This is a genomic window from Streptomyces seoulensis (assembly GCF_022846655.1).
Lineage (GTDB): Bacteria > Actinomycetota > Actinomycetes > Streptomycetales > Streptomycetaceae > Streptomyces.
In genome coordinates this window covers 4,074,749-4,186,408 of the sequence record NZ_AP025667.1, presented here as the reverse complement: position 1 = coordinate 4,186,408, position 111,660 = coordinate 4,074,749, and the positions used below count along the sequence as shown (strand labels likewise).

Below are 111,660 nucleotides of genomic sequence, written 5' to 3'. Positions count from 1 at the left end.
TCGGTTGCCGACCGCCATCGTCACCGGTCAGCCGGTCCCCGGATCGTCACTCGAGGGCGATCTGCGGTCACTCGGCTTCGACGTGCGCACGGCCGCCGACTCCGCCGAGGCCCGGAACCTGATCGCGTCCGCCCCTGCGGACGGGCGCGTCGCACTGGTCGACGCCCGCTTCGTCGGCCACGCGCACGCCCTGCGCCTCGGCCTGACCGACCCCCGCTTCCCGCTCGCCGCCGTCCCCGGCGCCGTCACCGCCCAGGGCACCGCCCGGCAGGCGCTGGACCAGGCACTGGACGCGCAGGACGAGAGCGGCGGCGGCACGGCGGTCGCCGTCGACAGCCTGCCCGACCGCCTGGTCACCGCCCTCGACGCCGACGGCACCCCGGTGCACCGCCCCGAGCTGGGCAGTCTGGTCGCCGCCGTCCCCGCCGACCCGCAGGCCCGTAACGAGGCCCGGCAGGCCGTCCTCGCCGTCGACGAGGAGGACGTGCGCCTGAAGTCGGCCGTGAAGTCCCGCGACGGCTTCTTCACGACCTACTGCATCAGCCCCTACTCGCGCTACCTCGCGCGCTGGTGCGCCCGCCGGGGGTTCACCCCGAACCAGGTCACCACCGCCTCGCTGCTCACCGCGCTCATAGCGGCGGCCTGCGCGGCCACCGGCACCCGGCCCGGCTTCGTCGCGGCCGGCGTCCTGCTGATCGCCTCCTTCGTGCTGGACTGCACCGACGGCCAGCTCGCCCGCTACTCGCTCCAGTACTCCACGCTCGGCGCCTGGCTGGACGCCACCTTCGACCGGGCCAAGGAGTACGCCTACTACGCCGGCCTCGCCCTCGGCGCGGCCCGCGGCGGCGACGACGTATGGGCCCTCGCGCTCGGCGCGATGATCCTCCAGACCTGCCGGCACGTCGTGGACTTCTCCTTCAACGAGGCCAACCACGACGCCACCGCCAACACCAGCCCCACCGCCGCCCTCTCCGACAAGCTGGACAGCGTCGGCTGGACGGTCTGGGTCCGCCGGATGATCGTCCTGCCCATCGGCGAACGCTGGGCCATGATCGCCGTCCTCACCGCGGTCACCACCCCCCGCATCACCTTCTACGTGCTGCTCGTCGGCTGCGCCCTCGCCGCCGCCTACACCACCGCCGGCCGCGTACTGCGCTCCCTGACCCGCAAGGCCAGCCGCACCGACCGCGCCGCCCTCGCGCTCGCCGACCTCGCGGACTCCGGCCCGCTCGCCGGTGCCCCGCGCCGCCTGTTCGAGCGGGGCCTGCCCGGCTTCGCCGTCCCGGCCGTCGCCCTCCTCGGCGGGGTCGCCGTCGTGGCCTGCTCGGCGCTGACCGGCTTCGGCGGCTGGCTGCCGGTCGCCGGCGCCGTCCTCTACGTCCTCACCTCGGCGCTCGCCGTGGCCCGCCCGCTCAAGGGCTCGCTGGACTGGCTCGTCCCGCCGTTCTTCCGCGCCGCCGAGTACGGCACGGTGCTCGCGCTGGCCGCCCGCGCCGATGTCCGAGGCGCCCTTCCGGCGGCGTTCGGGCTGGTCGCGGCGGTCGCCTACCATCACTACGACACGGTGTACCGCATCCGCGGCGACGCCGGAGCGCCGCCGGCCTGGCTGGTGCGCGCCATCGGGGGGCAGGAGGGGCGCACGCTGCTCGTCACCGTGCTTGCCGCGCTGCTCACCGCCTCCCAGTTCACCGTCGCGCTCACGGTCATCGCCGTGTGCGTAGCTCTGCTGGTGCTCGTCGAGAGCATCCGCTTCTGGGTGTCCGCAGGGGCGCCCGCCGTCCATGACGAAGGAGAAACCGCATGATCGGCCTCGTGCTGGCGGCCGGCGCCGGACGGCGTCTGCGCCCCTACACCGACACGCTGCCCAAGGCTCTGGTGCCGGTGGGCCCGGAGGGCGACGAGGAGTCGCTCACCGTTCTCGACCTCACCCTCGGCAACTTCGCCGAGGTCGGTCTGACGGAGGTCGGTGTGATCGTCGGCTACCGCAAGGAAGCCGTCTACGACCGCAAGGCGGCCCTTGAGGCCAAGTACGGTCTGAAGATCACGCTGATCGACAACGACAAGGCCGAGGAGTGGAACAACGCCTACTCCCTGTGGTGCGGCCGGGACGCGCTGAAGGACGGCGTGATCCTCGCCAACGGCGACACCGTCCACCCGGTCTCGGTCGAGAAGACGCTGCTCGCCGCGCGCGGTGAGGGCAAGAAGATCATCCTCGCGCTGGACACGGTGAAGTCCCTGGCGGACGAGGAGATGAAGGTCGTCGTGGACCCCGAGAAGGGTGTCCAGAAGATCACCAAGCTGATGGACCCGGCCGAGGCGACCGGCGAGTACATCGGCGTGACCCTCATCGAGGGCGACGCGGCGGAGGAGCTGGCCGACGCGCTGCGTGCGACCTTCGAGCGTGACCCGCAGCTCTACTACGAGGACGGTTACCAGGAGCTGGTGAACCGCGGCTTCAAGGTCGACGTCCAGCCCATCGGCGACGTCTCCTGGGTCGAGATCGACAACCACGACGACCTCGCCAAGGGACGGAAGATCGCGTGCCAGTACTGACGAGGCTCATCCCCTCGCCGGTCGTCGTCGACATCCGCCCGGGTGCCCTCGCCGACCTGGCCACCGTGCTCGCCGACGAACGCATCTCGCACTCCGGCCGCCTCGCCGTCGCCGTCAGCGGCGGTTCCGGCGCCCGGCTGCGGGAGCGGGTCGCGCCCCAGCTCCCCGGTGCCACCTGGTACGAGGTCGGCGGCGGCACGCTGGACGACGCCGTGCGCCTGGCGGACGACATCCGCGCCGGTCACTTCGACGCGCTCGTCGGCCTCGGCGGCGGCAAGATCATCGACTGCGCCAAGTACGCCGCGGCGCGGGTCGGCCTGCCCCTGGTCGCCGTGCCGACGAACCTCGCGCACGACGGCCTGTGCTCGCCGGTCGCCACCCTGGACAACGACGCGGGCCGGGGCTCCTACGGCGTGCCCAACCCGATCGCCGTCCTGATCGACCTCGACGTCATCCGGGCCGCCCCGGCGCGCTTCGTGCGCGCGGGCATCGGCGACGCGGTGTCCAACGTCTCCGCCATCGCGGACTGGGAGCTGGCCAACCGGGTCAACGGCGAGAAGATCGACGGTCTCGCCGCCGCCATGGCCCGCCAGGCCGGCGAGGCGGTGCTCAGGCACCCCGGCGGGATCGAGGACAACGACTTCCTCCAGGTCCTCGCCGAGGCGCTGGTGCTGTCCGGTATCGCCATGTCGGTGTCCGGTGACTCGCGGCCGTCCTCGGGCGCCTGCCACGAGATCAACCACGCCTTCGACCTGCTCTTCCCGCAGCGCGCGGCCAGCCACGGCGAGCAGTGCGGCCTCGGTGCCGCCTTCGCCATGTACCTGCGCGGGGCGCACGAGGAGTCGGCGCACATGGCCGACGTGCTGCGCCGCCACGGGCTGCCCGTGCTGCCGGAGGACATCGGCTTCACCGTGGACGAGTTCGTCCGCGTCGTGGAGTTCGCGCCGGAGACCCGGCCGGGCCGCTACACGATCCTCGAACACCTCGACCTCAAGACTGACCAGATCAAGGACATCTACGCCGACTATGTCAAGGCCATCGGTAGCTGAACTCCGCCCGGTCGTCCACCCCGCGGGGGTGAAGGACCGGCGCAGCGGTGAGCACTGGGCGGGACGCCTCTACATGCGCGAGGTGTCCCTGCGCATCGACCGCTACCTGGTGAACACCAGGATCACGCCCAACCAGCTCACGTACCTGATGACCGTCTGCGGTGTGCTCGCGGCCCCGGCCCTGCTGGTGCCGGGGATCACGGGCGCCGTGCTCGGCATCGTCGCGACCCAGTTGTACCTGCTGCTGGACTGCGTGGACGGCGAGATCGCCCGCTGGCGCAAGCAGTACTCGCTGGGCGGGGTCTACCTCGACCGGGTCGGCGCCTACCTCACCGACGCCGCCGTCCTGGTCGGCCTCGGGCTGCGCGCCGCCGACCTGTTCGGCACCGGCCGTATCGACTGGCTGTGGGCGTTCCTCGGTACCCTCGCGGCCCTCGGCGCCATCCTGATCAAGGCGGAGACCGACCTGGTCGGCGTCGCCCGGCACCAGACGGGGATGCCGCCGGTCAAGGAGGCGGCGTCCGAGCCGCGTTCCTCCGGCATGGCGCTGGCCCGGCGGGCCGCCGCCGCGCTCAAGTTCCACCGGCTGATCCTCGGCATCGAGGCGTCGCTGCTGATCCTGGTGCTCGCCATCGTGGACCAGGTGCGCGGCGACCTGTTCTTCACCCGGCTCGGCACCGCCGTGCTGGCCGGCATCGCCCTGCTGCAGACCCTGCTGCACCTGGTGTCCATTCTCGTGTCCAGCAGGCTGAGGTGAACGGCATGAAGGTCGGCGCGGTCATCATCACCATGGGCAACCGCCCCGAGGAGCTGCGGGCGCTCATCGACTCCGTCGCCAAGCAGGACGGCGACAAGGTCTCGGTGGTCGTCGTCGGCAACGGCTCGCCCGTGCCCGACGTGCCCGAGGGCGTACGCACCGTCGAGCTGCCCGAGAACCTCGGCATCCCCGGCGGCCGCAACGTCGGAATCGAGGCGTTCGGCCCCGGCGGCGGCGACGTCGACATCCTGCTCTTCCTCGACGACGACGGCCTGCTCGCCCGGCAGGACACCGCCGAGCTCTGCCGGGCCGCGTTCGCCGCGGACCCGGAGCTGGGCATCATCAGCTTCCGCATCGCGGACCCCGAGACCGGCGAGACCCAGCGCCGTCACGTGCCCCGGCTGCGCGCCTCGGACCCGATGCGCTCCTCCCGCGTCACGACCTTCCTCGGCGGCGCCAACGCCGTCCGCACGAAGGTGCTCGGCGAGGTCGGCGGCCTTCCGGACGAGTTCTTCTACGCCCACGAGGAGACCGACCTCGCCTGGCGTGCGCTGGACGCGGGCTGGATGATCGACTACCGGTCGGACATGGTCCTGTACCACCCGACCACCGCGCCCTCGCGGCACGCGGTCTACCACCGCATGGTGGCCCGCAACCGGGTCTGGCTGGCCCGCCGCAACCTCCCCGCCCTGCTGGTCCCGGTCTACCTGGGTGTCTGGCTGCTGCTCACCCTGGCCCGCCGCCCCTCCGGACCTGCGCTGAAGGCATGGCTGGGCGGCTTCAAGGAGGGCTGGACCACCCCCAGCGGTCCCCGTCGCCCGATGCGCTGGCGTACGGTGTGGCGGCTGACCCGGCTGGGCCGTCCCCCGGTGATCTGAGAAGCTCGACGGGGCGGGCCCGCGTCCCGGCGCACGCGAAGTACACGACGCACTCGAAGACGAAAGTTTCCACCTGTGAGTGAGAGAACCCATGACGGCGGTGTCGCGGTGACCGCGCCTCCGTCGCCCGACGAGGGACTGCCGGCGGCGGATCTCGCCGCCAAGTACGGGCTCGCCGTGAGCGGTGCCCGCCCCTCGCTCGTCGAGTACGTCCGGCAGCTGTGGAACCGGCGCCACTTCATCCTCGCCTTCTCCCAGGCGAAGCTGACGGCGCAGTACAGCCAGGCCAAGCTGGGCCAGCTCTGGCAGGTGGCCACCCCGCTGCTGAACGCGGCCGTGTACTACGCGATCTTCGGGCTGATCCTCAAGGCCAGCCGGGGCATGTCGCACGACGTGTACGTGCCGTTCCTGGTCACCGGCGTGTTCGTGTTCACCTTCACGCAGAGCTCGCTGATGTCGGGCGTCCGCGCGATCTCCGGCAACCTGGGCCTGGTGCGCGCCCTGCACTTCCCGCGCGCCGCGCTGCCGATCTCGTTCTCCCTGCAGCAGCTCCAGCAGTTGCTGTTCTCCATGATCGTCGTGTTCCTGGTGGCGATCGGGTTCGGCAACTATCCGCGGCTGTCCTGGCTGCTGATCCTGCCGGTGCTGGTGCTGCAGTTCATGTTCAACACCGGCCTCGCGATGATCGTGGCCCGCATGGGCGCCAAGACGCCCGACCTCGCCCAGCTCATGCCGTTCATCCTGCGGACCTGGATGTACGCCTCCGGCGTGATGTTCTCCATCAACAACATGCTGGCGGGCAGGCCCGAGTGGATCGTCCGGGTGCTGCAGGCCAACCCGGCGGCCGTCTACATGGACCTGATGCGCTTCGCGCTGATCGACGAGTACGGCGCCTCGAACCTGCCCCCGCACGTGTGGGCCCTCGCCCTGGGCTGGGCCGTGGTCGTCTGCGTCGGCGGCTTCGTGTACTTCTGGAAGGCTGAGGAGCGGTACGGCCGTGGCTGAGCAGAACACCGGCGAGCGCCGTCCGACCGTCATCGCGGACGAGCTGCACATCGTCTACCGGGTCAACGGTGCCAAGACGGGCAAGGGGAGCGCCACCGCCGCGCTGAGCCGCATCCTCAAGCGCGGCGGCGAGCAGCGGGGTGTGCGCAAGGTGCACGCCGTGCGCGGGGTCTCCTTCACCGCCTACCGGGGCGAGGCCATCGGCCTGATCGGCTCCAACGGCTCCGGCAAGTCCACCCTGCTGCGGGCCATCGCCGGCCTGCTCCCGGCGGAGACGGGCAAGGTCTACACCGACGGCCAGCCCTCGCTGCTGGGCGTCAACGCGGCCCTGATGAGCGACCTGACCGGTGAGCGGAACGTCATCCTGGGCGGTCTCGCCATGGGGATGTCCCGCGAGCAGATCAAGGAGCGCTACCAGCGGATCGTCGACTTCTCCGGGATCAACGACAAGGGCGACTTCATCACCCTGCCGATGCGTACGTACTCCTCCGGCATGGCGGCCCGGCTGCGGTTCTCCATCGCCGCGGCCAAGGACCACGACGTCCTCATGATCGACGAGGCGCTGGCCACCGGTGACCGCGCCTTCCAGAAGCGTTCCGAGGAGCGCATCCGGGAACTGCGCAAGGAGGCCGGCACGGTCTTCCTGGTGAGCCACAACAACAAGTCCATCCGCGACACCTGCAACCGCGTCCTGTGGCTGGAGCGCGGCGAACTCCGCATGGACGGACCCACCGAAGAGGTCCTCAAGGAGTACGAGAAGTTCACGGGCAAGTAGCCCGCGGGACGGTCGGGGCCCTGCCGGACGAGTCCGGCGGGGCCACGCGTCTGCAAAGGATGCGTCAACTCCGGTGGCGCACAGGAATCCTGGCGCCGATCGGTGTGTTGTCGTGGTGCGCCGGACACCCCGACGGACCATGTCGCGTCGTACAACGTAAGCTGTACCGGTGCCGGAAACCGGCAATCGGGGCGATAATGCGCGACACCCTCCGCCGGGACGCCCCCCGGAGGGTCGGCGGCGTGTCCGAAATAGTGTGTATCGGGTCGGCAGTGTAGAACGGGAGATGTGACGGCAATGGCTACGGAAACTCCCCAGCTCAACGTGAGCCGCGCCGTCCTCGGACCGGGCAGCGCGCAGTGACGGGAACCGACACGGCGACGGCACTGGAACGCGCCACGCTGGACAAGGCCGCGCGCGAGAACTTCCCCGTGGCCCCCTTCTTCCTGCCCCGGGCCTGGCGCACCGACCTCATGGCCGTCTACGGCTTCGCCCGCCTGGTCGACGACATCGGCGACGGCGACCTTGCCCCCGGCGGAGCCGACGCCCGCATCCTCGGCGTCCCCCCGGAGCGGGCCGACGACCGCGTCGCCGTCCTCGACGCCTTCGAGACCGACCTGCGCCGCGTCTTCGACGGCACCCCGCACCACCCCCTGCTGCGCCGCCTGCAGCCCACCGTGCGCCGCCGCGGCCTCACCCCCGAGCCCTTCCTCGGCCTGATCGCCGCCAACCGCCAGGACCAGCTCGTCACCCGGTACGAGACCTACGACGACCTGCGCGCCTACTGCGAACTCTCCGCCAACCCGGTCGGCCGCCTCGTGCTCGCCGTCACCGGCACCGAGACCCCCGAGCGCGTCCGCCGCTCCGACGCGATCTGCACCGCGCTGCAGATCGTCGAGCACCTCCAGGACGTGGCCGAGGACCTCGGCCGCGACCGCATCTACCTGCCCGCCCAGGACATGAAGCGTTTCCATGTCCAGGAGTCCGACCTCGCCGTGCCGAGCGCCGGCGCGTCCGTACGCGCCCTGGTGGCGTTCGAATGCGAGCGCGCGAGCGAGCTGCTGAATGAAGGCGCCCCCCTCGTGGGTAGCGTCCACGGCAGGCTGAAGCTGTTGCTCGCGGGGTTCGTGGCGGGAGGAAGGGCGGCGGTCCGGGCGATCGCCGCCGCCGATCACGACGTACTTCCCGGCCCTCCCAGACCCGGCAAGCTCCAGCTGCTGCGCGAGGCGGGCACGACTCTGCGAGGAGAGGGGTGATCCGGGCCGTGGAGGCTACGCAAGCCGTGTCCGCGCCGGTACTCGCCGCCTATCGCTACTGCGAGACGGTCACCGGCCAGCAGGCCCGCAACTTCGCCTACGGCATCCGGCTGCTGCCGACGCCCGAGCGCCGCGCCATGTCGGCGCTCTACGCCTTCTCACGGCGCGTCGACGACATCGGCGACGGCGAGCTGCCCGGCGACGTCAAGGTGGACCGGCTGGAGGACACCAGGGCGCTGCTCGCCCGCATCCAGGCGGGCGCGGTCGAGGAGGACGACACCGACCCGGTGGCCGTCGCCCTCACCCATGCCGCCGGCGCCTTCCCGATCCCGCTCGGCGGCCTGGACGAGCTGATCGACGGCGTCCAGATGGACCTGCGCGGCGCGACCTACGAGACCTGGGACGACCTCAAGGTCTACTGCCGCTGCGTGGCCGGCGCCATCGGCCGCCTCTCGCTCGGCGTCTTCGGCACCGAACCCGGCGCACGCGGCGCCGAGCGCGCCCCCGAGTACGCCGACACGCTCGGCCTCGCCCTGCAGCTCACCAACATCCTCCGGGACGTGCGCGAGGACGCCGAGGGCGGCCGCACCTACCTGCCCGCCGACGACCTGGCCAAGTTCGGCTGCTCGGCCGGGTTCGCCGGACCCACCCCGCCCGAGGGCTCCGACTTCGCGGGCCTCGTCCACTTCGAGGTCCGCCGCGCCCGCGCCCTGTTCGCCGAGGGCTACCGGCTGCTGCCCATGCTGGACCGCCGCAGCGGCGCCTGCGTCGCCGCCATGGCCGGCATCTACCGCCGCCTGCTCGACCGTATCGAGCGCGACCCGGAGGCCGTGCTGCGCGGCCGCGTCTCGCTGCCCGGCCGCGAGAAGGCGTACGTCGCCGTGCGCGGCCTGTCCGGCTTCGACACCCGGCACGTGTCGCGGCAGACCCTCAGGAGGCGTGCCTGATGGCGGCGGGGCCCCAGGAGGCGGCTCCGGCCCGCCGGGCAACCCGTGGCCCCGGCGTGGCGTCCCTGACTGCGACGGCCGGACGTGCACGGTTCGACCAGCACGCGCGGCACGCACGGAAGGACGCGAGATGAGCGAGGCCCCACGGCCCGCACGGGCACACGCCACCGAACCCCTCGCCCCGGCCGGCACCAGCGGCCGGGACGCCGTCGTGGTCGGCGGCGGGCTCGCCGGAGTCACCGCGGCCCTCGCCCTCGCCGACGCGGGCGTCCGCGTCACCCTGCTCGAAGGCCGGCCGAGGCTCGGCGGGCTCGCCTTCTCCTTCCAGCGCGGCGAGCTGACCGTGGACAACGGCCAGCACGTCTACCTGCGCTGCTGCACCGCCTACCGCTGGTTCCTGGACCGGATCGAGGGCACGGCACTGGCGCCGCTCCAGGAGCGCCTGGACGTACCCGTGGTCGACCTCGCCAAGCCCGAGGGCCGGCGGCTCGGCAGGCTGCGGCGCGACCCGCTGCCCGTCCCCCTCCACCTGGGGCGCAGCCTGGCCGCCTACCCGCACCTCTCGCTCGCCGAGCGCGCCTCCGTCGGGCGGGCCGCGCTCGCGCTCAAGGGACTCGACCCCACCGACCCGGCCCTGGACCACGAGGACTTCGGCTCCTGGCTGGCCCGGCACGGCCAGTCGGCGCGCGCCATCGAGGCCCTGTGGGACCTGGTCGGGATCGCCACCCTCAACGCGGTCGCGGGCGACGCCTCGCTGGGGCTCGCCGCCATGGTGTTCAAGACCGGTCTGCTCTCCGAGCCGGGCGCGGCCGACATCGGCTGGGCGCACGTCCCGCTGGGCGACCTGCACGACCGGCTGGCCCGCAAGGCGCTCGACTCCGCGGGCGTCCGTACCGAGCTCCGTACCCGCGTCACCTCCGTCCACCGGAACGGGGACGGGCGCTGGAGCGTCCAGGTGCCCGGCGAGACGATCGACGCCGACGCCGTCGTCCTCGCCGTACCCCAGCGCGAGACCCACGACCTGCTGCCGGACGGCGCCCTCGACGACCCCGGGCGGCTGCTGCGCATCGGCACCGCGCCGATCCTCAACGTGCACGTCGTCTACGACCGCCCGGTGCTCGCCCGGCCCTTCTTCGCCGCGCTCGGCACCCCCGTGCAGTGGGTGTTCGACCGCACCGCCGCCTCCGGGCTGCGCGAGGGCCAGTACCTCGCGCTGTCCCAGTCGGCGGCCCAGGACGACATCGACGCCCCCGTCGCCGAGCTGCGCGAGCGCTACCTGCCCGAGCTGGAGCGGCTCGTCCCCGGCGCCCGCACCGCCGAGGTACGGGACTTCTTCGTGACCCGCGAGCGCACCGCGACGTTCGCCCCCGCCCCCGGCGTCGGGCGGCTGCGCCCCGGCGCCCGCACCAAGGTTCCCGGCCTGTACCTGGCCGGAGCGTGGACCGCCACCGGGTGGCCCGCGACCATGGAGAGTGCGGTCCGCAGCGGCGTGAGCGCGGCCGACGCCGCGCTCGGCGCCCTGGGCCGGCCCCGCCCCCGCCACCTCTTCCAACTCGAGGAGGCGGCCTGATGCTCGATCAGCACAGCCCGGAGGGGCCCCGCACCCCCGGTACCGCAACAAGAGGAGAGACTGTGCCCACTGTGCCGCCCCCGGCCTCGACAGCCGCCGCCGCGGTGGACGTGACCGCACTGCTGGAGCGCGGCCGGACCCTGGCCACTCCGGTCCTGCGCGCTGCCGTCGACCGGCTGGCGCCCCCCATGGACACGGTCGCCGCCTACCACTTCGGCTGGATCGACGCCGCCGGGAACCCGGCCGCCGGTGACGGCGGCAAGGCCGTGCGCCCCGCCCTCGCCGTGCTCTCCGCCGAGGTCACCGGGGCCGCCCCCGAGGTCGGCGTACCGGGCGCGGTCGCCGTCGAGCTGGTCCACAACTTCTCGCTGCTGCACGACGACCTGATGGACGGCGACGAGCAGCGCCGCCACCGCGACACGGTGTGGAAGGTGCACGGCCCCGCCCAGGCCATCCTGGTCGGCGACGCCCTGTTCGCCCTCGGCAACGAGGTCCTGCTGGAGCTCGGCACCGTCGAGGCCGGCCGCGCCACCCGCCGCCTGACCACCGCCACCCGCGCCCTGATCGACGGCCAGGCCCAGGACATCTCCTACGAGCACCGCGACCGCGTCAGCGTCGAGGAGTGCCTGGAGATGGAGGGCAACAAGACCGGCGCCCTGCTGGCCTGCGCCTCCTCCATCGGCGCGGTCCTCGGCGGCGCCGACGACATCACCGCCGACGCCCTGGAGCGCTACGGCTACCACCTCGGCCTCGCCTTCCAGGCCGTGGACGACCTCCTCGGCATCTGGGGCGACCCGGAGGCCACCGGCAAGCAGACCTGGAGCGACCTGCGCCAGCGCAAGAAGTCCCTGCCCGTGGTGGCCGCCCTGGCCGCCGGTGGCAGCGCCTCCGAGCGGCTCGGCGAGATCCTCGCCGCTGACGCCAAGAGCAGCGACTTCGCCGCCTTCTCCGAGGCGGAGTTCGCGGCCCGCGCCGCGCTCATCGAGGAGGCGGGCGGCCGCGAGTGGACGGCGGACGAGGCGCGGCGCCAGCACGCCGTCGCCATCGAGGCCCTGCACGCCGTCGACATGCCCGACCGGGTGCGGGCCGCCTTCACGGCGCTCGCCGACTTCGTCGTCGTGAGGAAGAGATGATCGACATCGGCCGAATAATCCTCGCGTAGTCGCCGGCCGGTGCGGCGCGAAGCACCGACACCGGCCGACGGCGGACCCACAGCAGCACGACTCGTACGACTGCCTAAAGGGGAAGCCATGACAGCGACGACCGACGGAAGCACCGGGGCCACGATCCCGCCCCGCGCTGCCGCGGCCAGCGACACCGACAGCACCACCCCCCTGGCGGCCGGGGCGCATCAGGCCGCCGAACGCGCCGTACTGCGCGCCACCGAGTTCCTGCTCGCCGGGCAGGACCCCGAGGGCTGGTGGAAGGGCGACCTGGAGACCAACGTCACCATGGACGCCGAGGATCTCCTGCTGCGCCAGTTCCTCGGCATCCGCGACGAGGCGACCACCCGCGCCGCCGCCCTGTTCATCCGGGGCGAGCAGCGCGCGGACGGCGCCTGGGCGACCTTCTACGGCGGGCCCGGCGAGCTGTCCGCCACCGTCGAGGCGTACGTCGCGCTGCGCCTGGCCGGTGACGCCCCCGACGCCCCCCACATGGCACGCGCCTCGGCCTGGGTCCGCGAACGCGGGGGCATCGCCTCCGCCCGAGTCTTCACCCGGATCTGGCTCGCCCTGTTCGGCTGGTGGAAGTGGGAGGACCTGCCCGAACTCCCTCCGGAACTCATCTGGTTCCCCACCTGGCTGCCGCTCAACATCTACGACTTCGGCTGCTGGGCCCGGCAGACCATCGTGCCGCTGACCATCGTCTCGGCCAAGCGCCCGGTACGCCCGGCACCCTTCCCGCTCGGCGAGCTGCACACCGACCCGGCCAACCCCAACCCGCCCAAGCCGCTCTCGCCGCTGGCCAGTTGGGACGGCGCCTTCGAGCGGCTCGACCGGGTGGTGCACTGGCTACGCAAGGCCGTACCGCGCCGGGTGCGCCGGGCCGCGATGAACGCCGCCGCGCGCTGGATCGTCGAACGCCAGGAGAACGACGGCTGCTGGGGCGGCATCCAGCCTCCGGCCGTGTACTCGGTCATCGCGCTGCACCTGCTCGGCTACGACCTCCAACACCCCGTGATGCGCGCCGGGCTGGAGTCGCTGGACCGGTTCGCCGTGTGGCGCGAGGACGGGGCCCGGATGATCGAGGCGTGCCAGTCCCCGGTGTGGGACACCTGCCTCGCCGTCATCGCCCTGGCCGACGCCGGACTCCCCGCCGACCACCCCCAGTTGGTCAAGGCCGCCGACTGGATGCTGGGCGAGGAGATCCGCCGCCCCGGCGACTGGTCCGTCAAGCGCCCCCAACTCCCGCCCGGTGGATGGGCGTTCGAGTTCCACAACGACAACTACCCCGACATCGACGACACCGCCGAGGTCGCCCTCGCACTGCGCCGGGTCCGCCACCCCGACCCCGGCAAGGTGGACGGGGCGATCGGGCGCGCGGTGCGCTGGAACTTCGGGATGCAGTCGAAGAACGGCGCCTGGGGCGCCTTCGACGTCGACAACACCAGCCCGTTCCCCAACCGGCTGCCGTTCTGCGACTTCGGCGAGGTCATCGACCCGCCGTCCGCCGATGTCACCGCCCACGTCGTGGAGATGATGGCGGCCGAGGGGCTCGCCCACGACCCGCGCACCCGGCGCGGCATCGCCTGGCTGCTCGCCGAACAGGAGGCGGACGGCTCCTGGTTCGGCCGCTGGGGCGTCAACTACGTCTACGGCACCGGCTCGGTGGTACCCGCCCTCACCGCGGTCGGCATGCCCGCCTCCCACCCGGCGATCCGCCGCGCGGTGCACTGGCTCCAGCGGGCCCAGAACGACGACGGCGGCTGGGGCGAGGACCTGCGCTCGTACAAGCACGCCAAGGAATGGAGCGGCCGGGGTGCCTCCACCGCCTCCCAGACCGGCTGGGCCCTGATGGCGCTGCTCGCGGCGGGGGAGAAGGGCTCCGAGGCCGTCGAGCGCGGGGTGCGGTGGCTCGCCGCGACCCAGCGGGAGGACGGCTCCTGGGACGAGCCGTACTTCACCGGGACCGGCTTCCCCTGGGACTTCTCGATCAACTACCACCTCTACCGGCAGGTGTTCCCGCTCACCGCGCTGGGCCGGTACCTGCACGGCGACCCCTTCGACAAGGCGCCCCTGGCCGTGCGCAGAGGCCGTCGCGCCGTGCTCGGAGGGAGCTGAATGAGATCCCGGCCCGCTTCGGCACCCCTGCTGATCGTCTGCGCGCTCGGCATCGAGAAGATCGCCCTGCGCACCGGCGACCGCGGCGGGGCCGGGGGGCGGTTCAGCGTCCTGCGCACCGGCATGGGCCCCAGGGCGGCGGAGCGGTCCGTCGCCCGGAGGCTCGCCGGTCCGGGGATGGCCGACGCCGCCGTGCTGGCCACCGGCTTCTGCGCCGGGCTGGCACCGGGCATGCACCCCGGTGACCTGGTGGTCGCCGAGGAGACCCGGGACCCGCACGGGACCGTCCCGTGCGTACGCACCGATCTGCTGGTCAAGGAACTGATGCGCGCCGCCCCCGGCCGCATCGTCCACACCGGCCCCCTGACCGGCTCCGACCACGTGGTCCGGGGTCCGGAACGCTCCGCCCTGCTGGCGACCGGCGCGATCGCGGTCGACATGGAGTCGGCGGCCACCCTGCGGAGCGCCGTCGGCGCGGGCGACCGCCCGGTTGCGGCCGTACGGGTGGTCGTGGACGCTCCTGAACATGAACTTGTCCGGATCGGAACGGTGCGCGGTGGAATATCAGCCTTCCGCGTCCTTCGTTCCGTTCTTCCCGCGTTTTTCGAATGGCACCGTTCCTTGCCGCTCCCCCGGAGGTGAGCCAGATGGCCATGCCGTTGCGTCAGTCCATCAAGGTCGCTACATACCTGGCCGAACAGAAGCTCCGCAAGCGGGACAAGTTCCCGCTGATCGTCGAGCTGGAACCGCTGTTCGCCTGCAACCTGAAGTGCGAGGGCTGCGGGAAGATCCAGCACCCGGCCGGCGTGCTCAAGCAGCGGATGCCGGTGGCCCAGGCCGTCGGCGCGGTGCTGGAGTCCGGTGCGCCGATGGTGTCCATCGCGGGCGGTGAACCGTTGATGCACCCGCAGATCGACGAGATCGTGCGCCAGCTCGTCGCCAAGCGCAAGTACGTCTTCCTGTGCACCAACGCCATGCTGCTGCGCAAGAAGATGGACAAGTTCACCCCCTCCCCGTACTTCGCGTTCGCGGTGCACATCGACGGGCTGCGCGAGCGGCACGACGAGTCCGTGGCCAAGGAGGGCGTGTTCGACGAGGCGGTGGCGGCGATCAAGGAGGCCAAGCAGCGCGGCTTCCGGGTCACCACCAACTCCACCTTCTTCAACACCGACACCCCGCAGACCATCGTCGAGGTACTGAACTTCCTCAACGACGACCTGGAGGTGGACGAGATGATGATCTCGCCCGCCTACGCCTACGAGAAGGCGCCCGACCAGGAGCACTTCCTCGGCGTCGAGCAGACCCGCGAGCTGTTCAAGAAGGCGTTCTCCGGCGGCAACCGCAGGCGCTGGCGGCTCAACCACTCCCCGCTCTTCCTGGACTTCCTGGAGGGCAAGGTCGACTTCCCCTGCACGGCATGGGCCATCCCGAACTACTCCCTGTTCGGCTGGCAGCGCCCCTGCTACCTGATGAGCGACGGCTACGTGCCCACGTACCGCGAGCTCGTCGAGGACACCGACTGGGACAAGTACGGCCGCGGCAAGGACCCGCGCTGCGCCAACTGCATGGCGCACTGCGGCTACGAGCCCACCGCCGTCCTCGCCACCATGGGCTCCCTGAAGGAGTCGCTGCGGGCCATGCGGGAGACCATGTCCGGAAACCGGGAGTGACGCCGTGACCGCCGTCTCCTTGGGCGTCCCCGAGGTACCGGCCCGCCCCGTCGCGACCCGCAGGGTGTCGCGGCAGATCCAGGTGGGGCCGGTGGCGGTCGGGGGCGGGGCTCCCGTCTCGGTGCAGTCGATGACGACGACGCGTACGTCGGACATCGGTGCGACGTTGCAGCAGATCGCGGAGCTGACGGCGTCGGGTTGTCAGATCGTGCGGGTGGCGTGTCCGACGCAGGACGACGCGGACGCGTTGTCGACGATCGCGCGGAAGTCGCAGATTCCGGTGATCGCGGACATCCACTTCCAGCCGAAGTACGTGTTCGCGGCGATCGAGGCGGGCTGCGCGGCGGTCCGGGTGAACCCGGGCAACATCAAGCAGTTCGACGACAAGGTCCGTGAGATCGCGAAGGCGGCGAAGGAGCACGGCACGCCGATCCGGATCGGGGTGAACGCGGGTTCGCTGGACCGGCGTCTGCTGCAGAAGTACGGCAAGGCGACCCCGGAGGCCCTGGTCGAGTCGGCCCTCTGGGAGGCGTCGCTCTTCGAGGAGCACGACTTCCGGGACATCAAGATCTCGGTGAAGCACAACGACCCGGTCGTGATGATCGAGGCGTACCGGCAGCTCGCGGCCCAGTGCGACTACCCGCTGCACCTGGGTGTGACGGAGGCGGGTCCGGCGTTCCAGGGCACGATCAAGTCGGCCGTGGCGTTCGGCGCCCTGCTGTCGGAGGGCATCGGCGACACCATCCGGGTCTCGCTGTCGGCTCCGCCGGTGGAGGAGGTCAAGGTCGGTCTGCAGATCCTGGAGTCGCTGAACCTGAAGCAGCGGGGTCTGGAGATCGTTTCCTGCCCGTCGTGCGGTCGCGCCCAGGTGGACGTCTACAAGCTGGCCGAGGAGGTCACCGCCGGTCTGACCGGTATGGAGGTCCCGCTGCGGGTCGCGGTCATGGGCTGTGTGGTGAACGGCCCCGGTGAGGCCCGTGAGGCGGACCTCGGTGTGGCGTCCGGCAACGGCAAGGGTCAGATCTTCGTGAAGGGCGAGGTCATCAAGACCGTCCCGGAGTCGAAGATCGTGGAGACCCTCATCGAAGAAGCCATGCGGCTGGCCGAGGAGACCGGCCAGGCGGACCAGGTGGGTTGAGGCAGAGCACGGCACGGACCGAGAGGGGGCCGGCGTGACGATTCTGGAGAGCATCCGGGGACCACGCGACCTGAAGGCGCTGTCACAGGAAGAACTGGACGAACTGTCCGGCGAGGTACGCGAGTTCCTCGTGGAGGCGGTGTCGAGGACCGGGGGGCACCTCGGCCCGAACCTGGGCGTGGTGGAACTGACCATCGCCCTGCACCGGGTCTTCGAGTCACCGGTCGACCGCATCGTGTGGGACACCGGACACCAGAGCTATGTGCACAAACTGCTGACGGGCCGTCAGGACTTCTCCAAGCTGCGCGGCAAGGGCGGCCTGTCCGGCTATCCCTCGCGCGAGGAGTCCGAGCACGACATCGTGGAGAACAGCCACGCCTCCACCTCCCTCGGCTGGGCCGACGGCCTCGCCAAGGCGCACCAGGTGCTGGGGGAGCGCGGGCACGTGGTCGCGGTCATCGGTGACGGCGCGCTGACCGGCGGCATGGCCTGGGAGGCGCTGAACAACATCGCCGCCGCCAAGGACCGCCCGCTGATCATCGTCGTCAACGACAACGAGCGGTCGTACGCGCCCACCATCGGCGGTCTCGCCAACCATCTCGCCACGCTGCGCACCACCGACGGCTACGAGCAGGTCCTCGCCTGGGGCAAGGAGACGCTCCAGCGCACCCCGGTCGTCGGCGGCCTGCTCTACGAGGCCGCGCACGGCGCCAAGAAGGGGTTCAAGGACGCCTTCGCCCCGCAGGGCATGTTCGAGGACCTGGGGCTGAAGTACGTGGGCCCCATCGACGGCCATGACATCGGCGCCGTCGAGTCCGCGCTGCGCCGGGCCAAGCGGTTCCACGGCCCGGTGCTGGTGCACTGCCTCACGGAGAAGGGCCGCGGTTACGCGCCCGCCCTCGCCCACGAGGAGGACCACTTCCACACCGTGGGCGTGATGGACCCGCTGACCTGCGCCCCGCTCAACCCCTCCGGCGGGCCCTCGTGGACCTCGGTGTTCGGCGAGGAGATCGTCCGGATCGGGGAGGAGCGCGAGGACGTCGTCGCCATCACGGCGGCCATGCTGCACCCCGTCGGCCTCGGCCCGTTCGCCGCGCGGTTCCCCGACCGGGTCTGGGACGTGGGGATCGCCGAGCAGCACGCGGCCGTCTCCGCGGCGGGCCTGGCCACCGGGGGAGTGCACCCGGTCGTCGCCGTCTACGCCACCTTCCTCAACCGCGCCTTCGACCAACTGCTGATGGACGTCGCCCTGCACCGCTGCGGGGTCACCTTCGTGCTGGACCGTGCCGGGGTCACCGGCGTCGACGGCGCCTCGCACAACGGCATGTGGGACATGTCGATCCTCCAGGTCGTCCCCGGTCTGAGGATCGCCGCCCCGCGCGACGCCGCCCAGCTCCGCGCCCAACTGCGCGAGGCGGTCGCCGTGGACGACGCCCCCACCCTGGTCCGCTTCCCCAAGGAGTCCGCCGGCCCCGAGATCCCGGCGCTGGGACACGTCGGCGGCATGGACGTCCTCCACAGGGACGACCGGCCCGACGTACTCCTCGTCGCCGTCGGTGTGATGGCGCCCGTCTGCCTCCAGGCCGCCTCGCTGCTCGCCGCGCGCGGGATCGGCTGCACGGTCGTCGACCCGCGCTGGGTCAAGCCCGTCGATCCCGCCCTGCCGGAACTCGCCGCAGAACACCGGCTGGTGGCCGTCGTCGAGGACAACAGCCGTGCGGGCGGCGTCGGTTCCGCCGTGGCGCTGGCCCTCGGGGACGCCGACGTGGACGTGCCCGTACGGCGGTTCGGCATCCCGGACCAGTTCCTCGCGCACGCCAAACGCGGCGAGGTGCTGGCCGACATCGGTCTCACGCCCGTGGAGATCGCCGGGCGGATCAGCGCGAGCCTCGCCGTCAAGGACGTCGGCGGCCGGCAGAACCAGGAGAGCTGAATGAGCACGGAGTTCGACCTCGAAGCCCTCCTCGCCGCGCGCGGAGCCGAGCGCTACGACCTGCACACGCGCCACCTCAACCCACAGCTCCCGCGCATGCTGCACACCATCGGCTTCGACAAGGTCTACGAACGGGCCGAGGGCGCCCACTTCTTCGACGCCGAGGGCAACGACCACCTCGACATGCTCGCCGGGTTCGGCGTGATGGGCCTCGGCCGCCACCACCCGGTCGTCCGCAAGGCGCTGCACGACGTGCTCGACCTCTCCCTCGCCGACCTCACCCGCTTCGACTGCCAGCCGCTGCCCGGCCTGCTCGCCGAGCGACTGCTCACCCACAGCCCGCACCTGGACCGGGTGTTCTTCGGCAACAGCGGCACCGAGGCCGTCGAGACCGCGCTGAAGTTCGCCCGCTTCGCCACCGGCCGCCCCCGCGTCCTCTACTGCGACCACGCCTTCCACGGCCTCACCACCGGGTCCCTCTCGGTCAACGGCGAGGACGGCTTCCGCGACGGCTTCGCCCCCCTGCTCCCCGACACCGCCGTCCCCCTCGGCGATCTCGCGGCGCTGGAAAGCGAGTTGAGGAAGGGCGATGTCGCGGCCCTCATCGTGGAGCCGATCCAGGGCAAGGGCGTGCACGAGGCGCCGCCCGGCTATCTCCGGGCCGCGCAGGAGCTGTTGCACAAGCACAAGGCGCTGCTCATCGCCGACGAGGTGCAGACCGGCCTCGGCCGCACCGGTGACTTCTACGCCTACCAGCACGAGGACGGCGTCGAGCCCGACCTGGTGTGCGTCGCCAAGGCGCTCTCCGGCGGCTATGTCCCCGTCAGCGCCACGCTCGGCAAGGACTGGATCTTCAAGAAGGTCTACTCGTCCATGGACCGCGTCCTGGTGCACTCAGCCAGCTTCGGTTCCAACGCCCAGGCCATGGCCGCGGGGCTCGCGGTGCTCGCGGTCATGGAGGACGAGCAGATCGTCGCCCGTGCCCGGACCATGGGCGAGCTGCTGAAGTCCCGGCTGGCCGCGCTCATCGGGAAGTACGAGCTGCTGGCCGACGTGCGCGGGCGGGGGCTGATGATCGGCATCGAGTTCGGGCGCCCCGACTCGCTGAAGCTGCGCGGCCGCTGGACCATGCTCCAGGCAGCCCGCAAGGGGCTGTTCGCGCAGATGGTCGTCGTCCCGCTGCTCCAGCGGCACCGGATTCTCACCCAGGTCTCCGGCGACCACCTGGAGGTGATCAAACTGATCCCGCCGCTCGTGATCGACGAGGCGGACGTGGACCGGTTCGTGGACGCCTTCACCGCCGTCATGGACGACGCGCACAGCGGGGGCGGGCTGATGTGGGACTTCGGCCGGACCCTGATCAAGCAGGCGGTCGCCGGACGCTGACTTTTGCCTCTGAGGCAAGAAAATTGCCCGAGGGGCAAAAGTCGGGCTGAATGGAGGCATGAACGCCTCAGAAGCGGCCTCACCGGCGGGCCAGGGCGACGACCTGCCCGCCGTGGCGCCGCAGTTGCGTGCCCTGCGCCGCCGGGCCGGTCTCACCCTGGAGGCCGCGGCCGGGTCCGCCGGGCTCTCCCCGGCCCACCTCTCCCGGCTGGAGACCGGCCACCGCCAGCCCTCGCTGCCGATGCTCCTGGCCCTCGCCCGCATCTACGGTACGACGGTTTCCGACCTGCTCGGTGAGACGGCCGCCGACCGGGACGCCATCGTCCGCGCCGCCGACATGGAGCCCACCCGCGCCGCCGGCTGGACCTACTTCCAGGCCGGCGCCCCCGGCCGCGGCATGCAGGCCCTGCGCGTCCGCGTGCCGTACCGCGCCGAGGGCGACATCGTGCGCGTCCACCCCGGCGAGGAATGGCTCTACGTCCTGAGGGGCCGCCTGCGGCTGCGCCTCGGCGACAGCGCGCATCTGCTCGCGCCCGGCGACAGCGCGCACTTCGACTCGCTCACCCCGCACCGCCTCAACGCCGACGACCACGACGGCGTCGAGCTGCTGTTCGTCCACACCCTGCTGCAGAGCCCCACGGCCACCCTGTGCCTGGGCCACCCCACCGGAGAGCCGTCATGAGTGACATGGAAGAGAAGCTGCCGCGCGCCCTGTGGGTCCGGCTGGTCGTCTACGTCGCCCTCGGCCATGTCCTGGCCGCCTTCCTCTACCTGCTGTTCTCGCTCGGCGCCAAGGGCTGAGGGCGGACGGGAGCGCCGGTCAGCCGACCAGGCGCTCGCGCAGCCGCTCCCGCGTACCGTCCGAGAGCTTCAGCCCCCGCTCCAGGTAGGCGTCCACGTCGCCCCAGGTGTCCTCGATGCTGTCGAAGGCCGCCGCGAGGTACTCCGCGCGGGCGTCGAAGAGCGGGCTGAGCAGCTCCATCACCTCGGGCGTGTACGCGCTGGCCTGGTCGCCGCTGCGGCGGACCTTGTAGCGGCGGTGCTTGGCGTTGGACTCGAGGTAGTCGGCGGTGATCGCGTCCCGCTCCACGCCCACCGCGAGCAGCGTCACCGCCACGGAGATGCCCGCGCGGTCCTTGCCGGCCGCGCAGTGCATCAGGGCGGGCACGCTGTCCTCGGCCAGCGCGTGCAGCACACGGGAGTGCTCGGCGGTGCGGTCGGTGACGATCCTCCGGTACGAGGCGATCATGCGGTCCGCGCCCTTGCCGTCCGCCAGGATGCCCCGTAGCTGGTCGAGGTCGCCGTCGCGCACCATCCGCCAGAACTCGGCGCCGTCCGCAGGGTCGCTGAGCGGGACGTTGACGTTCCGTACGCCGGGCAGTTCGACGTCGGGGCCTTCGAGCTGCTGGTCGGCCGCGTTGCGGAAGTCGAAGACCGTGTGCAGGCCGAGGGAGGAGAGGTAGGCCGCGTCGTCCTCGGTCGCGTGCGCCAGATGTCCGCTGCGGAACAGCACCCCGTACCGCACCCGGCGTCCGTCCACCGTCGGCAGGCCGCCCACGTCACGGAAGTTGCGGACTGCGGCCAGTTCGGGCTCGGTCGACGGGACCTGCTGCGTCACGGGTGCTCCTGGAAGGCTCCGCCCCGCCGCGCGGCTCGTCGACGGGCGCACAGCCGACGATACGACATCGGTTTTCCCGTCCGCGGCCGCCATGATCGCCCGTTCAACATGACGGCCGGGGGACCTATTCCTCGATTGGCAAATTCTTTAACGGTGGCTTATATCACCGTTCGTCAACCCCTGCCTACGGTCGCGTAGGTCACATCCGAAGGTGAATCATGGTCCGACGTGGCAGACGATTCGGAGAATGACAACAGGACAGTGATCGGGTCGTACGTGGCGGTGGGGGACAGCTTCACCGAAGGCGTCGGCGACCCCGGCCCCGACGGGGCGTTCGTCGGCTGGGCCGACCGGCTCGCGGTACTCCTCGCCGACCGGCGACCCGAAGGCGACTTCAGGTACACCAACCTCGCCGTGCGGGGGAAACTGCTCGACCAGATAGCGGCGGACCAGGTGTCCAGGGCGGCGCGGCTCGCCCCGGACCTCGTCTCCATCTGCGCGGGCGGCAACGACATCATCCGCCCCGGCACCGACCCGGACGAGACGGCCGAGCGCTTCGAGCGCGCCGTGGCCCAGCTCGCGGCGCGCGCCGGCACCGTGCTGGTGGCGACCGGCTTCGACACCCGCGGCGTTCCGCTCCTCAAGCACATGCGCGGCAAGATCGCCACGTACAACGGTCATGTACGGGCCATCGCGGACCGGTACAACTGCCCCGTGCTCGACCTGTGGTCCCTGAAGTCCGTCCAGGACCGCAGGGCCTGGGACGGCGACCGGCTGCACCTCTCGCCCGAGGGCCACACCCGTGTGGCGCTGCGCGCCGGACAGGTGCTCGGCCTGGAGATCCCGGCCGACCCCGAGCAGGCGTGGCCGGCGCTGCCGCCGCGCGGCACGCTGGAGATCCGGCGCGACGACGTGCACTGGGCCCGGCAGCACCTCGTGCCGTGGATCGGGCGCCGGCTGCGCGGGGAGTCCTCCGGCGACCATGTGGTGGCCAAGGGCGCGCTGTCGCCGAGCGACATCAGGATGCGCATCGCGTCGGTGGCGTGAGGCGCTCCGCCGCCCCTGCTCGCGGGGGCGGCGGCCCTTGTCGCGCTTTCGTCGCGTGTCCGTCGTCCGCACGCAACGGAGTCGACCCCTCGCGGTGGGGCTTATCCGGAACACTGTTCGGGAACAGTGAGGGCGGCGTGGACGTTGGGACGAGTGGCCGGGTCGCCCGGCCCACGGCGGCTCCGGGCCGCCGCGGCAGCAGCCGACGACGACGGAGCGCCTCGGCGACTCCACCTGGAGGTACCGTGACCGGTCTGCGTTCCCAGAGCTCCGGGCTCCGCGCGCTACAGCCCGAGGCCTTCGGCGCGGAACCGCGCGGTGAGCGCCTCGCGCGCATCCACCGCTCCCCGCATTTCAAGGACGGCGTCTTCCAGAACCCCGGCGGCACGGCCCGTACCCGGCCCTCCGGCTCCACGCTGGACCTCGCCAAGGCGTTCTTCGACAAGGACACGCGTCCCGTCCGCGCGCCCCACGGCACGATCCCGGTGCACCCCACCACGCTGGCCGACCTGGCGAAGCCGCCGGTGACGGGGCTCAGGGTGACATGGCTCGGACATTCCAGCGTGCTCGTGGAGATCGACGGGCACCGGGTGCTGTTCGACCCGGTCTGGGGCGAGCGCTGTTCGCCGTTCCCCTTCGCGGGGCCCAAGCGGCTGCACCCCGTCCCGCTGCCGCTGGCCGCGCTCGGCCCGGTCGACGTGGTGGTCATCTCCCACGACCACTACGACCATCTCGACCTGCCCACCATCAAGGCGCTGGCCGGGACCGACACCCTGTTCGCCGTCCCGCTGGGCGTGGGCGCGCACCTCGAACACTGGGGGGTGTCCCCGGACCGGCTGCGCGAGCTGGACTGGCACGAGTCCACCGAGGTCGGCGGCGTCACGCTCACCGCGACCCCGGCCCGCCACTTCTGCGGGCGGGGCCTGCGCAACACCCAGCACACCCTGTGGGCGTCCTGGGTCGTCGCGGGCGCGGAGCACAAGGTGTTCCACAGCGGGGACACGGGCTACTTCGACGGCTTCAAGGACATCGGCGCGGCCCACGGCCCGTTCGACGCGACCATGATCCAGATCGGTGCCTACAGTCCGTACTGGCCCGACATCCACATGACCCCCGAGGAGGGCGTCCGCGCCCACCTCGACCTCCAGTCCGGCACCCCGCACGGCGTCCTCCTCCCCATCCACTGGGGCACCTTCAACCTGGCGATGCACGCGTGGGCGGAGCCGGGGGAGTGGACGAAGGACGCGGCGGAAGCGGTGGGCCAGACCGTGGCCTCGCCCCGTCCGGGCGAGCCCTTCGAGCCGGCGGGGCGAGTGCCCTCCGACCCGTGGTGGCGGTCGGTGTCCGGTCCGATCACTCGCACCTGGGACCGCCCCGAACCGGTGACGGCAGCGGCGGAGAGCCGGAGCGACGACCTCAACTACAGCGGGTCGTAGCGCGCTACCCGCAGCTCTCCTCGAACTTCACCGCGCCGAGGGTGACCGGCTGCCCGTTCACCTTCGCCCCGGCCGCCGGCTCCTGCGAGCACACCTTCCAGTTGGACTCGACCAGGATGAACCGGTCCTGCCCGGAAGCGTCCTGGACGGTGAACGAGGTGCCGGAGTCCAGCGCGTCCCGCGCCGCCGCCACGCTCTTCCCGGTGAACGACGGCATCGTCCCGCCCGCAGCGGACGGGGCGGCCTCGTCGTGGGCGGGGCAGGTCTCCTCCAGCTTGACCGCGCCGAAGTCCAGCACCTTGTCGGTGGAGGCGTCGCTGTTCGCCTTCACGTTCTGGGAGCAGACCTTCCAGTCCCGGTCGAGGATCTGATGACGGGCCCGGCCGAGGGAGTCGTGGGACTTCAGCCCGTAGAACCCGGCGGCCTGCGCGGCGTCCTGCGCGGACTGAAGGCCCATACCGACGAAGTCGGGGACGGACTTCGTCTCCGCCTTCGACGTGGCGGGCTTGTCGTCGGCGACGGCGGGTGTGGGCGTCGCCGCCTTGGCGGTGGCGTAGGACGGCGTCTGCGCCGCGGTGTCGGCGCTGCCGCCGCCGTCGACGGCGCTGCCGATGGCGCCCACGACGATGAGACCGCCCGCGATTGCGCCGATGAGCTTCCAGTTGGCCATGGTTCCCCCCTGAGTCGTGCGATTTGTGGTGCAGGGAGGAGCGTAAGCGCAAAGTAAGTGATGTGTGGAATCGGTGAGGACGGTGTGACCGGACCGGGTGGACGGTGGGCCTGGCTGACCGTCAGGTCCGCGGCACCGCCGACTCGATCGCCTCCGGCATCGTGTGGGTGATCTCGTCGCCCAGGCGCTCGAACTCACCGCGTAGGAACGGGTCCGCCAGGCGGGCGAGGCCGTGGAACCGGATGTCGGCGTCGTAGGTGATCTCGGTGCCCTCCGGGGTGGGGCGGAGGGTGATGTCGTCCCTCGTGGTGGCGGTGTCGTTGGTGCCGACGAAGGTCAGGCGGTCCTCGCCGCGGTGGTCCAGGCGGTACTCCAGCTCGGTGCGGCGGCCCCGGAACTCGGAGACGTTGTGCCAGGTGGTGCCCTCGGTGGGCGCGCCCACGCCGTCCTTCCGGGCGCATTCCTGGGTACCGGGGTCCCAGTCCACGGCGTGCGTGAAGTCGGCCAGGTAGTCGATCACGGCGGGCAGGGGGCGGGGGACGGTGAAGGAACGTCGGACGTGGACCATGGTCGTTCTCCAGTGCTCGGCAGCGGGTCGCGGCTATGGCCGGGTACCCCCGGACGGCCCGGATCCGACCTCCGGCAGCATTTCGCCCGAGGTCAGCCGCGCCCGGACCCGTGTCCTGGCTTCCTTGGGGGCGCCGACCGCCAGGGTGTGCCCGCCGAGAGCGGCCGTCACGTCCCCGCTGAGGCTGAGCGAGGTGACGGCGCGGCTGCCCGCCGCCAGGACGTACCAGTGTCCGCGCGGCGACTTCCAGTGCGTCCGCGCCACCACGTGCTGTCCGAACCTGCTGCACGCGGCGGTCGACCGCACCCGCGTCACCACCTGCGCTTTCCCGCCCGGCCGGCGCAGGAGGACGGTGATGTTCCCCGGCCCCCGCCAGGTGTCGGCCCGCTCGCACGTCCACACGGCGTGGCCGCCGCCGTCCGGCAGGTCCTGCTCGGCGAAGTCCCAGGTGCTGACCGCCCGCACCCCCGAGCCGCCGGCCGAGTCGAGGTCGCAGCCGGTCTGCCCCCACGCCACAAGCGCGGCGGGCCCGGTCGCCTCGCGCGGCTGCCGGGCCGGCGGCGAGCCGTGGCCAGGCAGCGGCGTGTACGTCAGATGCGCGGGCGTGAGACCGCCGAGGTCGGCCAGCAAGAACGCGTGGTGCTCGGCGATCGCTGGGGAGGACCGCAACTGGAGTGCCGGACGACGTCCGCAACCGCCGCCCGTCCACCGGGGCACCGGCGCGGTGACCCCGTCCCGTGCCACCGACAGGGGCCGCGCCGGAGAGTCCGGCCTGGTCAGATCGCGTACCGAGGACTCCGCCACCCAGGGCGCCAGCAGATACCGCACCGCGCCACCCCGCTCGGCCAGCGCGAGAGCCGCGGCCGTCGTCACGTCGGCGTCGTCCGCGCGGGCCAGCACGAGCAGCTCACCGGTGCCCGTCTCGCCGTACCGCACCAGGCGTCGGCCGTCGTGGAAGACCACCACCGCGCGCCCCGATACGTCCCCCGCGTACAGCAACTGCGGTGCGCGGGGCGGGGGATCGGCCGGGGTGCCGGGCGCGCGGACGACACGCGTGCCGGACGGCGGGTCGGCCCAGACGGCCAGCGCCCGGTCCAGCAGCGCGCGGTCGCGGACCCGGTCCCCGCGCGCGGGCCAGGCGGTGAAGTCCACGCGCGAGGTGTCCGCCCACTCACCAGGGTCGACCCGGACCAGACCGGCGGAGCGGGGCGGCCGCGCGAGCGGGCGGGGAGTGTCCGGAGCCGAGTGCGTGACGGCCGCCAGCCCGCCCGCCGCCAGAGCCCCCGCAATCACCGCGACGGCGGCCAGACGCACCCGACGCCTGCGGCGCACCAGGTCGGTGGGGCGGGCGCGCAGCGTGCACGCGTCGAACTCGTCCGAGGTGAGCACCGCCGCCGCGGCCGCGCCCAGCGACGTGTCGAGCCGAGCCGCCTCCCGTACGGCCACCCTCGCCCGCTCGACCCCGGCCGCCTCCAGCACGCCGTGCGTGTGGTCGGCCGTGAGGCCCTCCACCCGCAGCAGGACGAAGGCCGCGCGGGCCGGGGCGGACAGCTCCGACAGGGCCTGGCCGAGCGCCATCTCCTCGGCCCCGCCCGAGCGCGGCGCCAGCCGCAGCCCGAGCACCACGGGCAGCCTGGGCACCAACAGCCGGGGCGGCCGCGCCCCCTCGGGCCACAGCCTCGGCCGTCGGCACTGGGCGAGAGCGCCGCGCACCACCGCCACCCGCAGGAGCCGGTCCGGGTCGGCGCCGTCCGCCCCCGACGAGCGGGGTGCCGGTACGGCGGGGGTCGCCTCGGGCAGGCTGCGCTGCACCAGCGAGTGCGCGGCGAGCACCCGGCGGTGCCGGCCGAGGGAGGCCGGGAGCACCAGGTAGGCCAGGCGGACCAGCTCGGCGTACCGCTCGGCGATTCTGCGCTCGGCGTGCAGCAGGGGCCGGCGCGAACCGTGCGGGGAACGACTGAGCGAGGACAGGACCATCGGGCGACTGCCTTCCACGACCGGGGACGTTCGGGGCTGGTGCTACGGCAAACGAGTGAACGCGACTCGGGTCACCGCCCGGCGTGGCGGCCTGTGCGGGCGGAACCTCTTCTCAACCCCTGGTCCACTTCGTGGACACCCCTTGGTGGTGTGCTCCCGCTGCGGTAGAAAAGGGCCCCATGAATCCCATGCCGCTGGTGCGACGCCTGGTCATCGACCTGTGCCGACGCCCGGCCGCGTGTTGTCGCTGACCGCCGCTGTCCGCGTGCTCTGACGGTCCGATCCGCCCGGTGAACCGACCCGGCGCGGTCTGAGGCGAGTTGCTCCTCCCAGGACCGGTCTTCCCGCTGTGCAGGCGGCACACCGCTGTCCCTTCTTCCCTGGTCATTTCCCCGGTTACGAGGCCCCCTTGGAGGCCGTCCCGTGTCCCTGTCCCTGCGCCCGGAGAAGGCCGGTCCGCTCCCGGCCGCCGCCGCGACCCGCCCGGCCCGCGTCCCAAGTGCCGTACGAGGCATCGCACTTCCGCTGGGCTCGCTCGTGCTGTTCCTTCTCCTGTGGCAACTGCTCGCGGTGAGCGGCACCTGGAGCCAGACGCTGGTCCCGCCCCCGGCCAAGGTGTGGCGGGCCTTCATCGACGTGTCCACCACGCACGACGGGGTCCGGGGCTACAACGGCACGTATCTCATCGAGCACTTGGGCATCAGCCTGCGCCGCATCGCCTTCGGTGCCGGGATCGGCATCGCCGCCGGAGTGGTGTTCGGCCTGCTCATGGGCACCGTCGGCTGGGTGCGCTCGCTGTTCGAGCCCTGGATCACCTTCCTGCGGACACTGCCCCCGCTGGCGTATTTCTCCTTGCTCATCATCTGGCTCGGCATCAACGAGGAACCCAAGATCACCCTGCTGGCGGTGGCCGCGTTCCCGCCGGTCGCCGTCTCCACCACCACCGCCGTGGCCGCCGTGCCCAAGGCACTCACCGAGGCCGCCCGCGCACTCGGCGCCTCGCGCTGGGACGTCGTACGGGACGTGGTCATCCCCTCCGCGCTGCCGGAGACGCTGACCGGTGTCCGGCTGGCCGTCGGCGTCGCCTACTCGTCCCTGGTGGCAGCCGAGTTGGTCAACGGCCTCCCCGGCATCGGCGGCATGGTCAAGGACGCCGCCAACTACAACAACACCCCCGTCGTGCTCGTCGGCATCATCGCCATCGGCGTCTCCGGCCTGATCATCGACGGCCTGCTGCTGCGTCTGGAACGCGCCGTCGTGCCCTGGCGCGGCCGCACCTGAGCACCTCACACGTCCCCGAACACCCCGTACAGAAACGGCACTTCGATGACCCTCGCCTCGCACCGCCCCTCCCGTCGCCAGATGCTCGCCGGTGCGCTCGCCGTCGCCGCGACCGCGGCGGTCACCGGCTGCTCCGACAGCTCCGCATCCTCCTCCGGTTCCGGGAAACGGCTGCGCATCGGCTACTTCGCCTTTCCCAGCGGCGACTTGCTGGTCAAGAACAGAAAGCTGCTGGAGAAGGCGCTGCCGGACCACACCATCACCTGGATCAAGTTCGACTCCGGCGCGAGCGTCAACCAGGCCTTCCTCGGCAAGTCCCTCGACATCGCCGCCCTGGGTTCCAGCCCGTTCGCGCGCGGGATATCCGGCCCGTCCCCGATCCCGTACAAGGTCGCCTGGATCCTCGACGTGGCGGGGGAGAACGAGGCGCTGGTGGCGCGCAAGAGCACCGGTGTGTCCGACGTGGCCGGGCTGAAGGGGCGCACGATCGCCACTCCGTTCGCCTCCACCTCGCACTACAGCCTGCTCGCCGCGCTGGACAAGGCCGGGCTGAAGACGTCCGACGTCAAGCTGATCGACCTCCAGCCGCAGGCGATCCTCGCCGCCTGGCAGCGGGGTGACATCGACGCCGCGTACGTGTGGCTGCCGACCCTGGACGAGCTGCGCAAGACCGGGCGGCAGCTCACCAGCAGCAAGCAGGTGGCCGGTTCGGGCAAGCCGACCCTGGACCTCGCCGTCGTCTCGGACGAGCTGATCGCCCGCGACCCGAAGGCGATCGACGCCTGGCGCAAGGCGGAGGCCGAGGCGCTGCGACTGCTCAAGTCCGACCCCGAGGGCTCGGTGAAGGCGGTCGCGGCCGAGCTGAGCATCAGCGTCGCCGACGCCCGGGCCCAGCTCGCGCAGGGCGTGTTCCTCACCCCGGAGCAGGTGACCTCCGCCGAGTGGCTGGGCACCGACGGCAAGCCCGGCAAGCTGCTGACCTACGTCGGCGACACCGGCCGCTTCCTGGCCGGCCAGAAGCAGATCGACGCGGCGCCCTCCGCCGCCTCCGTGGAGAAGGCGTTCTACCTCAAGGGGCTGCCCGATGTCCTCAAGTGAGCTGGCGGAAGCGAAGGTTGAGTCAAGGGGAGTCGAGGACGGGGCCGTCCGGCTCGACCACGTCACCCATCGGTACGGTGCCGTGACCGCCGTCGGCCCGGTCGATCTGACCGTGCCCACCGGGGAGTTCCTCGTCCTGGTCGGCGCCTCCGGCTGCGGCAAGAGCACCCTGCTGCGGCTGATCGCCGGGTTCGAGCGGCCCACCGAGGGCACCGTGACGGTCTCCGGCACCGCTCCCCGCCCCGGCGACACGGCGGGCGTGGTGTTCCAGACGCCGAGGCTGTTCCCCTGGCGCACCGTGCGCGGCAACCTCGACCTGGCCCTCAGGTACGCGGGTGTCGACCGAGCCCGATGGCCGGAGCGGCGAGCCGAGTTGCTGGCACGGGTCGGACTGGAGGGCACCGAGGCACGCCGGGTCTGGGAGATCTCCGGCGGGCAGCAGCAGCGCGTCGCCATCGCCCGCGCGCTCGCCGCCGAGAACCCCCTGCTGCTGCTCGACGAGCCGTTCGCGGCCCTGGACGCGCTCACCCGTGAGCGGCTCCAGGAGGACGTGCGCCGGATGGCCGCCCAGGCCGGGCGCACCACGGTGTTCGTCACGCACTCGGCCGAGGAGGCCGTGTTCCTCGGCTCCCGCATCGTGGTGCTGACGAAGAGTCCGGGGACCGTTGCCCTGGACCTGCCGATCACCCTGCCGCGCGGCGAGGTGGACGCCGAAGAGCTGCGCGGGTCACCGGAGTTCGGTGAGCTGCGCGCCGAGGTCGCGCACGCCGTCAAGAGCGCCGCCGCGGCCTGAGCGCCGTACCCGAGAAAGAACCCAGGTCCCGGACGGGGCCGTACCGGAAAGGACATCCGTATGAGCATCCTCAGCGACCGGCCCGTGGCGAAGCGGCTGCCGCTCACCGAACTCGGCCCGAACATCGGCGCGGAGATCGACGGCATCGAGCTGGCCCTCCTGGACGACGACGGCGTGCTCGCGCTCCGCGAGGCCCTCGTGCGCCACAAGGTCCTCTTCGTGCGAGGGCAGCACCGGCTCGACGACGCCGGGCAGATCGAGCTGGGCCGGCGCCTCGGCGAGGTCACGGTCGGGCACCCGGTGCACGACTCCGGTGACGTGGCGCCCGAGGTGTACTCGCTGGACAGCCAGGACAACGGCTTCGCCGACGTGTGGCACACCGACGTCACCTTCGTGCCGCGTCCGCCCGCGATCTCGGTGCTGCGCGCGGTGGTGCTGCCGCCCAACGGCGGCGACACCAACTGGGCCGACAGCCAGGCCGCGTACGAGTCGCTGTCGCCGGGGCTGCGGGCGCACATCGACACCCTCACCGCCGTGCACGACGGCAGCCGCGAGTTCGGGTACTACCTCGCGCAGCGCCGGCAGGGGAAGGGCAACCTGTGGGAGGGCGAGGTGTTCACCCAGCTCACTCCGGTGGAGCATCCGGTGGTCCGGGTGCACCCGGAGAGCGGGCGCAAGGGGCTGTTCGTGAACCCCGGCTTCACGTCGCACATCGTCGGCGTCTCCGAGCACGAGAGCCGGGGCCTGCTGGACATTCTCTACGCACACCTCACCAAGCCGGAGCATGTGGTGCGGCACCGCTGGCAGCCGGGTGACGTGGCCCTGTGGGACAACCGCAGCACCTCCCACTACGCCAACCGCGACTACGGCGACCAGCACCGGGTGATGCACCGGATCACGCTGCGCGGCGACATCCCGGTGGGGCCGCAGGCGTAAGCGCATACGGAGGGGCTGCCCGGTCATGGTCCGGGCAGCCCCCTCGTACATCAGCCCCCGACCCGCGCGCGGTCGACCGGACCCGGTACATGTGGCTCCCCCACATGTGGCTCCCGCGCATGTGGATCTCGCACATGTGGATCCCCCACATGTGGCTCCGGTTCGGCGTCCAGTGCCCGCAGCACCGCCCTGGCCACCGCGTCGTTCTGCCGGAAGGCGGGCGCGTCGGTGCGGGGGCGGGCGAAGGCGGCGATGGCCCGGCTGTCGGTGGGGGCGCCCAGGGCGATCCGGCGGGGGTGGGGCCGGCCCAGGCCGGGGTCGAGGAGGTGGCCGTCGGCGGGGGAGACGGTGATCCGCCCGGACCGGTGCCGGTGCGTACCGTCGGCCACCACCTCCTCCGCGAGCGCTCCCGTGCGGTGCAGGTGCCGCAGCAGCGGGTCCTCGGTGCGGTCTAGGTTCGGGCCCGGCAGATACGCCTCGATCAGCGCGGTCGCGTGCACGGTGTGACCCGGCACCGTGGGACTCGTCGCGGTGAAGGTGCCCGTGGCCTCGTCCGTGCCGACCCGGACGTCCGCGCCGAGGAAGCGCACCACACCGGCGCGGGACAGCGCGTCCAGCTCGCGCAGCCGGAAGCCGGGCGGGCCGGAGGCCAGGAAGCTGAAGAAACCGTGCCACCAGCCGTCCAGGCCGTCCGCCAGGGAGCGGGCCGTCAGCCGCCCGGAGGCGACCAGGCCGGGCAGTTGGCCGTATATGGAGAGCAGGGCGAGGAACGCGCCGAGGTCGGCGCTGTGCTCCGGGTCCTCGCGGCGGGCCACGTCCTTTCGGGCGTAGGCGCGCAGGTGCTCCTGGAAGGCTTCCGGGGTGTCGAAGACAAGGCCGTCCAGCGGCCTGTCCAGCGCCTCGAAGTCGAGCCGGTCGGCGGGGTCGGGCACGGCGGTGGCGACCAGACCGGCCAACCGGGCGGAGTACCAGCCGAACCGGTCGTAGGCGGCCAGGAACTCCGGCCAGGGCATGGCGGTGCGCTCGGGGTGGGCGTGGAACAGCTCGTGGTAGTGCCCGAACCCGATCTCCTTGGCCATCAGCGGCCACACGTCGCGCCGCAGGTCGAGCGGCCCGCCCCCGGCGGCCAGCGCGTCGATCGCCTCCGGGCCGAAGTGGCGGGGGAGCGGGGGCCGGGGTCCCTGGAGCCGGTACCCGGTCTTGGCGTGGTACGGCACCCCGCGCCGCGAGCCGACGTGCAGGACCGGTTCGCGGCCGGAGGGGAGGTAGGTCAGCGTGCCGTCCGGCTCGGTACGGTAGGCGCCGCCGCGGCCCTCGGTGAGCAGCACCATCAGGTCGATGAAGGCCAGCCCGAAGCCCCGTAGGACCACCTGCTCGCCGGGGCGCACCCCCGACAGGTCGGCGTCGGCGGAGAAGGCGGGCGGCAGATGGAAGCGGCCGTGCCGCCGGGCGAAGTCGGAGTGGACCCGGTGCGCCGGGACGGGGGTCGAACCCAGGTGGCCCTGGGTCAGCACCACCAGGTCGGCCCGCAGCGGCTCGCTCCGGCCGGCCAGGCGGACCTCCTGGGCGCCGTCGGCCGGGCCGGTGACCGCGGTCGCGGTGGTGCGGTGCCACTCGACGGTGACCGAGGGCGGCAGATCGGCCAGCGCCCTGCGGAACACCCAGTCCAGATAGGCGCTCTGCGCCCGCCGGGTGGGGAAGCCGGCCGCGTCCAGGCTCCGCAGCTCGGCGAGCACCTCCGGGTCGGCCGGTTCGGCGTACGGGGTGAAACGCGGGGCGTCCGGCCCGGTGAACTGGGCGGCCCACTCGGCGAGTGAGGGGCCGGGACGCACCGGACCGTCCAGGGTGGAGGTCTCGTCGGTGAACATGGTGACGTCCTCGGCCATGGAGTTCATCCGCAGCAGCGGCGACTGCTCGTGCCGCCAGACCCGGCCCGGACCGGGCGGATGCGGGTCCACCAGATGGACGCGCAACTCATGAGCACCGGACCAGAGTTCGGGCGCGCTTGCGCCGATGCGCTCCAGCAGTCCGGTGGCGCGCGGCCCCGCGCCGACGATCACCAGGATGCGCGTGCTCACCGGTCACCGCCGAGGGAGGCGCGACGGGTCCGGGCGCGCAGCACGGTGAGCCAGGGGCCGAGCCGGGCGAGCGGGGTGGGCGGCAGGGAGCGTGCGGCGCCCCGGCCGTAGTACCGCTCCACGTGGTACTGCCCCACGCTGAGCACCGAGGTCACGGCGATGTACCAGACCGTGGCGACCAGCAGCAGCGGGATGACCTGGTAGGTCCGGTTGTAGATCAACTGGACGGAGAACAGCAGGTCGTGCACGGCGAGCACGCTGACGATGCTGGTGCCCTTCAGGGTGCCGATCAGCATGTTGCCTGCCGTGGGCACGATGGACCGCATCGCCTGCGGGACGACGATCCTGCGCAGGGTGCGCCATCTGCCGAGGCCCAGCGCCTGTGCCGCCTCGGTCTGCCCGGCGTCCACCGACAGGATGCCGCCCCGGACCACCTCGGCCGCGTACGCCGTCTCGTGCAGGGTCAGGCCGATCAGCGCGGTCAGGGTCGGCCCGAGCAGGTTCACGGTCCTGACGCTGACGAACTCGGGGCCGAACGGGATGCCTATGCCGAGCGTCGGGTACAGCGCGCCGATGTTGAACCAGAACAGCAACTGCACCAGCAGCGGTGTCGACCGGAAGATCCACACATAGCCCCAGCTCAGGGTGCGCAGCACCGGGTTGGCGGAGAGGCGGAGCACCGCGATCCCGGTGCCGAGCAGGAACGCCAGCACCATCACGGCGGCCGTCAGCCACAGGGTCAGCAGCAGTCCGTCGAGCACGGCGGCGGTGGTGAAGTACTGCCCCACCACCTGCCACTGGAAGGCGTCGTTGCGGACCACGGAGTTGAGCACCATGGCCAGGACCAGCAGGGCGAAGGCGGCCGCGATCCAGCGGCCGAGGTGCCGGCGCGGCACGATCCGGGGCAGCTCGGTGTCGTCGGACGGCGGCGCGGCCGTCGGAGGCTTCAGAAGAGGGGTGGAGGTTGTGTCGGAAGGCGTGGCCATCGGTAGACGCTCCGGGAGGGAGGTGCGGACGTGGGCGACCGTCCGGTGGCACGCGTACTCGCGTACGGTGCGGCCGGTGGCCTGCGTCGTCACGTGCCGCGTCCCTCAACGCGACCGGAGGGGCACGCCGTGAGGCGGGTCCGTCCGCTGCCGATCGTACGTGCGCACCGCACGCGTCTGTCAACCACGCCCGGAGCGAGGTCGGTTGTGGTCCGGCATGCGGTCATGGGTTGACGAAAAGCGAGATGCGCTGCTCAATTGACCGCATGGATGCCCAGCAGCGCTTGGTCACGCGCGATCACATCGACTTCGGTCGAGTGTGGTCGTCCTCGTGTTGCGCCTGACTCGGCAGCGGGCCGTCTGACCGGCCCTTTCCCTCCGCCGGCGAACCCCGGCGCGGGCCGATGCCCACCCCCTCGCGCGCTGCCGCCGCACCTTTCTTCCCGACGCCCGACGTCGTCACGCCCGCTTTTCTGATGCTGCGTCATATCTAGCCGCATGTACGGCAGTTCAGTGCCACACGCCTGCGCTCTTTCGCCGGAAAGGCTCACTCATGCCTGTGGAGTTCCTCGGCATAGCCGCGACCAACGACGGCTCCGAAACCACCCCGCGCTCCGGCGCGGCCTTCGACAAGGACTACACCCTCCGCCTCGCCCGGGCCCACGAGGACCACGGCTGGGACCGGGTGCTGTTCGCCTACGGTTCCGGCTCCCCGGACCCGGCGCCCGCCGCCGCGTACATCGCTGCCCGCACCGACCGGCTCCAACTGCTGCTCGCCCACCGGCCGAACGTCTCGTACCCCACCTTCGCCGCCAAGACCTTCGCCACCCTCGACCAGATCAGCGAGGGCCGGCTCACCGTCCACTTCATCACCGGCGGCAACGACCACGAACAGGGCCGCGAGGGCGACACCCTCACCAAGGACGAGCGCTACGCACGTACCCGTGAGTACATCGGACTCGTCAAGAAGATCTGGACCACCCACGAGGCGTTCGACCACGAGGGCGAGCACTACCGGTTCCACGACTTCGTCAGCGACGTCTTCCCCGTCCAACAGCCGCGCCCCGGAGTCTCGTTCGGCGGCTCCTCGCCCGCCGCGTACGCCGCCGGCGGCGCCGAGGCCGACATCTACTGCCTGTGGGGCGAGCCGTTGGCCGAGACCGCCGCGCAGATCGAGAAGGTCAAGGCCGCCGCCCGCGAGGCAGGCCGTACCGACGTACCCCGCATCCAGGTCGCCTTCCGTCCGATCATCGCCCCCACCGAGGAACTGGCCTGGGAGAAGGCGCACCGCACGGTCGGCGCGATCAAGCAGCGCCGTGAGGCGGGCCTCGTCCGGCATCGCCGCGGCGGCGCCCCCGAGAACACCGGTTCGCAGCGCCTGATCGCCATCGCGGAGGCGGGCGAGCGCTACGACCGCGCCCTGTGGACCCCGACCGCCGCCGCGACCGGCGGCGCGGGCAACTCCAACGCCCTCGTCGGCACCCCGGAGACGGTCGCGGCGGCCCTGCTCGACTACTACGACCTCGGCGTCGACATCCTCTCCGCCCGCGGTTACGACCTGCTGGGCGACGCCATCGACTTCGGCCGCCATGTGATCCCGATCGTCCGCGAGGAGGTCGCCAAGCGCGACGCCGCCCGCGCGGCCGGCGGCACCGGACCGCTCACGGCGGTGGGCGAGTGAGCCTGCCCGCCCTCTCCGCGCGGTCGGTCGTCCAGGTGACCGTCTCCGACCCACGCGTACGCCCCCTGCTGCGTGAACTCGGCGACGAGTACTCCGCCCGCTACGGCAAGGACGCGCACGCCGAACTCGCCCGCTACCCCGACGAGGAGTTCACCGCGCCGCACGGCGGCCTCCTCCTGCTGATCCTGGAGGGCGGCGAACCCGTCGCGGGCGGGGCCTTCCGCCGGTACGACGCGGACACCGCCGAGCTGAAGCGGATCTGGACCCACTCCGGCCACCGTCGCCGGGGCCTCGCCCGCGAGGTCGTCGCCGAGCTGGAACGCGAGGCCCGCGCCCGCGGTTACGAGCGGATCTACCTCACCACCGGACCCCGCCAGCCCGAGGCCCGCGCCCTGTATCTGAACTCCGGCTACCGCCCGCTCTTCGACACCGAGGCCGACCCGGAGTCCATCGGTCCACTGCCCTTCGAGAAGCACCTCGAAAGGCATCCCGAGAACAGACACCCCGAGAACAGACGCCCCGAGAACAGACACCCCGAGAGCGACCTCGGGACAGACATCCGCACCGGAAAGGCCACCGCCCAGTGAAGCTCCCCGGCATCCCCGGCCGCACGCGCCCGCTCGCGGCCGCCGCCGCGCTCCTGCCCCTGCTGGCCCTGACCGGGTGCGGCTCCGGCGACCCCGCCGAGGCGACCGCAGCGGGCGGCTCGCCCGCGCCGACCGCCGACCCCGTCGCGGCCGTCCGCAAGGTCGACTCCGCCGCGGCCCTGCTGCCCTCGGACGTCCGCGCCAAGGGGGCTCTGCGCATCGGCAGTTCGGTCGGCGCGCCGCCTTCCGCGTACTATCCGGACGGCTCCCGCGCGCCCCAGGGCCAGGACATCGACATCGCCGCGGCGGTGGCCAAGGTGCTCGGCATCAAGCTGCAGCGGCAGGACGCCTCCTTCGAGACCATCCTCCCCGCCCTCGGCAGCGGCAAGTACGACGTGGGTACCGGCAACTTCGGCGTCACCACCGAGCGCCTGAAGACCATCGACTTCGTCACCTACATCGACGACGGCCAGGGCTTCGCGGTGAAGCAGGGCGACACCTCGTTCGGCAAGAAGATCACCGAGCTGACCCAGCTCTGCGGCCGCACCGTCGGCATCAATGCCGGCACCACCTTCGAGGCCACCCTCGCCGCGCAGAAGGGGGTGTGCGCCAAGGCCGGCAAGAAGCCGTACGAGGTGAAGGTGTACTCGGAGAACGGGGCGACCGTCACCGCGCTCCAGCAGGGCCGTATCGACGTGATCATGTCGACCATCAACGGCCTGCGCTACCAGGCCGCCCAGCCCGCCGCCCACACCGCCTTCCTCGGCGAGTACCACCGCCTCGACGTCGGCTTCGCCTTCAAGAAGGGCTCGAAGCTGACCAAGGCGTTCCAGGCGGCCGTCAACGAGCTGATCAGCAACGGTACTTACGACCGCATCCTCAAGAAGTGGGGCACCACCGGCTCCGCCATCGAGAACTCGCGGATCAGCCCGCCCGAGCACGCCTGAGAAGCGACGGAACCCACCATGACCACCGCCGCCCCCGAAACCGCCCCGGCCGCGCCCCACGCCCCGCCCGCCGCCGACGACCCCGCCGCCTACAAGGTCGTCCCCGCCCGGCACCCCGCCCGCTGGGCCGGCGCCGCCGCCGTGCTCGTCCTGGTCGCCCAGTTCACGCACGGCCTCGCCACCAACCCGGTCTGGGAATGGCGGGTCTTCAGCGACTACGTCCTGTCCGAGACGATCGTCCAGGCCGTCTGGGTCACCCTCCAACTCACCGCCTACGCAACGGTTCTGGGCTTCCTCCTCGGCACCGTGCTCGCCTTCATGCGGCTCTCGCACAGCCCGGTGCTCCAGACCGTCGCCTGGACCTACATCTGGGTGTTCCGTTCCATCCCGATGATCGTGCAGTTGGTGTTCTGGTTCAATCTGAGCGCCCTGTACGAACGCCTCGGCGTCGGCGTCCCGTTCGGGCCCGTGTTCTGGTCCGTCGACAGCGACAGCCTGATCGGCACCATCGGCGCCGCCGTCATCGGCCTCACCCTCCACCAGGCCGCCTACGCCGCCGAGATCGTCCGGGGCGGCGTCCTCTCCGTCGACGCCGGTCAGCGCGAGGCCGCCGCCGCGCTGGGCATCCCCCGGCTGCGGCAGATCCGCCGGATCGTGCTGCCCCAGGCCATGCGCGCCATCCTGCCCACCGCCGGCAACGAGATCATCGGCCTGCTCAAGGGCACCTCGGTGGTCTACGTGATGGCCATCGGCGAGCTGTTCTACCAGGTCCAGGTCGTCTACGGCCGCAACGGCCGGGTGATCCCGCTGCTGCTCGTCGCCACCGCCTGGTACGTCCTGCTGACCTCGCTGCTGTCGGTCGCCCAGTACTACGTGGAGCGCCGCTACGCCCGCGGCGCCGACCGCACCCCGCCGCCCACACCGCTCCAGCGGGCCCGCCGCTTCCTGCGCGACCTGCGCGCGGCCGCCGCCCGGCGCGAGGCACCCGTCACCGCACTTCACCTCGGGGGAGAGAGCCGATGAACGACGTCATGGTGGACGTACGGAGCGTCCACAAGAGCTTCGGCCCCCTGGAAGTGCTGCGCGGCGTCGATCTGACCGTGCGGGCGGGCGAGGTCACCGTGATCCTCGGCCCCTCCGGCTCCGGCAAGTCCACCCTGCTGCGGACCATCAACCATCTGGAGAAGGTCGACAGCGGCTGGATCAGCATCGACGCCGAACTCATCGGCTACCGCCGCGCCGGGAACAAGCTGCACGAGCTGAAGGAACGGGACGTCCTCAGGCAGCGCACCCACATCGGGTTCGTGTTCCAGAACTTCAACCTCTTCCCGCACCTCACCGTGCTGGACAACCTCCTCGAAGCCCCCGTCTCCGCGCTGCGCCGCCCCCGTAAGGAGGCCGAGGCGACCGCGCGCCGCCTGCTGGACCGGGTCGGCCTCGCCGACAAGGCCGACGCCTACCCCCGCCAGCTCTCCGGCGGGCAGCAGCAGCGCGTCGCCATCGCCCGCGCGCTCGCCCTGGAGCCGAAAGTGCTCCTCTTCGACGAACCCACCTCCGCGCTCGACCCCGAGCTGGTCGGTGAGGTCCTCGACGTCATCAAGGACCTGGCCCGCACCGGCACCACCATGATCGTCGTCACCCACGAGATCGGCTTCGCCCGCGAGGTGGCCGACACCGTGGTCTTCATGGACGACGGCACCGTGGTCGAACAGGGGCCGCCGTCCGCCGTGTTGGACGACCCGCAGCGCGAACGCACCCGCGCCTTCCTCGCCAAGGTCCTCTGACCTCCCCAACTCGTCTTTCGCATAGGAGATCTCCGCGTGTCCACCACCGCCCGCCGTATCGCCGTCCCCGCACTCGGCCTCGCCTCCGCCCTCGTCCTGGCCGCCTGCGTCAACCCCACCGACGGCGGCACGGCCGAGGTCGCGGTCGGCAAGGGCACCACCACGAAGATCAACCTCAGCCCCGATCAGCACCGGATCACCACGGCCCGGGTCGCCTCGATCGCCGCCGAGGTCCCGGAGAAGATCCGGAAGAGAGGCACCCTGGAGATCGTCGACTCCTCCAACTCGGCCGCGCCACTTGGCTTTCACGCCACGGACAACAAGACCGTCATCGGCGTCGAACCCGACCTCGCGTACCTCGTCGCCAGAGTCCTCGGGCTCAAGCCCCACCTCAACACCGTCTCCTGGGAGAACATCTTCGTCGGCCTCGACAGCGCCAAGTACGACGTGGGCTTCAGCAACATCACGGTCACCGAGGAACGCAAGGAGAAGTACGACTTCGCCACCTACCGCGAGGACAACCTCGGCTTCGCGACCAAGAAGGGCAGCGGACTGAAGGTCACCGGACCCGCCGACCTCGCCGGGCGGAACGTCGCCGTCTCCAGCGGCACCAACCAGGAGAAGCTCCTCGTCGAGTGGAGCAAGGAGAACGAGAAGGCGGGCCGCGAGCCCATCCACATCAAGTACTACCAGGACGAGAGCGACACCTACCTCGCCATCCGCTCCGGCCGCATCGACGTCTACGTCGGCCCCAACCCGACCGCCGCCTACCACGCGGCGACCACCGGCCAGACCGAGGTCGTCGGCACCTACTCCGGCGCCGGCGCCACCCTCCAGGGTCTCATCGCGGCCACCACCAAGAAGGGCAGCGGCCTCGCCAAGCCCCTCGCGGACGCCCTCGACCACGTGATCGAGAACGGCACTTACGCGAAGGTGCTGAAGCGCTGGGGGCTGTCCGACGAGGCCGTGACCAAGTCCGAGATCAACCCGCCCGGTCTGCCCAAGGCCGGGAAGTAGGCGAGGAGGGCAGCATGACCCGCGAACTCCATCTCTCCGTCGCCCTCGGCAGCGCCGGGCCCCGGCCCGCCGCCCACTGGACCGGCCTGGTCCAGCTCGCCGAACTCGGCGCCCTCGACTTCGTCACCCTGGACGACTCCCTGGACCCGGCCGACGGCGACGGCCGCCTCGACGCCGTCGCAGTCCTGGCCCACGCCGCCGCCCGCACCAGCCGGATCGGCCTGATCCCCACGGTCACCACCACCCACACCGAGCCCTTCCACACCTCCACCGCCCTCGCCACCCTGGACTTCGTGAGCGAGGGGCGGGCGGGCTGGCTGGTCGACGTGTCCATCACCGAGGAAGCGGCCCGCGCCACCGGCCGCCGGGACCCCGCGCCCGCGCCCGAGCTGTGGGCGGAGGCGTCCGACGCCGCCGAGGTCGCCGCCCGGCTCTGGGACAGCTGGGAGGACGACGCGGAGATACGGGACGCCGCGACGGGCCGCTTCATCGACCGCGACCGGCTGCACTACGCCGACTTCGAGGGACCGCGCTTCTCGGTACGGGGCCCGTCCATCGTGCCCCGGCCGCCGCAGGGGCGCCCGCCTGTCGCTGTCGTACTCGATGCTCAAGAGATCGACATCCGCTGGGAGTTGGCCGCCCGGCACGCGGAGATCGTCCTGCTGGACGCGGACAGTCCCGCCGCCGCCCGTGAGGCCCGCACCGAGCTACGCCGCCGTGCCGGACGCGACGACCTGCGGGTGCTGGTGCGCGTCGGCCTCGCCCCGCACGCCGGTCCGCCGCTCACCGGAGGTCTCGACGCCCTGCCGGACCTGCTCGCCGAATGGCACGCCGAGGCCGGCACCGACGGCTTCCACCTCGTCACCACCACCCCCACGGAGGAACTGCCCGCCGTGATCCACGACGTCGTACCCGCGCTGCGCGCCGGCGGCCTGTTCCGCGCCACCCACACCGGCCGCACCCTGCGTGATCACCTCGGCCTCGCCCGTCCCGACAGCCGCTACGCCGTACGGACGGAGGCCGCGCTGTGAGTGCCTCAACTCCCGCCGGGCGCAAGCAGATCCACCTCGCCGCGCACTTCCCCGGCGTCAACAGCACCACCGTGTGGCGGGACCCCGACTCCCGCAGTCAGATCGACTTCTCCTCCTTCCAGCACCTGGCCCGCACCGCCGAACGCGGCCGGTTCGACTTCTTCTTCCTCGCCGAGGGACTGAGGCTGCGCGAACGCAAGGGCCGTATCCACGACTTGGACGTGGTCGGCCGCCCCGAGTCGCTGACGGTGCTGAACGCGCTCGCCGCCGTCACCGAACACCTCGGACTGGCCGCCACCGTCAACGCCACCTTCAACGAGCCCTTCGAACTCGCCCGCAGATTCGCCTCGTTGGACCATCTCTCGGGAGGCCGCGCGGCCTGGAACATCGTCACCTCCTCAGACGCGTTCACCGGCGAGAACTTCCGGCGCGGCGGCTACCTCGACCGCGCCGACCGCTACACGCGTGCCGCCGAGTTCGTGGAGGTGGCCCGCGCCCTGTGGGACTCCTGGCCCAGCGGCGGCACCCCGCGCACCGTGCGGCACAGCGGGCCGCACTTCGACATCACCGCCCGCGCCACGCTGCCCCACTCGCCCCAGGTGCACCCCGTCCTCATCCAGGCCGGGGACTCCGACGAGGGCCGGGAGTTCGCCGCCCGCACCGCCGACATCGTCTTCAGCCGCCACGGCACCCTGGAGGCGGGCCGCGCCTTCCACGCCGACGTCAAGGGCCGCCTGGCCCGGTACGGGCGCACCCCGGACCAGTTGAAGATCATGCCCGCCGCCACCGTCGTCCTCGGCGACAGCGAGGCCGACGCGCAGGAACGCGCGGCGCACATCAGGAGGCAGCAGGTCAGTCCGCAGACCGCCATCGCCACGCTGGAGAACGTCTGGGGCCGCGACCTCACCGGCTACGACCCCGACGGACCGCTCCCGGACGTCGAACCGGTGCCGGACGGCGAACTGGCCCAGGGCTGGGCGCACATGTCCGACCGGTTCGGCATCGCCGCCCGCTGGCGGGCCCTCGCCGAGGAGAAACACCTCTCCATCCGCGAACTGGCCATCGAACTCACCGCCCGCCAGTCCTTTATCGGCACCCCCGGCTCGGTCGCCGCCGCCATGGACGAACACGTCCGGACCGACGCGGCCGACGGCTTCATCCTCGTACCCCACCTCACACCCGGCGGTCTGGACGAGTTCGTCGACCAGGTCGTCCCGCTGCTCCAGGAACGCGGCGTTCTGCGCACCGAATACCAGGGGGCCACCCTGCGCGACCACCTCGGCCTCGGCCGTCCCGAGCCGCGTCCGGAGGAGTCCGCATGAGATTCCAGGTGCTCACCATCGGCGGCCACGCCCCGCACCCCCTGACCGGCGAACAGGTGCCGGCCGACGACCGGTTGACCGAGATCGTGGAGACCGGGGTCGCCGCCGAGGAGCTGGGCTTCGACGCGTACGCGATCGGGGAGCGGCACGCCGGACCCTTCCTGTCCTCCAGTCCCACCGTGCTGCTCGGCGCGCTGGCCGCCCGCACCTCCCGCATTCGCCTGCTCACCGGCGTCACGGTCCTCGCGGTCCTCGACCCGGTGCGGGTCGCCGAGGACTACGCCACCCTGCACCAGCTCTCCCACGGCCGCCTCGAACTCGTCATCGGCAAGGGCGCCGAGGCCGGCCACTTCGACCTCTTCGGCCTGGACGAGGGCCTCCAGTGGGACTACCAGGCCGAGAAGTACGAGCTGCTGCGCAGGCTCTGGCGCGAGGAGGACGTCACCTGGCAGGGAAAGTTCCGCCCGCCCCTGACCGGCGCCACCACCCTGCCCCGCCCCTACGGAGGCCGCCCGCCCCGCGTCTGGCACGGCTCCGCCACCAGCCTCAACTCCCCGGAACTGGCCGCCCGGCACGGCGACCCGCTGTTCAGCGCCAACGCCATCCAGCCGCGCGAGGCGTACACCCGGCTCATCGACCACTACCGGGAACGCTTCGCCGCCCACGGCCACGACCCGGCCGGCGCCTACGTCGGCGCGGGCTCCGGCGGCCTGTTCATCGCCCGCACCACCCAGCAGGCCGTGGCCGAGTTCAAGGAGTTCTACGAGGCCCGCGTCCGCCAGTCGTACAAGCCGCACCTGGCCGGCAAGCCGGGCTACAACACGCCGTTCCGCACCATCGAGGAGGCCATCGCGGACGGCCCTCACCTCATCGGCAGCCCGCAGCAGGTCATCGACAAGATCCTCGGCTTCCACGCGGCCTACCGCCACGACCTGCAGTCCGTCACCGTCGACGGCTCCGGCCTCTCCCTGCCCCGGCAGATCGACCAACTCCGCCGGTTCGCCGGGGAGATCGCACCCGTGGTGCGAGCGGAAGCGCCCACCACCCTGTGGCAGCAGGCGTAGCCGCCCACCGAACCCGTTCGAAAGGTCCCACCATGGCAACCGTCCTGTCCATCTCCGGCAGCCCCTCCGCCACCTCCCGCACCGGCCGTCTGCTGCGTCATCTGGACGAGCGGCTCAGCCGCCAGGGCCATCAGGTGGTCCCGCTGGACGTGCGCGGCCTGCCCGCCGAGGCGCTGCTCGGCGCCGATGTGCGGCATCCGGCGATCGCGGCCGCCGCCGAGCTGGTCGACCGTGCCGACGGCGTCGTGATCGGCACCCCCGTCTACAAGGCCGCGTACTCCGGGCTGCTCAAGTCCTTCCTCGACCTGCTCCCGCAGTACGCGCTCACCGGCAAGACGGTCCTGCCGCTCGCCACCGGCGGCACCACGGCCCACGTCCTCGCCATCGACTACGCCCTGCGGCCGGTGCTCAGCTCCATGGGTGCCGCACACATAGTCCAGGGCTGGTTCACCCTCGACAAGGACATAGTGGTGCGCGAGGACGGCACCCTGGCCGTCGCCCCCGGCACCGCCGAGGCACTGGCCCAGATCACCGACCGGTTCTCCGTCGCGCTCGGCGGCCGCACCCTGCTGGCCGCGACCGGGTGACGGCCGTACGTCCCGGTCAGCCGCTGCCCGTCAGCTCGCCGGTCAGCGTGCTGTGCAGGCGGGCGCTCCGCTCGTCCAGGCCGCTGATCTCGACCGTCTTGCCGTGCTCGGCGTACCGCGCCTCGACGGCGTCCAGCGCGGCGACGGACGAGGCGTCCCACACCTGGGCGGCGGACAGGTCGATCACCACCCGGCCGGGATCGGTGGCGTAGGCGAAACGATGCGCCAGGTCGTTCGCCGAGGCGAAGAACAGGTTGCCGGTGACCCGGTAGACCACCGTCGAGCCGTCCGGGTCCAGGACCGAGGTGACCTCGGCGGACCGGGCGACCCGGCGGGCGAACACCGCCATGGCGACCAGCGTGCCGACCACCACACCGATCGCCAGGTTCTGTGTCGCCACCACGACCACCACCGTGAGCACCATGACCGCGATCTCCCCGGCCGGCATCCGCCGCAGGGTGCGCGGCGCTATCGAGTGCCAGTCGAAGGTGGCCACCGACACCATCACCATCACGGCGACCAGCGCGGCCATCGGGATCTTCGACACCGCGGGCCCGAAGGCGATGCACAGCACCATCAGGAACACCCCGGCCAGGAACGTCGACAGCCGGGTACGGGCCCCCGAGACCCGCACGTTGATCATGGTCTGGCCGATCATCGCGCAGCCCCCCATGCCGCCGAGGAAGCCCGTCACGATGTTGGCGACGCCCTGGCCGACCGACTCGCGCGTCTTGGAGGAGCGGGTGTCGGTGATCTCGTCCACCAGCCGCGCCGTCATCAGCGACTCCATCAGGCCCACCAGCGCCATGGCCAGCGCGTAGGGCGCGATGGTGGTCAGCGTGTCCATGGTGAACGGCACGTCCGGCAGCCCGGGAACCGGCAGCGCCGAGGGCAGCGCACCCCGGTCGCCCACGGTCGGCACCGCGATACCGGCGGCCACGGTGACCGCGGTCAGCGCCACGATCGACACCAGCGGCGCCGGAACCGCCCGCGTCAGCTTCGGGAAGAGGACCAGCAGCGCCACCCCGGCCGCGAACAGCGGATAGACCGGCCAGGGGACATCGGTCAGCTCCCGGAGCTGCGTCAGGAAGATCAGGACGGCCAGCGCGTTCACGAAGCCGACCATCACACTGCGCGGCACGAACCGCAGCAGCCGAGCCACTCCCAGGGCGCCCAGCACGATCTGGAACGCGCCCGCCAGGATCACCGTGGCGATCAGGTACCCGAAGCCGTGCTCCCGGTTCATCGGGGTGATGACCAGGGCCACCGCGCCGGTCGCGGCGGAGATCATGGCCGGCCGGCCGCCCACGAACGCGATGGTCACCGCCATGGTGAACGACGCGAACAGGCCGATGGCCGGGTCCACCCCCGCGATCACCGAGAACGAGATCGCTTCCGGGATCAGCGCGAGGGCGACCACCAGACCGCCCAGCACCTCGGTGCGCAGCACCCTCGGGTCGGACAGCCAGGACGGGCGGCGGAAGCGGCGCGGACGAGCGGGCGCCGAGGGTACGGACGTGGTCAAGGAGAGGTACCTGTCGGGCTCGGGCGCACCCGGTACGGCTCCGGGGCACAAAGGCTCCAGCCTACCTCGGAGGGCCTGCCGGACCCCGTCCGGCGAACCTGCGGACCCGCTCTGACCGGGGCATGATGGGTGGACCGACGCAATCCCCGGACCCGTAAGGCGGTGCCGACATGCCCGCAGCCACCCTCGCCGAGGTCGTCCACCAGGCCGGCTGGAAGGTCATCCCGCTCGACCTCGCAGGCGTCACGGACCAGGCCGGATTCATGGACCGCGCCACCAAGGCCCTCGACCTGCCCGAGTTCGCCGGACGCAACTGGCAGGCGTTCCAGGACGCCTGCGGCGACATCGGCTGGGGCCCCGAGGTGGCGGGCCGCCTCCTCGTCGTCCTCGGCTGGCGCGACTACGCCAAGGCCCAGCCCGAGCAGTGGGAGAGCGCCCAGCAGGTCCTCGAGTCGGTCGCGGGACGGCAGCAGAAGTACGACTCCACGCTCGCGGTCGTCCTGACCCTGGTCTGACCTCCTAGGCCCGAGCCGCCTCCGGAGCGGCGGACTCCTTAGGCGCCGTCGCCCGCAGCGCGAGGGCGGCCACCGCCCCCGCCACCAGCCCCCAGGTCAGTGCCGCCGGGACGCCGGAGCCCAGGTTGCCGACGATGTACCGCAGCCCCCATTTCATGCCGCCGCCGACCGTCACCACCTGGAGGAGCTGCCCGGCCACCAGCCCGACGACGGTCGCGCAGACCGTGCCGACCGCCATCGCCGGGACCGTGGCCTTGGTCAGCAGGCCCGGCAGCAGCCGGAGCGCCCACCACACCACCGCGAGCACCAGCACGTCGGACGACCGGGCGAGCAGCCAGTCGCCGACCGGGGTGCCCGCGGGGCCCGACCAGCCGCCGAGCAGCAGCCACTCGCGCAGCAGATCACCCGGCTCGGAGAGGAAACCGCCGCCGTAGGGCGCCGTCTGGATCTCGGCGGCTACCGGCTGGTACGACAGCACCAGCAGCGACAGCGCGATCACCGCCGTCCCGGCCGTGGCCGCGAGGCGCGCGGCGCGGGCCGGGACCTCCCGGCGGGGCAGGCGGGCCCGCGCCCTTGGTGGTGGCCCGCCCCAGCAGCACCGTCGCGGCCGCCACGACCAGCCCGACCACCGCCGCGACCTCGCGTCCCCCGGCCGTCGAGCCCGCGAGATTCGGCAGGAAGCGGTAGCTCCCGTGCCCGTACGAGGCGATCTGCCACGGCGCCGACACCGTCACCGCGAGCATCGCGGACACCAGACCCCACGCCCACAGCGCGAGCAGCGCGGCGGGCACCCGCCCGGCGACCGGCGGCAGCCACCGGACCAGGAACAGCGCGCCGACGGTGAAGACGACGAAGACCGCCCCGAACCGGATCTGCATCGCGGTGTGGAACAGATCGAGGTAGCGCGCGCCGTCGCCGCCGGACGCGTACGCCGAGGGCTGCGGCGGGTCGTACGCCCATGGCGTGAGCCAGCGCTGCAGATCGGCGGCCGCCTCGCCGCCGAGCAGATCGGCGCTCCCCGGCAGGTGCAGGGCGTCGGAGCTCGCCCCCGCCCACCACAGCAGCGCCGTGAACAGCAGCCCACCGACCACCGCCGGTATCGCCGCGCGTCCGAACGTCATGATCCGTCCCCCGTCCTCACCGCCCGCCCGTGCAGGCCGATCAGGCGGAGAGTACGGGGCGTGGATCACTTCTGGATCACGGGCCGGGACGGCGTCCACGTACCGGGCGGCGAATTCCCGCACCCCTTCGTTGATTTCTTCTGATCGGTCCGGACCATTTTCTTTTCTCTTTGTCGCGCAAATTCACCGGCTTTATCGATCTGTCGTGCGACGCCTCATACCAGAGCGGGAAGCGGACCGGGAGACTTTGTCAACTGACCACCGCACCTGCCGCACGGGCAACTACCGTGAATGCCCGTCGGATGGCTCAGGGCCCTTTTTCCCACTCCTTTTTCCGACACCAGGCCCGACGGACCAGTACGAGGACGCAGATGTCTCACCTCCGCGCACCGGTCTCCCGTGCCGACCGCCGAGAGGGCGGCCGACACGGGAGACCGGTCGCCCGACCCGCTCCCGCACTGCCCGAAACGCTCCTGCGGCCCCAGCTCGTGCGACTCGCCGTGCTCCCGCCCGTCGCGGTCGCCCTCGCCGCCACGGCGGCCGTCGTGTTCACCGTCCGCTCCAGCGGCGCCCACACCGGCCTCGCCCTCTGGGCGGTGCTCGCCCTGACCGTCGTGGTCGCCGGGGCCGCCATCGCCATCGCCGCCGTGGCCGCCGACCGGGCCGCCCGCTCCGTCGGCGACCGCGTCGGCGCCCTGCGCCGCAACGCCGCCCGGAGCGAGGCCGACCTGCGGGCCCTGGTCGACGCGCTGCGCCGCGGTGAGCCGCCGCCGCGCGGCAAACCGCGCCGCAGGCCGCCCGAGGACGCCGACGACTTCGAACTCCTCGCCGCCGACCTGGCCCGCGCGCACGACGGCGCCGTCACCGCCGTCGTCCGCGCGGCCCAGCTCTCCAGCCAGGCCGCCAACGAACAGAAACTCGAGGTCTTCGTCAACCTCGCCCGACGTCTCCAGTCACTGGTGCACCGGGAGATCTCCATCCTCGACGAGCTGGAGAACGAGATCGAGGACCCCGATCTGCTGAAGGGGCTCTTCCACGTCGACCACCTCGCCACCCGTATCCGCCGCCACGCCGAGAACCTCGCCGTGCTCGGCGGCGCCGTCTCCCGGCGCCAGTGGAGCAACCCGGTCGACATGACCGAGGTGCTGCGCTCCGCCATCGCCGAGGTCGAGCAGTACTCACGGGTCAGGCTCGTCCCGCCCGTCGACGGCGAACTGCGCGGCCACGCCGTAGCCGACGTCATCCACCTCCTCGCCGAACTCGTCGAGAACGCCACGGTGTTCTCCGCCCCGCAGACCCAAGTGCTGCTGCGCGCCAACCTCGTGACCTCCGGGCTCGCCATCGAGGTGGAGGACCGGGGACTCGGCATGCCGGTCGATGAACAGCACCGGATGAACGCCCTCCTCGCCGACCCCGACCAGGTCAACGTCGCCAGCCTGCTGGCCGACGGCCGCATCGGTCTCTACGTCGTCTCCCAACTCGCCCGCCGCCACGGCATCTCGGTACGCCTCCAGACCAACATCTACGGGGGCGTGCAGGCGGTACTGGTCGTGCCGCAGGCGCTGTTGGGGGCTTCGGCGGGGGCGGTGCCGGGGGTGGTGCCGGAGGGTGAGGGAGCTGCTGCTGGTCAGGAGGTTGCTGCTGGTCAGGGGGTGGTGGCGGCCGGGTCCGTGGGGGCTGGGGCGGCGGGGGCCGGGCCGGCGGGGTCTGGTGGGGCGGGTGTCTCGGATGCTGCGGGTGCGCCGAGTGCGCCGAGTGCTGCGGCCACGGGGCGGCATCGGCAGGTGGCGCGGCGGGGGAGTGGGGACGCGGGTGCGGGTACGGGCGCGGCTCCCGGGGCCAGGGCGGACGGGGGTGGGGGCGCGGCGAGTGGTGCCGTCCCGCCTCCGTTGCCCAAGCGCGGTGCACAGGAGCGGCGGCCCAACCCGGCCGAGGCGGTGCCCGGCATCAGTGTCGGGGACCGGGTCGTCGTGGAGGCCCACGCGGGTGTGCTGCCGACACCACGCGGGGGAGTGGCACCGGCCGGCGTGGACAAGCCCCGGCTGCCGCGCCGCCGCGCCCAGGAACACATCGTGCCGCAGTTGCGCGGGGGGCCCGCGCCGCGTCAGGAGAGCGACCTCGTCGTGGGCCACGACCCCGGCCTGATGGCCGCCTTCCAGCGCGGGGTCGGCCTCGCCGAGTCCCAGCAGAGCCTGGAGGCCGTGGAGCAGGGGTACGTGGAGCCGCCGCCTACTGGTGACGGTGCGCCCTCGGGGGCCGCGTACATGGAGGCTCCCCATACGGACACCGCACACATGGCCGCCGCGGACATGACGTCCGGGCACATGGAGCCAGGGCACGTGGAGGTCGGCCCCATGGAGGTCGGCCACGTGGAGCCAGGGCACATGGAGGCGAGCCACATGGACCCGAGGCACATGGGTTCCGCCCACATGGGTTCCGCCCACATGGGTTCCGCCCACATGGAGTCCGGACATATGGAGCCCGCGCCCCTGGACAGGAGCTCGCCCCCCGCATGACGCACACCCCCACTACCCCCACCCTCACCCCCACCCCCACCACCCCAACTCCCAGCGCTCCCGCAGACCTTCGTACCCCAAGGAGTCGATCCACCATGGCGAGCGATGCGCCGACCGCCCAGGCATCCGACCTCGACTGGCTGCTGAGCGGCCTCGTGCAGCGGGTCCCGCACACCGGCAGCGCGGTGCTCCTGTCCTGCGACGGGCTGGTGAAGTCCGTACACGGGCTGGACCCCGACAGTGCCGACCACATGGCCGCGCTCGCCTCCGGTCTGTACTCCCTCGGCCGCAGCGCGGGGGTCCGGTTCGGGGACGGCGGGGAGGTGCGGCAGGTCGTGGTCGAGCTGGACTCCACCCTGCTGTTCGTCACCACCGCCGGCTCCGGCACCTGTCTCGCCGTGCTCGCCGGACGCGAGGCCGACGCCGCCGTGCTCGGCTACGAGATGGCGATGCTGGTCAAGAGCGTCCGCCCGTACCTCGTCACCGCGCCCCGGCAGCCCGTCACCGACCCCACGGCGATGAGGCCGTGAGCGTGGCCGCCGTGGGCGACGGGCCCTGGCTCGACGACGCGGCCGGGCGGCTGGTGCGTCCGTTCACGGTCAGCAACGGCCGTACCGAACCCAGCGTGGCGCTGGATCTGATCTCCCAGGTGATGGCCACCGGGGTCACCCCGCTCGGCTATCTCGGCCCCGAGCACGCGCAGGCGCTCGACCTGTCCCGCGCGCCCGTATCGGTGGCCGAGATGGCCGCGCACCTGAGGCTGCCCGCCGTGGTCACCAAGGTGCTGCTCTCGGACCTCCTCGACTGCGGGGCGCTGACCACCAGGCCCCCCGCCTACCGCCACAACCCCACTGACCGGTCTCTGCTGGAGGCAGTGCTCGATGGACTACGACGACAGCTCTGACCCGTTCCCCACCGCGCTCAAGATCCTGGTGGCCGGCGGGTTCGGGGTGGGCAAGACGACCTTCGTGGGTGCGGTCAGCGAGATCGCGCCGCTCAGCACGGAGGAACTGCTCACCACGGTCGGCGCGGCCACCGACAATCTCGACGGTGTGGAGAACAAGGTCGAGACGACCGTCGCCATGGACTTCGGCCGTATCACCCTCGACCCCCGGCACGTCCTCTATCTGTTCGGCACGCCCGGCCAGGAGCGGTTCTGGTTCATGTGGGACGAGCTGTCCGAGGGCGCGCTCGGCGCGGTCATCCTCGCCGACACCCGCCGCCTTCAGGAGTGCTTCCCCGCCGTCGACTTCTTCGAGGAACGCGGCGTCGCCTTCATCGTGGCCGTCAACGAGTTCGACGGCGGCTTCCGCTACGACCCCGACGAGGTGCGTGCCGCCCTCGACCTGAGCCCCGCCGTACCGGTCGTCCCCTGCGACGCCCGTATCTCCAGCTCCGGCGTGCAGACCCTGCTCACCCTCGTCCAGCACCTCCTCGCCCACACCCCGGCGCCCGCGCCGAGCCACAGCGCACACATGTGACCCCGTCCTATATGACCCAGCCCTACAGCCCCTGGAGCCCCCGTATGAGGAACGCCCACAGCGACGGAGCCCGGTCATGATGTACGAGCCGGCCCGCCGCGTCCGTGGCCTGCTGCTCACCCCGGAGGACAAGGAGGCACCGGCCCGCACCTCCCGGCTGCGCAGGCTGGGCCTCGGGGAACGCCCCGAACCCGCCCTCGACGCCTTCGCCGACCACCTCGCCCAGGTCACCGGCGCGCCGTACGCCATGGTCAACTTCATCGGCGAGCAGCGCCAGTACTTCGCGGGCCTGAGCGCGCCGCCCACCGGCCCCCTGGCCCCGGCCCGCGAGGGCGGTGCGCGGGCCGAGGCCGGCCGGGGACTGCCGCGCGAACATGGGTTCTGCCCCTATGTGGTGGTCCGCCACAAGGCCCTGGTGCTGGAGGACGTCCGCGACTACCCGCGCTTCGCGGGCAACCCGATCGTCGACGACCTCGGCATCCGCTCCTACCTGGGCGCGCCGCTCATCGACAGCTCCGGCATGGTGCTCGGCACCGTGTGCGCCGCCGACACCGAGCCCCGCACCTGGGGAAAGTCCGGGCTTGAGGCCATCAAGGCGATGGCCGCCGAACTCGCCGTACGCATCGAACGCGCGGCCGAGGACGGGCTGCCCATCTGAACGGGCCCTGACAGAAACGGAGTTGGTCCGCGCCGGCGGAGGTGTGAAGCAAAGCTCAGGTGCCGGTTAAGAAAAGCTCGATGGATTACGGTCGGCGCATACGGCAGATTGCGGGGTGATTCCACCCCTCGGACCCGGTGCGGACGCCTCGGCGTGCCCGCGCGCCCGGGCCTCACCCACAGGAGCCGTAGCGTTGAAGGCGCTGGTCAAGGAGAAGGCGGAGCCCGGTCTTAGGCTCATGGACGTGCCCGAGCCCGAAGTGGGACCCGGCGACGTACTCATCAAGGTCATGCGGACCGGCATCTGCGGCACCGACCTGCACATCCGGGCCTGGGACGGCTGGGCGCAGCAGGCGATCCGCACCCCGCTGATCGTCGGCCACGAGTTCGTCGGGCAGGTCGTGGAGACCGGCCGCGACGTCAGCGAGATCCGGGTCGGCGACCGGGTCAGCGGCGAAGGACACCTGGTGTGCGGCAAGTGCCGCAACTGCCTGGCCGGCCGCCGCCACCTGTGCCGCTCCACCATCGGTCTGGGCGTGGGCCGTGACGGCGCGTTCGCCGAGTACGTGACGCTGCCCGCGTCCAACGTGTGGGTGCACCGGGTCCCCGTGGACCTCGACATCGCCGCCGTGTTCGACCCGTTCGGCAACGCCGTGCACACCGCGCTGTCCTTCCCGCTGGTCGGCGAGGACGTCCTGATCACCGGCGCGGGCCCGATCGGCCTCATGGCCGCGGCCGTCGCCCGGCACGCGGGCGCCCGCAACGTCGTCGTCACCGACGTCAGCGAGGAGCGCCTGGAGCTGGCCCGCAAGATAGGGGCGAGCCTGGCACTGAACGTCTCGCGGACCACGATCGCGGACGGTCAGCGGGAGCTGGGCCTGCGTGAGGGCTTCGACATCGGCCTGGAGATGTCCGGCCGCCCCGAGGCCATGCGCGACATGATCGCCAACATGACGCACGGCGGCCGGATCGCCATGCTGGGCCTGCCGTCGCAGGAGTTCCCAGTGGACTGGTCCCGGATCGTCACCTCGATGATCACCATCAAGGGCATCTACGGCCGGGAGATGTTCGAGACCTGGTACGCCATGTCCGTCCTCCTGGAGGGCGGCCTCGACCTCGCCCCCGTGATCACCGGCCGGTACGACTACCGCGACTACGAAGCGGCGTTCGCGGACGCAGCGAGCGGCAAGGGTGGCAAGGTCATCCTGGACTGGACCGCGTAACCCCCGTCAGCACCTTCGAAGGAGCCCCCATGTTCGACAACGTCCGCGACGACCTGCGCGCCACCCTCGACGAGATCCGTGCCGCCGGACTGCACAAGCCCGAGCGCGTCATCGGCACCCCGCAGTCCGCGACCGTCGAGGTCACCGGGGGCGGCCGCCCCGGCGAGGTCCTCAACTTCTGCGCCAACAACTACCTCGGCCTCGCCGACCACCCCGGCGTGGTCGCCGCCGCCCACGAGGCGCTCGACCGCTGGGGCTACGGCATGGCCTCCGTGCGCTTCATCTGCGGCACCCAGGAGGTCCACAAGGACCTGGAGGCCCGCCTCTCGGCGTTCCTCGGCCAGGAGGACACGATCCTCTACTCCTCCTGCTTCGACGCCAACGGCGGCGTCTTCGAGACCCTGCTCGGCGCCGAGGACGCGGTGATCTCCGACGCCCTCAACCACGCCTCCATCATCGATGGCATCCGCCTGTCCAAGGCCCGCCGCTTCCGCTACGCCAACCGCGACCTCGCCGACCTGGAGACCCAGCTCAAGGAGGCGAACGCGGGCGGCGCCCGGCGCAAGCTGATCGTCACCGACGGCGTCTTCTCCATGGACGGCTACGTCGCCCCCCTCGCGGAGATCTGCGACCTCGCCGACCGCTACGACGCGATGGTCATGGTCGACGACTCGCACGCCGTCGGCTTCGTCGGCCCCACCGGCCGCGGCACGCCCGAGCTGCACGGCGTGACGGACCGCGTCGACATCATCACCGGCACCCTCGGCAAGGCCCTCGGCGGCGCCTCCGGCGGCTACGTCGCCGCCCGCGCCGAGATCGTCGCCCTGCTGCGCCAGCGCTCGCGCCCGTACCTGTTCTCCAACACCCTCGCCCCGGTCATCGCCGCCGCCTCCCTGAAGGTCCTCGACCTCCTGGAGTCCGCCGACGACCTGCGCGTCCGGCTCGCCGAGAACACCGCGCTGTTCCGCTCCCGCATGACCGAGGCCGGCTTCGACATCCTCCCCGGCGATCACGCCATCGCCCCGGTGATGATCGGCGACGCGGCCGAGGCGGCCCGCATGGCGGAGCTGCTGCTGGAGCACGGTGTGTACGTGATCGCCTTCTCCTACCCGGTGGTCCCGCAGGGCAAGGCGCGCATCCGCGTGCAGCTCTCCGCCGCGCACTCCACGGAGGACGTGAACCGCGCCGTGGACGCCTTCATCGCGGCCCGCGCCGAGCTGGCGGGCTGACCTGCGCCGGAACAGGGCGGCCGCCTTGCGATAATGGCGGAATGATCGAGGCGCGGCGGCTCCACATCCTCCGTGCGGTGGCCGACCACCGCACGGTCACGGCGGCGGCCGCCGCGCTGTACCTCACCCCGTCCGCCGTCTCCCAGCAGCTCACCGCGCTGGAGCAGGAGACCGGCCACCGCCTGGTCGAGCGCGGCGCGAAGGGGGTACGGCTCACCCCGGCGGGCGAGATCCTGCTCAGCCACACCAACGCCGTGCTGGCCCAGCTCGAGCGGGCCGAGGCGGAGCTCGCGGCCTACGGCAAGGGCGAGGCGGGGACGGTCACCGTCGCCGCCTTCGCCACCGGCATCGCCCAGGTCGTGGCGCCCGCCCTGGCCCGCCTCGGCAGGTCGGCGCCCGGCATAGGCATCCGGGTCCAGGACGCCGAGGGCGACGCGAGCCTGAGGATGCTGCTGGACCGGCAGGTGGATGTGGCGGTGGCCGTCGAGTACCGGGGCGCGCCGCCCGCCGACGACCCCCGGCTCACCCATCTCCCGCTGTACGCCGAGCCGTTCGACGCCGTGGTCCCGGTCGGGCACCGGCTCGCCGACGACGCCGAGATGCCGCTGGCGGAGCTGTCGGAGCTGTCCAAGGACCCGTGGATCGGCCCGTACCCCGGCAACCCCTGTCACGACGTGGTCGTACTGGCCTGCGAGAGCGCCGGGTTCCAGCCGCGCCTGGAGCACTCCTCGGACGACTTCCGCGCCGTGGTCGCGCTGGCCTCGGCCGACGCGGGCGTGGCCCTCGTGCCCCGCTCGGCGCTGCGCGGCATGGACCTCACCGGTGTGGTCGTACGTCCGGTGGACGGCGTGGCCCCGACCCGCCGGGTCTTCGCGGCCGTGCGCCGGGGCGCCGAGGGGCATCCGCTGATCCGCCCGGTGCTGGAGGCACTGGAGCAGGCCGCCGCCGAGGGCTGAGCCGGGGCCGTTGTCAGTGCCGGGGCTTACGGTGCGTGTCATGCCGGACGCAGAAGACGTACGCCGTATCGCCCTGTCCCTGCCGGACACCACCGAGAAGGTGGCCTGGAGCATGCCCACCTTCCGGGTGGCCGGGAAGATGTTCGCCACGCTCCCGGAGGAGGAGACCTCCCTCGCGGTGCGCTGCCCGAAGGAGGAGCGGGACGAACTGGTGCTGGCCGAGCCGGAGAAGTTCTGGATCGCGGATCACGAGGCGAACTTCGCCTGGGTCCGGGCGAGACTCGCGGCGCTGGACGGCGAGGACGAACTCCGCGACATCCTCGCCGACTCCTGGCGCCAGGCGGCCCCCATACGGCTGCTGGAGGAGCATCCGGATCTGGGAGTGCCGCAGAACGGCTAGGCGCTGACCGCGCCGGCTCCCACGAACGCGCCAATGCGTTCCCGCAGGCCACGGGCGTCCAGGCCGTGCGCGGCGAGGTGCTCGTCGAGCGTGCCGTACCGGCGCAGCTCCTGGCGGCCCACGCCCAGCCCGAGCACGCGGTGCGGCACGTCGGACAGCGCCTCCGTGGCGGCGCGGGCCGAGGTCCCGGCGAGGTAGGGCTCGACCAGGACCACGTCGGTGCCCGCCGTCTCGGTGGCCCGGCGCAGGGCGGCCGTGTCGAAGGGGCGCACGGTCGTCGCGTAGAGCACGGTCACGTCCAGGCCCTCGGTGGCGGCGAGGACGGGGTCCAGCATCGGGCCGACCGCGACGACCACCCCGGCCCGGCCCTCGCGCACGGTGTGGAAGCGGGCGCCGTCGACGGGGAAGGGGAGCCGGTTGCGCTGGAGGGAGAGGCGTACGTACACCTTGTCGTCGCCCGCCGCGACGGCGTGCCGCAGCAGGGTCTCGGCCTCGTCCGGGTGGCCGGGCACGTGCACGGTCCAGCCGTCCAGGGTGTCGAGCAGGGCGACGTCGCCGGGCGACATGTGGGTCTGGCCGCCGGCCGGCCAGTCGAAGGAGGCGCCCGCGCTGACCAGCACCGCGCCGGTGTCCTGGTGGCCGAGGTCCAGCTTGACCTGCTCGAAGGCGCGCTCCACGAGGAACGCGGCGAAGGTGTGCACGATGGGCCGCATCCCGGTGAGGGAGAGTCCGGCGGCGGCCCCGACGAGGAGCTGCTCGCGGATGCCGACGTTGATCAGCCGGTCGGGATGGCGGCGGGCGGCGTCCGTGAACGCGTCCCGGCCGATCTCGGCGAGGACGACCGCGACCCGCGGATTCTCGTCCAGCAGCCGGGAGGCGACGGCGCCGAACCGGTCACGCATGGTTTCCAGGGTTTCCACGAGGGTGGGCCTTTCTGATCCGGTCAGTGGGCGTTCTTCGGTTCCACCCGGGCCACGACCGCGTGCGGGCGGCCCGGATGCGGGGCGGTGAGGGCTTCGTACAGCGCGGCGTGATCGCGCCCGTCGACGGTGGCGGTGGACCAGTTCGCGGCCTCGAACCGGGCCGCGATGCCGCCGGGCAGGGCGTGGCTGGCGGAGGCGTTGTCCACGACCACGGTGTGCAGCCGGTCCAGGCCCGCCGCCCCGGCGTAGGCGATGGCCTCGTGGTTGCTGCCCTCGTCCAGCTCGGCGTCCCCGATGAGCACCCACACCGCCGGCCCGCCGAGCCCCTGCGCCCGCAGCCCGAGCGCGCTGCCGACGGCCAGGGGCAGCCCGTGCCCGAGCGACCCGCTGCCGATCTCGGCACCCGGCACGAGCACCCGGTCCGGGTGGTGCCCGAGCGGCGAGTCGTACGACCCGAAGCCGGGGAGCCACTCCTCGGGCACGAACCCCTTCGCCGCGAGCACGGCGTAGTACGCCATCGGCCCGTGCCCCTTGCTCAGCAGGAACCGGTCCCGGTCGGGAGCGCCGGCCCGCTCGGGGGTGACGTCGAGCACCCGGTCGTAGAGCACCCACAGCACATCGAGCGTGGAGGTTGCGGCGAAGTCGTGCTTCTCGTCGCCGGTCATCAGGCTCATCAGCCGGGGCAGATCGTCGTAGCCGTGGTCCGCTGTGATCGTCATGCCGACGATCCTGCAACCTCAAGCCCGGTTGAGGTCAACCGTCACGGGTGCGCGAGCACCGACCCGAGTGCGGTAGAGTTTCCCTGCGCGTTTCGGCCAGGGAAACCCCAGGTCAAACAGCATCGGGACGTGGCGCAGCTTGGTAGCGCACTTGACTGGGGGTCAAGGGGTCGCAGGTTCAAATCCTGTCGTCCCGACTCGAGAGAGTCGCAGATCAGGGCCGGTTTCGGAGAAATCCGAAACCGGCCCTTGGTCGTTCCCGGGGGCCATCCGAGGTCCAGTGCACGTTCGATCCCGCGCTCGCTGACCTGATGGGACGGGATTCCCCGCCCGTCTCAGGCTTCCCGACGGCGACGCCGAGGCGTGGGTCGTCACCGGCTCCGACACCGTGAAACGGGTGACCACCGATCCCCGGTTGAGCCGGGCCGCGATCATCGGTCACGACTGTCCCCGGCTGACGCCGGAGCCCCTCGTCTCGCCCGAGTCGATCAACGTCATGGACCCGCCGCACAGCAGCCGTGTCCGCCGGCTGGCGCGGGCACCGGTGCATCGCGGCGCCCCTGGCCACGACAGGCCCGCCCGGGGAGCGGCTCACGCCTGCTTCGGGTCGAAGAGCAGGACGTAGTCGTAGTACAGGGGGTCGCCCTCGTCGTCGGTGGGGTACTCGAAGCTGCTGTTGTTGGCGAACCGCAGGCCGAGGGCGGGGACCTCGTCGTATCCGTGGTCGCTCTCGACGACGTCGTGCCCCCGCGACTCCAGGAGCCGTACGAGGTCCTCCGACGGGGTGCGGAAGACGTCGACGCCGTCGAGGAGGAACCGGATGTCCGCGCTCTCCTTGCGGAAGCGCCACACCTCGATGCCGGTCAGTTCCTCGTGCTGTTCGGACTCGAAGTCGTAGGGCTCGTTGAGCACGACCCACTTGCCCGGTGGCCGCCCTCCGGCGGGCGCGTGTTCGACGCGCCCCCAGGCGGGTGCCTCGGTCATCGCCTCGTCGAACGGCATCCCGAGGCGGAACGAGGCGGTGCCGACGTGGGGGATCAGTGCGAACTCCCGCATGGCGTCGGCCGGCGGTAGCAGCCGACCGTGCGGGTGATGCCGGTCAGGAGGGCCGGGGTGCGCGTCGGTGTTCGCGTTCCGCCAACTCCTGTTCGCCGACGAGTTCGAGGAGGGGCTTGTCCGGCTCGCAGACCAGGGTGGCCAGGAAACGGAGGGGGATGTCGGTTCGGTGGTTGGCATCCTGGTAGTGGATCACGTCGCCTCCCGGCTCCCAGAAGGCTTCGCCGGCCCGGATCACTCGCGGCGGCTCTCCTTCCAGTTCGTAGAGCATCTCGCCCTCCACCACGTAGCCGAAGACGGGGCCGGAGTGGCGGTGGGGAGGGGTGCCGGGGTCTCCGGGAGGGAATTCGACCCGGGCGGTGATGACGCGGGCGCCGTCGGGGAAGGCGGGGGGCTGCGCTTCGCCGACCACGGTCACGGCGGTCTTCCATGCCTCGGACCGGTGTCCGGGAGCGGGCTCGTCGTTCTGGGGCATCGCAATCCCTCTGTCCGGGTTCCGGGTCAGGCGTGGTGCTGGAGCCACTGCTCATAGGAGGTGGTGCCGATGTGGGCGCCTGGCGGTGCGGTGACGGCGTCCTGCGGGACCTGGCCGAACAGCCCGGCGTCCTCGTCCACGATCACGTCACGCCCGTCGGGGTGGGCCCGGAGGGTGAGGCGCCCGAGTTCGTCGAGCTGGAACACGTCGGGGCCCGCGACGTTGACGATGCCGTTCAGGGGAGGAGCGGTGGCGGCCTCGGCGAGCGCGTCGACCACGTCATCGATGGCGACGGGCTGAATCCTTGTGGTGGGCAGCCGCACGGTGTCGCCCGAACTGGTCCAGGACATGATCGGTTCGACGAAGTCCATGAACTGGGTGGCCCGCACGATCGTGTACGGGACGGGGCCGCCCTCCAGCAGACGTTCCTGCTCCAGTTTCGCCTGGTAGTACTCCACGTCCGGAACCTGGTCGATCCCGACGATGGACAGGAGCACCACGTTCCGGACCCCGGCCCCGTCCGCCGCGCGCAGCAGCGTCTGTGTCGTGGTGCGGAAGAACGGGACGGCGGCCTCGTCGAAGCTGGGCGCGTCGATGGTGTTGACCACGACGGCGGCTCCGGCCAGCGCCTCCGGCACACCCTCTCCGGTCAGCAGGTCGACTCCGGTGGAACGATCGTGGCCGGTGACCTCGTGGCCCTTCGCCCGCAGCCTCTTCACCAGGCGTGATCCGACGAATCCGCCCGCTCCGACGACGGCGATCCTCATGCGAGGGGTCCTCTCCGGTCAGCGGCTCAGAGCCAGCGCGGCGGCCGCCGCCGAGGTGAGGCCGGCCGCCGCGCCCAGGGTGTATCCCACACAGCGCAGCCGCAGCACGCGGTAGCGCTCCTCGTACTCGCCGCGCAGCGACCGGCAGCGGGCCGCGATGCGCTCCAGGTCCTGCCGGGCACGGCGCAGGTTGTCGGAGACGTAGAGCTGCTCGATCTCCTCGCGCTGCGCCGTGGTCAGCCACTCCATGCGCTCCACGAACTCCCGCGCCCGCTGTTCGGCCACCGCGATCGTGGCCTGCCACAGCAGGTACCCCTCGACCTCGTTGCCGAGTTCGGCACCCTCGGCTTCCTGCCCCGGCAGCTTGGTCATGGTGATCTCCGGACTCAGTGCCCGATGGCGAACGCCTCGCGCTCCGCCCGCGCGATGTCCGGATGGTGCAGGTCGAACGCCGGGGATTCACTGCGGATACGCGGCAGGGTGACGAAGTTGTGGCGCGGCGGCGGGCAGGAGGTCGCCCACTCCAGCGAGCGGCCGTAGCCCCACGGGTCGTCCACGTTCACCGGCTTGCCGTACTTGGCCGTCTTCCAGACGTTGTAGAAGAACGGCAGGATCGACAGGCCGAGCAGGAACGAGAAGATCGAGGAGACCGTGTTCAGCGCGGTGAAGCCGTCGGCCGCCAGATAGTCGGCGTACCGGCGCGGCATGCCCTCGGCGCCCAGCCAGTGCTGGACCAAGAACGTGCCGTGGAAGCCGATGAACAGCGTCCAGAAGGTGATCTTGCCCAGACGCTCGTCCAGCATCTTGCCGGTGAACTTCGGCCACCAGAAGTGGAAGCCGGCGAACATCGCGAAGACGACCGTGCCGAACACCACGTAGTGGAAGTGCGCCACCACGAAGTACGAGTCCGAGACGTGGAAGTCCATCGGCGGCGAGGCCAGGATGACACCCGTCAGACCACCGAAGAGGAACGTCACGAGGAACCCCGTGACCCACAGCATCGGTGTCTCGAAGGAGACCGAGCCCTTCCACATCGTGCCGATCCAGTTGAAGAACTTCACACCGGTCGGGACCGCGATGAGGAACGTCATGAAGGAGAAGAACGGCAGCAACACACCACCGGTGACATACATGTGGTGCGCCCACACCGTCACCGAGAGGCCGGCGATCGCGATAGTGGCCGCGATCAGACCCATGTAGCCGAAGATCGGCTTGCGGGAGAACACCGGGATGATCTCGGTGACGATACCGAAGAACGGGATCGCGATGATGTACACCTCTGGATGGCCGAAGAACCAGAAGAGGTGTTGCCACAGCAGTGCCCCGCCGTTCGCGGCGTCGAAGACGTGGGCGCCGAACTTGCGGTCCGCCTCCAGCGCCAGCAGCGCCGCCGCGAGCACGGGGAAGGCGAACAGGACCAGCACGCTGGTCAGCAGCACGTTCCACACGAAGATCGGCATGCGGAACATCGTCATGCCGGGCGCGCGCATGCAGATGATCGTGGTGATGAAGTTGACCGAGCCGAGGATCGTGCCGAAGCCGGAGAAGGCCAGACCCATGATCCACAGGTCGCCGCCGACGCCGGGGGAGCGGATCGCGTCCGTCAGCGGCGAGTAGGCGAACCAGCCGAAGTCCGCGGCACCCTGCGGGGTGATGAAGCCGCTGACCGCGATGAGCGAGCCGAACAGATAGAGCCAGTAGGCCAGCATGTTCAGCCGGGGGAACGCCACGTCGGGCGCGCCGATCTGGAGCGGCATGATCCAGTTCGTGAAGCCCGCGAACAGCGGGGTGGCGAACATCAGCAGCATCACGGTGCCGTGCATCGTGAACGCCTGGTTGAACTGCTCGTTGGAGACGATCTGCATGCCCGGACGCGCCAGCTCGGCACGCATGACCAGCGCCATCACGCCACCGAACAGGAAGAACCCGAACGACGTCGCGAGATACAGCGTGCCGATCGTCTTGTGGTCGGTGGTCGTCAGCCACTTCACCACGACATTGCCGGGCTGCCTGCGCTGGACGAGCAGCTCGTTCTCGCTCGAGTCCTCGGCCGCCGGCTCGGGGTGATTGATGATTGTCACAGGTCGCGCTTCTCCTGATGCTCGAGTTCCACCCGCGCCGTGGCGTCTGTGACGGCCATCCTCACTGCTCGGGCCTGACCCCCGAATCCGTGGGCGGCCGACACGCCGCCGATCGGGGGATTTTGACACTCGCGTGGAGTAGCGGACTCCATTCGGTCCCGCAGGCGGTGCACCGGGTCCCCGGCGATTCCGTCCGGCCTTCGAGGGGGGACTGTCCGCCCCGGCACGCCGTTGACTACCGTACGGTTCGCCCCGCCCGCACCGGCCGGGGCGGACGGAGGACATGTTGACGAGTCTGATCCTGGGCCCCCTGCTGCGGTACGTCGACGGCTCGTCCGCGACCGTCTGGGTCGAGACGAGCCGTCCGTGCACCGCCGAGGTGCGCTGCTCCGACGGCGCCAAGGGCACCGCCCGCACCTTCCAGGTCGAGGGCCACCACTACGCCCTGGTACCGGTGAGCGGCCTCACGCCCGGTGCGGAACCGGAGTACGAGGTACTGCTCGACAGCGAGTCCGTGTGGCCGCTGCCCGACTCGCCCTTCCCACCCTCCGTCATCCGCGTGCCCGCCCCCGACGACGCGCTGCGCGTGGCCTTCGGCTCCTGCCGCTGGGCAGCGCCGCCCGCCGACGGCGGCCACGACCCGGCGGGCCCGGACGCACTCGACACCCTCGCCGCCGAGCTCGCGGCCGGCGGCGAACGCCCCGACATCCTGTTGCTGCTCGGCGACCAGGTCTACGCCGACGAGACCTCCGAGGAGACCCGGAGCCGGCTCGCCGCCCGCCGCGACCTGGCCGAACCGCCCGGCGCCCAGGTCGCGGACTACGAGGAGTACACCGGCCTGTACCGCGAGTCCTGGCTCGACCCGGAGGTGCGCTGGCTGCTGTCCACCGTGCCGAGCTGCATGATCTTCGACGACCACGACGTCATAGACGACTGGAACACCTCCGCCTCCTGGCTGACCGACATGCGCGCCACCCCCTGGTGGCGCGAGCGGCTGCTGAGCGGCCTGATGTCCTACTGGGTCTACCAGCACCTCGGGAACCTCTCCCCGGACGACCTGGCAGCCGACCCGCTGTACGCCGCCGTCACCTCCGCCGCCGACGGCACCGACGCGCTGCGCGCCTACGCCGCCGAGGCCGAAGCGGACTCCGCCTCGACCCGCTGGAGCTACCGCCGCGACCTGGGCCGGGTGCGGGTGGTGATCGTGGACTCACGGGCGGCGCGGGTGCTGGCCGAGGGCGAGCGGGCGATGCTCGACCCGGAGGAGGAGCGGTGGGTGCGGGAGCAGGTACTTCAGGACCGCGGTGCCTGCGACCACCTGCTGATCGGGACCTCACTGCCCTGGCTGATGCCCCACCTCGTGCACGACGCCGAGGCGTGGGACGCCGCGCTGTGCCGGGGTGAACGGGGCGCGCGCTGGGCGCGGTTCGGGGAGCGGCTGCGTCGCGGGGCCGACCTGGAGCACTGGGCGGCGTTCCCGGCGTCCTTCACCGCGCTGGCGGATCTGATCGCCGAGGCGGGTTCGGGCCCCGAGGCGCCGGCGACCATCAGCGTCCTGTCCGGCGACGTCCATCACGCCTATGTCGCCGAGCCCGCGTGGCGGTCCGCGACGGTCGACTCCCGCGTGGTCCAGCTCACCTGCTCCCCGGTGCACAACTCGGTACCGCGCTCCATGCGGTTCGGGTTCCGCTTCGGCTGGAGCGGAACGGCGCGTGCGCTGGGGCGCGTACTCGCGCGGCACGGACGCTGCGCCCGACTCCCGCTGACCTGGCGGCGTACGGGCGGTCCCTGGTTCGGCAACCAGCTCATGACCCTGACCCTGCGCGGCCGTTCGGCCCGGCTGCGCCTGGACCAGGCGAGGGCGGCGGCCGACGGCGGGCAGGCGCGACTGGAGACGGTGACGGAGCGCGAACTCTCCTAGGCCAGTGGGTGCGTGGGCGGTCCCGGCCGCGCGGTGAAGGCTCGTGCGCGCGGCCGGGACCGGGTCAGGCGGCGGCGCCCCCGTCCACGACCAGGTCGCTGCCGACCACGGAGGCGGCAGCGGGCGAGGCCAGGTACAGCACCGCCGCCGCGATCTCGGCGGTGGAGGAGACGCGCCCCAGCGGGGACACGTTCTTCATCCGGAGCGCGCGGTCGGCGTCGCTCTCGCCGGGGCGCAGCGACATGGCGGTGGCCGACGGGCCGGGGCTCACGGCGTTGATACGGACCCCGTCGGAGATGTGGTCCAGAGCGGCGGCGCGGGTCAGCGCAGACACGGCCGCCTTGCTGGCGATGTAGGCGGCCAGGCCCGGAGCACGGCGGTGCGCGCCGAGGTTGGAGGCGATGTTGACGATGGCGCCACCGGTGGGCTGGGTGCGCATCTGGGCAACCTCGGCCTGAAGACCGAACAGGACTCCGGTGACGTTGGTGTCGAGCAGAGCGCGCCAGTCCTCCTCCGGGAGGTCGGCCAGGGGCACGCCGCCCCGGAAGACGCCCGCGTTGTTGACCGCGACATCGAGGCTGCCGAAGTGTTCGACGGTCCGGGCGACGAGCGCTCGGACCTCCTCGGAACGGGTCACGTCCGCGGTGACCGCGATCCCCTTGCCGCCCTCCTTCTCGATCAGGGCGATCGTTTCGTCGAGTGACGCGGCGGTACGCCCGGCCGCGACCACGGAGGCGCCTTCGGCGGCGAAGGCGAGTGCGACGGACCGGCCGATGCCGGAGCCCGCTCCGGTGACGAGTACGGCCTTACCGGTGAAGCGTGCGGTCACGGTGACAACTCCCTTGGTGAGTGCGTGCGTTGCTTGACGCGCATATGGAGGAGGGCGACGGCGGCGAAGGCGGCCGCCGTCGCGGCGAGCGAGGTGGTGTCGGAGCCGAGGGTGAGCAGGGCGGCTAGGACGACGGTCGGACCCAGCTCCATCGCGGTGTTCATGACGCCGCCCGCCAGACCGGTCTCCCGCGCCTCCACCCCGTCCGTCGCGAGCACGGCGGCCCCCGCGAACGCGGCCGCCGCGCCGGTCGCCAGCATGAGCAGGCCGGGGAGGAGCCCGTACGCGTACGGGCTGTGCGGTGCGAGGCCGGTGAGTGCGAGCAGCGCGAGGCCCGTCGCGGAGAGGGCGAGCCCGCAGGCGGTGACGGCCGGTGCCCCGTACCTGGCGATGAGCGGGCCCGTCGTCCGGCCCGAACCGATCAGCGCCACCGCGAACGGGACGAAGGCGGCGGAAGTCCGCAGCGCCGACCAGCCGCGGTCCTGCTGGAGATGGAGGGAGAGGAGGATGAACGTCGTGGCGACACCGGCGGCGGTCAGCCCGATGGCGGCCAGGGCGAGGGCCCGGCGCTTGTCGCGGAGGAAGCCGAGGGGGAGCAGCGGGTCGTGGGCGCGGTGCTCGGTGATCAGGAACGCCGCGAGGAGCGCGGCCCCGGTGAGCAGGGGTGCCAGGACGGATCGCGTTCCCCAGGGGTGGCTGTCGGTGAGGACGAGGCCGTAGCTGACCAGGGTGATCCCCGCGGTGGCGAGAGACGCGCCCAGCAGGTCGAGTGAGCGGCCGGCGAAAGCCGGGGTCGTCGGCAGCAGCCGCGGTGCGAGGGTGAGTGTCAGGGAGCCCACTGCGACGGGGACGGCGAAGGTCAGCCGCCAGGACGTGAGCGCCGAGACGACCCCTGAGAGCAGATTCCCCGCGGTCGCGCCGAGGACCGAGAGGCCGCCCCAGGTGGCCATCGCCCTTCCGTATGCGGCGGTGTCGGGGAGGGTGGTGCGCAGCACAGCCATGGCGGCGGGCGCGGTGAGCGCCGCCCCGGCCCCCTGGGCGAAGCGCGCCGCGAGCAGCGTGCCCGGACCTGGTACGAGCAGCGCGGCGAGGGACGCGGTGGTGAACACCAGCAGTCCGACGGTGAGGCCGCGTCGCCCGCCGAACCGGTCGGCCACGCGGCCACCGAGGAGCAGCAGCCCGGAGAAGGCCAGCCCGTAGGCGGCACTGAGGAGGACCAGGTCGTCCCGGCCGAGGGAGAGTTCCCGGCCGATCCGGGGCAGCGGCACCGTGAGCGAGGTGAGGGTGAAGATCAGCGCGGTCTGTACGGTGCCGAGCAGCGCGAAGGCGGGGCCGGCTGCGGGTGTGATGGAGGCGTCCGCGGTGGTGGCCATTCCGTTTCCCTCCCTTATTTTTGACTGACCATTCCACATTCGGCCCATCTGTGGCCGCCCGCGTGGGCCGCCGCTCAGTCCAGCAGCCGCAGTGCCTGCTCGGCGGCGTCCCGGACCCGGCCCGGATCGCCGGACGCCTTGCCGACCACGCGAAGGCCCTGCATCAGCACCAGCAGCATCCGTGCCAGCGCCCGCGGGTCCCGGTCCGCGGACAGCTCGCCCTGTGCGTGGGCCCGCGCCAGCGCGGAGTGCAGCAGGGTCTCGACGTGACTCCAGCTCACCTCGACCCGGCGGGACGCCGCAGGGTCGAACGCGCCCAGTTCGACCGCCGTGTTGGTGACGAAGCACCCCTTGTCACGTCGGCCTTCGCGGCTCGCCTCGGCCGCGAAGCGCCGCACCACCGCCCGTACCACCGGCAACGCGGGGCCCGGCTGGGACAGTTCGCGCAGGAGAGTCAGGTCGTGGGTCTCGTTGTACCGGTCCAGCGCCTTCAGGTACAGCTCGTGCTTGTTGCCGAAGGTCGCGTAGATGCTGGCCCGTCCGATGCCGAGGTGCTCGACGAGGTCCGCCATCGACGTCGCCTCGTATCCGCGCCGCCAGAACAGCTCCAGGGCTGCCTGCAGTACCGCGTCCGGGTCGAATCCCTTGGTCCTGGCCACGAGGGAACCGTATCCATTATTGACCGATCGGTCCAGTACGGAATGAGGTGCGGATTGGGCGGGCGAAACCCCTTGCTCAATGGTCAAGAAGTGTTGACCATTAGCCGCATGCCTACCGACGACCTGCCCGAGACGTTCCACGTCACCACGGACGAACAACTGCGCGCGGTTTCCAGTCTCACGCGGCACCGAATCATGGCCGTGCTCCGCTTCGAGCCCGCGACGATCACGCAGATCGCCGCGAGGGTGGGGCTGGCGAAGGGGAGTTCCAGCTATCACGTGCGGCTGCTCGAACGCGCGGGCCTGGTGAAGGTGGTGCGAACGCGGAAGGTCCGGGGGGTCACCGAGCGGTACTACGCCATGGCCGCGCGGTCGATCGTGCTGCCGGACCCGGGCGAGGGGGGACCGGATGTGCTGATGCGGCACGCGGTGGCGGACCTGGAGGCGGCGCCGGTGGACGGCGAGCGCCACGTGGGGATGACGCATCTGCGCCTCACCGACGAGCAGTTCGCGGAGCTGGCGGCGCGGCTGCGGGAACTGGCGCAGGAGTACCGCAAGTTGTCCGACCCTTCGCTCCCGGACGCGTCGCTCGTCTTCGCGCTGTTCCACCCGAGATCGCACGAGCAGGCCGAAGGGGATGCCAAGTGACCTATGGGATCAAGAAGTTGCCGACCGGGTTCGGACGGCTGTGGACCGCGCAGACGGTGTCCTCGCTCGGTGACGGGGTGTCACATGCCGCGCTGCCGCTGCTCGCGCTGACGTTGACGCGGGACCCGATGGCGCTCGCCGTCGTCACGGCCGCCGGAACGCTGCCGTGGCTGCTCTTCGGGGTGCTCGGCGGTGCGCTGGTGGACCGCTGGGACCGGCGGAGCACGATGTGGGTCATGGACGCGGCGCGTGCGGTGCTGCTCGCCGTACCGGCTGCGGCGGCCGCGCTCGACGTGCTGAGCATTGCGCTGCTCGCGGCCGTCGCCTTCCTGCTCGGCCTCGGCGGCCTCTTCTTCGACACGGCCGCCACGGCCTATCTGCCGGATCTGCTCGGCCGCGACCCCGTGCTCCTGGAGCGCGCCAACTCCCGCCTGCGCGGCGCCCAGACCGCCGCGTCCGGCTTCGCGGGGCCGCCTGCGGGCAGCGCCCTGCTCGCGCTCGGGCGGGCGGTCCCGCTGCTCGCCGACGCGGTGTCGTTCGCACTCTCCGCAGCGCTCGTACGGTCGCTGCCTGCCGTACCCCGGCCGGTACCGCAGGCCCGCGAGTCGCTGCTGCGGCAGGCGCGGGCCGGCGCCTCGTACGTGTTCCGGGACCAGTTGCTGCTCGGGCTCGCGCTGCGTCCGGCGGTCGGGAACATCGCCTTCCTCGCGGTGGAGACCGTGCTCGCCCTCTTCGCGCACGATCGTCTCGGCATCGACACCTTCGGCTTCGGCCTGCTCCTCACGGCGGAGGCCACCGGCGGTCTGCTCGGCGCTGGCATCGCCTCCTTCCTCGGCCGGCGGCTCGGCACCGGCGCCGCGCTCACCTGCACGGCCGCCGTCGAGGGGCTCGCCATCCTGGGGCTCGCCGCCGCCCCGAACCCGTACGTCGCCGGACTCGCGCTCGCCGTCTGCGGAGCGGGCATGGGCGCCACGATGGTGCTCGGCCCCTCCCTGCGGCAGGCGATCGTCCCCGCCCACCTGATGGGGCGGGTCGCCTCCACCTCCCGCATGCTCGCCATGTGCGCCGCCCCGTTCGGCGCCTTCCTCGGCGGCTGGCTGGCCGCCACCTACGACGTGCGCACCCCGCTCTACGCCGCAGCGGGCCTCCTGCTCACCATGACCGCCGTCACGTCGACCATGACCAGCAACCGCCACGTCGAGGCGGCGCTGCGTGCCGCCGCCCCGGCCGGTGATCCCGATCGCCCGGACTCCCGTGAGCCCGTCCAGGACGGTGCCGTCTAGGGCTCCGCGAGGTCGTCGGGCAGGGGCCGGGCCCGGCTCGGCGCCAAGCCCCTCCGACCGCCTTCGGATTCGGCCATTCCGCATTCCTCCCCGCCTCGTACGACGCGTGGCCGCCCGGAGCCGGTGGCGCGCTGTCGATCCCGGTGGCGGGGTCGGGTGTAGGGGTGGCGAGCAGGTGCGACGGATGTCCCGGGTGGTGGCGCGCGAGGCGGTGCCGCTCCCGCCCGAACGGATGGCCGATTAGCTGCGTCGCCCTGAGGGCGGGAGTGGTTGCGCAGGGTCTCCGGGTACTCGCGCCGCATCCCAAGTCCCCTACCGAATGAGGGACTTCACGTCCTACCGAGGGAGATGAGCGATGAACCGCAAGTTCTTCAGGACCGCGCTGCCGCTGATGGGCGCCGTCGCGCTCGCCGCCGTCCCGGCGGTGACCGCGCAGGCCGCGCCCGCGCAGGCCGAGCCCTGTGTCCAGAAGGTCGCGGTGGTGAACAATTCGGGGTTCGTACTCTCCTGGGCCGCGAGCACCCGCAGCGGCGAGCAGTCGCCGTCGACGGACGCGTACCCCGTGAACCAGACCCGGACCATCGACCTGACGACCACGTCGTTCCCGGAGGGGACCGACCTGCGTCCGGTGGTCGACGCCGTCGCCGGCACCACGGCCTACGGCAACCGGTACGTCTCGTACTGCGACAACGGCCAGACGGCGACGTACACCGTCACCGGCACCACGCTGGACTACTCGGTCACGCTGCTCGACTAGCGCGCCGTGTGTGCTGGAGGGGGCCGCGTCCGACCGGCGCGGCCCCCAGGTGCGGGCGCTGCATCCGGGGGCCCCCGAACCGCCGAAACACTGGTGACGGCTTCCGCGCATCTGGTGGGGAGGTGCTCACCGTGAAGGAAGTCCGCCTGTCCCCGTACGAGAAGCGGGTACTGGCCGAGATGGAGCGGTCGCTCAGCCGTGACCCGGCGTTGGCCCGGCGGCTCAGGGCGGCACGGGTCGCGCGCCCCGGCCCACTGGCCCGCCTGCGAGGGCGGCCGCACGCGCTCCCCGTCGCCGTGACCGCCTTCGCCGTCGTGTCCCTCACCTTGCTCGCGGTCGCCGTGGCCTTCGCGCACCCGGTCCTGCTCTGGATCTTCGCCGCCACCTGGCTGCTGACCCTCGCGGGCCTGATCCGGCTGACGCTCCGCTGGAGCCGGGGGTGGAGGTCGGCTCCGCCGGTGATCGAGTGAGGGCCCGCGCCGTGGCCCGGCGGGGCGGCTCGGCCGTGGCCGCGTCGGTCGGCGCGGGCGTGCGCCTTCACACCCCCCACGCCGAGCGGACCGGCTTCCGGCGCTACGCCGAGCCGATGCCTGGCTGACCGGAGAGACCGTGCACGTACGACAGAGCCGGGCACGTCGCGCTGTGGGAGGGGGGGAGGGCCACGCGGCTTGCGCCCCGAGGATGCGGGCGACGCCGAGGGCCCGGCGTCGCGCCATCTGTTGCGAGCATGTCAACACGCGCTACGGTCTACCCGCGTCAACCCACACCTCCCCCACGAGGAGTCGATGCGCCGTGCCCGTTCTCAGACGAGTCCTCGCCGTCGCGGCCCCCGCGCTGGCCACCGCCGCGCTGCTCCAGGTCCCGGCCCCGGCCCATGCCGTGGTCGTCCCGGAGCACGCGGTCATCACCTGTCAGAGCGCCAGCTTCTACGCCAACTACGACAGTTCCTCCGGGCCCAGCGGCCTGGTGCGGACGCTGTATCAAGGCGACAAGGTCGGTCACACCCGAGGAGCGCACCCCGTCTACAACGGCTGGGCCGCCACCTTCGACTTCGGTCCCAACGACTGGGGCTATGTGCGCGACGAATGCATCGGCGGCTACGGCTCGTGGTGAGCCGGGATCTGGGAGGCAAGGGCATGTCCGCACCCCGTACCGTCCGCTTCGCGGCGCTCGCGGCGGCCGTCGGTGCCGTCCTGCTGCTGGGGTCCGCTCCCGCACAGGCCGCCAACGGCACCGTCGGTACCCGCGAGACCGTCTGCGCCCAGGACCTGTTCGTCCGCACCGAGCCGTTGGGCGCCTGGACGGGCACCCTCAGCAAGGGGCAGACGTTCCTGGTGGAGAGCAAGCAGTCCGGCTGGGCGTACGGCTTCGCCTACGGCGACATCAACCGCCGGGGCTGGGTCCAGGACGGCTGGTTCTGCTGACGCCCCTGCGGGCGCCGGCCGGGCTCAGGGTGACATCCGCGCCGCCACCTCCTCCGCGCACTCCCGCAACGCGGGCGCGTGTGCGCGGAGTTGGCCGGCGTCCGTCAGGATGACCGTGGCGGCGAGGGACAGGGCGAGCGGCGGGGTGCCCTCCGGGGTGTCGGGCAGCGCCACCGCGATCGAGCGGACGCCGATCTCGTTCTCCTCGTCCACCTCCGCCCAGCCCCGCTCCCGTACGAGGGCCAACTCGGCGCGCAGCAGGCCGGGATCGGTGATCGTACGGGGGGTCACCGCCGGGAGCGGGCCGGCCAGCAGGCGTTCGCGTTCCTCCTCCGGCAGCCACGCGGCCAGCGCCTTGCCGAGGGAGGTGGCGTGCCAGGGGTTGCGGGTGCCCTCGGCGTTGCGCAGTTGCAGATGCTGGGTGCCCTGCGCGGAGAGGACGAGCAGGACCTCGCTGTCGTCGAGGATGCCCGCGATGGCGGGCAGGCCGGTGCGCGCGGCGAGCCGGTGCATCGGGGCCGCGGCGGCGGAGTAGCCCGCGGGGGAGCGCTGGAAGCCGCGGGACAGCTCCAGGACGCGGGAGCCGAGCGCGTAGCGCCGGGCCTCCTCGTCGTAGGTGGCGAACCGTTCCTCGATCAGCCGGCCGAGGATGCGGTGGGCGCTGCTCACGGGCAGCCGGGCGGCGCGGGCGGCGGCGCTGACGCCGAGACCGGCGGGGTGCTCGGCCAGCACGGTGAGCAGTCGCAGCCCCCGGCCCAGCATGTCGTCGCCGGATGGTGTGGTCACCGTGCGCGCCTTTCGTCGTTCACTGCCGCTGTCGTGGCCGGGGTGGGGTGGGGCGCGGCGGCCGTCCGTACGTACGCGGGTCCGGCCGCCGCTTCGACGATCACCGTACCGGGACCGGGTCGGCGTTCTTCGCGGGCTCGGGCGCCGCGAGGGTCAGTGCCGCGGCGAGCAGGGTGCAGCCCGCCATCAGGCCGAATGCGCCGGCGTCGCCCAACTCGGTGCCGCGTACCCAGCCGACCAGGTAGGTCCCGGCGAACGAGCCGAGCGCGCCGAAGGAGTTGACCAGCGCGACGGCCGCGCCAGCGATCCCGGGCGGGGCCAGGGTGGTGACGAGGGCGAAGTACGGGCCGTACGGCGCGTACAGGCACACGCCCGCCACCACCAGCAGGGCGAGGGCCAGCGGGAAGTCGCCGCCGGCCGCGTAGGAGCCGAGCAGGGCGAGGCCGCCGCACGCCAGCCACGGCCACACGGCCACCCGGCGGCGCCCGCTGCGGTCGGACAAGCGGGAGTTGAACAGCATCGCCACCGCCGCGCAGGCGTACGGGATCGCGGTGAGCAGGCCGGTGGCGCCGATGCCCTCGCCGGAGCCCTTCTTGATGATGGCCGGGAGCCAGAAGACGAAGCCGTACATGCCGAAGGACCAGAAGAAGTACTGCGCGGCCATGGTGAGCACGGCGGGGGAGCGCATGACACGGCCGTACCGCTCGCGCAGGGTGCCGGTCACCGGCGGTGCGGCCGCCTGCTCCGCAGCCAAGTCGGCACGCAGCAGCGCGAGTTCAGGCTCCGGGAGATTGTGTGCCTGCTCCGGGCGGTCCTTGATCAGCCACAGGCAGCACACGCCCCACACCACCGACGGCACGCCCTCGGCGATGAACATCACCCGCCAGTCGGACACCGACACCAGCCAGCCGGAGACCGCCGACAGCCACATGACGGTGACCGGATTGCCCAGGATCAGCAGGGTGTTGGCGCGGCCGCGCTCGCCTCGGGTGAACCAGCGGCCGAGCAGCATGACCATCGACGGCAGCACCGCGCCCTCGACGACGCCCAGCGCGAAACGGACCGCGATGAGCTGTCCGGGGCTGCTGAGCAGGCCCTGGAGCACGGCGAGCAGACCCCAGGCCACCGTGGACCAGGCCACCAGGCGCCGCGCGCTGCGCTGTTCGGCGTAGATCGTGCCGGGGATCTGGAAGAAGAAGTAGCCGAGGAAGAACGACGCGGCGATCAGGGAGTCGGCCCCCGCGGACAGCCGCAGGTCCTCGGCCATGCCGCCGGCGGACGCGATCGCGTAGTTGGACTTGTCTAGATAGGCGAGCGAGTACGTGACGAACGCGACCGGCATCAGATACCGGGCGCGCGAGGACCGCCAGAAGCCTTGCTGTACGGGTGCCGCCGCTGCCGTGTCGGTGGCGGGTGACGTCGCTGTCATCCCGGACCCCCTGTTTTCCGTGTGATGGAAAGTGTTTCACTGGACGGAAAGCACGGTACGAGACGGAGGGTCCGATGACCAGAGATCTGCACCACACCGCCACCGGCGTCCTGCTGCCCTGGCCCGGTCTGGACCGGCAGCACGGCCCCTGGCCCGAGGGCGTGGAGGTCCAGGTGTGGGACGGCGTCACCCCCGGCAGCGAACCCGCCGACGACGTGCTCGCGCGCATCGGCCTGTGGGTCATGCCCTACGCCGTGCCCGACGCCGTACGCCTGCTGCCGAAGCTGCCCGGCCTGCGGGCGGTGCAGTCACTGAGCGCCGGGGTCGAGAAGCTCGTCCCCCTCATGCCCGCCGGGGCCACCCTGCACAACGGCCGCGGCCTGCACGACGCCTCCACCGCCGAACACGCCCTCGGGCTGATCCTCGCCGCCCAGCGGGACCTCCCGCAGTGGGTCGCCGACCAGGGCGCCGGCCGCTGGGAGCCCCACTTCACCCGCTCCCTCGCCGACGCCCGCGTCACGATCGTCGGTTACGGCTCCATCGGCGCGGCGCTGGAACGCCGGCTGCGCGCCTGTGAGGCGGAGGTCGTCCGGGTCGCGCGGCGGGCCCGCCCCGAGGAGGGCGTCCACGCCGTGGCCGACCTGGCCGGGCTGCTGCCGGAGACGGACATCGTCGTGCTCGTACTGCCCGAGAACCCGGACACCGTCGGCATGTTCGGCGCCGAGGAGCTGGCCGCGCTGCCCGACGGCGCGCTCGTCGTCAACGTCGGCCGCGGCCGCACGCTGGACACCGAGGCCCTGCTCGCCGAGACCCGGACCGGCAGGCTGCGCGCGGCCCTGGACGTCACCGACCCCGAACCGCTGCCGGCCGACCACCCGCTGCGGCACGCCCCCGGCGTGCTCCTCACCCCGCACGTCGCCGGCGGTTCGGCCGCGTTCCGCCCCCGCGCGGAGCGCCTGATCGTCGAGCAGGTACGGCGGTTCGCCGCCGGGGAGCCCCTCCACCACCTTTTCCCGCGCGACTGAGCCGGATCGGTCAAGGGCCGTTGCCACAACGGCCCTTGACGTACCGTCAGGCCCCGCCGCGCTCGCGCGGGATCTTCAGTCCCGTCTCGATCGCCAGCGGGAGCCGGTTCTCCGCCGGGGGCAGTGGGCAGGTGGCCAGGTCGGTGTAGGCGCAGGGGAGGTTCGCCGCCCGGTTGAAGTCGAGCACCACCGTGCCGTCGGCGGCGGGCGGCGCCACGGAGAGGACCCGGTTCGCGGCGTACGTGGTGCGGCCGGAGGTCTCGTCGGTGAACAGCACCGACAGCCCGCCGGAGCCACCGCCGGGGAACGCGGTCAGGGACAGTGTGCGACCCTCCAGCTCGAACACGATCCGGCCGGGCGCGTCGTACACGTGCTCGAGGCCCTCGACGGCGGCGCCCACGGTGGTCGGGCGGGGCTCGGCGAAGGGCTCGTAGCGGCCCGTCACGACCCAGCGAGGGTCGGGCGCGTAGGCGGGCGTGCCGGCGAACGCGGTGCGCAGCGGGGCGTCCGGGTGCCGGGGGCGGACGATGTCGTGTCCGCCGCGCTTGGCCACCTCGATCACCGCGTCTCCCCACACCGCCTCGACGCCGCCGCGCTCCGGGACGACGCCGAAGCGGTGCTCGCCCCGCACCGGCACCCCGGCCACGGTCAGCTCCTCGCCCTCGTCCAGGGTCACGGTGACGCCGCCGGGTCCGGTGTGCCAGGCGCCGGGGGCGTCGGGGAAGCGCTGCGGGTGCTCGTCCAGCCAGTTCAGGCTGGTGACGGCGAGGAAGCCGTGCGGGTCGGCGAGCCGTTCCTCGTGCGCCCGGTACCAGTCCTGCCAGGACTCGGTGAAGGCGTGCGGGTCGGTCGCGGGGGCGTGGGCGGTCATCGGTGCTCCTTCGTCGTGCCTACGGGGGTGTACGGGGGGACGGCTCATCCCGCCAGCTCGCCGAGCAGGGCCCAGGTGCGCAGCCGGTCCGCGTCCCCGGCCATCTCGGTGCCGGCGAAGACCACCTCCGTCGCGCCCGCGTCCCGGTAGCGGCGCACCTCGGCGGCGACCGTCTTCTCGTCGCCGATCACGGCCACGTCCGACGCGCGGCGGGCGCCGGAGAGTTCGATGACCCTGGCGTAGGACGGGATCTGCTCGTAGAACGCGAGCCGTTCGGTGGCCGTCTCCCGTACGGCGTCCACGTCGTCCGTGACCACGCCGGGCACCAGGGCCACGATCCGGGGCGCGGGCCGCCCCGCCGCCTCGGCCTCCGCGGTGACCGCGGGGACGATGTCCCGCTCCAGCGCCCGGGGCCCGGCCAGGTAGGGCAGGATCCCGTCGGCCAGTTCGCCGCTGACCTTGAGTGCCTGCGGGCCCATCGCGGCGACCAGTACGGGCACCCCGCCCTCGGCGCCCGGCACGCGCGCGGGGATCGGGGTGACGGCGGTGAGCAGCTCGCCGTGGAAGTCGGCGTTGCCGGTCGCGGTCAGTTGGCGCAGCGCGGTGAGGAACTCGCGCAGCCGGGCGACGGGACGCTCGAAGGGCAGGCCGAAGCCGCCCTCGGTGAGCAGCTTGGTGCCCAGCGCCAGGCCGAGGTGGTAGCGGCCGTGCGTGGCGGCCTGGGCGGTCTGGGCCTGGCCGGAGACGATCAGGGGGTGGCGGCCGAAGACGGGGATCGCGGAGGTACCCACGTGGAGCTCCGGCACCTCACGGCCGACGATCGCGGCGAGCTGGGGCGAGTCCGCGCCGAAGGTCTGCCCGAACCAGGCCGAGCGCAGCCCCGCCGCCGCGGCCTCCCGGGCGAGGAGGACGGTGGCGTCGACCTGGTTCCCGGCGCCGGACGCGTCGAGCGCTACTCCAACAGTCATGCCACTCAGAACGGCCACCGCCCGGGGCCGCATTCCGGTCCTTGTGTGACAGGTTCTTTGCGGGTGTGTGGAGGCCCGTCACCCGTACGGCGGTCCCGCACGGTTCGCCCACGGCGTTCCGGGAACTCGGGGGCGCATGATTCGTAGCATCCTGCGCGGTGCGGCGGCCGGCGCCGCCGGTACCACCGCCCTCGACGCCGCCACCTACGCCGACATGGCCCTTCGGGGCAGGTCCGTCAGCGACGTGCCCGCCCAGGCCGCCGACAAGCTCGCCGAGGACGTGGGCCTGCATGTCGGCGGCACGGGGGAGACACGGGACAACCGGCTCTCCGGGCTCGGCGCGCTCAGCGGCATCGGCGTCGGCGTCGCCACCGGCGTGGTCGTCTCCCTGGTGCACCGCGCCGGTGTGCGCATGCCGTGGTGGGCGGGGAGCCTGGTGACCGGCGTCCTCGCCATGGCCGCCACGGACGCGTCCATGGCCCAGCTCGGGGTCACCGACCCGAAGACCTGGTCGGCCAAGGACTGGGTTTCGGACGTGGTGCCCCATCTGGTCTACGGAGCCGTCACCTACGGCGTGGTGGCCGGCGCGGACCGCCGTCGCTGACCCTCGCTCCGTCCCGGCGCCCGCCGAAGGCATGGCCGGTCGTTCGCGCATGTGCAGAACGGTCGTACGGCAGGCATGACCCGCAACCTCTCCCCAGGGCCTCGCTGTTAGGTGAGGCAAAGGCCCTAGGTTTCGCAACCATGACGCGGCGACCACCGCGCTCACGGAGTGACATGAGAGATGACCGGGACGACACCGACGACGCAGACGACGCCGATGACAGGGACCACACGCGCAGACCGCCGCCCGGGGAGGTCCACTGGCTGCCGCCGCGCGGACCGGACGACGAATGCCCCTGGTGCCGACTGCTCATGCAGCCGCCCGACCCGCCCCCCGAGCCTCCGCCCGGCCGTCCCGCCCGCCTCAGAACCGTGATGGTGGCCTTCTCCGCCCTGGTCACCCTCGTCGCCGCCGTGGTCACCCTCTGGCGCGCCTGACCGGACGCTGGCGCGCACCTGACCGGACGTCACGGCCCCTCGGGAAGCGGCACGGTCCACACCAGCACCGCCCCGCCCTTCTCACTCGTGCCCAACTCCCTTCGCCCGCCGAGCTGTTCGGCCCGCTCGGTCATGCTGCGCCGCACGCCCGGCGGCATCCCCACACCGTCCTCCGCGACCCGCAGCCATGCGCACACCCGGCGCGGGACGGCGCGGGACGAGGGTCACGGCATCGGGATGGCCACCTCGTGCCGGTCCGCGCCCAGCACCACCTTCAGGGCACCGGTCTCGGCCGCGTGCGCGAACACGTCGTACGCCTCCGCCATGTGGTTCAGCGGGAAGGTGTGGGTCACCAGTTCCGCGGTCGGCAGCCGTCCCGCCGCCGCCATCCGCAGCAGGGTCGGGGTGGAGTACGTGTCCACCAGGCCCGTCGTGATGGTGACGTCCCTGATCCACAGGTTCTCCAGGTGCAGCACCGCCGGGGCGCCGTGCACACCGACGTTGGCCACGTGACCGCAGGGCCGCACCACACGGGTGCACAGTTCGAAGCTCTCCGCCACGCCGACCGCCTCCACGGCCACGTCCGCGCCGAGCCCGCCGGTGAGGTCGTCCACCAGGAGACCGGGGTCCTCCCCGGCCAGCGCCACGACGTCCGCGCCGAGCCGCCGGGCCGCCTGCAACCGGGACCGGGCCAGGTCCACCACGATGATCCGCTCGGGGGCGAACAGCCGGGCGGCGACGACGGCCGCCAGCCCGATCGGCCCGGCGCCCACGATCACCACCGTGTCGCCCGCGCGGACCCGGCCGTTGAGCACGCCCACCTCGTAGGCGGTCGGGAAGATGTCCGCCAGCAGGACCGCGACCTCGCTCGGCACGGAGGCCGGCAGCGGGTGCAGGGACAGGTCGGCGTGCGGGACCCGGACGTACTCGGCCTGGGTGCCGTCCAGGAGATGGCCGAGGACCCAGCCGCCGCCGCCCAGGCACTGCCCGTACCGGCCCTCCCGGCAGAAGCGGCACCGGCCGCACGACGTGATGCACGAGATCAGCACCCGGTCGCCGGGCCGTACGGTGCGCACATCGCTGCCCACGTCGACGATCTCGCCGACCGCCTCGTGGCCGAGCACCGTGCCGGGCGGTACCTCGGGCACATCCCCCTTCAGGATGTGCAGGTCGGTCCCGCAGACGGACACCATGCCGACCTTCACGATCGCGTCGGTCGGCTCCTTGATCCCGGGGTCCGGGACGTCCTCCCAGGACGCCTGGCCCGGTCCGTGAAAGACGAAGCCCTTCATGACGCTCCTCACCTCGTCGGCCGGCCCGCTGCTGACCCCGCGCCTGCCTTGACGGCCCGGAACCGGCCCCTGTCTCCAGCTTCGCCGCCGCGGCGCTCCCGCGCACGGGCCGCCCGGCCCACGCCGGCACCCGATTCCAGGTCCGGGCCGCACGGGTACCCCGAACCGGGCCGGTCGGCCCTTTTACCCGCCGGGCCACATGCGATCTGCTCGGCTCATGGCCAAGCGAAGCCCTTCTGCGCCTGCTGCGTGCGACCGGACTGCGGGCTCCGTCGAGGTGGAGCCCGGCCGGGCGGAGACGGTGTCGGGGTAGCGCCGTGTCACGCCTGTTCCGGGACCACCGCGACCGGGCAGGGCGCGCGGTGGAGCACGCCGTGGGCCACCCGGCCGAGCTGGAGGCCGAGGCCGCCGTGCCGGTGCTGGGCGCCCACCACGAGGAGGGTGGCGCCCCGCGCCGCTTCGAGGAGGGCGTCCCGGCTGTGGCCCTCCGGCGTCCGGCCGATCGTCGCCACCCCTTCCGGTACGTCCCGCAGGGCTTCGGCCACCGCTTCCAGCGCCGTCTCCTCCGGGTCGCCGCCGTGCGGGTCGTGGCCGGTGAAGACGCCCGAGGGACGCCGCCAGGCGCGTACCGCCTCCAGGGGCAGCCCGCGCAGCTCGGCCTCCTCGGCCGCGAACCGGGCGGCGGCCGCGTCGCCGGGCTTGTCGCCGACCGCCAGTACGATCCGCGGGGTGCTCCCCGCCTCCTCCGTGCCGGGACCGTCGCGCAGCACGAACACCGGACAGTGCGCGTGCCCGGCGACCGTCAGGCTCACCGAACCGAGCAGCGCCTCGGTGACCCCGCTACGGCCCCGGCTGCCGACCACCACCGCGCGGGCGGTACGGCTCTCCCGGACGAGCGCGTACTCCGGTTCGCCGGGCAGCACATCCGTGGTCACCTCCAGACCGGGACGCCGCTGGCGGGCCCGTGCCTCCGCGGTGCCGACCACGTCCCTGGCCATGACCTCCTCGACGGGACGGTTCAGCTCCTGGGCGACCAGCTCGCCCTCGTAGCGTTCCCAGAGCGAGGCGTACACCAGGCGCAGCGGCGCCCCGCGCAGGGCCGCCTCCTCCGCGCCCCAGTCCACGGCGCCCAGGCTGGACGCGGAACCGTCCACGCCGACCACGATCGGCTCGTCCATGGTGTTCTCCCTATCTGTCAGTCGTGCGGGACGACGGCGACGGGACCGGCGGCGTGGTGCAGCACGGCGTGCGCGACATGCCCGAGGTGGGCGCCGAACCGGCCCTTGCGCACCCGGCGGCCCACCACGACCAGGCAGGCGTCGCGCGAGGCGTCCACCAGGACCGACCCGGCACTGCCCTCGACGGCCGTCTCGGCCATGTCGACGTCCGGGAACCGCTTCCGCCAGGGCTCCAGCGCCCTGGCGAGCATGAACGCGTTCCGTGGTTCGAGCGCGGCCTCGGCGACCGGGGGCGCCTCCGCCTCGTAGGAGTAGCCGGGAGTGTCGTACGGGGGCGGCGGCTGGGGTACCCAGGCGTACACCACCCGCAGCGGAGCGCCGCGCAGCGCGGCGGTGCGACACGCGAACTCCAGCAGGGCCGCGTGCGGCGCGGTGATGTCCAGGCCGAGGACGACCGGCCGGAACGGCGTCGCGGCCGACGGGATGCCCGCCGGGTCCGCCAGGTGCTCGTCGGCGGCCTGCTCACCCGCCCGCACCAGCACCACCGGGCACCCCGCGTGCCCGGCGACCGCCATGCCGACCGAGCCCACGATGAACCCGTGGAGCCCGCTCAGGCCGCGCGAGCCGAGCGCCAGCAGTTCGGACGTCCCGGCGGCCTCGCACAGCACGTCCACCGGGTCGCCGGTGTGCTGCTCGGTGATCACCTCCAGGCCGGGATGGCGCAGCCGCAGCCCCTCCGCGCTCTCGCGCGGCGCCCGCTCGATCCAGTCCTGCTCGGCCTCGGCCCCGAGCAGCGGAGCCTGCGCCAGCGGGTCGGGCAGCGGCTCCCACGCCTGGACGAGCCGCAGCGGCAGCCCGCGCAGCCGTGCCTCGCGCGCCGCCCATTCGGCGGCGGCCCGGCTCTCGGCGGAGCCGTCCAGGCCCGCGGTCACGGTTCGGGGCATCGCCTTCACCTCCCTGGCTCTTTCCGGGGGCCGTGCCGGCCCACCTACCAGCCTGACCGCAACGGGCCGCTCGGGCCACGGCCACAGGTCCCTCCGGGGGACCGGCAGGCCCTGTCAGCGGTGCGGACGTGGAGTTCCTTCACGCGCCGGCCTGGTCCGGTCGGCCCTGGTGCGGACACCGCCGAGACGCGACGATCGTGTTGGGGGCCGTCCGTGAGCCCGGCGGCCCAGGAGAACGAAAGGGCGTCAGGCCCGAGACACGCGCCTTCGCGGAGCGGGACCCGATCCGCGTCTTCCCGCTGGACGACCACGAGGTCGTCTCCATTCGAGGCGTCCGCCTCCAGGGTCGTACGCCCGCGTCTGGTGCGCCACGGGCGGTACGGCCCCGGCCGGGGACCCTCAGGCCCCCGGCCGGGCGGGCGCTAGGAGACGATGCCCACGTGCGCGAGCGCCTGCTTCAGCAGGGCGCCGTGGCCGCCCGGCATCTCGCCGTGCAGGGCCGCCGAGGCCGCTTCCTGCGGGGTGAACCAGACGAGGTCCAGCGCGTCCTGCCGTGGGCGGCAGTCGCCGGTCACCGGCACGATGTATGCCAGCGACACCGCGTGCTGGCGCGGGTCGTGGTACGGGGTGACACCGGCGGTGGGGAAGTACTCCGCGACCGTGAACGGCTGGGTGGAGGCCGGGACCCGGGGCAGCGCGACCGGCCCGAGGTCCTTCTCCAGGTGCCGCAGCAGCGCGTCGCGGACCCGCTCGTGGTGCAGGACGCGGCCGGAGACCAGCGTGCGGCTGACCGTGCCGTCCGGCCCGATGCGCAACAGCAGCCCGATGCTGATGACTTCGCCGCTGTCGTCCACCCGCACGGGCACGGCCTCGACGTACAGGATCGGCATCCGGGCCCTGGCCATCTCCAGCTCGTCCGTGGTCAGCCAGCCGGGCGTGGTCTCGGTCATGTCAGACATTGCTTGATCATACTTTCCGGGTGGGGACCCGCCGCGGGTGCGGACGGGCTCGGACAGGCGCGGTCGCGGCCGACGGGCTCACGGTTTCACGGCGACGGCACCGAACTGCGGTAGGGGGGCGGCCTCCGCGACGTCCGGACGCCACCGCGAGCACGGCAGGAGGCCCGGTTCGACCAGCTCCAGACCGTCGAGGAAGGCGGCGATCCCGGCGCGGTCGCGGGCGGTGATCGGCGGGGTGGCGTTGGCGTTCCAGAACTCCATCGCGGCCACATTCCCCTCGCCGCCCACGTCGCCGTCGTAGGTCGGGTGGGTGAGCACCAGCACGCTGCCGGACGGGACGGCGGCCATGATCCGCCGGACGACGTCCCGCGCCTCTTCGTCGTCCAGGACGAAGTTGAGGATGCCCAGCATCATCACCGCGACCGGCTCGGCCAGGTCCAGGGTCTTACCGGCGCGCGCCACGATGGCGTCCGGGTCGCGGACGTCGGCGTCGACGTAGTCCGTGACGCCCTCGGGGGAACTGGTCAGCAGCGAGCGGGCGTGGGCCAGGACGATCGGGTCGTTGTCGACGTACACGACCTTCGACGCGGGGGCCAGGCGCTGGGCGATCTCGTGGGTGTTGTCCACGGTCGGCAGGCCAGTGCCCACGTCGAGGAACTGCCGGATGCCGCGCTCGGCCACGAGGTGGCGCACCGCCCGCACCAGGAAGTCCCGGTCCGCACGGGCCACGGCCCGGATCACCGGGAACATCCCGGCGACGTGCTCACCGACGCGCCGGTCGACCTCGTAGTTGTCCTTGCCGCCGAGCCAGTGGTTCCATACCCGCGCGTTGTGCGCCACGGAGGTGTCCGGCCGTGCCGCCCCGGCCGTAGCGGAGCCGTCGTCGCTCAACTCGCCGCCTTCCTGGGTACGGCCGTCCGCCGCCCCTTGATCACGCCGTCCCGCGTCATTGTGCCGCCCGGCGATCGCGCTGTCCCGAAAATCGCGCACGGTACGCGAACGGGCACCGAACGGGCATCCCCGGACCGGCCGCCCCCGCCCAGGGAAAAGCCCGTCCGGGGCATGAGGAACACTGGTGGCGTCCCGCGAACCGACCGGAAGCAGCACATGTCAGCGACGCCCGCGCCCCTCCTCGACGTCCCCGGCGAGCCCTCCGGCCCCGCCGACATCCGCCTGGTGGTGACCGACATGGACGGCACCCTGCTGGACGACGACAAGCGGCCGCCGGTCACCCTGCGGCCCCTGCTCGCCGAACTCCGGCGCCGGGGCGTGCTGTTCAGCCCCGCCAGCGGCCGCCAGTACGCGACGCTGGCCGAGGAGTTCGCCGACGTGGCCGAGGGCATGGTGTTCATCGCGGAGAACGGCACCTACGTGGTCCGCGACGGGGTGGAGCTCAGCTCCGACCCGCTGGAGCACGCGGCCGCCGCGGAGCTGGCCCGCACCGTACGGGGACTGGCCGCGCGGGGCGTGGACGCGGGCGCCGTGGTCTGCGGCAAGCGGGCCGCGTACGTGGAGCGGACCGACGAGGCGTTCCTCGCCGAGGTGCGCAAGTACTACGTCGAGCACCGCGTCGTCGAGGACGTGACCGCGGTGGACGACGAGATCATCAAGGTCGCGGTGTACGACTTCGGCTCAGCCGAGCACGGCGCCGCCCCCGCCCTGGCGCCCTTCGCCGCGACCCACCAGGTGGTGGTGTCCGGCGAGCACTGGGTGGACGTGATGAACCGCACCGCCAACAAGGGCGCCGCCCTGCGCGGCCTCCAGCGCGAACTGGGCATCACGCCGGCCCAGACCATGGTCTTCGGCGACTACCTCAACGACCTGGAGATGCTGGACGCCGCCGACTGGTCCTTCGCCATGGCCAACGCCCACCCGGACGTCATCAGCCGGGCCCGCCACCTCGCGCCGTCCAACAACGACCAGGGCGTGCCCCGGACGGTCGCGCGGATCCTCGGCATAGAGCTCTAGCCGAGCACCGCGTCCAGGAACCCCGTCAGCTCCTCGAAGACCTTCGCGCGGTCGGTCTCGTGGAAGACCTCGTGCCGGGCCCCGGCGAAGATCCGTTCGGTGGCCCGGCCCGCGCCGAGCCGTTCCACCCCGGTCCGGCTGCCCGGCAGCGGGACCAGCCGGTCGTCGTCGCCGTGCAGCCACAGCAGCGGCAGGGTCCCGGTGTCGCCGCCCTCGGCCACGGCCGCGAGCCCGCGTTCGAAGGCCAGCAGCGTCGGCCGCTTCATCGGGCCGTGCCAGACCAGCGGGTCGGCGAGGTAGGCCGCGCCCACGGCCGGGTCGCGGGAGAGCGCGGCCGGGCTGACCGGCGTGTCCGGGATCTCGTCCGATGCGAGCAACTGGCCGGGCAGCGCCCACTCGCCGATCACCGGCCCCGACAGCACCAGCGCGCTCAGTTCCGACCCGTACCGCTGGGCGTACCGGGCCGCGATCAGGCCGCCCATGGAGTGGCCCACCAGCACCAGGGGCAGACCGGGATGCCCGGCGCGGGCCAGGTCCGCCGCCGTGTGGACGTCGGTGACCACGTCCTCGAAGTCGTCGATCCGCGCCCGTTCGCCGGACGACCTGCCGTGCCCGAGGTGGTCGGGCGCGTACACCGCCGCGCCGTGCCCGGTGAGCACCCCGGCGACCTCGTCGTACCGGCCCGCGTGCTCGCCGTACCCGTGCACCAGCAGGGCGAGATACCGGGGCGCGGGGTGCGGCCAGGCGCGGATGTGCAGGGCTCCGTGGACGCCTTGGCGGGTGTGTTCGCGTACGGCGGTCATGCGCGGTCTCCTCCGGCGGGGTGGCGTGGGTCGCTCCAGGGGGATCTTCCCAGCGGGCCGGTACGCGGTCTATAGTCCGGTAGAGCTCAAAACTAGCAGTGCTAATTAAGTCGCTCGCCACATCGTCCCGCCTCGGCGGGGCATAGGTTCATGCTGATCCACAGCGTCGTCGGTCAGGAGTCCCGAGTTGCGTCCCGTCCACTTCGCGGCCGCCCGCCGCACCCCGATCGGCAAGCTGCGCGGGGCCCTTTCCTCCGTGCGGCCCGACGACCTCGCCGCAGCCGTCGTCCGCGACCTGGTGAGCGGCGTGCCCGCCCTCGACCCGGCCCGCGTCGACGACGTGTACTGGGGCGCCGCCAACCAGGCGGGCGAGGACAACCGCAACATCGCCCGCATGGCCGCACTGCTCGCCGGCCTCCCCGACACCGTGCCCGGTGCCACCGTCAACCGGCTCTGTGCCTCCGGCCTCGAAGCGGTCACCACCGCCGCCCGGACCATCGCCGCCGGTGAGGCGGACATCGTGATCGCGGGCGGCTCCGAGTCCATGAGCCGCGCCCCCTTCGTGCTGCCCCGCCCCGACGAGGCCCTCCCGCACCGCATGGAGACCTACGACACCCGCCTCGGCTGGCGCCTCACCAACCCGGCGATGAAGGACCTGCACGGCGTACTGGCCATGGGCGAGACCGCCGAGGAGGTCGCCCGGCGCTACGGCATCTCCCGTGAGCGCCAGGACGAGTTCGCCCTGCGCAGCCACCAACTCGCGGCCACCGCACGGAAGAACGGCCACTTCGACGCCGAACTCCTGCCCGTGGAGCGCCCGGACGGCATCACCGTCGACCGCGACGAGTGCGTACGCGAGGACACCTCCCTGGAGAAACTCGCCCGCCTCAAGCCGGTGTTCCGGGGCGACGGCACGGTCACCGCGGGCAACGCCTCACCCATGAACGACGGCGCCGCCGGACTCCTCCTGGTCAGCGAGGACGCGCTGGAGGAGCTGGGCCTCGAATCCCTCGGCCGGTACGTCGCCGGAGCCTCGGCGGGCGTCCACCCCGACGTGATGGGCATCGGCCCGGTCCCCGCCACCCGCAAGGCGCTCGCCCGCGTCGGCTGGAGCATCGACGATCTCCAGGAGGCCGAGTTCAACGAGGCGTTCGCCGCCCAGGCCCTCGCCTCCGTCGACGAACTGGGCATCGACCCCGCCCTGGTGAACCCCACCGGCGGCGCCATCGCCCTCGGCCACCCCCTCGGCTGCTCCGGCGCCCGCATCCTCACCACCCTGCTCCACCGCATGCGCCGCACCGGCGCCGGACGCGGCCTCGCCACCATGTGCGTCGGGGTCGGGCAGGGCAGCGCGGTCCTGGTGGAGCGCCCCTGAACCAACCCGACGGAGCTTGCCCACAGGCGAGTTCCGCAGCACGAGTCGTACAGCAGGAAACGGAGCCGCACCTCATGGCAACCCTGTCCGTCGCCGCCATCCTGGCCGAGAACGCCCGCCGCCGCCCCGACCGGACGGCCCTGGTCGAGGGCGACCTGCGCCTCACCTTCGCCGAAGCCTGGCGGCGCTCCCTCGCCCAGGCCGGCGCGCTGGCCGCCCTCGGCGTACGGCCGGGGGACCGGGTCGCCCTGATGGCCCCCAACACCGTGGAGTTCCCCCTCGCCTACTTCGCGACCGTGGCCGTGGGCGGTGTCGTGGTCCCCGTCCACCTGCTGCTCTCCGCACCGGAGGTCGAGCACGTACTGAAGGACAGCGGCGCCACCCTCCTGCTCGCCCACCCCGCCCAGGAGGCCACCGCCCGCGCCGCCGCCGACCCCCTCGGCATCCGGGTGGTCGTCCTCGGGGAGGAGCTGGAGAAGCTCGCGGTGGACGCCGAGCCGCCGCACTCGTACGTCACCCGGGCCGCCGACGACCCGGCCGTCGTCTTCTACACGAGCGGCACCACCGGCGTCCCGAAGGGCGCCGTGCTCAGCCACTTCAACATCGTGATGAACGCGACCGTCAACGCCTTCGACGCCAACGACATCCGCCCCGACGACACCGTCCTCGGCGCCCTCCCGCTCTTCCACGCCTTCGGGCAGACGGTCTCCCTCAACTCCACCTGGCGCGCGGGCGCGACGCTCGTCCTGATGCCCCGCTTCGACGCCGCCCGCGCCATCGAGATCATGGTCCGGGAGCAGGTCAACACCTTCCACGGCGTCCCCACCATGTTCGTCTCCCTCGCCGCCGTCGCGGCCGACGCCGACGCCCTGCCCGAGCTGCGGCTGTGCGTCTCCGGCGGCGCCTCGCTGCCGGTGGCCGTGCTGGAACGCTTCGAGTCGGCGTTCGGCGCGCGGATCTACGAGGGCTACGGCCTCTCGGAGACCTCCCCGGCCGCCACCGTCAACCAGCCCGTCTTCGGCACCCGCGCCGGCACCATCGGCCACCCGCTGTGGGGCGTGGACGCCGAGATCGCCCACGCGGACGTCGAGGACCGCGTCGAACTCCTCCCGCCCGGCGAGCTGGGCGAGGTCGTCATCCGGGGCCACAACGTCTTCTCCGGCTACCTCGGCCGCCCGGAGGCCACCGCCGAGGCGCTGGTCGACGGCTGGTTCCGCACCGGCGACCTCGGCACCAAGGACGAGGACGGGTTCCTGCGGATCGTCGACCGCAAGAAGGACGTCATCATCCGCGGCGGCTACAACGTCTACCCCCGCGAGGTCGAGGAGGTCCTCGCCCGGCACCCGGACGTCGCCCAGGTCGCCGTCATCGGTCTGCCCGACGAGCTGCACGGCGAGGAGGTCTGCGCGGTCGTCGTCCCCGCGCCGGGCACCGCCCCCGCCACCGCCGCGATCGCCGAGTGGTCCAAGGAACACCTCGGCAAGCACAAGTACCCGCGCCGCGTGGAGTTCACGGACACGCTGCCGCTCGGCCCCAGCATGAAGGTGCTCAAGCGCGAACTGCGCGCCCGGTATACCGCCCACTGAGACCCCCGGCGCCCGGCCGGACGTGTGCACATAGCATCGGTCTCCGCATGAACATGATGACGCTCTGGCACATATCCGGCTGGGAGTTCGCCGCCCTGGCCCTCGCCGCCCTCCTGGTCGGCTTCTCCAAGACCGCGGTCAGCGGGGCCAACACGGTCAGCCTCGCCGTCTTCGCGGCCGTCCTGCCCGCCCGCGCCTCCACCGGTGTCCTGCTGCCGCTCCTGATCGCGGGCGACACCTTCGCCGTCCTCACCTACCGGCGCCACGCCCACTGGCCCACCCTGTGGCGGCTGTTCCCCGCCGTCGCGGCCGGAGTGGTGGCGGGCACGCTGTTCCTCGCCCGCGTGGGCGACGGGGGAGTACGGACCTCCATCGGCGTGATCCTGCTGATGATGACCGGCATCACCCTCTGGCGGCGACGCCAGGAGAGCGCGGCGGAGGGCTCCGACGTCAGCACGAAGGCGGGCCGCGCGACGGCGGGCGCGTACGGCGTGACCGGCGGCTTCACCACCATGGTCGCCAACGCGGGCGGCCCGGTGATGTCGATGTACCTGCTCTCCGCGGGCTTCCGCAAGATGGGCTTCCTCGGCACCTCCGCCTTCTTCTTCCTCATCGTCAACGTGGCCAAGATCCCCTTCAGCGCGGCCCTCGGCCTGATCGACGGCGACTCGCTGCTGCTCGACGCGGCACTGCTCGTGTTCGTCGTCCCCGGCGGGTTCCTCGGCAAGTGGGCCGTCCACAAGATCAACCAGCGGCTCTTCGACCGCATCGTCATCGTGGCGACCCTCGTCGGGGCGGTCGAACTCCTGCTGACCTGACCGGATGCGTACGCTCACCCCATGCCCGCGCACGTCCTGATCCTCGGCGGCACCACCGAGGCCCGCCGTCTCGCCACCGCCCTCGCCGCCCGCCCCGGCCTCCGGGTCACCACCTCGCTCGCGGGGCGCGTGCGCCGGCCGGGGGCGATCGACGGCGAGGTCCGCGTCGGTGGGTTCGGGGGCGCGGCCGGGCTGGCCGACTGGCTGCGCGCCCACCGGGTCACCGCGCTGGTGGACGCGACTCATCCCTTCGCGGAGCGGATCACGGCGAACGCGGCGGAGGCGGCACGGCTGGCCGGCGTCCCGCACGTGGTCCTGCGCCGCCCCGGCTGGGATCTGGACGACGACTGGCACCCGGTGGCCTCTCTGGAGGAGGCGGCGCAAGCCGTACCCCGCCTGGGACAACGGGTGTTCCTCAGCACGGGGCGGCTCGGGCTGGCCGCCTTCGCGGGCCTGACGGACACTCGGTTCGTGGTCCGCTCGGTGGAGCCGCCGGAGCCGCCGCTGCCCCCGCACTGCGAAGTGGTCCTGGCGAGAGGGCCGTTCAGCCTCGCCGACGAGTTGGACCTGCTGCGGACGCACCGCATCGACGTACTGGTGACGAAGGACAGCGGGGGAGCGGCGACGGCACCGAAACTGGCCGCCGCCCGCTCGCTCTCGTTGCCTGTGGTCGTCGTGCGCCGCCCTGAACTCCCCTCCGGCACAGGGGCGTTGCCGGATGAGGAAGCCGTACTGGGCTGGCTGGCCGGGGTCATTCCCCTCGAGGATGCCTGCGCAGCAGATACGTGTCCATGATCCAGCCTTTGCGCTCCCGCGCCTCCGCCCGCACCCGCTCGATGCGCGGCCCGGCCTCCGCCAGCGGACCGGAGACCAGGATCTCGTCCGGGGTGCCTATGTACGCGCCCCAGTAGATGTCGATGTCGTCGCCGGCGTACTCCCGGAACACCTGGTGGGCGTCGAGCATCACCACCACGTCGTCCACCCCCTCCGGGAACCCCTCCGCCAGCCGCCGCCCGGTGGTGATCTGCACCGGCCGCGCCACCCGGTTCAGGCCCGTACGATGCCGGGCGACCAGCGCGGAGACGCTGCTGATGCCGGGCACCACGTCGTACGAGAACTCCACCGCGCCCCGCTCCAGCACCTCTTCGAGGATGCCCAGCGTGCTGTCGTACAGCGAGGGGTCGCCCCACACCAGGAACGCGCCCGTGCCGTCCTCGGCGACCTCGTCGGCGATGAGCCGCTCGTAGATCCCCGCGCGGGCGGCACGCCAGTCCTCGACGGCGGGGGAGTAGGCAGCCCCGCCCGCCCGCCGGTCCCGCTCCGGATCACGCGCCGCCACCACCCGGTAGGAACCCTCGGGCAGATGCGCGTCCAGGATGTCCCGGCGCAGCCGCGTCAGATCGCTCTTCACCTCTCCCTTGTCCAGCAGGAAGAACACGTCCGTGCCGCGCATCGCCTTGACCGCCTGCAGCGTGAGCTGATCGGGGTCGCCCGCGCCGATACCGATGACCTGAATCTTTCGCACGCGTCGAGTCTGCCGCACGGCCTCGGGCGGACGGGGTACGGGGGCGGCAACGGGAACCGGTGAAGACTGCCGGTTCGTGGCAGTGATCGCGGCGGGGTCCGCGGGTGATGATCTTCCGTCCGCTCGACCACGGAGGCTCACCATCATGAGATCGACCCGCGCAGCACTGCTCCTCACGACCGCCGCCCTCGCCCCGGCCCTTCTGCTCACCGCCACCCCCGCGTCCGCCGCCACCCCGGCCACCACCGTCCCGGTCACCACCGCCTCGGTCACGGCGGGCACGCCGGTGGACCAGATGTCCGACGACGACGTCCGGGTGGCCATCTTCCGCATCCTCGCCGACCCGAAGAGTGGCAAGGCGGTGATCCGGGAGGCGAACAGGGCGCTCGACGGCACGATCGAGGACCAGCGGGCGTTCCTGGAGACCGGTTACCGCCTGGCCCAGGCCGAGGACGACCGGGTGGCGGTCGCCCGCATCCTGGCCGACCCGAAGTCCAGCCCCGCCCTCCGCGCGGCCGCCTCCGCGGTGATCGACGGCACGCCGGAGGAGCTGCGGTACTTCATCGAGGTCGGGCAGTACCAGGTCCAGTAGGGCCCGGGCGGCAGCCGCCTCCGTACATGTGGGTACTCGGCCCTTCCGGTGAGCCCGGACGGGCCGGGCCCCGCGAACGGAGGCAGCCCGCCATGTACGACAGCCCCCTCGCAGGCCGTACCGTCGTCGTGACCGGAGCCGCACGCGGGCTCGGCGCGGCCCTGGCCCACGCCTTCGCCGAGCGCGGCGCGCGGCTGGCCCTGCTCGGCCTGGAGAGACAGGAACTGGAGGCGGTGGCCGCCTCGCTCCCTCCGCCGGTGATCGCCCTGGAAGTCGACGTCACCGACTTCCACGCCCTGGAACGCGCCGCCGTGGAAGTACGGGAGAAGCTGGGGCGGCCGTCCGTCGTCGTCGCCAACGCGGGCATCGCGGAAGGCGGACCGTTCGCGGGCTCCGATCCCGAGTCCTGGCGGCGGGTGATCGAGGTCAACCTCGTCGGCAGCGCCATGACGGCACGGGCGTTCCTGGCCGACCTGCTGGTCACGTCCGGCTACTTCCTCCAGGTCGCCTCCCTGGCCGCCCTCGGCACCTCACCCATGATGAGCGCCTACTGCGCCTCCAAGGCGGGCGTCGAGTCCTTCGCCCACGCCCTGCAGGCCGAGGTCGCCCACGAGTCCGTCGGCGTGGGCATCGCCTACATCAACTGGACCGACACCGACATGGTCCGCGACGCGGACAACTACCCGGTCCTGCGCGAACTCCGCGCCCACATGCCGGCGCCGGCCCGCAAGGTGTACCCGGCCGAGATGGTCGCGGAGCGGCTGGTCCGCGCGGTGGAGCAGCGCCGCACCGCCGTCTACGTGCCCCGGTGGCTGCAACTGGTGCAACTGGGGCGCGCGGCCCTGCCACCCGTCGTCCGGCGCGTGTCCCGCCGGGCGCTGCCGCAGTTGCAGGCCGAGCGGGCCCTCCCGCCGACCGGTCTGCTGGGCGCCGGCGGCGTGGCGGACGAGGCGCTGCGGGGGCACGGGGCGTGAGGCGTCACGGGCGCCGGAGGCGGGGAGCCTCGGTACCCGCGTCGATGGGCGCGGAGGTCAGCTCCACCCGTCCGGCGAGGTCCCCGGCCCAGGCGGCCACGCCGGTGAGGTCGAGGCCGTAGGGGCGATGCTGCTCCTGCGCGGCCGACCACTCCGTCACGGCCGCCGCCCCGCGCCGCAGCAGGCGGGCGCCGCCGGTGGTGTTGCCGCGCGCGGCGTGGGTGAGCCCCACCGCTAGCTGGGCGAGACCACGCCACAGCTCACGCTCTGCCTCTGGGCCGGACTTCCAGGCGTCCTCGAACACCTCGTGCGCGTGGAACGGCTTGCCGCCGTCCAACAGCTCCTGCGCCTCCGCGAGCGTCTCGTCCGGGCTCCGTACGACCCCCTCCGGCTGGCGTTCGACGCCGTCCGTCCCGTACGGCAGCGGCCGCCCCAGCCCGTCCCGGGGCCGCGCGTTCCGCGCCCTGCCCTCCGGGTCCCGGTCGCGCCCGCCCGCCGTCCTGTCCGACCTCGCGTCGATGTCTCCACCTGCGTCTGCGTCTGCCATGCGGCCGATTCTCCCCCTCCGCACCGACAACCCGCTTCGGAGGAGTCCCCTACGTGGGGTAAAGTGCTGTTCGCGCGATCACGCGGGTCACCGCGAGTGAGCGCATCGGGACGTGGCGCAGCTTGGTAGCGCACTTGACTGGGGGTCAAGGGGTCGCAGGTTCAAATCCTGTCGTCCCGACTTTACGAAGTCGCAGGCGAGGGCCGGTTACGGAGAAATCCGCAACCGGCCCTCGGCCGTTCCGGCGCCCCGTACGGAGGAGCAGCCGCTCGGTCTACGCCACCGCGGTCAGCGTCGCGTAGACCACGACGTTGCTCTGATAGCCGGTGCCCTTGACGTAGCGGCCGCCGCAGGTGATCAACCGGAGTTCGGGCCGGCCGGTACTGCCGTAGACCTTCCGGCTGGGGAAGTTCTTCCGGTCGTGCAGCTCGACGGCGCGGACGGTGAACACCACTGTCCGCCGGTCCGCCCGGCTGATCTCGATGGTCGCGCCCTCGGTGAGGTCGCCGAGGTTGTAGAAGACGCCGGGACCGCCCGTGGGGGTGTCCACATGCCCGGTGGCGATGGCGGTGCCCGCCGTGCCGGGAGCCGTGCCGTCGCCGTACCAGCCGGCGACGCCGGGGCTCGACGCGGCCGGGGCCCGCAGCGCCCCGGCCGCGTCAAGGCCCACTCGTGCCATCGGCGCGTCCACGCCGATGGCACCGATCCGCAGCCGGACCGGCTCCGCGGGAGGCAGCGCGGCGACCGCGAGGCGGGCCAGGTCCGCGGAGGCCCCTGGGAGGCGGCCGGAGACCACAGCGGCGGTCGAGCCCGCCTGCGACGGCCGAGGCTGGGACGGGCCCTCGTCGCTCACGCCGGAGATCAGCAGCACCGCGCCCGCCGCCATGGCGCAGGCCAGGCCGAGCCGTGCGCAGAGGTACGGATCACGGGAAGCGCTGATACGGCGTCCGAGTCTCAGCCCGGGTCCGGGTGCCATCGCCAGGCTCGACGATCAGGCCCGGATGCCGTCCGGGCGGCGCCGCATCAGCACCAGCCCTCCGGCGGCGGCCGTGGCCAGCAGTCCGCCGCCCACGGCAAGCCCCATGCCGCTGTCCTCGGCCGGCCCGAATCCGGCGTCGACCGAGCCCTTCGGAGAGTGACCGGTGACCTGGTACGTCTCCGTGACCTTGGTCAGCGGCGGACATTTCAGGGTGACGATGTCGCTGCCCGCTTTGGCTCCTTCCGGGATCTGGAACTCGCCGGTGAGCTCCCCCTCCTCGTCACCTGCGAAAAGGTGGAAATCCCCGCCCACCTCCGACCGCCCCTTGCCGTAGTCCGCGTCGGCGTCGCAGGCGCTCGTACTGACCGTGACCGTGGAGCCCGGGGCGGCGTTCCACGGATTGATACGGACATCCGAGTCCTCGGCGGCAGCGACCGGGATCTGCAGTCCGAGGGCACCGAGAGTCAGGCCGATACCAGCACCTATGTGTCTGTAACGCATGCGAATCCTCCAACGGAACGGTGTCCGGCCTACCCGGCGCGGCGCATCTTTCGCGCCCTGTCACCGAGGCAACCGACACCCCGCGGGTTCCGCAACCTGGCGCATCGCCACATATGTCGCCCAGTCAGGTGCCGAGACGGTCCTCCTCGGTACCCCTGCGCAGGTCACCGACGCGGAGATCATCGACAGCAACCACCCGCCGCCACGTCGCCATCATGGTGAACGGCCGTCAGGACGATGGACGCCGCAGGGTCCCGTGGGTTCCCGCATCACGGCCGTCAGGCGAAGGTGAACCAGAGGACCAGGAGCGTGGCTACCACTCCCACCGCTCCGAGGCCGCAGAAGACGCGGGCCAGCACGGTGCTGTCGAAGCCGTCGATGAGCATCCGACGGGGGTCGGACGGGTCGTAGAAGACCGTCACCGGCCCGCCCGTGCGGAGATCGCCGACCGTGTTGCGGGAGACCGAGGACTCGACCTTCATGGTCCGGCCGTCACCGGTCAGCCACTCCACGACCGGGGTGTACATCTTGCTGTTGGAGTCGACGTCGCGCCGGGTGAGGAACCCGACGACCGTGCCCTGGGCCCTGACTCCCTGCTCCCGCAGCCGTCGCCCTCCGCGCAGGAGCCTGACGCCGATGGTCATGAACACCGCTCCGAACAGCAGCGGAAGACCCGCCCCCAACCACACGGCCATGCGGCCCGCCCTCCCTTGTCGGCTGTGCCCATTGCATCACGCGCTGGTTCAGGAGTTCGAGCCAGGACGAACGCCGCCACGGCAGTACGCCGTCAGAGGTCCTCCTCGCCCCGGTCGGCCGAAGAGCGCTCGTCGAGAAGCGTGACGAAGGCCGAGGCGATCAGGGCGACGGCGCGGTCGTCGTCGTGGGTCAGGCGGCGCAGGACCTCGCGCACGGCGGTACCCGGCAACTCGACCAGCGCCTGGATCAGGCGTACCCGCGTCGCGAAGTCCGCCGCTGGAGAGGCGAGTTCGTCGACCAGTAGGGTCAGGACGCGGTCCGCGCGATCGGGGCGACGGGACAGCGTCCCGAGGATCTCCGCCGCGTCGACGTCGTGGAAGCCCTCGACCACCATGCCGACGAGCGCCGGTACGGCCGCGGTCACGCCACTCCGTCCCAGCACCACTGCGGCGTGCCCGCGCACGGTCGTGTCCGGGTCGTCGAGCGCCTTGGCGAGCGCCTCGGTCGCCCGCGGGGACTCGTCCATCTCGGCGATCGCCCGCACCGCGCGCCGCCGGACGTCGACGTCCGGCGCGTCCAGGCCGGCGGTCAGCGCCGTCACGGCGTCGGCGCCGGACCGGGCGAGCGCCCAGCACAGAGCGCCCGCGACGCTGGGGTCGGACTCGGCAAGGACCGCCTCGGCCAGCAGCCCGACGTGGACCGGCGCGTCTTCCGGCCGGGTGAGGACGGCCTGCTGCCTGCGCGCGGCACTGGCCGAGCCGAGCCCCTGCATCAGCTCGACGATGCGCAGCACGTCCTGCCAGCCGGTGGGCGCCGACGCGTCGATCGCACGGAGCCGTTCCAGCAGTTCCCGCTCCCGCTCCAGGCGGTCCTCCGTCCACCGGATGAGGTCGCCGACCAACGCGGACGGGGTGAACTCCGGGTCCGCCAGAGCGTGTCCGACCTGCTTGAGCGAGAGCCCGAGGGACCGCAGGCTCTCCACGTGGAAGACCCTGCGGACATCCTCGGCGGTGTACTCGCGGTAGCCGCCGACGGTCCGGCCGGTCGGGCGTACGAGCCCGAGGGCGTCGTAGTGCCGGAGCATCCGGGGGCTCACCCCCGAGCGGCGGGCCACCTCGCCGATCAGCACTCCGCGCCCTCCACGGCTTCCGCCGCGGCGGCGGCTCGCTCCGGACCGAGCGCGACGAGCCGCTTCGCCTCCTCGACGGCAGCGTCGAACCCGGTCTCCGGGTCCTGCCGGAGGAGCAGGGTGGCGTGCGCGTGGGCGGCCACGGCCGGGTCGGCGTGCGCCCCGGCGGTGGCGAGGGCGGGCTCGGCGGCATCTCCCAGGGCGACCAGGGCCTGGCTCAGGCTCAGTCGCACCTCGCGGTCGCCCCGGCCGAGCTGGGTGACCAGTTCGCGGGCCAGGTCCTTCGCCTCGCCCTCGGGCACGAGGACGACCGCGACGCGCCACGCGGTGCGCGCGACCTCGTCGTCGGCGTCGCGCAGCATGTCGCGCGTGATCCAGGCCCACGCGCTCCGGTCACCGATCTTGGACAGCGTGTGCAACGCCTGGGCGCGGGCTGCGGGGCGCCCGGAGCCTAGTTCCCGGCGGATACGGGGCAGGGTGATCTCCGGTGGGAGGCGGGTCAGCACCCAGGACAGCATGTCCCGTACGAAGAAGTCCGGCTCGACCGCACACCGCTCGATGAGCGTCTCCAGGTGGCCGGGGTCGGGATGCGAGCCGGCCGCCAGGGCGGCCTGGAGCCGCACCGACGGGTCCTCTGCACTCAGGGCGTCGGCCACACGTGCGTTGCGCGGGCTTCCGTAGGTCGGATCGATGGAAACCACCTCCAGCCCCCAGGGGACACCTTCTCACCGTGTCAAGGTCAAGCGGTGACCGTCGGGACGGTACGCCGCCGGGCACGGGCGCGGCCGACCCGGTAGGAGGGGCCGGCCGCGTACGCCCCGCCCGCGAGCGGGGCCGGTGTCAGGCGCGGTGGTACTGGACGGGCGTGGCGACCTCGCCGCCCAGTTCGGCGGCGGCGTGGCGGGCCCAGTACGGGTCGCGCAGCAGCTCGCGGCCGAGCAGCACCGCGTCCGCCTTGCCGGAGGTGACGATCTCCTGGGCCTGGGCCGGGTCCGTGATCATGCCGACCGCTGCCGTGGGCATGCCCGTCTCGCGGACCCGCTCGGCGAAGGGGACCTGGTAGCCGGGACCGGCGACGATCTTCGCGTCGGGGACGTTGCCCCCGGTGGACACGTCGATCAGGTCCACGCCGCGCGCCCCGAGGTCCTTGGCCAGGCGGACGGTGTCCTCGGCGGTCCAGCCGGTGCGGTCGTCGTCCGGGTTCTCGTCGACCCAGTCGGTGGCGGAGACACGGAAGAACAGGGGCAGCTCCTCGGGCCAGACGGCGCGGATCGCGTCGACGACCTCCAGGGCGAAGCGGGTGCGGTTCTCGAACGAGCCGCCGTACTCGTCGGTGCGGTGGTTGCTGAGCGGGGAGAGGAACTGGTGGATCAGGTAACCGTGGGCGCCGTGGATCTCGGCGACCTCGAAGCCGGCCTCCAGCGCTCGCCCGGCGGCGGCGGCGAACTGCCGGACGATCTCCGCGATTTCCTCCCGGCTCAGCTCGTGGGGGGTGGTGGAGGTCTCGGCGAAGGGGACGGCGCTGGGGCCGACCGGCTGCCAGCCGTACTGCTCGTCCGGCGCGAGAGCGCGCCCGCGGTCGACCCAGGTGCGCTCGGTCGACGCCTTGCGGCCCGCGTGCGCCAACTGGATACCCGCGACCGTGCCCTGGGACTTCAGGAAGGCGGTGACGCGCTTGAACGCCTCGGTCTGGGTGTCGTTCCAGATCCCGAGGTCGTACGGGCTGATCCGGCCCTCGGGGCTGACGGCGGTGGCCTCGGTGATGATCAGGCCGACACCGCCGGCCGCGCGGGCGGCGAGGTGCGTGAAGTGCCAGTCCGTGGGAGCACCGACCGTCTCGCCCTCCGGCGCGGCACTGTACTGGCACATGGCCGGCATCCAGATACGGTTCGGGATGGTCAGCGACCGGAGGGTCACGGGGGTGAAGATGGTGCTGCTGCTCAAGTCCGGCTCCTTCTGCATGACGGCCGTGGTCGTACGCGTACCCGCCGGTCACGGGCCCGCGCGAGGACGAGCCGGACCGGCACGAACGGTTCAAGAGCGGGCGCCTTTATTTTATTCCCGCCGTATACCCGCGTGCGCAAGTACATCGGGCGAGCCTCAGAGACGGCACGCCGAGGTGGATCGAGATACTCGCCGGGTGGGCGATGCGGGAGACGAGGGTACCGAGCAGGGTTGGGATGCACCCTGGTACCGGGTCCGCATCGCTCGGTTCGAGGCGTCCTTCTTGCCCGCTGCCGGCGAAGATCTCGATGCCGTCTGCAACGTCGACGTGGAAGTACGGCTGACGGCGGACGGTTCCCGCTGGAGTGCGACCGTGCTCACCCTCGCTGAGGTCGAGCGCCTCATGAAGAGGTGGCAGCGGACAGGTGAGGAGTCGGGCGGCCGCTACTTCTGGTGTTCTGACGGACTGATAGTCCGGGATCCCGGCATCGACAACATGACCCAGGTGCTCGCCGGCCTGCTCGACGAGGGTGGCTTCACCCAGGTTCTCCAGCGACTCGACGACGAGTGACCGTCGCCCACCCCTGTTCCGGAACGATCAGTGAGGGCTGTCCCGTTGCTCCTGACTGCGGAGACATGGTTGCTTGCGAGAGTCAGCAGTACGGTGGCTGGTTGGTCAGGGAGGACGCCACTCGCATCCATACGCCGAACAGTCGGTACAGGTCGGGCAGGGCGCCCTGCGTCTGAACGGTGCGGCTGTCCATGGAGGCAACCCCCGGGATTCCCAGGAGCGTCGAGGCGACTGAGGCCGACTGCCAGCGGACCGTGAGGGTGGACGCCTTGTCTGCGGTGGCCGCAGAAGTCCTCGGCGGTGCGGACAGACTGGCGGCGACCGTTTCCTCGATGACTGCGCGAACCTCGTCCGCCGGGCGTAGATCTGCCGCGAACCGGTCCCGCGCGTACTTCACGGCCACGGTGGCGACCGAGGCATCCCAGTCGGTCATCTCCGCGCACGCGCAGTCGTCTCCGGTGAGGGCTGCCACCGGGACGCCTATCGCACCCGCGACGGCGCTAGCCAGGCCGATCTCGCCCACCGGTCGCCCGTCCAGCCACATGTCTTCGATCTCGTGGCCCATGAAGCTGTGGCTCAGCACGCCGGGCGCGCCGGCCCTTGAGTGGTAGCCGACGCAGATCACGGCGTCGTACTCGGTCGTGAGTCCTTCGAGCATGAGCATCTGCTTGGGTTTGCCGCGGATGAGACGGGCTGCGGGATGCAGGGTCTCGGGCAGGAGGTTACGCATCGGACCGTGCGCGTCGTTGACGGTCACGTCGGTGGCGCCAGCGGCGACGGCCCCACGGACGGCTGCGTTCACGTCCTCCGCCATCATCAGGCGTCCCCGCTCGTAGTCCCGGCCTCCTGGCTGAACGTCGTCGGCGTCGACGAGCCCCGTGACGCCTTCCATATCCGCGCTGATGTAGATCCGCACTGTGTGGTCCTCTCAAGCTTGATCGCTTAGGGGACGCTTGCCGTTCTTTCTCCGGTTCCCTCTCACAGGCGGTGTCAGAACGGTGGATCGTCTGCGAATCCCTCGGTGTGCAGCGGGACTTGGGCGGGGGAGTGCCCGTGCTGCTGGAAGGGGGTGATGTCCTCGCCCCAACTGGCGAGTGCGTCCATCGCTCGCCGCCGGTGAGGATCGCTGTCGGCGGCGAGCCCCCGCACGTGGGCACGTAGACCTTCAGCATGGTGGGCGAGCTCTGGTGAGGCGAGGAGGGGGAGTGCAGAGGCCAGGGCGGCGTCCCGGATGTCTGGATCGGCGTCGGTGAAGAAGGGCTGAACGGCTGCGTAGAGGCTCTGTCGAAGGCCATGGAACGCTTCGACATCTTTCTCGTATCCGGCAGCTGACTCTTCGTTCGCGTCCCAGGCGGTGCTGCCGAGCCAGTTCAGGAGTCCGACGCGAAGGGGAAAGCGGGGTTGCTCACCCGCGTCAGAGACCTCCCATGGTCGCTGGTCCGTGACTTCGGCGAGAGTCTGTGGGTGCCCGAGGATGGCCGCCACGAACGATGCAGCCGGGGCTGTCGCGCTGTAGAAGGTGTTCGAATGCGTGACGGCTTCCCGCAGGTCACGGAGGGCGATGCCTTGCTTGCTCGCATCCTCGTCAAGGAGTTGCCGCAAGATCGCAGGCGTCGTCGGCGCGACGTTCGGACAGCAGTGCTCGACCGAACTCCAGTCTGTCCGCAGCAGCAGCTCTTCCGGATCAACGGAACGCCCGTGCTGACTCTTCATGCTCATCGGCCGAGTGTGACAGTCGGCCAGTACCTGCCCGACAGAAGAAGCGGCGGGTCCGGTCCCCCCCCCCCCCCCCCCCCACGCGAAGTGTCCCGAACACCGATTGCCGACCCCCCGGCGCGCTACTCCGCCGTCACCGGGGTACCGGGTCGGCAGCCCAGGGCGCCGATTCTGGTGACTGGCCAGAGCCCGGAACACAGGGGGACCATGATGACCACCGCGTCGGCCGAGCGCCTGCGGAAGAGTGCGTTGGACGTCTTCGGATGGGAGGAGTTGCGGCCGGAGCAGGTGGTGGCGATGGAGGCGGTGATGGGGCGGCGGGACACGCTGGTCGTGATGCCCACCGGGGCCGGGAAGTCGGCCGTGTACCAGGTGCCGGGGCTGCTGCTGCCGGGGCCGACCGTCGTGGTGTCGCCGCTCGTCGCGCTGCAGCGGGATCAGGTCCAGGGGCTGCTGCGCCGGGAGGGCGCGGAGGCCGCCGCCGTGAACTCGTCCCAGAGCGGAAGCGAGAACGCGGCGGTCTGGGACCGGATCAGCGAGGGTGACGTCGACTTCCTGTTCCTGGCCCCCGAGCAGCTCGCGAAGGACGAGGTGGTCGAGCAGCTCGCGGCCGCGGAGCCCGCCCTGTTCGTGGTCGACGAGGCCCAGTGCGTGTCGTCGTGGGGGCACGACTTCCGCCCCGACTACCTGCGGCTCGGACAGGTCGTCGAGCGGATCGGCCGGCCCCCCGTACTGGCCCTGACCGCCAGCGCCGCCGCCCCCGTACGGGCCGACATCATCACGCAGCTCGGCATGCGCGACGTGCGCGAGGTCGTCACCGGCTTCGACCGCCCCAACATCCACCTGGAGGTCATCCCCTTCCAGGACGCCGAGGTCAAGAAGCGGGCTGTCGTCGAGCGCGCCGCCGCGGAGTCCAAGCCCGGCCTCGTGTACGCGGGCACCCGCCGCGAGGCCGAGGAGTACGCCGAAGAACTGAGCCTGCTCGGGCTGGACGCGGCGGCGTACCACGCGGGGCTGCCCGCGCAGGAGCGGGGCGGTGTGCACGACCGCTTCATGGCCGGCGAGCTGGACGTGGTCGTGGCGACCTCCGCCTTCGGGATGGGCATCGACAAGCCGGACGTACGCTTCGTGCTGCACGCCTCCGTGCCCGGCTCCCTGGACGCCTACTACCAGGAGATCGGCCGCGCCGGCCGCGACGGCGAGGAGGCCCGCGCGATACTCGCCTACCGGCCCCAGGACCTCGGCATGCAGCGCTTCTTCGCGGCGGGCCGCCCGGACCCGGACACCGTCACCCAGGTCGTGAGCACCCTGGAGGAACACGACGGCCCCGTCCCGCCGACCGAGCTGCGCGACGAGACCCATCTGACGGCCAGCCGCCTGACGGCCGTCGTCAACCTCCTGGAGCAGGTCGACGCCGTCCACACCACCGAGGACGGCGACCTGGAGGCGACCGGCACGGTCGGCCCGGCCGCCGCCGCCCAGCAGGCGATCGAACTGGGCGACGCTCACCAGCAATTGGAGCGCTCCCGCGTCGACATGATGCGGGGCTACGCGGAGGCCACCGGCTGCCGGCGTCGGTTCCTGCTCGGCTACTTCGGCCAGGGCGGCGACCAGGACGAGTCCTGCGGCGCGTGCGACCGGTGCGAGGCGGCGGAACTGGCGGAGGAGGGTGGCGCGGAGGGCGGGCCCGCTGTGCTGGCCGGTACGGGTGGGCCGATACCCGAGCCGGCGTCTTCGGCGCCCGTGGGGGAGGAGCATCCCTTCCCGCCCGGCACCCTCGTACGGCACGAGCAGTGGGGGCAGGGGTCGGTCATGAGCGAGGAGGACGAGCGTGTGACGGTGCTGTTCGAGACGGTCGGCTATCGCACGCTGTCCCTTGAGGTGATCAACAAGAATCATCTGCTGACTGTGTGTTGAGGGTGTGCTGCGCCCACATGTGACCGCACCACATGTGACCGCACCACACGTGGCCTCACCACACATGGCCTCACCGCATGTGGGCCAACCCGCCCCTCAGCCCAGCCCCCGCACCACGGCCAGCGACACCGCGGCCGCCGCGAACCCCAGCACCGCGCCCGCCGCGACATCGCCCGGATAGTGCACCCCGGTGTGGACGCGGGAGTAGCCGACGGCGACCGCCAAGGAGCCCAGCGGGACCGCGGCCGGAGGCAGCACGACACCCACGGCGGTGGCGAAGGCGGTTGCCGAGGCCGTGTGGCCGGACGGGAAGGACGCCGACTCGGGCATGCGCACGTGCCGGGCCACCGCCACCTGGGCCTCCTCCCGATCGGGGCGGTGGCGGCGCACCATCCGCTTGCCGAACAGGTTCGCCGCCGCCGACGCCAGCGCGACCGAGGCGACCCCGGCCAGTGCCGCGCGGCGGGGCCGGCCCGGCAGCAGGGCGAGGCCCGCCGCGACGCCGAGCGAGATCTTCGAGTGGTCGGCCGCGTGCGACAGCCTCCGCAGCGCGAGGTCCAGCGCGGGTGTGGGCGTGGCGGCCACGGCGGCGTACAGCGCTCCGTCGACCGCACGCAGGTCGGCGGGGACGGTGCTGCGGTCAGGCACGTTTGTCTCCCGGTGCTGTCCGCTCGGCGGGGCCGAACGCGAGGTCGAGCAGTTCGCGCCAGTCGACGGGCGGCGCGGGAGGCGGTACGCCGGGGCGGTCGCGCGGCAGCAGCACCCGCAGCGCACCGGGCCGTACCGAGCACTCGACCGGAGTGCGCAGCCAAAGAGCCTCCCCGTCCACCGCCACCGGGATCTGCGGCTCCCCGGCCGTCACCCGGACCTGCCGCGCGGTCGTCACGGTGAGCCCCGGCGCCTGCGAGCCCCGTACGGCCAGCTCCGCCGCCTGTGCCGCGTTCTCCACCCGGATCCCGATCACGCCCAGCTCACCGGTGTCGAGCCTGGGCCTGCGGCCGCCGCCGCTCAGCTCGTCGGGGGAGACGTACGGGTTGTTGCTGACCAGCAGCGCCTGCTGGTCGGAGAGGGTGGTGCCGTCCACCCGTGCGTCGAGCCGCTGTACGCCCTCCCTGGCCAGCAGGTCCGGCATCAGGTTCAGGGCGGTGCCGGTCTTGTTGTCGCGGTACTCGGGGCTCTGCACGATGTCCGCGTACACGCCGAAGGACACCGTGTTGACGAACGGGCGGCCGGAGACGTCGCCGAGGTCGACGCGGACCTCCTCGCCGTCGGTCAGGGCGTCGAGGCAGCGGGCCGGGTCGGCGCGGTCGAGGCCGAGGTCCATGGCGAAGTGGTTGCGGGTGCCCGCGGAGATCACGAGGAACGGCAGACCGTGCTCGGCGGCGACGGCCGCGACCAGCGCCTGGGTGCCGTCGCCGCCCGCGACACCGAGCAGGTCGGCGCCGTCGTCCACGGCCTCGCGGGCCAGCTTGCCCACGTCGGCCGGGTCGGAGGGGTCCAGCAGGATCACCCGCGCGCCCAGTCGCTCCGCCCGCTCCACGAGGGCGAAGCGGCCGACCTTACCGCCGCCGGACCGCGGATTCATGATCAGCACCGGACGTCTCGGCCGATGCGCGCGGGTGGGCCGCTGCGACCGGGGCGGCCGCGCCCTGCGCAGCGCGGCGCGGCCGCTGAACCCTGCCACCACCCAGCACAGGCCGGAGATCAGCGCGATCACCCACAGTCCGCTCTGCGCGAAGAACACCAGGACGCCGACCGGCGCCGCGACGGCCACGACCGCCCCGAGCAGCCGCACCACACCGCGCCGGGCCACGAACCACCAGACACCGGCGGCGCAGAGCACCAGCCCGAGGGCCCCGGCCACGGCCACGAGCAGACCGCCCCTGCCCAGCGCGAGCAGCAGCACCGCCACGGCGCCGATCGCCGCCACCACGGCGCACCGCGCGAGCAGCCGGGCGGCGAGGCCCGCCCGGAACCACGCCCTTCGTGCCCCGCCCATGGCTTCCTCCCGGTGAATCTCGGCCCGGCCCGCACCACCAGCGTGGCGCAGGGCGTCGGCCGGGGGATGTCCCGGTCGGCTATATGGGCTCAAGGGTCATCCGAAGGTTGTCAGACGCGAATAAGTGTTCGCCAACCCGATGGCCCTGGCCGAGACTGGTGCGTTGATCGCAGTGCACAGAGAAAGCGGGCCGACGCTGACGTACAACCGGGACACCCTGCCCTTCCCCGAGAACCTGGTACCGCCCCCCACGAGCATGCGGAACTGGGCCGACTTCGATCCGGCGCGTCACCCGTTCGTCTGGGACGCGGACGAGGAGGCCCAACTCCGCGCGCTGGTACGGGAATGGGTGCCGCCTGTGCTCTCCGGGAGAGTGGGGCTCTGGGAGGCGGAACGATGGTGCGCGCGCCAGATCGACGCCATCGTCCGTGACCGCTACGGGATTTGGGCCGAGGGGTGGGACTGGTGCTACCGGTACGGCGGCCCCATCGGTAGCTGGGTCACCCCCACCAGCTCGGTGACGACCCCGGACGAGACCGCGACCCGCGTCGTGGGCGCACTGCTGGAGTGGCGCCGGTGGCTCGAGGCGATGGCCCGGCGGTTCGGGGAGTTGGCTCCGCCGCCGAACATCTCTCCCGAGGAACGGAGTTGGCACCTGGAGCGGGCGAGCGTCCGGCTGGTGACCATGGCCCTGGACTCGGGCGCGGAGGGTGGCTGGTACGGGCAGGCCGCGCGGAGCCTCGGCTGGTTCCTCACCTCCATGGGCATGGACTGGGCCGAGGCCGACCAGGCGGTGGAACGGGCGATCGGAGGGCGGTTCAAGAGCTGGACCGATCCCGGGCGGGCGGTGATCGAGTCCGTCGGCGAGGACTTGGCCGTCGACCTGACCGGCCATGCGCCCTACCGGGATCACCGGGAGCGGGAGGAGCTGGAGAACTTCCATGACCGGGGCTGACAGTCTGGCGATGTGGCTGCGGGTGCGGAAAGAGGCGGCGTGGGATCAAGCGCCGTCCCTGCGAAGGAGGTTGCCCGTGACTGACGGGTTCCGGGCGTGGTGTGCAGGTCCGGTCCGGCTACGGGACTCCGGCCGGGCGGAGTGTCTGCTGGCCGCGTACGCCTTGGCGCGAGCCGATGCGGTGCGGGGTGCTCCGCTCGACTTCACACTGTTGTCGGGGTGGCAGCGTGAAGTCCTGGGCGGGGAAGCGCCGTTCCGCTTGGGAGACGCCTACGCGAAGGGTGGCCGCGAGCGGTACGCCCTGACCGCGCACACCCGGGCCGACTTCGACGCTTGCCTGCGCGAGGCGACCACCTCGGAGCTTCCGCTGTCGGCCCGCGCGGCCCGTGCGTACCTCGACGTGGCCTTCTTCCACCCCTTCGCCGACGGCAACGCCCGCGCGGCCCTGCTGACCCTGGTCCACGTCCTGGCCCGAGAGGGCGTCGTCCTCCCGGAGGTCGGGCCCCTCCAGGTCACCCGGTACGCGGATGACGCGGAGGGGGCGGCGGATCTGGCGAAGCTCGTCGGGGTGCTGAACCGACGCCGCTAGCAGGCCACTTGGGCCGGGAAAACGCAACTTCGACAGGGTCCGCAGCGGCCGCTACCTTCACCTGGTCTTCGGCCCAGGGAGAGACGCATGCCCCAGCTAGCCCTGTACACATTCGGCGTTCTGAAGTCACCTCTCGCCGACCCCGCACCACTCACGCGCGAGTTCTACGACATCGGTGCGGCCGTCTACCGGAAGATCAGCCGGCACCCCGGATACCTCGCTCATGCCGAACCGGCGGACGGCGACCAGGGAGAGCTGTTCGGCGCGGACTGGGGTGCGTGGGGAGAGTTCGCCGTACCGGCCTGGTACGCCAAGGGCCGTACGGCGGAGACCACCGCCCTCGCCGCCACCCTCTCCCTCTGGACCGACCTGCGCCCCGCCTTCGACGCCATCTATGCCGGCCTGCACCGCGAGGCCCTGAACAGGCGTTACGACTGGTTCGAGAGGACGGGGCACCCGAACTACGTCCTCTGGTGGGTCTCCGACGACGTGACGCCCACCTGGCAGGAGGGGGTCTCCGCACTGGAACACCTCCAGGACCACGGCTCCTCGCCGCACGCCTTCACCTTCCACCACGCGTTCACCGCGGACGGCACTCCGCTCACGGCGTCACGATGGCGAAGTCCGGGTCCGGCGCGCTGAGGTAGCTGAACAGCTCAGCCGGCTTGTCCGGGTCGCCGGTGGTCTCGGCGCGGCCATCGGCGGCGAGGTCGGTCAGGGACGCGGCCCCGAGGAGGAGCGCCCGGAGGTCGGTCTCCGAGAGGGTGATCTCCGTGTCGGGGGCCCGCTCGCCGGGCGTCGTGCCGGCGGTGTGGATCAGGACGCCGTTGCGCAGGCGGAGGGATACCGGGTCGCCGTCGCTCAGCCGGAACCGGATGGCCAAATCGGCGTCCCAGCTTCGCGGGCCGTCGACCCGGATCGCGAGGGAGTCGAGGAGCTGGCTCAGGGGAAGCGCGCGCATGATGTCGGGGGAGGCGGCCACCGTGGGGGTGCCGACGGGGCCTTCGCGGAGTTCGAGGGCACCGGTGAGGTAGAAGTTGCGCCAGGTGCCGTTCTCACTGCCGTAGCCGAGCTGTTCGAGGGCGTCCGCCTGGAGGGCACGTGCCTCGGCGTTGTCGGGGTCGGCGAAGAGGACGTGGTTGACGACCTGGACGACCCAGCGGAAGTCACCTGAAGCGTAGGACTCGCGGGCGCGGCGCAGCACGGTGTTGGCGCCGCCCATGAAATCGACGTAACGGGTGGCGGCCTCTACCGGGGGGTGCTCCCACAGGTGGGCGGGGTTGCCGTCGAACCAGCCGAGATAGTGCTGGTAGACCGCCTTGGCGTTGTGGCTGACCGACCCGTAGTAGCCATGGGTGTGCCAGGCGCGTTCCAGGGCCGGGGGCATCCGCATGGCCTCGGCGATCTCCAGCGGTGTCATGCCCTCGTTGAGCATGCGCAGGGTCTGGTCGTGCAGGTAGGCGTACAGGTCCCGCTGTTCGGACAGGAACGTGAGGACGCGGTCCCGTCCCCACGTCGGCCAGTGGTGGGAGGCGAAGGCCACGTCCACATGTGGGGCGAACAACTGGATCGCCTCGGTGAGGTAGTGCGCCCACACATGTGGGTTGCGCACCTGGGCACCGCGCAGGGTGAGCAGGTTATGCAGGTTGTGGGTGGCGTTCTCCGCCATGCACAGCGCCGCGCGGTCAGGGAAGTGGATGTTCAGCTCGGCCGGGGCCTCGGTGCCCGGCGTGAGCTGGAAGACCATAGGGATGCCATCCACCGATTCGGTCTGCCCGGTGTGCGTGACATACAGGGTGGGCGGGATCAAGGTGACCGTTCCGGTGGACGTGGTCTGCCCGAGCCCGGCGCCGATCTGCCCGCGCTCACCGGTGGGCAGGGCGGCCCCGTACATGTAGGCGGCCCGGCGCCCCATGGCCGTACCGGCGTAGACGTTCTCGCTGACCGCGTGCTCCAGGAAGCCCTTGGGGGCGATGACCGGTACCCCGGCGGCCACGTCCTCGTCGCTGAGCACACCCCGGACGCCCCCGAAGTGGTCGACGTGGCTATGTGTGTACAGCACACCGGTGACCGGACGGTCCCCGCGGTGACGGCGGTACAGCGCGAGCGCCGCCGCGGCCGTCTCCGTACTGATGAGGGGGTCGATCACCAGCACCCCCCTGTCGCCCTCGACGATCGTCATGTTGGACAGGTCGAAGCCCCGGACCTGGTAAACGCCCTCGGTCACCTCGAACAGGCCGTGCTGGGCCGCCAGCCGGCTCTGGCGCCACAGGCTGGGGTTGGCGGTGGGCGGGCAGTCCCGGTCGAGGAACCCGTACGCCTCCAGGTCCCACACCTCGCCGTCGTCGCCGCGCACCACGGTCTCCTCGGCGGTGCCGACGAAGCCCCGGCGCACGTCCTCGAAGTCCCGCGTGTCGTCGAGGGGACAGCGCTCGCCGATCTCGGCGTTGCCCCTGCTGATACTGGGTTCTGCGGCGCTGCTCCCGGCCATGCGGCGACTCCCTCGCGGTGACACTCGGCCCCGCCCACCCTTCCCCAAGGCCATGCCGCGGGCGAGCGCACCCACCCATTCAGGGGCCCGGCGCATCGCCGTCAAGACGGGCCTTGACGTGCCCGGAACACTCAATGCATCATTCCACTAGTTCATTGGTTGAAAGCGGGGTTCACTCGTGGCGTTCGCCTTCCGGATCGACCGGTCCAGTGGGGTACCCAGCTACGTCCAGATCGTCCAGCAGGTCCAACAGGCGCTCCGGCTGGGCCAGTTGGAACCCGGTGACCGTCTGCCGACCGCGCGTGCGGTCGTGGAGGCGACCGCGCTCAACCCGAACACCGTGCTCAAGGCGTACCGCGAGCTGGAGTCCCAGGGCCTGGTCGAGACTCGGCGCAGGCACGGGACGTTCATCACCGGCACGCTGGGCGCCTCCTCCGGCGACTCACCCTGGCGGGCGGAGCTGGCGGAGGTGGCCGGGCGGGCCCGTGCGGCGGGGCTGGAGCGCGAGGACCTCGCCGCGCTGTTCACCGCCGTCCTCGAAGACCTCTACTCGTCGAAGTACTCATCGAAGGAACCCGATGTCGTTCCCCACCAGCAGTCCTGAAGCGGCGCTCGCCGCGGACGGCGTCACCAGGAGATACCGGCGCAGTGGTCCGGACGCGCTCGGCGGCTGCACCTTCGCCGTCCCCGCCGGGGTCGTCTGCGCGCTCGTCGGACCGAACGGCGCGGGCAAGTCGACCCTGCTGGAACTGGCGGCCGGGCTGCGGCGTCCCACCTCCGGCAGCGTGGAGGTCTTCGGCCGGCCCACCCGCGTCGGCAATCCACAGGTCTCCTACCTGGCGCAGGACCGGCCGCTGTTCCCCCGGTTCACCGTCGCCGAGACGCTGCGCCTGGGCGCGCGGCTCAACGAGGGCAACTGGGACGCGGAACTGGCGGAGCGGTTCGCCGACCCCTCCCGCTTCGGCAAGGGCGACCGTATCGGCAACCTGTCCGGCGGCGAGCGCACCCGGATCGCCCTGGCCCTCGCCCTCGGCAAGCGGGCCGACCTGCTGCTGCTCGACGAGCCGATGGCGGACCTGGACGTGCTCGCCCGGCAGGAACTGATGGGCCTGCTCATGGCGCACGTCGCCGACACCGGCGCCACGGTGATCATGTCCTCGCACATCCTGTCCGAGCTGACCGACGTCTGCGACCACCTGCTGCTGCTCGACGCGGGTACGACCCGGCTGTGCGGCGACATGGACGAACTGACCGACGCCCATGCCGTGGTGGCCTTCGCGGGCGGCGCCGAGCAGCTCGCCGGTCATGCCGTCGTCGAGTCCCGTCCCGCCGGGCGCGGCAACACCGCCCTGATCCGCCGCGCGGGGCCGCTCCCCGCCGACTGGGAGGTGCGGTCACCCTCCGTGGAGGAGCTGGTGCTCGCCCACCTCACCGGCTCGTCCCTTCCCGCCTCGATACCGCCTCGCAAGGACACCGCCGCATGAGCGCCGCCATCGCCGCCGCCCCGACGTCTCCCCGGCCCGGCCGTCTCCGGCCCCTCGCGGCGATCGCCCTGCGCCAGTACCGGGTCGCCGGTGCGATCCTCCTGCTGCTGGCCCTGCGCATCGGCGTCCAGGTCGTGTACCACTACTACGGCTGGGCCGACGCCGTCGCGCTGCGGAACCACGTCGGCAGCGAGGCGTACCACTTCGGGCGCTATGCGGATGACGCCCACACCATGACGGCGAAACTCATGGACGACGGCGCCATGCTCGCCTTCCAGCCGGCCCTGGCCGCCGCGCTCCTCACCGGTGTGCTGACCGCACGTGAATGGGAGACCCGGCGTGTGGTCCTCGCCCTCACCCAGACGGTCACCCCCCGGCGCTGGTTCGGCGTCCGCTGGGCGACCCTGGCGGCGATCTTCGTGGTGCTGACCGTCCCGCTGGTGGCGCTGTACCGGATGAGCGTCGTGCACGCCTTCGGCCTCAACCTGCTCACCTACGGGGCCGAGCGGCAGAACGCGTACTACACGATCGGCCCCGTCACCGTCGCGTACGTCCTCCTCGGCGTCGCGGCCGGTGCCCTGACCGGCACGTATCTGCGCCGCCTCTGGCCCACCCTTCTCGCCGCCCCGCTGCTGACCTGGCTGGTGGCCGCCGTACTCGTCCGCTCCCGCGCGATGCTGCTGCTCGACCTCCCGGTCCTCTCCAAGGTCCACGGATTCCACCCCGGCGGCGTATTCGGCCTCATGTTCTACGACGCCCTGCCCCAGGACGCCTACCTCACCAACGCCCTCACCCCCGGCGACTACTGGCCGTACCAGCTCGCCTCCAGCGCCCTGGTCCTCGCGGCCGCGGCCCTGCTGACCCTGACCGCCTTTCGTGTCATCCGCCGCCGCACGGCCTGATCCGGACGCGGTTCCGCCCCGGCGAAGGTGATCGCCGGGGCGGAGTCATGCCCCCGGAATGCGCCCCGCCAGCGTGTTGCGCATGCTGGTTGGGGAGGTGCCATGGAAGGCGACGCCCGACGCGAGCGGACCCTTGAGACCTGCCCCGAGGCCATGCGCGTGGCCTGCGAGGCCCTGGCCGTCTCGCCCCTGGCGATCTGCGTCCTCGACGACGAGCTGCGCGTCACCGACTGCAACGAGTCCGCGCACCGCCTGCTGTCCGGCACCGACCCCACCGGCCAGGTGCTCACCGACGTGCTTCCGCTACGCGACCCCGAGGCCGAGACGGAACACGCGCGCGAGGTGCGTACCAGCGGCGTCGCCTCCCTGAACCGGCTGGTGCGCACCCGCCAGAACCTCCACGGGGGCTCCAGGACCCTGTCCCTCTCGCTCTTCCCGATGGCCCCCGACAAGGAGGGTTCCGGGCTCATCTGCACCATCGCCGACGTCACCCCCGACGAGGCGGACGACTCCGGCGCCGACCCGCTGCGGCGACTGGCGGCCATCCAGAACGAGGTGGGGGACACCCTCGACCACGACACCACCTGCACCGAGCTGGCCGAGGCGCTCGTCCCCTCCGCCGCCGACACCGTGGTCATCGCCCTCGCCGAACACCTCACCCAGGGCGAACCCCCGCCGCTGGCCCGGCACCACCTCGAACCGCTGTGCCCGATCGCGTGCAGCGGCGCTGCCGGGAACGGCCACGTCTGGCCCGCGGACCAGCGGCCCTTCGCCCCGCTCCTGGCCGCCCGGGCGCCGCGGGCCACCGACCTCGTGGCCGACACCCGCTGGCTGGACTCCGAGCCCGCGATCGGACGGCTGCTGCGGGAGGCCGGAGCGCACGCGCTGCTCGCCGCCCCGATCACGCGCCAGGGGACCGTACTCGGCATGCTGCTTCTCTACCGGGGCGAGACACCGGCCCCGTTCTCCCGCGAGGACATCGCCCTCGTGGAGAAGGTCTGCGCGCACACCGCGCGGTGCCTGGACCACGCCCGGAGTTTCCACCGCGAGCACACCATCGCGCTGGCCATCCAGCACTCGCTGCTTCCGAGGCACCCGCCGACCGGGGCCGCGCTCGACATCGCGGACCTCCGGCTGCCGGGGGAGGAGAGCGGGGGCGGCTGGTTCGACGTGATGCCGCTGTCGGGGGCCCGTACCGGGCTCGCCGTCGGTCAGGTCACCGGGTTCGGCGTACGGACGGCCACCACCATGGGCGAGCTGAGGACGGCCGGCCGCTCCCTCGCCACGCTCGACCTCCAGCCGGGGGAGCTGCTGGCTCGGCTGAGCCGTACCACCGCCACCCTGGCCCGCGACCGGAGCGCTGCGCAGCGCGAGGAGAAGACGGCGCGGACCCCGTTGCGGGCCGGGTGCACGTACGCCGAGTGGGACCCGCTGTCGTGCGAGGTCACCGTCGCGCGGGCGGGCGGGCCCGAGGTCGTCCTCGTCCGCCCCGACCGCACCGTCGACACCATCGCCACCCCCGAGGGCCCCTGCCTCGGCGGACCGGCCGAACCGATCCCGTCCGTCACCGCCGCCGTCCCGCCCGATTCGCTGCTGATCCTGCACACCCCCGGACTCACCGACGACCCCGGCGCCGTCCCCGGCCTGCTGCGAAAGGCCCTGGACCGGCTCCCCGGTTCCGACGGCGTGGACCCGCGGGCCCTCTGCGACGAACTGGCCGCCCTGCTCACCTCCCACCCGCGCGCGATCGAGGCGCAGGTGCTGGTCTGCCGGGTCATGGCCTTCCCCGGCGAGCGCGTGGCGACCCTCTCGCTGCCCGACGGACCCCAGGCGGCGGAGGCCGCCCGCGCCTGCTGCGAGCA

General features: G+C 72.3%; 114 protein-coding genes and 2 tRNA genes (1 of these 116 running past the window's edge). 74 read left to right on the top strand and 42 right to left on the bottom strand.

Annotated features, from left to right (window positions below; translation table 11 throughout):
- Positions 1–4: 4 nt before the first annotated feature.
- From HEK131_RS19340 to HEK131_RS19250, 20 genes are all read left to right on the top strand, one after another.
- Positions 5–1,804 carry a DUF5941 domain-containing protein gene (locus HEK131_RS19340; protein ID WP_244336317.1) on the top strand — a complete coding sequence of 600 codons (1,800 nt, stop codon included), beginning with the start codon at positions 5–7 and terminating at the stop codon, positions 1,802–1,804.
- Complete coding sequence (locus tag HEK131_RS19335; protein ID WP_244336316.1) at positions 1,801–2,553, top strand: sugar phosphate nucleotidyltransferase; 753 nt, start codon at positions 1,801–1,803, stop codon at positions 2,551–2,553. The genes HEK131_RS19340 and HEK131_RS19335 overlap by 4 nt, the downstream gene beginning before the upstream one ends.
- On the top strand, positions 2,541–3,602 hold the full coding sequence (locus HEK131_RS19330) for an iron-containing alcohol dehydrogenase family protein (RefSeq protein ID WP_217465481.1): 1,062 nt from the start codon (positions 2,541–2,543) through the stop codon (positions 3,600–3,602). The genes HEK131_RS19335 and HEK131_RS19330 overlap by 13 nt, the downstream gene beginning before the upstream one ends.
- Entirely contained in the window at positions 3,580–4,359 is a 780-nt protein-coding gene (locus HEK131_RS19325) for a CDP-alcohol phosphatidyltransferase family protein (RefSeq protein WP_161147080.1), read from the top strand. Before HEK131_RS19330 ends, HEK131_RS19325 begins: the two co-directional genes overlap by 23 nt.
- Before the next feature lie 5 nt (positions 4,360–4,364).
- Positions 4,365–5,237, top strand: a complete 873-nt coding sequence (locus HEK131_RS19320) for a glycosyltransferase family 2 protein (protein WP_161147081.1) — start codon at positions 4,365–4,367, stop codon at positions 5,235–5,237.
- A 75-nt stretch (positions 5,238–5,312) separates the two neighbouring features.
- The gene (locus HEK131_RS19315; RefSeq protein ID WP_217465480.1) at positions 5,313–6,242 is read left to right on the top strand and encodes an ABC transporter permease; all 930 of its coding nucleotides are present in this window, start codon (positions 5,313–5,315) and stop codon (positions 6,240–6,242) included.
- A complete protein-coding gene (locus tag HEK131_RS19310; RefSeq protein ID WP_217465479.1) occupies positions 6,235–7,017 on the top strand; it encodes an ABC transporter ATP-binding protein in 783 nt (260 codons plus the stop codon). The genes HEK131_RS19315 and HEK131_RS19310 overlap by 8 nt, the downstream gene beginning before the upstream one ends.
- A 359-nt stretch (positions 7,018–7,376) precedes the next feature.
- A complete protein-coding gene (gene hpnC, locus HEK131_RS19305) occupies positions 7,377–8,273 on the top strand; it encodes a squalene synthase HpnC (protein WP_217465478.1) in 897 nt (298 codons plus the stop codon).
- The gene (gene hpnD / locus HEK131_RS19300; RefSeq protein WP_161150760.1) at positions 8,270–9,220 is read left to right on the top strand and encodes a presqualene diphosphate synthase HpnD; all 951 of its coding nucleotides are present in this window, start codon (positions 8,270–8,272) and stop codon (positions 9,218–9,220) included. The genes hpnC and hpnD overlap by 4 nt, the downstream gene beginning before the upstream one ends.
- On the top strand, positions 9,220–9,354 hold the full coding sequence (locus HEK131_RS30340; protein ID WP_374201519.1) for a DUF6380 family protein: 135 nt from the start codon (positions 9,220–9,222) through the stop codon (positions 9,352–9,354). Before hpnD ends, HEK131_RS30340 begins: the two co-directional genes overlap by 1 nt.
- A complete protein-coding gene (gene hpnE, locus HEK131_RS19295) occupies positions 9,351–10,790 on the top strand; it encodes a hydroxysqualene dehydroxylase HpnE (RefSeq protein WP_244336315.1) in 1,440 nt (479 codons plus the stop codon). The genes HEK131_RS30340 and hpnE overlap by 4 nt, the downstream gene beginning before the upstream one ends.
- Entirely contained in the window at positions 10,790–11,923 is a 1,134-nt protein-coding gene (locus tag HEK131_RS19290; protein ID WP_217465476.1) for a polyprenyl synthetase family protein, read from the top strand. The genes hpnE and HEK131_RS19290 overlap by 1 nt, the downstream gene beginning before the upstream one ends.
- Before the next feature lie 117 nt (positions 11,924–12,040).
- Positions 12,041–14,071, top strand: coding sequence for a squalene--hopene cyclase (gene shc, locus HEK131_RS19285; protein ID WP_244336314.1), 2,031 nt, complete (start codon positions 12,041–12,043; stop codon positions 14,069–14,071).
- Complete coding sequence (locus HEK131_RS19280; protein WP_217465474.1) at positions 14,072–14,713, top strand: 1-hydroxy-2-methyl-2-butenyl 4-diphosphate reductase; 642 nt, start codon at positions 14,072–14,074, stop codon at positions 14,711–14,713.
- 5 nt (positions 14,714–14,718) lie between these two features.
- The gene (gene hpnH / locus HEK131_RS19275) at positions 14,719–15,741 is read left to right on the top strand and encodes an adenosyl-hopene transferase HpnH (protein ID WP_217465473.1); all 1,023 of its coding nucleotides are present in this window, start codon (positions 14,719–14,721) and stop codon (positions 15,739–15,741) included.
- A gap of 4 nt (positions 15,742–15,745) precedes the next feature.
- The gene (ispG, locus tag HEK131_RS19270) at positions 15,746–16,879 is read left to right on the top strand and encodes a flavodoxin-dependent (E)-4-hydroxy-3-methylbut-2-enyl-diphosphate synthase (RefSeq protein ID WP_244336313.1); all 1,134 of its coding nucleotides are present in this window, start codon (positions 15,746–15,748) and stop codon (positions 16,877–16,879) included.
- A gap of 34 nt (positions 16,880–16,913) precedes the next feature.
- A complete protein-coding gene (gene dxs, locus HEK131_RS19265; RefSeq protein ID WP_244336312.1) occupies positions 16,914–18,812 on the top strand; it encodes a 1-deoxy-D-xylulose-5-phosphate synthase in 1,899 nt (632 codons plus the stop codon).
- Positions 18,813–20,198: an aspartate aminotransferase family protein gene (locus tag HEK131_RS19260; protein ID WP_244336311.1), complete on the top strand. Its 1,386-nt coding sequence runs from the start codon at positions 18,813–18,815 to the stop codon at positions 20,196–20,198.
- A 58-nt stretch (positions 20,199–20,256) separates the two neighbouring features.
- A complete protein-coding gene (locus HEK131_RS19255; protein ID WP_244336310.1) occupies positions 20,257–20,880 on the top strand; it encodes a helix-turn-helix domain-containing protein in 624 nt (207 codons plus the stop codon).
- Positions 20,877–20,999: a DUF6126 family protein gene (locus HEK131_RS19250; protein WP_161147777.1), complete on the top strand. Its 123-nt coding sequence runs from the start codon at positions 20,877–20,879 to the stop codon at positions 20,997–20,999. Before HEK131_RS19255 ends, HEK131_RS19250 begins: the two co-directional genes overlap by 4 nt.
- Positions 21,000–21,018: 19 nt before the next feature.
- Here the strand turns inward: HEK131_RS19250 and HEK131_RS19245 are convergent, their stop codons facing one another.
- Entirely contained in the window at positions 21,019–21,816 is a 798-nt protein-coding gene (locus tag HEK131_RS19245; protein ID WP_217465486.1) for a tyrosine-protein phosphatase, read from the bottom strand.
- 261 nt (positions 21,817–22,077) lie between these two features.
- Between HEK131_RS19245 and HEK131_RS19240 the strand changes: the two genes are divergently transcribed.
- Together HEK131_RS19240 and HEK131_RS19235 are read left to right on the top strand one after the other, a co-directional pair.
- Complete coding sequence (locus HEK131_RS19240; RefSeq protein ID WP_244452078.1) at positions 22,078–22,863, top strand: SGNH/GDSL hydrolase family protein; 786 nt, start codon at positions 22,078–22,080, stop codon at positions 22,861–22,863.
- Positions 22,864–23,108: 245 nt separating this feature from the next.
- The gene (locus HEK131_RS19235; RefSeq protein WP_244336309.1) at positions 23,109–24,299 is read left to right on the top strand and encodes an MBL fold metallo-hydrolase; all 1,191 of its coding nucleotides are present in this window, start codon (positions 23,109–23,111) and stop codon (positions 24,297–24,299) included.
- 4 nt (positions 24,300–24,303) lie between these two features.
- On the opposite strand, the gene HEK131_RS19230 is transcribed toward HEK131_RS19235, so the two are convergent.
- From HEK131_RS19230 to HEK131_RS19220, 3 genes are all read right to left on the bottom strand, one after another.
- Positions 24,304–24,969, bottom strand: a complete 666-nt coding sequence (locus HEK131_RS19230; protein WP_244336308.1) for a PASTA domain-containing protein — start codon at positions 24,967–24,969, stop codon at positions 24,304–24,306.
- Positions 24,970–25,090: 121 nt separating this feature from the next.
- Complete coding sequence (locus tag HEK131_RS19225) at positions 25,091–25,537, bottom strand: SRPBCC family protein (protein ID WP_244336307.1); 447 nt, start codon at positions 25,535–25,537, stop codon at positions 25,091–25,093.
- A gap of 33 nt (positions 25,538–25,570) precedes the next feature.
- Positions 25,571–27,532: a hypothetical protein gene (locus HEK131_RS19220; RefSeq protein WP_279614262.1), complete on the bottom strand. Its 1,962-nt coding sequence runs from the start codon at positions 27,530–27,532 to the stop codon at positions 25,571–25,573.
- Between the two features lie 417 nt (positions 27,533–27,949).
- On the opposite strand from HEK131_RS19220, the gene HEK131_RS19215 reads away from it, so the two are divergent.
- From HEK131_RS19215 to HEK131_RS19200, 4 genes are all read left to right on the top strand, one after another.
- Positions 27,950–28,795 (top strand): ABC transporter permease, encoded by an 846-nt coding sequence (locus HEK131_RS19215; RefSeq protein WP_432215709.1) that lies wholly within the window; start codon positions 27,950–27,952, stop codon positions 28,793–28,795.
- Between the two features lie 81 nt (positions 28,796–28,876).
- Positions 28,877–29,893, top strand: coding sequence for an ABC transporter substrate-binding protein (locus HEK131_RS19210; protein WP_244452075.1), 1,017 nt, complete (start codon positions 28,877–28,879; stop codon positions 29,891–29,893).
- Positions 29,880–30,686: an ABC transporter ATP-binding protein gene (locus HEK131_RS19205; protein ID WP_244336306.1), complete on the top strand. Its 807-nt coding sequence runs from the start codon at positions 29,880–29,882 to the stop codon at positions 30,684–30,686. The genes HEK131_RS19210 and HEK131_RS19205 overlap by 14 nt, the downstream gene beginning before the upstream one ends.
- A 60-nt stretch (positions 30,687–30,746) precedes the next feature.
- A complete protein-coding gene (locus HEK131_RS19200) occupies positions 30,747–31,622 on the top strand; it encodes a TauD/TfdA dioxygenase family protein (protein ID WP_217465491.1) in 876 nt (291 codons plus the stop codon).
- Positions 31,623–31,672: 50 nt separating this feature from the next.
- Here HEK131_RS19200 and HEK131_RS19195 read toward each other — a convergent pair whose 3' ends face one another.
- Positions 31,673–33,700 carry an FAD/NAD(P)-binding protein gene (locus HEK131_RS19195; protein WP_244336305.1) on the bottom strand — a complete coding sequence of 676 codons (2,028 nt, stop codon included), beginning with the start codon at positions 33,698–33,700 and terminating at the stop codon, positions 31,673–31,675.
- The gene (locus HEK131_RS19190; protein ID WP_244452074.1) at positions 33,697–34,686 is read right to left on the bottom strand and encodes an amino acid ABC transporter permease; all 990 of its coding nucleotides are present in this window, start codon (positions 34,684–34,686) and stop codon (positions 33,697–33,699) included. Before HEK131_RS19190 ends, HEK131_RS19195 begins: the two co-directional genes overlap by 4 nt.
- A 553-nt stretch (positions 34,687–35,239) precedes the next feature.
- Between HEK131_RS19190 and HEK131_RS19185 the strand changes: the two genes are divergently transcribed.
- The 10 genes from HEK131_RS19185 to ssuE are packed head-to-tail and all read left to right on the top strand — an operon-like array spanning position 35,240 to position 44,706.
- Entirely contained in the window at positions 35,240–36,367 is a 1,128-nt protein-coding gene (locus HEK131_RS19185; RefSeq protein ID WP_244336304.1) for an LLM class flavin-dependent oxidoreductase, read from the top strand.
- 2 nt (positions 36,368–36,369) lie between these two features.
- The gene (locus HEK131_RS19180; protein ID WP_244452073.1) at positions 36,370–36,954 is read left to right on the top strand and encodes a GNAT family N-acetyltransferase; all 585 of its coding nucleotides are present in this window, start codon (positions 36,370–36,372) and stop codon (positions 36,952–36,954) included.
- Entirely contained in the window at positions 36,951–37,901 is a 951-nt protein-coding gene (locus HEK131_RS19175) for an ABC transporter substrate-binding protein (protein ID WP_244336303.1), read from the top strand. Before HEK131_RS19180 ends, HEK131_RS19175 begins: the two co-directional genes overlap by 4 nt.
- Before the next feature lie 18 nt (positions 37,902–37,919).
- A complete protein-coding gene (locus HEK131_RS19170) occupies positions 37,920–38,924 on the top strand; it encodes an amino acid ABC transporter permease (RefSeq protein WP_217465493.1) in 1,005 nt (334 codons plus the stop codon).
- Complete coding sequence (locus HEK131_RS19165; protein WP_279614261.1) at positions 38,921–39,685, top strand: amino acid ABC transporter ATP-binding protein; 765 nt, start codon at positions 38,921–38,923, stop codon at positions 39,683–39,685. Before HEK131_RS19170 ends, HEK131_RS19165 begins: the two co-directional genes overlap by 4 nt.
- A 36-nt stretch (positions 39,686–39,721) precedes the next feature.
- Positions 39,722–40,702 carry an ABC transporter substrate-binding protein gene (locus HEK131_RS19160; RefSeq protein ID WP_244336302.1) on the top strand — a complete coding sequence of 327 codons (981 nt, stop codon included), beginning with the start codon at positions 39,722–39,724 and terminating at the stop codon, positions 40,700–40,702.
- Between the two features lie 14 nt (positions 40,703–40,716).
- The gene (locus HEK131_RS19155) at positions 40,717–41,733 is read left to right on the top strand and encodes an LLM class flavin-dependent oxidoreductase (protein ID WP_244336301.1); all 1,017 of its coding nucleotides are present in this window, start codon (positions 40,717–40,719) and stop codon (positions 41,731–41,733) included.
- A complete protein-coding gene (locus HEK131_RS19150; RefSeq protein WP_244336300.1) occupies positions 41,730–43,055 on the top strand; it encodes an NtaA/DmoA family FMN-dependent monooxygenase in 1,326 nt (441 codons plus the stop codon). Before HEK131_RS19155 ends, HEK131_RS19150 begins: the two co-directional genes overlap by 4 nt.
- Positions 43,052–44,119: an LLM class flavin-dependent oxidoreductase gene (locus HEK131_RS19145; RefSeq protein WP_244336299.1), complete on the top strand. Its 1,068-nt coding sequence runs from the start codon at positions 43,052–43,054 to the stop codon at positions 44,117–44,119. The genes HEK131_RS19150 and HEK131_RS19145 overlap by 4 nt, the downstream gene beginning before the upstream one ends.
- A gap of 32 nt (positions 44,120–44,151) precedes the next feature.
- A complete protein-coding gene (gene ssuE, locus HEK131_RS19140) occupies positions 44,152–44,706 on the top strand; it encodes an NADPH-dependent FMN reductase (RefSeq protein ID WP_244336298.1) in 555 nt (184 codons plus the stop codon).
- Positions 44,707–44,722: 16 nt separating this feature from the next.
- Here ssuE and HEK131_RS19135 read toward each other — a convergent pair whose 3' ends face one another.
- Positions 44,723–46,231 carry a SulP family inorganic anion transporter gene (locus HEK131_RS19135; protein ID WP_244336297.1) on the bottom strand — a complete coding sequence of 503 codons (1,509 nt, stop codon included), beginning with the start codon at positions 46,229–46,231 and terminating at the stop codon, positions 44,723–44,725.
- Between the two features lie 170 nt (positions 46,232–46,401).
- Here HEK131_RS19135 and HEK131_RS19130 point away from each other — a divergent pair, with 170 nt between their 5' ends.
- Positions 46,402–46,746 (top strand): barstar family protein, encoded by a 345-nt coding sequence (locus HEK131_RS19130; RefSeq protein ID WP_161146586.1) that lies wholly within the window; start codon positions 46,402–46,404, stop codon positions 46,744–46,746.
- Positions 46,747–46,750: 4 nt separating this feature from the next.
- On the opposite strand, the gene HEK131_RS30230 is transcribed toward HEK131_RS19130, so the two are convergent.
- Together HEK131_RS30230 and HEK131_RS30225 are read right to left on the bottom strand one after the other, a co-directional pair.
- Positions 46,751–47,245: a hypothetical protein gene (locus HEK131_RS30230; RefSeq protein ID WP_347881864.1), complete on the bottom strand. Its 495-nt coding sequence runs from the start codon at positions 47,243–47,245 to the stop codon at positions 46,751–46,753.
- A complete protein-coding gene (locus tag HEK131_RS30225; RefSeq protein ID WP_347881863.1) occupies positions 47,148–47,867 on the bottom strand; it encodes a hypothetical protein in 720 nt (239 codons plus the stop codon). The genes HEK131_RS30230 and HEK131_RS30225 overlap by 98 nt, the downstream gene beginning before the upstream one ends.
- A 371-nt stretch (positions 47,868–48,238) precedes the next feature.
- Here HEK131_RS30225 and HEK131_RS19120 point away from each other — a divergent pair, with 371 nt between their 5' ends.
- The 9 genes from HEK131_RS19120 to HEK131_RS19080 all read left to right on the top strand — a co-directional run bounded on the left by HEK131_RS19120 (position 48,239) and on the right by HEK131_RS19080 (position 56,329).
- Complete coding sequence (locus HEK131_RS19120; protein WP_244336296.1) at positions 48,239–50,383, top strand: sensor histidine kinase; 2,145 nt, start codon at positions 48,239–48,241, stop codon at positions 50,381–50,383.
- A gap of 95 nt (positions 50,384–50,478) precedes the next feature.
- Positions 50,479–50,913 carry a roadblock/LC7 domain-containing protein gene (locus HEK131_RS19115; RefSeq protein WP_217465501.1) on the top strand — a complete coding sequence of 145 codons (435 nt, stop codon included), beginning with the start codon at positions 50,479–50,481 and terminating at the stop codon, positions 50,911–50,913.
- Positions 50,914–50,915: 2 nt separating this feature from the next.
- The gene (locus tag HEK131_RS19110; protein ID WP_217465522.1) at positions 50,916–51,287 is read left to right on the top strand and encodes a DUF742 domain-containing protein; all 372 of its coding nucleotides are present in this window, start codon (positions 50,916–50,918) and stop codon (positions 51,285–51,287) included.
- Positions 51,265–51,864: a GTP-binding protein gene (locus HEK131_RS19105; RefSeq protein ID WP_244336295.1), complete on the top strand. Its 600-nt coding sequence runs from the start codon at positions 51,265–51,267 to the stop codon at positions 51,862–51,864. Before HEK131_RS19110 ends, HEK131_RS19105 begins: the two co-directional genes overlap by 23 nt.
- 76 nt (positions 51,865–51,940) lie before the next feature.
- The gene (locus HEK131_RS19100; RefSeq protein WP_217465502.1) at positions 51,941–52,522 is read left to right on the top strand and encodes a GAF domain-containing protein; all 582 of its coding nucleotides are present in this window, start codon (positions 51,941–51,943) and stop codon (positions 52,520–52,522) included.
- 193 nt (positions 52,523–52,715) lie between these two features.
- Positions 52,716–53,744 carry an L-threonine 3-dehydrogenase gene (tdh, locus tag HEK131_RS19095; protein ID WP_161148323.1) on the top strand — a complete coding sequence of 343 codons (1,029 nt, stop codon included), beginning with the start codon at positions 52,716–52,718 and terminating at the stop codon, positions 53,742–53,744.
- A gap of 29 nt (positions 53,745–53,773) precedes the next feature.
- A complete protein-coding gene (locus HEK131_RS19090) occupies positions 53,774–54,973 on the top strand; it encodes a glycine C-acetyltransferase (protein WP_244336294.1) in 1,200 nt (399 codons plus the stop codon).
- A 41-nt stretch (positions 54,974–55,014) separates the two neighbouring features.
- Positions 55,015–55,929 (top strand): LysR family transcriptional regulator, encoded by a 915-nt coding sequence (locus tag HEK131_RS19085; protein ID WP_244336293.1) that lies wholly within the window; start codon positions 55,015–55,017, stop codon positions 55,927–55,929.
- Positions 55,930–55,969: 40 nt separating this feature from the next.
- Positions 55,970–56,329: an MmcQ/YjbR family DNA-binding protein gene (locus HEK131_RS19080; RefSeq protein ID WP_244336292.1), complete on the top strand. Its 360-nt coding sequence runs from the start codon at positions 55,970–55,972 to the stop codon at positions 56,327–56,329.
- On the opposite strand, the gene HEK131_RS19075 is transcribed toward HEK131_RS19080, so the two are convergent.
- Positions 56,326–57,240, bottom strand: coding sequence for a transketolase family protein (locus HEK131_RS19075; protein WP_244452071.1), 915 nt, complete (start codon positions 57,238–57,240; stop codon positions 56,326–56,328). The two genes, HEK131_RS19080 and HEK131_RS19075, sit on opposite strands and share 4 nt — an antisense overlap.
- Before the next feature lie 32 nt (positions 57,241–57,272).
- Positions 57,273–57,971: a transketolase gene (locus tag HEK131_RS19070; protein WP_244336291.1), complete on the bottom strand. Its 699-nt coding sequence runs from the start codon at positions 57,969–57,971 to the stop codon at positions 57,273–57,275.
- Positions 57,972–58,094: 123 nt separating this feature from the next.
- On the opposite strand from HEK131_RS19070, the gene HEK131_RS19065 reads away from it, so the two are divergent.
- A tRNA-Pro gene (locus HEK131_RS19065) sits at positions 58,095–58,168 on the top strand.
- A gap of 394 nt (positions 58,169–58,562) precedes the next feature.
- On the opposite strand, the gene HEK131_RS19055 is transcribed toward HEK131_RS19065, so the two are convergent.
- From HEK131_RS19055 to ctaD, 5 genes are read right to left on the bottom strand one after another with little or no spacing between them, the layout of a single operon-like run.
- Complete coding sequence (locus tag HEK131_RS19055) at positions 58,563–59,027, bottom strand: hypothetical protein (protein WP_244336290.1); 465 nt, start codon at positions 59,025–59,027, stop codon at positions 58,563–58,565.
- Positions 59,028–59,070: 43 nt separating this feature from the next.
- Positions 59,071–59,502, bottom strand: a complete 432-nt coding sequence (locus HEK131_RS19050) for a cupin domain-containing protein (RefSeq protein ID WP_217465509.1) — start codon at positions 59,500–59,502, stop codon at positions 59,071–59,073.
- Positions 59,503–59,528: 26 nt separating this feature from the next.
- Entirely contained in the window at positions 59,529–60,269 is a 741-nt protein-coding gene (locus tag HEK131_RS19045) for an SDR family oxidoreductase (protein ID WP_244336289.1), read from the bottom strand.
- A gap of 18 nt (positions 60,270–60,287) precedes the next feature.
- Positions 60,288–60,641, bottom strand: coding sequence for a cytochrome C oxidase subunit I (locus HEK131_RS19040; protein ID WP_217465511.1), 354 nt, complete (start codon positions 60,639–60,641; stop codon positions 60,288–60,290).
- 14 nt (positions 60,642–60,655) lie between these two features.
- Positions 60,656–62,350: an aa3-type cytochrome oxidase subunit I gene (gene ctaD / locus HEK131_RS19035; protein ID WP_244336288.1), complete on the bottom strand. Its 1,695-nt coding sequence runs from the start codon at positions 62,348–62,350 to the stop codon at positions 60,656–60,658.
- A gap of 286 nt (positions 62,351–62,636) precedes the next feature.
- Between ctaD and HEK131_RS19030 the strand changes: the two genes are divergently transcribed.
- Positions 62,637–64,271 (top strand): alkaline phosphatase D family protein, encoded by a 1,635-nt coding sequence (locus HEK131_RS19030; protein ID WP_244452070.1) that lies wholly within the window; start codon positions 62,637–62,639, stop codon positions 64,269–64,271.
- A gap of 64 nt (positions 64,272–64,335) precedes the next feature.
- Here HEK131_RS19030 and HEK131_RS19025 read toward each other — a convergent pair whose 3' ends face one another.
- From HEK131_RS19025 to HEK131_RS19015, 3 genes are all read right to left on the bottom strand, one after another.
- On the bottom strand, positions 64,336–65,100 hold the full coding sequence (locus tag HEK131_RS19025) for an SDR family NAD(P)-dependent oxidoreductase (protein ID WP_244336287.1): 765 nt from the start codon (positions 65,098–65,100) through the stop codon (positions 64,336–64,338).
- The gene (locus HEK131_RS19020) at positions 65,097–66,473 is read right to left on the bottom strand and encodes an MFS transporter (RefSeq protein ID WP_244336286.1); all 1,377 of its coding nucleotides are present in this window, start codon (positions 66,471–66,473) and stop codon (positions 65,097–65,099) included. The genes HEK131_RS19025 and HEK131_RS19020 overlap by 4 nt, the downstream gene beginning before the upstream one ends.
- A 74-nt stretch (positions 66,474–66,547) precedes the next feature.
- Positions 66,548–67,132, bottom strand: coding sequence for a TetR/AcrR family transcriptional regulator (locus tag HEK131_RS19015; RefSeq protein ID WP_244336285.1), 585 nt, complete (start codon positions 67,130–67,132; stop codon positions 66,548–66,550).
- A 108-nt stretch (positions 67,133–67,240) separates the two neighbouring features.
- Here HEK131_RS19015 and HEK131_RS19010 point away from each other — a divergent pair, with 108 nt between their 5' ends.
- The 6 genes from HEK131_RS19010 to HEK131_RS18985 all read left to right on the top strand — a co-directional run bounded on the left by HEK131_RS19010 (position 67,241) and on the right by HEK131_RS18985 (position 71,244).
- Positions 67,241–67,780 carry an ArsR/SmtB family transcription factor gene (locus tag HEK131_RS19010; protein WP_244336284.1) on the top strand — a complete coding sequence of 180 codons (540 nt, stop codon included), beginning with the start codon at positions 67,241–67,243 and terminating at the stop codon, positions 67,778–67,780.
- A 17-nt stretch (positions 67,781–67,797) separates the two neighbouring features.
- A complete protein-coding gene (locus HEK131_RS19005; protein ID WP_432215708.1) occupies positions 67,798–69,063 on the top strand; it encodes an MFS transporter in 1,266 nt (421 codons plus the stop codon).
- Between the two features lie 355 nt (positions 69,064–69,418).
- Positions 69,419–69,820 (top strand): hypothetical protein, encoded by a 402-nt coding sequence (locus tag HEK131_RS19000; RefSeq protein ID WP_217463749.1) that lies wholly within the window; start codon positions 69,419–69,421, stop codon positions 69,818–69,820.
- A gap of 131 nt (positions 69,821–69,951) precedes the next feature.
- Entirely contained in the window at positions 69,952–70,290 is a 339-nt protein-coding gene (locus HEK131_RS18995) for a DUF3040 domain-containing protein (protein ID WP_217463748.1), read from the top strand.
- A 322-nt stretch (positions 70,291–70,612) separates the two neighbouring features.
- Entirely contained in the window at positions 70,613–70,933 is a 321-nt protein-coding gene (locus tag HEK131_RS18990) for a hypothetical protein (protein WP_217463747.1), read from the top strand.
- A 23-nt stretch (positions 70,934–70,956) separates the two neighbouring features.
- Positions 70,957–71,244 carry a hypothetical protein gene (locus tag HEK131_RS18985; RefSeq protein WP_217463746.1) on the top strand — a complete coding sequence of 96 codons (288 nt, stop codon included), beginning with the start codon at positions 70,957–70,959 and terminating at the stop codon, positions 71,242–71,244.
- 24 nt (positions 71,245–71,268) lie between these two features.
- On the opposite strand, the gene HEK131_RS18980 is transcribed toward HEK131_RS18985, so the two are convergent.
- A complete protein-coding gene (locus tag HEK131_RS18980) occupies positions 71,269–72,030 on the bottom strand; it encodes an IclR family transcriptional regulator (RefSeq protein ID WP_244336282.1) in 762 nt (253 codons plus the stop codon).
- 100 nt (positions 72,031–72,130) lie between these two features.
- Entirely contained in the window at positions 72,131–73,459 is a 1,329-nt protein-coding gene (locus HEK131_RS18975; protein ID WP_244336281.1) for an MFS transporter, read from the bottom strand.
- 74 nt (positions 73,460–73,533) lie between these two features.
- Here HEK131_RS18975 and HEK131_RS18970 point away from each other — a divergent pair, with 74 nt between their 5' ends.
- Positions 73,534–74,484: a 2-hydroxyacid dehydrogenase gene (locus HEK131_RS18970; protein ID WP_244336280.1), complete on the top strand. Its 951-nt coding sequence runs from the start codon at positions 73,534–73,536 to the stop codon at positions 74,482–74,484.
- 46 nt (positions 74,485–74,530) lie between these two features.
- On the opposite strand, the gene HEK131_RS18965 is transcribed toward HEK131_RS18970, so the two are convergent.
- Together HEK131_RS18965 and HEK131_RS18960 are read right to left on the bottom strand one after the other, a co-directional pair.
- Positions 74,531–75,355: a DUF1684 domain-containing protein gene (locus HEK131_RS18965; RefSeq protein WP_244336279.1), complete on the bottom strand. Its 825-nt coding sequence runs from the start codon at positions 75,353–75,355 to the stop codon at positions 74,531–74,533.
- Between the two features lie 44 nt (positions 75,356–75,399).
- On the bottom strand, positions 75,400–76,323 hold the full coding sequence (locus tag HEK131_RS18960; protein ID WP_244336278.1) for an LLM class F420-dependent oxidoreductase: 924 nt from the start codon (positions 76,321–76,323) through the stop codon (positions 75,400–75,402).
- Between the two features lie 136 nt (positions 76,324–76,459).
- On the opposite strand from HEK131_RS18960, the gene HEK131_RS18955 reads away from it, so the two are divergent.
- Together HEK131_RS18955 and HEK131_RS18950 are read left to right on the top strand one after the other, a co-directional pair.
- Entirely contained in the window at positions 76,460–76,927 is a 468-nt protein-coding gene (locus HEK131_RS18955) for a hypothetical protein (RefSeq protein WP_217463741.1), read from the top strand.
- Between the two features lie 173 nt (positions 76,928–77,100).
- Positions 77,101–77,364 carry a hypothetical protein gene (locus HEK131_RS18950; RefSeq protein ID WP_244336277.1) on the top strand — a complete coding sequence of 88 codons (264 nt, stop codon included), beginning with the start codon at positions 77,101–77,103 and terminating at the stop codon, positions 77,362–77,364.
- 224 nt (positions 77,365–77,588) lie between these two features.
- Here the strand turns inward: HEK131_RS18950 and HEK131_RS18945 are convergent, their stop codons facing one another.
- The 5 genes from HEK131_RS18945 to HEK131_RS18925 all read right to left on the bottom strand — a co-directional run bounded on the left by HEK131_RS18945 (position 77,589) and on the right by HEK131_RS18925 (position 82,628).
- Positions 77,589–78,656, bottom strand: a complete 1,068-nt coding sequence (locus HEK131_RS18945; RefSeq protein WP_217463740.1) for a zinc-dependent alcohol dehydrogenase family protein — start codon at positions 78,654–78,656, stop codon at positions 77,589–77,591.
- Between the two features lie 320 nt (positions 78,657–78,976).
- A complete protein-coding gene (locus tag HEK131_RS18940; protein ID WP_217463739.1) occupies positions 78,977–79,834 on the bottom strand; it encodes a universal stress protein in 858 nt (285 codons plus the stop codon).
- Between the two features lie 17 nt (positions 79,835–79,851).
- Positions 79,852–80,778, bottom strand: a complete 927-nt coding sequence (locus tag HEK131_RS18935; RefSeq protein ID WP_244336276.1) for a universal stress protein — start codon at positions 80,776–80,778, stop codon at positions 79,852–79,854.
- Positions 80,779–81,200: 422 nt separating this feature from the next.
- Entirely contained in the window at positions 81,201–81,728 is a 528-nt protein-coding gene (locus HEK131_RS18930; protein ID WP_217463773.1) for an NUDIX hydrolase family protein, read from the bottom strand.
- An 87-nt stretch (positions 81,729–81,815) separates the two neighbouring features.
- Positions 81,816–82,628: an SAM-dependent methyltransferase gene (locus tag HEK131_RS18925; RefSeq protein ID WP_244336275.1), complete on the bottom strand. Its 813-nt coding sequence runs from the start codon at positions 82,626–82,628 to the stop codon at positions 81,816–81,818.
- 216 nt (positions 82,629–82,844) lie between these two features.
- On the opposite strand from HEK131_RS18925, the gene HEK131_RS18920 reads away from it, so the two are divergent.
- The gene (locus HEK131_RS18920) at positions 82,845–83,705 is read left to right on the top strand and encodes a Cof-type HAD-IIB family hydrolase (RefSeq protein WP_244336274.1); all 861 of its coding nucleotides are present in this window, start codon (positions 82,845–82,847) and stop codon (positions 83,703–83,705) included.
- Here the strand turns inward: HEK131_RS18920 and HEK131_RS18915 are convergent.
- Entirely contained in the window at positions 83,702–84,508 is an 807-nt protein-coding gene (locus tag HEK131_RS18915; RefSeq protein WP_244336273.1) for an alpha/beta hydrolase, read from the bottom strand. The genes HEK131_RS18920 and HEK131_RS18915 overlap by 4 nt on opposite strands.
- A 187-nt stretch (positions 84,509–84,695) precedes the next feature.
- Here HEK131_RS18915 and HEK131_RS18910 point away from each other — a divergent pair, with 187 nt between their 5' ends.
- From HEK131_RS18910 to HEK131_RS18895, 4 genes are all read left to right on the top strand, one after another.
- Entirely contained in the window at positions 84,696–85,883 is a 1,188-nt protein-coding gene (locus HEK131_RS18910) for a thiolase family protein (protein ID WP_244336272.1), read from the top strand.
- A gap of 74 nt (positions 85,884–85,957) precedes the next feature.
- Positions 85,958–87,469, top strand: coding sequence for a long-chain-fatty-acid--CoA ligase (locus tag HEK131_RS18905; RefSeq protein WP_244336271.1), 1,512 nt, complete (start codon positions 85,958–85,960; stop codon positions 87,467–87,469).
- A 47-nt stretch (positions 87,470–87,516) separates the two neighbouring features.
- Complete coding sequence (locus HEK131_RS18900) at positions 87,517–88,287, top strand: sulfite exporter TauE/SafE family protein (protein ID WP_217463732.1); 771 nt, start codon at positions 87,517–87,519, stop codon at positions 88,285–88,287.
- Between the two features lie 21 nt (positions 88,288–88,308).
- The gene (locus tag HEK131_RS18895; protein ID WP_244336270.1) at positions 88,309–89,082 is read left to right on the top strand and encodes a cobalt-precorrin-6A reductase; all 774 of its coding nucleotides are present in this window, start codon (positions 88,309–88,311) and stop codon (positions 89,080–89,082) included.
- Here the strand turns inward: HEK131_RS18895 and cobF are convergent.
- Entirely contained in the window at positions 89,039–89,812 is a 774-nt protein-coding gene (cobF, locus tag HEK131_RS18890; protein WP_244336269.1) for a precorrin-6A synthase (deacetylating), read from the bottom strand. The two genes, HEK131_RS18895 and cobF, sit on opposite strands and share 44 nt — an antisense overlap.
- A 145-nt stretch (positions 89,813–89,957) precedes the next feature.
- Between cobF and HEK131_RS18885 the strand changes: the two genes are divergently transcribed.
- Both HEK131_RS18885 and HEK131_RS18880 read left to right on the top strand, forming a co-directional pair.
- The gene (locus HEK131_RS18885) at positions 89,958–90,404 is read left to right on the top strand and encodes an ALF repeat-containing protein (RefSeq protein ID WP_244336268.1); all 447 of its coding nucleotides are present in this window, start codon (positions 89,958–89,960) and stop codon (positions 90,402–90,404) included.
- A 92-nt stretch (positions 90,405–90,496) separates the two neighbouring features.
- Positions 90,497–91,378 (top strand): SDR family oxidoreductase, encoded by an 882-nt coding sequence (locus HEK131_RS18880; RefSeq protein WP_217463728.1) that lies wholly within the window; start codon positions 90,497–90,499, stop codon positions 91,376–91,378.
- Between the two features lie 4 nt (positions 91,379–91,382).
- Here HEK131_RS18880 and HEK131_RS18875 read toward each other — a convergent pair whose 3' ends face one another.
- Positions 91,383–91,925, bottom strand: coding sequence for a DUF309 domain-containing protein (locus tag HEK131_RS18875; protein WP_244336267.1), 543 nt, complete (start codon positions 91,923–91,925; stop codon positions 91,383–91,385).
- Between the two features lie 106 nt (positions 91,926–92,031).
- On the opposite strand from HEK131_RS18875, the gene HEK131_RS18870 reads away from it, so the two are divergent.
- Positions 92,032–92,105: transfer RNA gene (locus tag HEK131_RS18870), tRNA-Pro, on the top strand.
- 94 nt (positions 92,106–92,199) lie between these two features.
- Here the strand turns inward: HEK131_RS18870 and HEK131_RS18865 are convergent.
- From HEK131_RS18865 to HEK131_RS18840, 6 genes are all read right to left on the bottom strand, one after another.
- Positions 92,200–92,901 (bottom strand): class F sortase, encoded by a 702-nt coding sequence (locus HEK131_RS18865; RefSeq protein WP_244336266.1) that lies wholly within the window; start codon positions 92,899–92,901, stop codon positions 92,200–92,202.
- 15 nt (positions 92,902–92,916) lie between these two features.
- Positions 92,917–93,405, bottom strand: a complete 489-nt coding sequence (locus HEK131_RS18860; RefSeq protein WP_217463726.1) for a sortase — start codon at positions 93,403–93,405, stop codon at positions 92,917–92,919.
- Positions 93,406–93,683: 278 nt separating this feature from the next.
- Complete coding sequence (locus HEK131_RS18855) at positions 93,684–94,100, bottom strand: DUF3592 domain-containing protein (protein WP_244336265.1); 417 nt, start codon at positions 94,098–94,100, stop codon at positions 93,684–93,686.
- Positions 94,101–94,192: 92 nt separating this feature from the next.
- Positions 94,193–95,230, bottom strand: coding sequence for a HEAT repeat domain-containing protein (locus HEK131_RS18850; protein WP_244336264.1), 1,038 nt, complete (start codon positions 95,228–95,230; stop codon positions 94,193–94,195).
- Positions 95,224–95,937, bottom strand: a complete 714-nt coding sequence (locus tag HEK131_RS18845) for a HEAT repeat domain-containing protein (protein ID WP_432215707.1) — start codon at positions 95,935–95,937, stop codon at positions 95,224–95,226. The genes HEK131_RS18850 and HEK131_RS18845 overlap by 7 nt, the downstream gene beginning before the upstream one ends.
- A 133-nt stretch (positions 95,938–96,070) precedes the next feature.
- Positions 96,071–97,174, bottom strand: coding sequence for an NADH:flavin oxidoreductase/NADH oxidase (locus tag HEK131_RS18840; RefSeq protein WP_279614260.1), 1,104 nt, complete (start codon positions 97,172–97,174; stop codon positions 96,071–96,073).
- A 196-nt stretch (positions 97,175–97,370) separates the two neighbouring features.
- Between HEK131_RS18840 and HEK131_RS18835 the strand changes: the two genes are divergently transcribed.
- Positions 97,371–97,745, top strand: coding sequence for a hypothetical protein (locus HEK131_RS18835; RefSeq protein WP_244336263.1), 375 nt, complete (start codon positions 97,371–97,373; stop codon positions 97,743–97,745).
- An 82-nt stretch (positions 97,746–97,827) separates the two neighbouring features.
- Here the strand turns inward: HEK131_RS18835 and HEK131_RS18830 are convergent, their stop codons facing one another.
- Positions 97,828–98,661: a M55 family metallopeptidase gene (locus tag HEK131_RS18830; RefSeq protein WP_244336262.1), complete on the bottom strand. Its 834-nt coding sequence runs from the start codon at positions 98,659–98,661 to the stop codon at positions 97,828–97,830.
- Positions 98,662–98,735: 74 nt separating this feature from the next.
- Positions 98,736–99,464, bottom strand: coding sequence for a hypothetical protein (locus tag HEK131_RS18825; protein ID WP_244336261.1), 729 nt, complete (start codon positions 99,462–99,464; stop codon positions 98,736–98,738).
- 207 nt (positions 99,465–99,671) lie between these two features.
- Between HEK131_RS18825 and HEK131_RS18820 the strand changes: the two genes are divergently transcribed.
- Positions 99,672–101,378, top strand: coding sequence for a RecQ family ATP-dependent DNA helicase (locus tag HEK131_RS18820; protein WP_244452067.1), 1,707 nt, complete (start codon positions 99,672–99,674; stop codon positions 101,376–101,378).
- 96 nt (positions 101,379–101,474) lie between these two features.
- Here the strand turns inward: HEK131_RS18820 and HEK131_RS18815 are convergent, their stop codons facing one another.
- Together HEK131_RS18815 and HEK131_RS18810 are read right to left on the bottom strand one after the other, a co-directional pair.
- Entirely contained in the window at positions 101,475–102,026 is a 552-nt protein-coding gene (locus tag HEK131_RS18815) for a phosphatase PAP2 family protein (RefSeq protein WP_244336260.1), read from the bottom strand.
- On the bottom strand, positions 102,019–103,377 hold the full coding sequence (locus HEK131_RS18810) for a diacylglycerol/lipid kinase family protein (protein ID WP_244336259.1): 1,359 nt from the start codon (positions 103,375–103,377) through the stop codon (positions 102,019–102,021). The genes HEK131_RS18815 and HEK131_RS18810 overlap by 8 nt, the downstream gene beginning before the upstream one ends.
- A gap of 172 nt (positions 103,378–103,549) precedes the next feature.
- Here HEK131_RS18810 and HEK131_RS18805 point away from each other — a divergent pair, with 172 nt between their 5' ends.
- The 3 genes from HEK131_RS18805 to HEK131_RS18795 all read left to right on the top strand — a co-directional run bounded on the left by HEK131_RS18805 (position 103,550) and on the right by HEK131_RS18795 (position 105,563).
- Positions 103,550–104,332, top strand: a complete 783-nt coding sequence (locus HEK131_RS18805; protein WP_244452066.1) for a hypothetical protein — start codon at positions 103,550–103,552, stop codon at positions 104,330–104,332.
- Between the two features lie 76 nt (positions 104,333–104,408).
- The gene (locus tag HEK131_RS18800) at positions 104,409–104,921 is read left to right on the top strand and encodes a Fic family protein (RefSeq protein WP_244336258.1); all 513 of its coding nucleotides are present in this window, start codon (positions 104,409–104,411) and stop codon (positions 104,919–104,921) included.
- Between the two features lie 87 nt (positions 104,922–105,008).
- Complete coding sequence (locus tag HEK131_RS18795; protein WP_244336257.1) at positions 105,009–105,563, top strand: DUF3291 domain-containing protein; 555 nt, start codon at positions 105,009–105,011, stop codon at positions 105,561–105,563.
- On the opposite strand, the gene HEK131_RS18790 is transcribed toward HEK131_RS18795, so the two are convergent.
- Positions 105,523–107,412, bottom strand: coding sequence for an alkyl/aryl-sulfatase (locus tag HEK131_RS18790; protein ID WP_244336256.1), 1,890 nt, complete (start codon positions 107,410–107,412; stop codon positions 105,523–105,525). The genes HEK131_RS18795 and HEK131_RS18790 overlap by 41 nt on opposite strands.
- 178 nt (positions 107,413–107,590) lie before the next feature.
- On the opposite strand from HEK131_RS18790, the gene HEK131_RS18785 reads away from it, so the two are divergent.
- From HEK131_RS18785 to HEK131_RS18770, 4 genes are all read left to right on the top strand, one after another.
- Positions 107,591–108,016, top strand: a complete 426-nt coding sequence (locus HEK131_RS18785) for a GntR family transcriptional regulator (RefSeq protein ID WP_161146090.1) — start codon at positions 107,591–107,593, stop codon at positions 108,014–108,016.
- Positions 107,991–108,896 (top strand): ABC transporter ATP-binding protein, encoded by a 906-nt coding sequence (locus HEK131_RS18780; protein WP_244336255.1) that lies wholly within the window; start codon positions 107,991–107,993, stop codon positions 108,894–108,896. The genes HEK131_RS18785 and HEK131_RS18780 overlap by 26 nt, the downstream gene beginning before the upstream one ends.
- A complete protein-coding gene (locus tag HEK131_RS18775; RefSeq protein WP_244336254.1) occupies positions 108,893–109,798 on the top strand; it encodes a hypothetical protein in 906 nt (301 codons plus the stop codon). The genes HEK131_RS18780 and HEK131_RS18775 overlap by 4 nt, the downstream gene beginning before the upstream one ends.
- Positions 109,799–109,900: 102 nt before the next feature.
- Positions 109,901–111,660, top strand: partial view of an ATP-binding SpoIIE family protein phosphatase gene (locus HEK131_RS18770; RefSeq protein ID WP_244336253.1) — the 5' portion only. The gene runs 325 nt beyond the window's last position; 1,760 of the gene's 2,085 nt are visible here — the first part of the coding sequence; its start codon is at positions 109,901–109,903; its stop codon lies off the right edge, out of view.

Coding starts and splice junctions, on each gene's coding strand:
- HEK131_RS19335 (WP_244336316.1), top strand. CDS start 1,801: ATGATCGGCCTCGTGCTGGCGGCCGGCGCCGGACGGCGTCTGCGCCCC.
- HEK131_RS19325 (WP_161147080.1), top strand. CDS start 3,580: ATGTCAAGGCCATCGGTAGCTGAACTCCGCCCGGTCGTCCACCCCGCG.
- HEK131_RS19320 (WP_161147081.1), top strand. CDS start 4,365: ATGAAGGTCGGCGCGGTCATCATCACCATGGGCAACCGCCCCGAGGAG.
- HEK131_RS30340 (WP_374201519.1), top strand. CDS start 9,220: ATGGCGGCGGGGCCCCAGGAGGCGGCTCCGGCCCGCCGGGCAACCCGT.
- hpnE (WP_244336315.1), top strand. CDS start 9,351: ATGAGCGAGGCCCCACGGCCCGCACGGGCACACGCCACCGAACCCCTC.
- HEK131_RS19290 (WP_217465476.1), top strand. CDS start 10,790: ATGCTCGATCAGCACAGCCCGGAGGGGCCCCGCACCCCCGGTACCGCA.
- shc (WP_244336314.1), top strand. CDS start 12,041: ATGACAGCGACGACCGACGGAAGCACCGGGGCCACGATCCCGCCCCGC.
- HEK131_RS19280 (WP_217465474.1), top strand. CDS start 14,072: ATGAGATCCCGGCCCGCTTCGGCACCCCTGCTGATCGTCTGCGCGCTC.
- hpnH (WP_217465473.1), top strand. CDS start 14,719: ATGGCCATGCCGTTGCGTCAGTCCATCAAGGTCGCTACATACCTGGCC.
- HEK131_RS19260 (WP_244336311.1), top strand. CDS start 18,813: ATGAGCACGGAGTTCGACCTCGAAGCCCTCCTCGCCGCGCGCGGAGCC.
- HEK131_RS19255 (WP_244336310.1), top strand. CDS start 20,257: ATGAACGCCTCAGAAGCGGCCTCACCGGCGGGCCAGGGCGACGACCTG.
- HEK131_RS19250 (WP_161147777.1), top strand. CDS start 20,877: ATGAGTGACATGGAAGAGAAGCTGCCGCGCGCCCTGTGGGTCCGGCTG.
- HEK131_RS19230 (WP_244336308.1), bottom strand. CDS start 24,969: ATGGCCAACTGGAAGCTCATCGGCGCAATCGCGGGCGGTCTCATCGTC.
- HEK131_RS19225 (WP_244336307.1), bottom strand. CDS start 25,537: ATGGTCCACGTCCGACGTTCCTTCACCGTCCCCCGCCCCCTGCCCGCC.
- HEK131_RS19210 (WP_244452075.1), top strand. CDS start 28,877: ATGCTCGCCGGTGCGCTCGCCGTCGCCGCGACCGCGGCGGTCACCGGC.
- HEK131_RS19205 (WP_244336306.1), top strand. CDS start 29,880: ATGTCCTCAAGTGAGCTGGCGGAAGCGAAGGTTGAGTCAAGGGGAGTC.
- HEK131_RS19200 (WP_217465491.1), top strand. CDS start 30,747: ATGAGCATCCTCAGCGACCGGCCCGTGGCGAAGCGGCTGCCGCTCACC.
- HEK131_RS19190 (WP_244452074.1), bottom strand. CDS start 34,686: ATGGCCACGCCTTCCGACACAACCTCCACCCCTCTTCTGAAGCCTCCG.
- HEK131_RS19185 (WP_244336304.1), top strand. CDS start 35,240: ATGCCTGTGGAGTTCCTCGGCATAGCCGCGACCAACGACGGCTCCGAA.
- HEK131_RS19170 (WP_217465493.1), top strand. CDS start 37,920: ATGACCACCGCCGCCCCCGAAACCGCCCCGGCCGCGCCCCACGCCCCG.
- HEK131_RS19165 (WP_279614261.1), top strand. CDS start 38,921: ATGAACGACGTCATGGTGGACGTACGGAGCGTCCACAAGAGCTTCGGC.
- HEK131_RS19155 (WP_244336301.1), top strand. CDS start 40,717: ATGACCCGCGAACTCCATCTCTCCGTCGCCCTCGGCAGCGCCGGGCCC.
- HEK131_RS19145 (WP_244336299.1), top strand. CDS start 43,052: ATGAGATTCCAGGTGCTCACCATCGGCGGCCACGCCCCGCACCCCCTG.
- ssuE (WP_244336298.1), top strand. CDS start 44,152: ATGGCAACCGTCCTGTCCATCTCCGGCAGCCCCTCCGCCACCTCCCGC.
- HEK131_RS19130 (WP_161146586.1), top strand. CDS start 46,402: ATGCCCGCAGCCACCCTCGCCGAGGTCGTCCACCAGGCCGGCTGGAAG.
- HEK131_RS30225 (WP_347881863.1), bottom strand. CDS start 47,867: ATGACGTTCGGACGCGCGGCGATACCGGCGGTGGTCGGTGGGCTGCTG.
- HEK131_RS19120 (WP_244336296.1), top strand. CDS start 48,239: ATGTCTCACCTCCGCGCACCGGTCTCCCGTGCCGACCGCCGAGAGGGC.
- HEK131_RS19115 (WP_217465501.1), top strand. CDS start 50,479: ATGGCGAGCGATGCGCCGACCGCCCAGGCATCCGACCTCGACTGGCTG.
- HEK131_RS19105 (WP_244336295.1), top strand. CDS start 51,265: ATGGACTACGACGACAGCTCTGACCCGTTCCCCACCGCGCTCAAGATC.
- HEK131_RS19100 (WP_217465502.1), top strand. CDS start 51,941: ATGATGTACGAGCCGGCCCGCCGCGTCCGTGGCCTGCTGCTCACCCCG.
- HEK131_RS19090 (WP_244336294.1), top strand. CDS start 53,774: ATGTTCGACAACGTCCGCGACGACCTGCGCGCCACCCTCGACGAGATC.
- HEK131_RS19085 (WP_244336293.1), top strand. CDS start 55,015: ATGATCGAGGCGCGGCGGCTCCACATCCTCCGTGCGGTGGCCGACCAC.
- HEK131_RS19080 (WP_244336292.1), top strand. CDS start 55,970: ATGCCGGACGCAGAAGACGTACGCCGTATCGCCCTGTCCCTGCCGGAC.
- HEK131_RS19070 (WP_244336291.1), bottom strand. CDS start 57,971: ATGACGATCACAGCGGACCACGGCTACGACGATCTGCCCCGGCTGATG.
- HEK131_RS19055 (WP_244336290.1), bottom strand. CDS start 59,027: ATGCGGGAGTTCGCACTGATCCCCCACGTCGGCACCGCCTCGTTCCGC.
- HEK131_RS19050 (WP_217465509.1), bottom strand. CDS start 59,502: ATGCCCCAGAACGACGAGCCCGCTCCCGGACACCGGTCCGAGGCATGG.
- HEK131_RS19045 (WP_244336289.1), bottom strand. CDS start 60,269: ATGAGGATCGCCGTCGTCGGAGCGGGCGGATTCGTCGGATCACGCCTG.
- HEK131_RS19040 (WP_217465511.1), bottom strand. CDS start 60,641: ATGACCAAGCTGCCGGGGCAGGAAGCCGAGGGTGCCGAACTCGGCAAC.
- HEK131_RS19020 (WP_244336286.1), bottom strand. CDS start 66,473: ATGGCCACCACCGCGGACGCCTCCATCACACCCGCAGCCGGCCCCGCC.
- HEK131_RS19010 (WP_244336284.1), top strand. CDS start 67,241: ATGCCTACCGACGACCTGCCCGAGACGTTCCACGTCACCACGGACGAA.
- HEK131_RS19000 (WP_217463749.1), top strand. CDS start 69,419: ATGAACCGCAAGTTCTTCAGGACCGCGCTGCCGCTGATGGGCGCCGTC.
- HEK131_RS18985 (WP_217463746.1), top strand. CDS start 70,957: ATGTCCGCACCCCGTACCGTCCGCTTCGCGGCGCTCGCGGCGGCCGTC.
- HEK131_RS18975 (WP_244336281.1), bottom strand. CDS start 73,459: ATGACAGCGACGTCACCCGCCACCGACACGGCAGCGGCGGCACCCGTA.
- HEK131_RS18970 (WP_244336280.1), top strand. CDS start 73,534: ATGACCAGAGATCTGCACCACACCGCCACCGGCGTCCTGCTGCCCTGG.
- HEK131_RS18965 (WP_244336279.1), bottom strand. CDS start 75,355: ATGACCGCCCACGCCCCCGCGACCGACCCGCACGCCTTCACCGAGTCC.
- HEK131_RS18960 (WP_244336278.1), bottom strand. CDS start 76,323: ATGACTGTTGGAGTAGCGCTCGACGCGTCCGGCGCCGGGAACCAGGTC.
- HEK131_RS18955 (WP_217463741.1), top strand. CDS start 76,460: ATGATTCGTAGCATCCTGCGCGGTGCGGCGGCCGGCGCCGCCGGTACC.
- HEK131_RS18950 (WP_244336277.1), top strand. CDS start 77,101: ATGAGAGATGACCGGGACGACACCGACGACGCAGACGACGCCGATGAC.
- HEK131_RS18945 (WP_217463740.1), bottom strand. CDS start 78,656: ATGAAGGGCTTCGTCTTTCACGGACCGGGCCAGGCGTCCTGGGAGGAC.
- HEK131_RS18940 (WP_217463739.1), bottom strand. CDS start 79,834: ATGGACGAGCCGATCGTGGTCGGCGTGGACGGTTCCGCGTCCAGCCTG.
- HEK131_RS18935 (WP_244336276.1), bottom strand. CDS start 80,778: ATGCCCCGAACCGTGACCGCGGGCCTGGACGGCTCCGCCGAGAGCCGG.
- HEK131_RS18930 (WP_217463773.1), bottom strand. CDS start 81,728: ATGACCGAGACCACGCCCGGCTGGCTGACCACGGACGAGCTGGAGATG.
- HEK131_RS18920 (WP_244336274.1), top strand. CDS start 82,845: ATGTCAGCGACGCCCGCGCCCCTCCTCGACGTCCCCGGCGAGCCCTCC.
- HEK131_RS18915 (WP_244336273.1), bottom strand. CDS start 84,508: ATGACCGCCGTACGCGAACACACCCGCCAAGGCGTCCACGGAGCCCTG.
- HEK131_RS18905 (WP_244336271.1), top strand. CDS start 85,958: ATGGCAACCCTGTCCGTCGCCGCCATCCTGGCCGAGAACGCCCGCCGC.
- HEK131_RS18900 (WP_217463732.1), top strand. CDS start 87,517: ATGAACATGATGACGCTCTGGCACATATCCGGCTGGGAGTTCGCCGCC.
- HEK131_RS18895 (WP_244336270.1), top strand. CDS start 88,309: ATGCCCGCGCACGTCCTGATCCTCGGCGGCACCACCGAGGCCCGCCGT.
- HEK131_RS18885 (WP_244336268.1), top strand. CDS start 89,958: ATGAGATCGACCCGCGCAGCACTGCTCCTCACGACCGCCGCCCTCGCC.
- HEK131_RS18880 (WP_217463728.1), top strand. CDS start 90,497: ATGTACGACAGCCCCCTCGCAGGCCGTACCGTCGTCGTGACCGGAGCC.
- HEK131_RS18875 (WP_244336267.1), bottom strand. CDS start 91,925: ATGGCAGACGCAGACGCAGGTGGAGACATCGACGCGAGGTCGGACAGG.
- HEK131_RS18865 (WP_244336266.1), bottom strand. CDS start 92,901: ATGGCACCCGGACCCGGGCTGAGACTCGGACGCCGTATCAGCGCTTCC.
- HEK131_RS18860 (WP_217463726.1), bottom strand. CDS start 93,405: ATGCGTTACAGACACATAGGTGCTGGTATCGGCCTGACTCTCGGTGCC.
- HEK131_RS18855 (WP_244336265.1), bottom strand. CDS start 94,100: ATGGCCGTGTGGTTGGGGGCGGGTCTTCCGCTGCTGTTCGGAGCGGTG.
- HEK131_RS18825 (WP_244336261.1), bottom strand. CDS start 99,464: ATGAGCATGAAGAGTCAGCACGGGCGTTCCGTTGATCCGGAAGAGCTG.
- HEK131_RS18820 (WP_244452067.1), top strand. CDS start 99,672: ATGACCACCGCGTCGGCCGAGCGCCTGCGGAAGAGTGCGTTGGACGTC.
- HEK131_RS18810 (WP_244336259.1), bottom strand. CDS start 103,377: ATGGGCGGGGCACGAAGGGCGTGGTTCCGGGCGGGCCTCGCCGCCCGG.
- HEK131_RS18795 (WP_244336257.1), top strand. CDS start 105,009: ATGCCCCAGCTAGCCCTGTACACATTCGGCGTTCTGAAGTCACCTCTC.
- HEK131_RS18790 (WP_244336256.1), bottom strand. CDS start 107,412: ATGGCCGGGAGCAGCGCCGCAGAACCCAGTATCAGCAGGGGCAACGCC.
- HEK131_RS18780 (WP_244336255.1), top strand. CDS start 107,991: ATGTCGTTCCCCACCAGCAGTCCTGAAGCGGCGCTCGCCGCGGACGGC.
- HEK131_RS18775 (WP_244336254.1), top strand. CDS start 108,893: ATGAGCGCCGCCATCGCCGCCGCCCCGACGTCTCCCCGGCCCGGCCGT.